The 113,802-nt window shown below is 72.3% G+C and carries 104 protein-coding genes, 4 pseudogenes and 1 riboswitch (2 of these 109 cut by a window edge); of the genes and pseudogenes, 52 read left to right on the top strand and 56 right to left on the bottom strand.

Annotated features, from left to right (window positions below; translation table 11 throughout):
* Both pulA and S1361_RS12235 read left to right on the top strand, forming a co-directional pair.
* Nucleotides 1–1,271, top strand: the 3' portion of a protein-coding gene (gene pulA, locus S1361_RS12240; RefSeq protein WP_208031882.1) for a pullulanase-type alpha-1,6-glucosidase. It extends 4,132 nt beyond the left edge of the window; 1,271 of the gene's 5,403 nt are visible here — the last part of the coding sequence; the start codon falls outside the window, past its left edge; its stop codon occupies nt 1,269–1,271.
* Between the two features lie 33 nt (nt 1,272–1,304).
* Nucleotides 1,305–1,667 carry a 5-carboxymethyl-2-hydroxymuconate Delta-isomerase gene (locus tag S1361_RS12235; protein ID WP_208031881.1) on the top strand — a complete coding sequence of 121 codons (363 nt, stop codon included), beginning with the start codon at nt 1,305–1,307 and terminating at the stop codon, nt 1,665–1,667.
* Here S1361_RS12235 and S1361_RS12230 read toward each other — a convergent pair.
* From S1361_RS12230 to S1361_RS12210, 5 genes are all read right to left on the bottom strand, one after another.
* The gene (locus S1361_RS12230; protein WP_208031880.1) at nt 1,661–2,350 is read right to left on the bottom strand and encodes a TetR/AcrR family transcriptional regulator; all 690 of its coding nucleotides are present in this window, start codon (nt 2,348–2,350) and stop codon (nt 1,661–1,663) included. The two genes, S1361_RS12235 and S1361_RS12230, sit on opposite strands and share 7 nt — an antisense overlap.
* A gap of 36 nt (nt 2,351–2,386) precedes the next feature.
* The gene (locus S1361_RS12225) at nt 2,387–3,436 is read right to left on the bottom strand and encodes a PDR/VanB family oxidoreductase (protein WP_208031879.1); all 1,050 of its coding nucleotides are present in this window, start codon (nt 3,434–3,436) and stop codon (nt 2,387–2,389) included.
* Nucleotides 3,436–4,314, bottom strand: coding sequence for a metal-dependent hydrolase (locus S1361_RS12220; RefSeq protein ID WP_208031878.1), 879 nt, complete (start codon nt 4,312–4,314; stop codon nt 3,436–3,438). The genes S1361_RS12225 and S1361_RS12220 overlap by 1 nt, the downstream gene beginning before the upstream one ends.
* A 69-nt stretch (nt 4,315–4,383) precedes the next feature.
* Entirely contained in the window at nt 4,384–6,297 is a 1,914-nt protein-coding gene (locus S1361_RS12215) for a hypothetical protein (protein WP_208031877.1), read from the bottom strand.
* 49 nt (nt 6,298–6,346) lie between these two features.
* Nucleotides 6,347–6,847 carry a tetratricopeptide repeat protein gene (locus tag S1361_RS12210; RefSeq protein ID WP_243769149.1) on the bottom strand — a complete coding sequence of 167 codons (501 nt, stop codon included), beginning with the start codon at nt 6,845–6,847 and terminating at the stop codon, nt 6,347–6,349.
* A gap of 84 nt (nt 6,848–6,931) precedes the next feature.
* Between S1361_RS12210 and S1361_RS12205 the strand changes: the two genes are divergently transcribed.
* Nucleotides 6,932–7,354 (top strand): hypothetical protein, encoded by a 423-nt coding sequence (locus tag S1361_RS12205; protein WP_243769148.1) that lies wholly within the window; start codon nt 6,932–6,934, stop codon nt 7,352–7,354.
* Nucleotides 7,355–7,431: 77 nt separating this feature from the next.
* Here the strand turns inward: S1361_RS12205 and S1361_RS12200 are convergent, their stop codons facing one another.
* The 8 genes from S1361_RS12200 to S1361_RS12165 form a co-directional block, all read right to left on the bottom strand.
* The gene (locus S1361_RS12200) at nt 7,432–9,003 is read right to left on the bottom strand and encodes a DUF1996 domain-containing protein (RefSeq protein ID WP_208031875.1); all 1,572 of its coding nucleotides are present in this window, start codon (nt 9,001–9,003) and stop codon (nt 7,432–7,434) included.
* A 136-nt stretch (nt 9,004–9,139) separates the two neighbouring features.
* Nucleotides 9,140–9,793 carry a LuxR C-terminal-related transcriptional regulator gene (locus tag S1361_RS12195; RefSeq protein ID WP_208031874.1) on the bottom strand — a complete coding sequence of 218 codons (654 nt, stop codon included), beginning with the start codon at nt 9,791–9,793 and terminating at the stop codon, nt 9,140–9,142.
* Nucleotides 9,778–11,055 (bottom strand): sensor histidine kinase, encoded by a 1,278-nt coding sequence (locus S1361_RS12190; protein ID WP_208031873.1) that lies wholly within the window; start codon nt 11,053–11,055, stop codon nt 9,778–9,780. Before S1361_RS12190 ends, S1361_RS12195 begins: the two co-directional genes overlap by 16 nt.
* 31 nt (nt 11,056–11,086) lie before the next feature.
* On the bottom strand, nt 11,087–12,130 hold the full coding sequence (locus S1361_RS12185; protein ID WP_208031872.1) for an NAD-dependent epimerase/dehydratase family protein: 1,044 nt from the start codon (nt 12,128–12,130) through the stop codon (nt 11,087–11,089).
* Between the two features lie 60 nt (nt 12,131–12,190).
* Nucleotides 12,191–12,766, bottom strand: coding sequence for a winged helix-turn-helix domain-containing protein (locus S1361_RS12180; RefSeq protein WP_208031871.1), 576 nt, complete (start codon nt 12,764–12,766; stop codon nt 12,191–12,193).
* 513 nt (nt 12,767–13,279) lie between these two features.
* Nucleotides 13,280–14,311 (bottom strand): glutamine synthetase, encoded by a 1,032-nt coding sequence (glnII, locus tag S1361_RS12175; RefSeq protein WP_208031870.1) that lies wholly within the window; start codon nt 14,309–14,311, stop codon nt 13,280–13,282.
* A 631-nt stretch (nt 14,312–14,942) separates the two neighbouring features.
* A complete protein-coding gene (locus tag S1361_RS12170; RefSeq protein WP_208031869.1) occupies nt 14,943–15,701 on the bottom strand; it encodes an RlpA-like double-psi beta-barrel domain-containing protein in 759 nt (252 codons plus the stop codon).
* 118 nt (nt 15,702–15,819) lie between these two features.
* Entirely contained in the window at nt 15,820–16,188 is a 369-nt protein-coding gene (locus tag S1361_RS12165) for an ArsC/Spx/MgsR family protein (protein WP_208031868.1), read from the bottom strand.
* 219 nt (nt 16,189–16,407) lie between these two features.
* Between S1361_RS12165 and S1361_RS12160 the strand changes: the two genes are divergently transcribed.
* Complete coding sequence (locus tag S1361_RS12160) at nt 16,408–16,722, top strand: hypothetical protein (protein ID WP_208031867.1); 315 nt, start codon at nt 16,408–16,410, stop codon at nt 16,720–16,722.
* A gap of 132 nt (nt 16,723–16,854) precedes the next feature.
* Here the strand turns inward: S1361_RS12160 and S1361_RS12155 are convergent, their stop codons facing one another.
* The gene (locus S1361_RS12155; protein ID WP_243769147.1) at nt 16,855–17,625 is read right to left on the bottom strand and encodes an alpha/beta hydrolase; all 771 of its coding nucleotides are present in this window, start codon (nt 17,623–17,625) and stop codon (nt 16,855–16,857) included.
* 145 nt (nt 17,626–17,770) lie between these two features.
* Between S1361_RS12155 and S1361_RS12150 the strand changes: the two genes are divergently transcribed.
* Nucleotides 17,771–18,046, top strand: a complete 276-nt coding sequence (locus S1361_RS12150; protein ID WP_208031865.1) for a hypothetical protein — start codon at nt 17,771–17,773, stop codon at nt 18,044–18,046.
* A 19-nt stretch (nt 18,047–18,065) separates the two neighbouring features.
* Here S1361_RS12150 and pspAB read toward each other — a convergent pair whose 3' ends face one another.
* From pspAB to S1361_RS12125, 5 genes and pseudogenes are all read right to left on the bottom strand, one after another.
* A complete protein-coding gene (gene pspAB / locus S1361_RS12145; RefSeq protein WP_208031864.1) occupies nt 18,066–18,650 on the bottom strand; it encodes a PspA-associated protein PspAB in 585 nt (194 codons plus the stop codon).
* Between the two features lie 2 nt (nt 18,651–18,652).
* Nucleotides 18,653–19,573, bottom strand: coding sequence for a zinc metalloprotease HtpX (gene htpX / locus S1361_RS12140; protein WP_208031863.1), 921 nt, complete (start codon nt 19,571–19,573; stop codon nt 18,653–18,655).
* Nucleotides 19,574–19,702: 129 nt separating this feature from the next.
* Nucleotides 19,703–21,085 carry a hypothetical protein gene (locus S1361_RS12135; protein ID WP_208031862.1) on the bottom strand — a complete coding sequence of 461 codons (1,383 nt, stop codon included), beginning with the start codon at nt 21,083–21,085 and terminating at the stop codon, nt 19,703–19,705.
* A gap of 43 nt (nt 21,086–21,128) precedes the next feature.
* Nucleotides 21,129–21,383: an SCO2583/SCO2584 N-terminal domain-containing protein gene (locus S1361_RS12130; RefSeq protein WP_208031861.1), complete on the bottom strand. Its 255-nt coding sequence runs from the start codon at nt 21,381–21,383 to the stop codon at nt 21,129–21,131.
* 98 nt (nt 21,384–21,481) lie between these two features.
* Nucleotides 21,482–21,637, bottom strand: a pseudogene (locus S1361_RS12125) (helix-turn-helix domain-containing protein); the annotation flags it as partial.
* Here S1361_RS12125 and S1361_RS12120 point away from each other — a divergent pair.
* Nucleotides 21,632–22,092: pseudogene (locus S1361_RS12120) on the top strand (isochorismatase family protein); the annotation flags it as partial. The pseudogenes S1361_RS12125 and S1361_RS12120 overlap by 6 nt on opposite strands.
* A 137-nt stretch (nt 22,093–22,229) precedes the next feature.
* Here S1361_RS12120 and S1361_RS12115 read toward each other — a convergent pair.
* On the bottom strand, nt 22,230–23,408 hold the full coding sequence (locus tag S1361_RS12115; RefSeq protein ID WP_208031860.1) for a PP2C family protein-serine/threonine phosphatase: 1,179 nt from the start codon (nt 23,406–23,408) through the stop codon (nt 22,230–22,232).
* A 274-nt stretch (nt 23,409–23,682) separates the two neighbouring features.
* The gene (gene glnA, locus S1361_RS12110; RefSeq protein WP_208031859.1) at nt 23,683–25,092 is read right to left on the bottom strand and encodes a type I glutamate--ammonia ligase; all 1,410 of its coding nucleotides are present in this window, start codon (nt 25,090–25,092) and stop codon (nt 23,683–23,685) included.
* A 210-nt stretch (nt 25,093–25,302) separates the two neighbouring features.
* Here glnA and S1361_RS12105 point away from each other — a divergent pair, with 210 nt between their 5' ends.
* Nucleotides 25,303–25,770, top strand: coding sequence for an RDD family protein (locus S1361_RS12105; RefSeq protein WP_208031858.1), 468 nt, complete (start codon nt 25,303–25,305; stop codon nt 25,768–25,770).
* A 48-nt stretch (nt 25,771–25,818) separates the two neighbouring features.
* Here S1361_RS12105 and S1361_RS12100 read toward each other — a convergent pair whose 3' ends face one another.
* Entirely contained in the window at nt 25,819–27,477 is a 1,659-nt protein-coding gene (locus S1361_RS12100; protein WP_208031857.1) for an FAD-dependent oxidoreductase, read from the bottom strand.
* Between the two features lie 201 nt (nt 27,478–27,678).
* On the opposite strand from S1361_RS12100, the gene S1361_RS12095 reads away from it, so the two are divergent.
* Genes S1361_RS12095 through S1361_RS12065 form a run of 7 tightly spaced genes read left to right on the top strand, consistent with a single transcriptional unit; the run spans nt 27,679 to nt 32,843 of the window.
* Nucleotides 27,679–28,761, top strand: coding sequence for a SchA/CurD-like domain-containing protein (locus S1361_RS12095; protein ID WP_208031856.1), 1,083 nt, complete (start codon nt 27,679–27,681; stop codon nt 28,759–28,761).
* Nucleotides 28,762–28,818: 57 nt separating this feature from the next.
* Entirely contained in the window at nt 28,819–29,226 is a 408-nt protein-coding gene (locus S1361_RS12090; RefSeq protein ID WP_208036564.1) for a cupin domain-containing protein, read from the top strand.
* A complete protein-coding gene (locus tag S1361_RS12085; protein WP_208031855.1) occupies nt 29,223–30,482 on the top strand; it encodes a beta-ketoacyl-[acyl-carrier-protein] synthase family protein in 1,260 nt (419 codons plus the stop codon). The genes S1361_RS12090 and S1361_RS12085 overlap by 4 nt, the downstream gene beginning before the upstream one ends.
* A 7-nt stretch (nt 30,483–30,489) precedes the next feature.
* A complete protein-coding gene (locus tag S1361_RS12080) occupies nt 30,490–31,734 on the top strand; it encodes a beta-ketoacyl synthase N-terminal-like domain-containing protein (RefSeq protein WP_208031854.1) in 1,245 nt (414 codons plus the stop codon).
* Between the two features lie 19 nt (nt 31,735–31,753).
* The gene (locus S1361_RS12075; protein WP_208031853.1) at nt 31,754–32,008 is read left to right on the top strand and encodes an acyl carrier protein; all 255 of its coding nucleotides are present in this window, start codon (nt 31,754–31,756) and stop codon (nt 32,006–32,008) included.
* A 1-nt stretch (nt 32,009) separates the two neighbouring features.
* Entirely contained in the window at nt 32,010–32,489 is a 480-nt protein-coding gene (locus tag S1361_RS12070; RefSeq protein ID WP_208031852.1) for an SRPBCC family protein, read from the top strand.
* Between the two features lie 21 nt (nt 32,490–32,510).
* Entirely contained in the window at nt 32,511–32,843 is a 333-nt protein-coding gene (locus tag S1361_RS12065) for a TcmI family type II polyketide cyclase (RefSeq protein ID WP_208031851.1), read from the top strand.
* Nucleotides 32,844–32,916: 73 nt separating this feature from the next.
* Here the strand turns inward: S1361_RS12065 and S1361_RS12060 are convergent, their stop codons facing one another.
* The 6 genes from S1361_RS12060 to lipB all read right to left on the bottom strand — a co-directional run bounded on the left by S1361_RS12060 (nt 32,917) and on the right by lipB (nt 38,315).
* A complete protein-coding gene (locus tag S1361_RS12060) occupies nt 32,917–33,981 on the bottom strand; it encodes a methyltransferase (protein ID WP_341829310.1) in 1,065 nt (354 codons plus the stop codon).
* Between the two features lie 43 nt (nt 33,982–34,024).
* Nucleotides 34,025–35,113: a right-handed parallel beta-helix repeat-containing protein gene (locus S1361_RS12055; RefSeq protein WP_208031850.1), complete on the bottom strand. Its 1,089-nt coding sequence runs from the start codon at nt 35,111–35,113 to the stop codon at nt 34,025–34,027.
* Between the two features lie 99 nt (nt 35,114–35,212).
* A complete protein-coding gene (locus S1361_RS12050) occupies nt 35,213–35,914 on the bottom strand; it encodes a DUF4191 domain-containing protein (protein ID WP_208031849.1) in 702 nt (233 codons plus the stop codon).
* Between the two features lie 90 nt (nt 35,915–36,004).
* Complete coding sequence (locus tag S1361_RS12045) at nt 36,005–36,205, bottom strand: SCO2195 family GlnR-regulated protein (protein ID WP_208031848.1); 201 nt, start codon at nt 36,203–36,205, stop codon at nt 36,005–36,007.
* Nucleotides 36,206–36,436: 231 nt separating this feature from the next.
* Nucleotides 36,437–37,402, bottom strand: coding sequence for a lipoyl synthase (gene lipA / locus S1361_RS12040; RefSeq protein ID WP_208031847.1), 966 nt, complete (start codon nt 37,400–37,402; stop codon nt 36,437–36,439).
* A 115-nt stretch (nt 37,403–37,517) separates the two neighbouring features.
* Entirely contained in the window at nt 37,518–38,315 is a 798-nt protein-coding gene (gene lipB, locus S1361_RS12035) for a lipoyl(octanoyl) transferase LipB (protein ID WP_208031846.1), read from the bottom strand.
* Nucleotides 38,316–38,553: 238 nt separating this feature from the next.
* On the opposite strand from lipB, the gene S1361_RS12030 reads away from it, so the two are divergent.
* On the top strand, nt 38,554–40,011 hold the full coding sequence (locus tag S1361_RS12030) for an NsdA family TPR-like regulatory protein (RefSeq protein ID WP_208031845.1): 1,458 nt from the start codon (nt 38,554–38,556) through the stop codon (nt 40,009–40,011).
* A gap of 84 nt (nt 40,012–40,095) precedes the next feature.
* Here S1361_RS12030 and S1361_RS12025 read toward each other — a convergent pair whose 3' ends face one another.
* Together S1361_RS12025 and S1361_RS12020 are read right to left on the bottom strand one after the other, a co-directional pair.
* Nucleotides 40,096–41,460 (bottom strand): NAD(P)/FAD-dependent oxidoreductase, encoded by a 1,365-nt coding sequence (locus S1361_RS12025; protein WP_208031844.1) that lies wholly within the window; start codon nt 41,458–41,460, stop codon nt 40,096–40,098.
* A 180-nt stretch (nt 41,461–41,640) separates the two neighbouring features.
* Nucleotides 41,641–42,537 (bottom strand): TIGR01777 family oxidoreductase, encoded by an 897-nt coding sequence (locus tag S1361_RS12020; RefSeq protein ID WP_208031843.1) that lies wholly within the window; start codon nt 42,535–42,537, stop codon nt 41,641–41,643.
* 73 nt (nt 42,538–42,610) lie between these two features.
* Between S1361_RS12020 and S1361_RS12015 the strand changes: the two genes are divergently transcribed.
* Nucleotides 42,611–43,099: a GNAT family N-acetyltransferase gene (locus S1361_RS12015; RefSeq protein WP_208031842.1), complete on the top strand. Its 489-nt coding sequence runs from the start codon at nt 42,611–42,613 to the stop codon at nt 43,097–43,099.
* Nucleotides 43,100–43,127: 28 nt separating this feature from the next.
* Here the strand turns inward: S1361_RS12015 and S1361_RS12010 are convergent, their stop codons facing one another.
* The 9 genes from S1361_RS12010 to S1361_RS11970 all read right to left on the bottom strand — a co-directional run bounded on the left by S1361_RS12010 (nt 43,128) and on the right by S1361_RS11970 (nt 56,082).
* On the bottom strand, nt 43,128–44,312 hold the full coding sequence (locus tag S1361_RS12010; protein WP_208031841.1) for a MarP family serine protease: 1,185 nt from the start codon (nt 44,310–44,312) through the stop codon (nt 43,128–43,130).
* Between the two features lie 219 nt (nt 44,313–44,531).
* Nucleotides 44,532–45,050, bottom strand: a complete 519-nt coding sequence (locus S1361_RS12005; protein WP_208036562.1) for a DUF4240 domain-containing protein — start codon at nt 45,048–45,050, stop codon at nt 44,532–44,534.
* 67 nt (nt 45,051–45,117) lie between these two features.
* Nucleotides 45,118–46,104 carry a helix-turn-helix transcriptional regulator gene (locus S1361_RS12000; RefSeq protein WP_208031840.1) on the bottom strand — a complete coding sequence of 329 codons (987 nt, stop codon included), beginning with the start codon at nt 46,102–46,104 and terminating at the stop codon, nt 45,118–45,120.
* A gap of 85 nt (nt 46,105–46,189) precedes the next feature.
* Nucleotides 46,190–48,892 carry a pyruvate dehydrogenase (acetyl-transferring), homodimeric type gene (aceE, locus tag S1361_RS11995; protein ID WP_208031839.1) on the bottom strand — a complete coding sequence of 901 codons (2,703 nt, stop codon included), beginning with the start codon at nt 48,890–48,892 and terminating at the stop codon, nt 46,190–46,192.
* 280 nt (nt 48,893–49,172) lie between these two features.
* Entirely contained in the window at nt 49,173–49,796 is a 624-nt protein-coding gene (locus S1361_RS11990) for a GntR family transcriptional regulator (protein WP_208031838.1), read from the bottom strand.
* Between the two features lie 181 nt (nt 49,797–49,977).
* Nucleotides 49,978–51,765 carry a 2-oxoglutarate dehydrogenase, E2 component, dihydrolipoamide succinyltransferase gene (gene sucB / locus S1361_RS11985; protein WP_208031837.1) on the bottom strand — a complete coding sequence of 596 codons (1,788 nt, stop codon included), beginning with the start codon at nt 51,763–51,765 and terminating at the stop codon, nt 49,978–49,980.
* A gap of 61 nt (nt 51,766–51,826) precedes the next feature.
* Nucleotides 51,827–53,215, bottom strand: coding sequence for a dihydrolipoyl dehydrogenase (gene lpdA, locus S1361_RS11980; protein ID WP_208031836.1), 1,389 nt, complete (start codon nt 53,213–53,215; stop codon nt 51,827–51,829).
* 282 nt (nt 53,216–53,497) lie between these two features.
* Nucleotides 53,498–55,042 carry a leucyl aminopeptidase gene (locus S1361_RS11975; protein WP_208031835.1) on the bottom strand — a complete coding sequence of 515 codons (1,545 nt, stop codon included), beginning with the start codon at nt 55,040–55,042 and terminating at the stop codon, nt 53,498–53,500.
* Nucleotides 55,043–55,320: 278 nt separating this feature from the next.
* Nucleotides 55,321–56,082, bottom strand: coding sequence for an adenosylcobinamide-GDP ribazoletransferase (locus S1361_RS11970; protein ID WP_208031834.1), 762 nt, complete (start codon nt 56,080–56,082; stop codon nt 55,321–55,323).
* 60 nt (nt 56,083–56,142) lie between these two features.
* Here S1361_RS11970 and S1361_RS11965 point away from each other — a divergent pair, with 60 nt between their 5' ends.
* Entirely contained in the window at nt 56,143–56,907 is a 765-nt protein-coding gene (locus tag S1361_RS11965) for a hypothetical protein (RefSeq protein WP_208031833.1), read from the top strand.
* On the opposite strand, the gene S1361_RS11960 is transcribed toward S1361_RS11965, so the two are convergent.
* From S1361_RS11960 to cobT, 3 genes are all read right to left on the bottom strand, one after another.
* Nucleotides 56,847–57,581 carry a hypothetical protein gene (locus tag S1361_RS11960; protein WP_208036561.1) on the bottom strand — a complete coding sequence of 245 codons (735 nt, stop codon included), beginning with the start codon at nt 57,579–57,581 and terminating at the stop codon, nt 56,847–56,849. The two genes, S1361_RS11965 and S1361_RS11960, sit on opposite strands and share 61 nt — an antisense overlap.
* Before the next feature lie 70 nt (nt 57,582–57,651).
* A complete protein-coding gene (locus tag S1361_RS11955) occupies nt 57,652–59,457 on the bottom strand; it encodes a phosphatidylglycerol lysyltransferase domain-containing protein (RefSeq protein ID WP_243769145.1) in 1,806 nt (601 codons plus the stop codon).
* Between the two features lie 202 nt (nt 59,458–59,659).
* On the bottom strand, nt 59,660–60,766 hold the full coding sequence (gene cobT / locus S1361_RS11950) for a nicotinate-nucleotide--dimethylbenzimidazole phosphoribosyltransferase (RefSeq protein WP_208031832.1): 1,107 nt from the start codon (nt 60,764–60,766) through the stop codon (nt 59,660–59,662).
* Nucleotides 60,767–60,899: 133 nt separating this feature from the next.
* On the opposite strand from cobT, the gene S1361_RS11945 reads away from it, so the two are divergent.
* Nucleotides 60,900–61,880: a class I SAM-dependent methyltransferase gene (locus S1361_RS11945; RefSeq protein ID WP_208031831.1), complete on the top strand. Its 981-nt coding sequence runs from the start codon at nt 60,900–60,902 to the stop codon at nt 61,878–61,880.
* A 38-nt stretch (nt 61,881–61,918) separates the two neighbouring features.
* Here S1361_RS11945 and S1361_RS11940 read toward each other — a convergent pair whose 3' ends face one another.
* Nucleotides 61,919–63,121, bottom strand: a complete 1,203-nt coding sequence (locus tag S1361_RS11940; protein WP_208031830.1) for a bifunctional adenosylcobinamide kinase/adenosylcobinamide-phosphate guanylyltransferase — start codon at nt 63,119–63,121, stop codon at nt 61,919–61,921.
* Nucleotides 63,122–63,200: 79 nt separating this feature from the next.
* On the opposite strand from S1361_RS11940, the gene S1361_RS11935 reads away from it, so the two are divergent.
* Nucleotides 63,201–63,410 carry a hypothetical protein gene (locus S1361_RS11935; RefSeq protein WP_208031829.1) on the top strand — a complete coding sequence of 70 codons (210 nt, stop codon included), beginning with the start codon at nt 63,201–63,203 and terminating at the stop codon, nt 63,408–63,410.
* Nucleotides 63,411–63,460: 50 nt separating this feature from the next.
* On the opposite strand, the gene S1361_RS11930 is transcribed toward S1361_RS11935, so the two are convergent.
* From S1361_RS11930 to S1361_RS11920, 3 genes are read right to left on the bottom strand one after another with little or no spacing between them, the layout of a single operon-like run.
* Nucleotides 63,461–64,552 (bottom strand): S1C family serine protease, encoded by a 1,092-nt coding sequence (locus tag S1361_RS11930; protein ID WP_208031828.1) that lies wholly within the window; start codon nt 64,550–64,552, stop codon nt 63,461–63,463.
* Nucleotides 64,553–64,608: 56 nt separating this feature from the next.
* Nucleotides 64,609–65,346: a class I SAM-dependent methyltransferase gene (locus S1361_RS11925; RefSeq protein WP_243769512.1), complete on the bottom strand. Its 738-nt coding sequence runs from the start codon at nt 65,344–65,346 to the stop codon at nt 64,609–64,611.
* A 47-nt stretch (nt 65,347–65,393) separates the two neighbouring features.
* The gene (locus S1361_RS11920; RefSeq protein WP_208031827.1) at nt 65,394–66,020 is read right to left on the bottom strand and encodes a DUF3043 domain-containing protein; all 627 of its coding nucleotides are present in this window, start codon (nt 66,018–66,020) and stop codon (nt 65,394–65,396) included.
* A 260-nt stretch (nt 66,021–66,280) separates the two neighbouring features.
* On the opposite strand from S1361_RS11920, the gene S1361_RS11915 reads away from it, so the two are divergent.
* The 5 genes from S1361_RS11915 (at nt 66,281) to S1361_RS11895 (ending at nt 73,272) form a co-directional block, all read left to right on the top strand.
* Nucleotides 66,281–67,060, top strand: coding sequence for a PspA/IM30 family protein (locus S1361_RS11915; RefSeq protein WP_208031826.1), 780 nt, complete (start codon nt 66,281–66,283; stop codon nt 67,058–67,060).
* Nucleotides 67,061–67,093: 33 nt separating this feature from the next.
* Entirely contained in the window at nt 67,094–67,372 is a 279-nt protein-coding gene (gene pspAA, locus S1361_RS11910; RefSeq protein ID WP_208031825.1) for a PspA-associated protein PspAA, read from the top strand.
* Between the two features lie 740 nt (nt 67,373–68,112).
* Nucleotides 68,113–69,330 carry a sensor histidine kinase gene (locus tag S1361_RS11905; RefSeq protein WP_208031824.1) on the top strand — a complete coding sequence of 406 codons (1,218 nt, stop codon included), beginning with the start codon at nt 68,113–68,115 and terminating at the stop codon, nt 69,328–69,330.
* Nucleotides 69,327–70,007, top strand: a complete 681-nt coding sequence (locus tag S1361_RS11900) for a response regulator (protein ID WP_208031823.1) — start codon at nt 69,327–69,329, stop codon at nt 70,005–70,007. The genes S1361_RS11905 and S1361_RS11900 overlap by 4 nt, the downstream gene beginning before the upstream one ends.
* A gap of 157 nt (nt 70,008–70,164) precedes the next feature.
* Nucleotides 70,165–73,272, top strand: a complete 3,108-nt coding sequence (locus S1361_RS11895; protein WP_208031822.1) for an efflux RND transporter permease subunit — start codon at nt 70,165–70,167, stop codon at nt 73,270–73,272.
* A gap of 66 nt (nt 73,273–73,338) precedes the next feature.
* Here S1361_RS11895 and nadA read toward each other — a convergent pair whose 3' ends face one another.
* A complete protein-coding gene (gene nadA, locus S1361_RS11890) occupies nt 73,339–74,523 on the bottom strand; it encodes a quinolinate synthase NadA (RefSeq protein ID WP_208031821.1) in 1,185 nt (394 codons plus the stop codon).
* Nucleotides 74,524–74,779: 256 nt separating this feature from the next.
* Between nadA and S1361_RS11885 the strand changes: the two genes are divergently transcribed.
* Nucleotides 74,780–75,136, top strand: coding sequence for an iron-sulfur cluster assembly accessory protein (locus S1361_RS11885; protein WP_028422454.1), 357 nt, complete (start codon nt 74,780–74,782; stop codon nt 75,134–75,136).
* A 139-nt stretch (nt 75,137–75,275) separates the two neighbouring features.
* Here the strand turns inward: S1361_RS11885 and S1361_RS11880 are convergent, their stop codons facing one another.
* Together S1361_RS11880 and S1361_RS11875 are read right to left on the bottom strand one after the other, a co-directional pair.
* Nucleotides 75,276–76,805: a hypothetical protein gene (locus S1361_RS11880; protein WP_208031820.1), complete on the bottom strand. Its 1,530-nt coding sequence runs from the start codon at nt 76,803–76,805 to the stop codon at nt 75,276–75,278.
* Nucleotides 76,806–76,905: 100 nt separating this feature from the next.
* Nucleotides 76,906–77,115: a hypothetical protein gene (locus S1361_RS11875; protein WP_208031819.1), complete on the bottom strand. Its 210-nt coding sequence runs from the start codon at nt 77,113–77,115 to the stop codon at nt 76,906–76,908.
* Nucleotides 77,116–77,245: 130 nt separating this feature from the next.
* Here S1361_RS11875 and S1361_RS11870 point away from each other — a divergent pair, with 130 nt between their 5' ends.
* Nucleotides 77,246–78,220, top strand: a complete 975-nt coding sequence (locus S1361_RS11870; protein ID WP_208031818.1) for a carbohydrate kinase family protein — start codon at nt 77,246–77,248, stop codon at nt 78,218–78,220.
* Between the two features lie 123 nt (nt 78,221–78,343).
* On the opposite strand, the gene S1361_RS11865 is transcribed toward S1361_RS11870, so the two are convergent.
* Complete coding sequence (locus tag S1361_RS11865) at nt 78,344–79,720, bottom strand: cysteine desulfurase/sulfurtransferase TusA family protein (RefSeq protein WP_208031817.1); 1,377 nt, start codon at nt 79,718–79,720, stop codon at nt 78,344–78,346.
* Between the two features lie 257 nt (nt 79,721–79,977).
* Between S1361_RS11865 and ctaC the strand changes: the two genes are divergently transcribed.
* From ctaC to S1361_RS11845, 4 genes are all read left to right on the top strand, one after another.
* A complete protein-coding gene (gene ctaC / locus S1361_RS11860) occupies nt 79,978–80,940 on the top strand; it encodes an aa3-type cytochrome oxidase subunit II (RefSeq protein ID WP_030340870.1) in 963 nt (320 codons plus the stop codon).
* Nucleotides 80,937–82,670, top strand: coding sequence for an aa3-type cytochrome oxidase subunit I (ctaD, locus tag S1361_RS11855; protein WP_208031816.1), 1,734 nt, complete (start codon nt 80,937–80,939; stop codon nt 82,668–82,670). The genes ctaC and ctaD overlap by 4 nt, the downstream gene beginning before the upstream one ends.
* A complete protein-coding gene (locus S1361_RS11850) occupies nt 82,667–83,065 on the top strand; it encodes a cytochrome c oxidase subunit 4 (protein WP_030348416.1) in 399 nt (132 codons plus the stop codon). Before ctaD ends, S1361_RS11850 begins: the two co-directional genes overlap by 4 nt.
* Nucleotides 83,066–83,224: 159 nt before the next feature.
* Entirely contained in the window at nt 83,225–84,487 is a 1,263-nt protein-coding gene (locus S1361_RS11845) for a L,D-transpeptidase (protein ID WP_208031815.1), read from the top strand.
* A gap of 83 nt (nt 84,488–84,570) precedes the next feature.
* Here S1361_RS11845 and S1361_RS11840 read toward each other — a convergent pair whose 3' ends face one another.
* Nucleotides 84,571–84,972 (bottom strand): response regulator transcription factor, encoded by a 402-nt coding sequence (locus S1361_RS11840; protein ID WP_208031814.1) that lies wholly within the window; start codon nt 84,970–84,972, stop codon nt 84,571–84,573.
* A 166-nt stretch (nt 84,973–85,138) separates the two neighbouring features.
* Here S1361_RS11840 and ctaE point away from each other — a divergent pair, with 166 nt between their 5' ends.
* The 7 genes from ctaE to S1361_RS39865 all read left to right on the top strand — a co-directional run bounded on the left by ctaE (nt 85,139) and on the right by S1361_RS39865 (nt 94,848).
* Complete coding sequence (ctaE, locus tag S1361_RS11835) at nt 85,139–85,759, top strand: aa3-type cytochrome oxidase subunit III (protein ID WP_030348419.1); 621 nt, start codon at nt 85,139–85,141, stop codon at nt 85,757–85,759.
* Nucleotides 85,760–85,821: 62 nt separating this feature from the next.
* The gene (gene qcrC / locus S1361_RS11830; protein ID WP_208031813.1) at nt 85,822–86,634 is read left to right on the top strand and encodes a cytochrome bc1 complex diheme cytochrome c subunit; all 813 of its coding nucleotides are present in this window, start codon (nt 85,822–85,824) and stop codon (nt 86,632–86,634) included.
* A complete protein-coding gene (gene qcrA, locus S1361_RS11825) occupies nt 86,631–87,689 on the top strand; it encodes a cytochrome bc1 complex Rieske iron-sulfur subunit (protein ID WP_208031812.1) in 1,059 nt (352 codons plus the stop codon). The genes qcrC and qcrA overlap by 4 nt, the downstream gene beginning before the upstream one ends.
* Entirely contained in the window at nt 87,686–89,323 is a 1,638-nt protein-coding gene (gene qcrB, locus S1361_RS11820; protein WP_208031811.1) for a cytochrome bc1 complex cytochrome b subunit, read from the top strand. Before qcrA ends, qcrB begins: the two co-directional genes overlap by 4 nt.
* Before the next feature lie 124 nt (nt 89,324–89,447).
* Nucleotides 89,448–90,512, top strand: coding sequence for an anthranilate phosphoribosyltransferase (gene trpD / locus S1361_RS11815; RefSeq protein WP_208031810.1), 1,065 nt, complete (start codon nt 89,448–89,450; stop codon nt 90,510–90,512).
* A 74-nt stretch (nt 90,513–90,586) separates the two neighbouring features.
* Nucleotides 90,587–90,703, top strand: a riboswitch (SAM riboswitch).
* Between the two features lie 128 nt (nt 90,704–90,831).
* Nucleotides 90,832–92,193, top strand: a complete 1,362-nt coding sequence (locus S1361_RS11810) for an aminotransferase class V-fold PLP-dependent enzyme (protein ID WP_208031809.1) — start codon at nt 90,832–90,834, stop codon at nt 92,191–92,193.
* A gap of 171 nt (nt 92,194–92,364) precedes the next feature.
* A complete protein-coding gene (locus S1361_RS39865; RefSeq protein WP_208031808.1) occupies nt 92,365–94,848 on the top strand; it encodes a serine/threonine-protein kinase in 2,484 nt (827 codons plus the stop codon).
* A gap of 6 nt (nt 94,849–94,854) precedes the next feature.
* On the opposite strand, the gene S1361_RS11800 is transcribed toward S1361_RS39865, so the two are convergent.
* Both S1361_RS11800 and S1361_RS11795 read right to left on the bottom strand, forming a co-directional pair.
* Nucleotides 94,855–95,136, bottom strand: coding sequence for an Lrp/AsnC family transcriptional regulator (locus S1361_RS11800; protein WP_208031807.1), 282 nt, complete (start codon nt 95,134–95,136; stop codon nt 94,855–94,857).
* Nucleotides 95,133–95,876 (bottom strand): rhomboid family intramembrane serine protease, encoded by a 744-nt coding sequence (locus S1361_RS11795; RefSeq protein ID WP_208031806.1) that lies wholly within the window; start codon nt 95,874–95,876, stop codon nt 95,133–95,135. The genes S1361_RS11800 and S1361_RS11795 overlap by 4 nt, the downstream gene beginning before the upstream one ends.
* 153 nt (nt 95,877–96,029) lie before the next feature.
* Here S1361_RS11795 and S1361_RS11790 point away from each other — a divergent pair, with 153 nt between their 5' ends.
* From S1361_RS11790 to S1361_RS11770, 5 genes are all read left to right on the top strand, one after another.
* Complete coding sequence (locus S1361_RS11790; RefSeq protein ID WP_014672226.1) at nt 96,030–96,269, top strand: hypothetical protein; 240 nt, start codon at nt 96,030–96,032, stop codon at nt 96,267–96,269.
* A 47-nt stretch (nt 96,270–96,316) separates the two neighbouring features.
* Complete coding sequence (locus tag S1361_RS11785) at nt 96,317–97,660, top strand: NYN domain-containing protein (protein WP_208031805.1); 1,344 nt, start codon at nt 96,317–96,319, stop codon at nt 97,658–97,660.
* A gap of 209 nt (nt 97,661–97,869) precedes the next feature.
* Nucleotides 97,870–98,910 carry a C40 family peptidase gene (locus tag S1361_RS11780; protein ID WP_208031804.1) on the top strand — a complete coding sequence of 347 codons (1,041 nt, stop codon included), beginning with the start codon at nt 97,870–97,872 and terminating at the stop codon, nt 98,908–98,910.
* A gap of 236 nt (nt 98,911–99,146) precedes the next feature.
* On the top strand, nt 99,147–100,157 hold the full coding sequence (locus tag S1361_RS11775; RefSeq protein ID WP_208031803.1) for a C40 family peptidase: 1,011 nt from the start codon (nt 99,147–99,149) through the stop codon (nt 100,155–100,157).
* A gap of 63 nt (nt 100,158–100,220) precedes the next feature.
* Nucleotides 100,221–101,372 (top strand): hypothetical protein, encoded by a 1,152-nt coding sequence (locus tag S1361_RS11770; protein WP_208031802.1) that lies wholly within the window; start codon nt 100,221–100,223, stop codon nt 101,370–101,372.
* On the opposite strand, the pseudogene S1361_RS39140 reads toward S1361_RS11770, so the two are convergent.
* Nucleotides 101,353–101,554 (bottom strand): annotated as a pseudogene (locus S1361_RS39140) (PadR family transcriptional regulator); the annotation flags it as partial. The gene S1361_RS11770 and the pseudogene S1361_RS39140 sit on opposite strands and share 20 nt — an antisense overlap.
* Between S1361_RS39140 and S1361_RS11765 the strand changes: the two are divergent.
* Nucleotides 101,539–102,278, top strand: a pseudogene (locus S1361_RS11765) (MATE family efflux transporter); the annotation flags it as partial. The pseudogenes S1361_RS39140 and S1361_RS11765 overlap by 16 nt on opposite strands.
* Here the strand turns inward: S1361_RS11765 and S1361_RS11760 are convergent.
* Nucleotides 102,242–103,474, bottom strand: a complete 1,233-nt coding sequence (locus tag S1361_RS11760; protein WP_243769144.1) for a glycosyltransferase family 87 protein — start codon at nt 103,472–103,474, stop codon at nt 102,242–102,244. The pseudogene S1361_RS11765 and the gene S1361_RS11760 sit on opposite strands and share 37 nt — an antisense overlap.
* Before the next feature lie 121 nt (nt 103,475–103,595).
* Here S1361_RS11760 and S1361_RS11755 point away from each other — a divergent pair, with 121 nt between their 5' ends.
* Entirely contained in the window at nt 103,596–104,738 is a 1,143-nt protein-coding gene (locus S1361_RS11755) for a glycosyltransferase family 4 protein (protein ID WP_208031801.1), read from the top strand.
* A gap of 66 nt (nt 104,739–104,804) precedes the next feature.
* Nucleotides 104,805–106,427 carry a GMC oxidoreductase gene (locus tag S1361_RS11750; RefSeq protein WP_481906722.1) on the top strand — a complete coding sequence of 541 codons (1,623 nt, stop codon included), beginning with the start codon at nt 104,805–104,807 and terminating at the stop codon, nt 106,425–106,427.
* Nucleotides 106,428–106,440: 13 nt separating this feature from the next.
* On the opposite strand, the gene S1361_RS11745 is transcribed toward S1361_RS11750, so the two are convergent.
* Nucleotides 106,441–108,237, bottom strand: a complete 1,797-nt coding sequence (locus S1361_RS11745; RefSeq protein ID WP_208031800.1) for an AMP-dependent synthetase/ligase — start codon at nt 108,235–108,237, stop codon at nt 106,441–106,443.
* Nucleotides 108,238–108,544: 307 nt separating this feature from the next.
* Between S1361_RS11745 and S1361_RS11740 the strand changes: the two genes are divergently transcribed.
* The 7 genes from S1361_RS11740 to S1361_RS11710 all read left to right on the top strand — a co-directional run.
* Nucleotides 108,545–109,342, top strand: a complete 798-nt coding sequence (locus S1361_RS11740; RefSeq protein ID WP_208031799.1) for a metallophosphoesterase family protein — start codon at nt 108,545–108,547, stop codon at nt 109,340–109,342.
* A 122-nt stretch (nt 109,343–109,464) separates the two neighbouring features.
* Nucleotides 109,465–109,908, top strand: a complete 444-nt coding sequence (locus S1361_RS11735) for an SRPBCC family protein (RefSeq protein ID WP_208031798.1) — start codon at nt 109,465–109,467, stop codon at nt 109,906–109,908.
* A 44-nt stretch (nt 109,909–109,952) separates the two neighbouring features.
* Complete coding sequence (locus S1361_RS11730; RefSeq protein ID WP_208031797.1) at nt 109,953–111,125, top strand: ArsA family ATPase; 1,173 nt, start codon at nt 109,953–109,955, stop codon at nt 111,123–111,125.
* A gap of 55 nt (nt 111,126–111,180) precedes the next feature.
* Nucleotides 111,181–111,672, top strand: a complete 492-nt coding sequence (locus S1361_RS11725) for a DUF5304 domain-containing protein (protein WP_208031796.1) — start codon at nt 111,181–111,183, stop codon at nt 111,670–111,672.
* A 67-nt stretch (nt 111,673–111,739) separates the two neighbouring features.
* Nucleotides 111,740–112,693, top strand: a complete 954-nt coding sequence (locus S1361_RS11720; RefSeq protein ID WP_208031795.1) for an ROK family glucokinase — start codon at nt 111,740–111,742, stop codon at nt 112,691–112,693.
* 169 nt (nt 112,694–112,862) lie between these two features.
* On the top strand, nt 112,863–113,624 hold the full coding sequence (locus S1361_RS11715) for an endonuclease/exonuclease/phosphatase family protein (RefSeq protein ID WP_208031794.1): 762 nt from the start codon (nt 112,863–112,865) through the stop codon (nt 113,622–113,624).
* A gap of 92 nt (nt 113,625–113,716) precedes the next feature.
* Nucleotides 113,717–113,802 carry the start of a serine hydrolase domain-containing protein gene (locus S1361_RS11710; RefSeq protein ID WP_208031793.1) on the top strand. Its footprint extends 1,282 nt past the window's final position, so the window shows 86 of its 1,368 coding nt (coding positions 1–86); it begins with the start codon at nt 113,717–113,719; its stop codon lies off the right edge, out of view.

The following is a 113,802-nucleotide window of genomic DNA, read 5'->3' as shown; positions in this document are numbered from 1 at the left end:
AGAACGCGATGATGGGCAAGCTGGTCGTGGACTCGATCGTCACCTGGGCGAAGCAGTACAAGGTCGACGGGTTCCGCTTCGACCTCATGGGCCACCACCCGAAGGCCAACATCCTGGCCGTGCGCAAGGCGCTGGACGCGCTGACCCCGGAGAAGGACGGCGTCGACGGCAAGAAGATCATCCTGTACGGCGAGGGCTGGAACTTCGGCGAGGTCGCGAACGACGCCCGGTTCGTGCAGGCCACGCAGGCGAACATGGCCGGCACCGGCATCGCCACCTTCTCCGACCGGGCCCGTGACGCGGTGCGCGGCGGCGGCCCCTTCGACGAGGACCCCGGCGTCCAGGGCTTCGCGTCCGGGCTCTACACCGACCCCAACTCCTCCACGGCCAACGGCACGAAGGAGGAGCAGAAGGCCCGCCTCCTGCACTACCAGGACCTGATCAAGGTCGGTCTCACCGGCAACCTCGCCAAGTACCGCTTCACCGCCACCGACGGCAAGGAGGTCACCGGCGCCGAGATCGACTACAACGGCTCGCCCGCCGGCTACGCGGACGCGCCCGGCGACGCCCTCGCCTACGTGGACGCGCACGACAACGAGTCGCTGTTCGACGCGCTGGCCTACAAGCTGCCGAAGGACACCTCCGCGTCCGACCGGTCCCGGATGCAGGTCCTGGCGATGGCCACCGCCGCCCTCTCGCAGGGGCCGGCCCTCTCCCAGGCCGGCACCGACCTGCTGCGCTCGAAGTCCCTGGACCGCAACTCCTTCGACAGCGGGGACTGGTTCAACGCCATCCACTGGAACTGCGCCGACGGCAACGGCTTCGGGCGCGGGTTGCCGCCGAAAGCGGACAACGGGTCCAAGTGGGACTACGCCAGGCCGCTGCTGAGCACGGTCGAGGTGGGCTGCCCGCAGATCACCGGGGCCTCGGCCGCCTACCGGGACCTGCTGAGGATCCGCACGACCGAGAAGGCGTTCTCGCTCGGCACGGCCGCGCGGGTGCAGGACCGGATGTCCTTCCCGCTGTCCGGCACGGACGAGACGCCCGGCGTGATCACGATGAAGCTCGGCGACCTGGTCGTCGTCTTCAACGCCACCCCCGAGCAGCAGGAACAGAAGATCGCCGCCCTCGCCGGCACGCACTACCGGCTGCACCCCGTACAGGCCGCCGGTGCCGACACGGTGGTGAAGACCTCCGCCTACGCGGCCGGCTCGGGCACGTTCACCGTCCCGGCACGGACCGTCGCGGTGTTCACACGGGAGGGGAAGTAGGGTCGGAGCCGTTGTCGTAGAACGGGAGTTCCCATGCCGCAGATCACCGTCGACTACTCGTCGCCCGTGGAGGACGGCTTCGACCGGGAGGGCTTCGCGCGGGCGCTGCACGGGGCGACCGTCGAGATCGCCGGGGCGAGGCCCGAGGCGTGCAAGACGCTGTTCCGGTACAGCGACGGGCGCGCGTTCGGTTACGAGGACGCCGAGCGGCACGCCGTCTTCCACGTGACCGTCGGGCTCCTCGCCGGACGCAGCGACGAGACGAAGGCGAGGCTGACGGAGAGGACGCTGGAACTGCTCCGCGCGTGTGTGGCACCCCAGGACGGGGTCACCCTGCACGCCTCGGCCGAGGTCCGCGACCTCGACCCGTCCTACCGCACGTACGAGGGTCAGTAACCCAGGGCGACCAGCCGGCCGACGAGCTCCGCGAAGGGGCCGTCGGCCGGTTCGTCCTTCGCCATCGTGCGCAGCAGCTCGGCCATGTCCGCGTCGTGGGCAGCGCCGACGGCGGCCAGCGCGGCGAAGTCGTGCACGAGCTGGAGCTCCAGTTCGGCGCGGGGCACGCGCCGGCCGTCCAGCCAGAGCAGCGCCGTGGACTCGGCGAGCGATATCCAGGAGCGGACCACCAGCTCCAGGCGCGGGGACGCCTCGGTGACGCCCAGGTGCGACAACATCTGGTCGTACGCGGCCTGCCGTACGGAGTCGATGAGCGCGTTCGTGGTGGAGGAGCCGACGGCCGGGCCGCCGCGCATCAGGGCCGAGAAACCGGGGCCGTGTTCGTCGACGAAGTCGAAGTAGCGGCTCATCACCCGCAGCAGCCGGGCGCCGAGCGGGCCCTCGCGCGGCTCGGCGAAACGGCTCGCGAGATCCTCCGAGGCACGCTTCAACGCGGCCTCGTACAGGCTGAGTTTGCCGGGGAAGTAGTGGTAGACGAGCGGGCGTGAGATGCCCGCCGCCGTGGCGATCTCGTCGATGGAGACCTCGTCGGGCGAGCGTCGGCTGAACAGGTCGAGGGCGACACCGATCAGCTGCTGCCGCCGCTCCTCGACGCCCATCCTGCGGCGAACCCCGGTACTCATGCGAACACTTTACCGATCAGATCCGGCCGTCTGTGTTCACATGTCGAGCACCAAACGATCGCTCCGCGCCCGGGACACGCAGATCAGCATCGAGTCCTCCCGTTCCGCGTCCGTCAGCAACTCGTCCCGGTGATCGATCTCCCCTTCCAGCACCCGCTGCCGGCAGGTCCCGCAGAATCCCTGCTCGCACGAGTAGGCGGTGTCCGGCAGCTCCCGGCGTACGGCGGCCAGCACCGTCGAGCCGGCCGGCACCGTCAGTGTCCGGCCGCTGCGCCGCAGTTCCAGCTCGAACCCGGTGTCCCCGCCGGCCGTGGCGCGGGGCGCGAACCGCTCCAGGTGCAGGGCGGTCCCCGCGGGCAGCGCCTCCTCCACCGCCGCCGTCAGGCCCTCCGGACCGCAGCAGTACACCGCCGCACCCGCGGCCGTGTCCGCGAACAGCGCGGCCGGATCCGGCCGCCCGTCCTCGTCCCCGGCGACCACCGTCAGCCGGTTCCCGGCCAGCTGCCGCACCTCCTCCAGGTACGGCATCGACGCCCGGGTCCGCCCGCCGTACAGCAGCCGCCAGTCGGTGCCGTCCGGCAGGGACCGCAGCATCGGCAGGATCGGGGTGATGCCGATGCCGCCGGCGACGAAGACGTACGAGGAAGCGCCGGCCAGCGGGAAGCCGTTCCGGGGGCCGCGCACCTCCAGCTCCATGCCCTCGGCGAGCTGCTCGTGCACCTCGCGCGAGCCGCCCCGGCCGTCCGGCACGAGCCGCACGGCCACCGTGTAGGAGGAGGTGTCCCCGGGGTCCCCGCACAGGGAGTACTGCCGTACGAGCCCGGACGGCAGCACCAGGTCCAGGTGCGCCCCCGGCTCCCAGCGCGGCAGGTCCGCGCCTTCGAGGCGGAGTTGTACGACCCCCTCGGCGACGGTCTCGCGCGCGGTGAGCAGCAGCCGCAGGGCCCGCGGGCGCGGCCGGCCGGAGAGCGGCGGGTCCAGGGCGGGCAGCGGCCACAGCGGGGAGGCCCGGACGCGGCGGCGCAGGGCCCGCCGGGTGAGCAGGGCGGCGCCCGCGACGAGCGCGACGGTACCCGGCTTCGGCATCACGCGGCCCTCTTCTCCGCCGCCGTGGCCGCGGGCGAGGCGGCCAGGTAGGCGACGGCCTGCTCGGTGTCGCCCTCCTGCGAGGGGTGGTAGTCGCGGCGCAGATAGCGCGGGACGGATCTGAGCATGTCCCCGGTCGCGGGCAGCAGGCCCTGCCTGCCGCGGACGTACAGGTCCCCGAACGTGGCCCTGCCGTCGACGAGGGTCGGGTCGTTCGCCATGAAGAAGCGCGTCCCGCGCTGCCACAGGAACACCATCGCCGCGAGGGCGGTGGCCCAGGTCCGCACCCGTCGGCGGTAACCGCCGTCGACGTGCATGAACAGCTCGAAGGCGACCGAGCGGTGCTCGACCTCCTCCGCGCCGTGCCAGCGCAGCAGGTCCAGCATGGTCGGGTCGGCGCCGTGCCGGTCGAGTGCCTCGGCGTTGAGGACCCAGTTCCCGAGGAACGCCGTGTAGTGCTCGATGGCCGCGATGAGGGCGACCCGCTCCATCAGCCACCACCTGCGCGGCCTGCCCGGCGGCAGGGTCCGGTCGCCGAGCAGCTTCTCGAAGAACCAGTCGACCTGCGCGGTGTACGGCGTCGGATCCAGCCCCAGTTCCCGGAGGCGGGGCAGCACCTCGTCGTGGGCCTGGGAGTGCATCGCCTCCTGGCCGATGAATCCGATGACGTCCGCACGGAGCCGCTCGTCCCGGATGTACGGCAGCACCTGCTTGTACACGTGCACGAACCAGCGCTCGCCGGCCGGCAGCAGCAGATGCAGCACATTGATGGTGTGCGTGGTGACGGGATCCCCCGGCACCCAGTGCAGCGGCGTGCCCTCCCAGGAGAAGGACACCTTGCGCGCCGTGAGCGGCACCCGGGCCTGCTTGTTGGACATGGCGTCAATGTACTGGTGGGTAAGGTGCCTGAGAACCCCTGTGCGGCACCTTGTTGACGCCAGCGTCAGCTAGCGCAGTCCGCTGATCCGCCGCCCGTCCGCCAGCGTCCCCGTCAGGTCCGCCCGTGCCCCGTGCCCGGCCTTCACCGCCAGCAACGGCCCCTGCCCGGACGCGGTGACCCCGCCCGACGCCCCGATCGACGCCGTGTCCCCGCTGCCCGCCGCCAGCAGGTACCAGGAGCCCGCCGCCGACTTCCACAGCACCCCGGCCAGCACGTGCGGGTCACGCGGCCCGCAGGCCGGCACGTCCGTGCCCTTGGCGACGACCGCCCCGGCCGCCCCGCCCGGCGTACGGAACTGCGCCAGCGCGGCCGTGCCGTCGCCGCGCCAGGTCTCCGCCCGGGTGCACACCCAGGTGCCGGACCCGCTGCCGTCGGGCAGCGGCTGCTCGGCGTACGCCCAGGCGTTGACGCTCCGGACGCCCGCCGACCGCTCGACCGCCAGGGAACAGGCGAACGGCGCCCAGGTCCGCAGCCCCTCCGGCCCGGACGCCTCCCCGGGCCTGCCGGGCCGGCCGGCCGTGAGCCGGGCCGGGACCAGCTCGCCGAGGTCGGTGGCGAGGTGCGTGCCGGAGGCGTCGGTCAGCTGGAGCACGGTCCACGAGGAGCAGGCACCGGGCTGCATGGCGGGGCTGGCCAGCGGTGTGGTGACACCGTCGGTGAGGGCGAGCGGCGTGGCGGCCGCGTCCGGCTTCGTCAGGTCCCGCTGCGCCGCCTTCGTGACCCAGGGGGCGGTCAGATAGCGGACGTTGCCGTCGGAGCGGCCCAGCACCAGCGCGCTCGCCCCGGCACCCGAAGCGCCGTCGACCCGGGCGAAGTCCAGGGCCGCGCCCTCCGTGCCGGTCTTCGGCTCGGCGTACCGGGCGATGCGCAGACCGTCGTAGAGGACCACCACCCGGGCGGCGTCGACCTCGCCCGCGTACAGCAGCTGGGGCGGGCCGGCCGGGCCGCCGGTCTGGGTGCCGGGGGTCGCCGAGACCCGGACCGTCTCCCCGGGGCGGGCCCAGACCGCGAGGGCGCGGCGCAGCAGGTCCTCGTCACCGGTGAGCGGGCCGCGGGCGGGCCACACGGAGAAGTCGGTGCGGGCCGAGGTGCGCCAGACGGCGGGGGAGACCCGGGTCAGACGGCCGGGGTCGAGGGCGGCCTCGGCGGCGGGGTTCTCGGCGTAGACGGGGGCCGCGGCGCCGTCGGGGCCCCAGCCGTCGCCCGGCACGGCGACCAGCGCACCGCACACCGCGAGCGCCGCGGCGGCGGCCAGGGCGGCCTTGGCGTGCTGGCGGCGGCGCATCAGGTCGGTGGGCCGGGCCTGCAGCGCACACGGGTCGAACTCGGCGGAGGACAGCAGCCCCGGCTGGGCGGGCACGCTGTTCGCCGAGGCCAGCGCGCCGTCCGGGTCGGCCACGCCGGCGGCCTCCAGGAGTGCGCGGACGTCCGGGTCGGGCAGCTTCTCCAGGCCGCGCAGGACGTAGGCGGCGCGGGCCGGTCCGGTCAGGGCCGACAGTCGCTGGTCCAGGGCGAGTTCGTCGGCGCCGCCCGAGCGCGGGAACAGCCTGAGGCCCCACACCTGCGGGAGCAGCGGCGGCAGCTGGGCGAGCCGGGGGAGGCCCGTGCGGGGGCGGGCCGCCTCCAGGGCCGTCCGCAGCACCCGCTCGCGCAGGTAGGCGTACCCGGGACCGTCCGCCCGGCCGGAGGCCTGGACCGGGATCGCGGACGGCTGCTTGCGGCCCCGGGGCAGCGCGCGCTGGGCGAGGGCGTGTGCGGTCAGCACGCGGCGGCTGCGGCCGAGGCCCGGCGGCAGCACCAGGTAGGCCAGCCGGACCAGCCGGGGGTAGTGCTCGACGAGCGCGGCCTCGGCCTGCTCGACGTCGACCGGGCCGGTGCCGCCGGCGGAGAGGGGACGCGGGGATACATCCTGTGACTGCACGTCCGGGAGAACGAGCGAGCCGGCGGTTGGTCACCGCCGGACGGGTGAGTCACACCTGCGGTTCGACCAGGGCGCGCGCGTAGTTCGCCATCGACCGCTGGTAGCGCGGCAGATGCGGGGCGAGCGCGCCGAGCACGAGGGACAGGCCCTCGCGGTCACGGCCGAGGCTGGACAGGCACAGGGCGAGACAGGCCCGTACCGCGTCGTCCAACTCGTCGGACGGGGCGTCCAGTTCGGGGGTGAGGAGCTTGACGCCCTCCTCGGCGTGCCCGGTGTTCCGCAGCGAACTCGACAGCTGGATCTTCGCCCGGCGGCCCTTGTAGCCGTCGAGTCCGCGGGCCAGCGCCTCCCGGTACAGCGGCACAGCCTTGTCGGAGTGCCCGGTGGAGTCCCAGGCACAGGCCCGCTCGAAGGGGCCCAGCGGGCTGTCGTCCGGCAGCTCGGCCACGAGCGCGTCGATCAGCGCGCGGAACTCGTGCGCGCGCTCTTCCGGATAGTCGTCGAAGGAGGCCCAGGCGGCGGCCACACGGTCTTCCCAGTTCTGGTTCACCGCCTCACCCTCGCACACCCGTGCGCGCCCGTCACCGGATTTGAGCGCAGCGCGAGCGGGAGCCGTATCCGAAGGAGCTGGGGCATGCTTGGCACACCAGGACCGGAGGAACAGATGAGGTTGACAGGACTGCTGCTCGGCGCGGCGGCCGTGGTGACGCTGGCGGGCTGCGGCTCGGGCGGGCGGACGGAGTCGGTGCCGCCCACCGCGACCGGCAGTCTGGAGCGTCTGGCCGCCGAGGTGAAGTGCAAGCCGAACATGCAGACCGACGCCGACGAGATCCGCCAGGCCATCTGCCGCAACGACGACGGCAGGTTCATCCTGGCCACCTTCGCCACCGACCGCGGCCAGCGCGAGTGGATCAACGACGCGAAGGACTACGGCGGTCACTACCTGGTCGGCCGCAAGTGGGTCGCCGTCGGCGACGACGGGGTGGTCAAGGCACTGCGCGGCACGCTCGGCGGCGACCTGGAGGAGGGCACCGACCACCACGCGCACAGCGGCTGACCGGATGCCGGGGCATGACGAAGGCCGGTGACGGGGGGGATTCGTCACCGGCCTTCTGTCCTGCGCCCGCTAGGGGATCATCCGCAGTTCTGACCGTTGTTGATGCAGTTGGCGATCTTGTTGGCCAGACCGTTCTTCGTGACGCTGATGAAGTCGTCGTGGTCCGTGGCCGCCTTGTGCAGCTGCTCCGGGAAACCGTCCACGGCGTAGGCGTTCTTCACCTGGCCGTTCTGGATGGTCGGCGGGTTGATGTTGTAGACGAGCCGCATGGTCAGCTGCGGGATCGCCTTGAACCCGTTCGGGCAGACACCGCTCGCCGGGTCGGCGAACGCCACGTGGGTGCGGTGGTTGGCGCTGTCGGCGTTCTGTCCGTCCCAGCAGCTCTGGAAGGCGAACGAGCGGACCACCTTGCTGCCCTGCGGGCAGATCGGGTACTGCTGCGTCAGCTGCACCTTGTTCTCGAAGCCGGTGCAGCTCCAGTGCGCGTTGGCGTTCGCCAGACCGTTGGTGGTGGTCTTGGCGTCACCGGTGATGATGCGCAGGAACTGCGGCATCGCGACGACCTTGGAGGCCGGGCTGCCCACGTACTTGATCTCGGCCTGGGCCGGGGTCAGGATGCGGCCGACGTTGCCTTCCTTGCCGCCGCCGTCCTTGTTCTGGTCGAAGTCCTGCGTGCCGTCCTGGATGCGGACCACCGGCCAGTAGTACGACGACAGGTCGTTGCGGTTCTGGCAGCTGGTGCCGCCCTGCAGGAACGTGTTGTTGCTGGAGAACGCGTTGACCTTCTGGTTGCCGACGTAGTCGTGCAGGTGGTGCGCGCCGTTGGTCACGCCGGGCGCCACGATCACGTTGTCGGTGTTGAAGTTCTTGTTCGCGTTCACGCCGCAGCGCGTGGTGAACGTACCGGTCGAGGCGTTGCCGGTCTTGCGGGGCTTGCCCTGGACGTTCGGCGCCACCTTGGTGATGTCGACGAAGTCCGCCGCGACCGGGCCGTTGCCGGCCTGCCCGCCGATGTTGCCCTGCTGGCCGCCCTGCTGCTGGCCGCCGTTCTGTTGCTGGCCGCCCTGCTGCTGGCCGCCTTGCTGCTGGCCGCCTTGCTGCTGACCACCCTGCTGCTGGCCGCCGTTCTGTTGCTGGCCGCCCTGCTGCTGGCCCCCGGCGGTCGTCTGGTTCGCGGTCTGCGTCGTGCAGGCGGCGAGCTGCTTGAGCGCGTTGTCGAAGGAACCGCCCACCCGCTGGATGTCGATGCGGATCCGGTCGATCGTCGCCGCCCGCTTCTCCTTGAGGGGGCCGACGATCGAGTTCTGTACGAAGCTCGCGTCCTTCGTCTGGGCGTCCCGGGTGGAGGCGAGCCGGTTGTAGGCCTCGGTGATCTGCCGGTCGAGGTTGGACAACTCCTTCGCCACGCCGTAGCGCGCCGCGTTCGGCACGTTCGTCAGCTTCTGCTGGACGTCCGGGCAGGAGATCGTCGCGACCTGCGCCGTCGCGGCCTTGGTCTGGTTGCCTCCCCACGACTGGTTGTTCGACTCGTGCGCCGAGGCATAGAAGTTCGCCCAGATCAGCCCGCCCCCACCGAGCGCTAGGGCCGCCGATGCGGCTATGGCCTTGGTGGCCAGCGGCGTACGGCGTTTTCGTGTGTTGCGTCCCATGGAACTCCTCTGACTTCCTTGCGGGGCAGCATCGAGGCGCCCGACAGGAGTGAAGCGGCGCCCTTCCATACGGACGCCGCCCCAGAGGTGTTCACCGGTCTCACAAATTCCCCTCAGGAACAACAGAGTTGGCAGGTCACCGGTCACGGTCCAGATGGGCGAGCACCGCCAGCACGCGCCGGTTGTCGTCGTCCGACACCTCCAGACCCAGCTTGGCGAAGATGTTGGAGGTGTGCTTGGCGACCGCCCGCTCCGTCACCACGAGCTGGGCCGCGATCCCCGCGTTGGACCGGCCCTGCGCCATCAGCTCCAGCACCTCCCGCTCGCGCGGGGTGAGCCGGGCGAGCGGCTGGTCGCCGGCCGACCGCCGGGACAGCAGCTGCCGGATCACCTGCGGGTCCATCGCCGTACCGCCGGCCGCGACCCGCCGTACGGCGTCCACGAACTGGTCCGCGTCGAACACCCGGTCCTTCAGCAGATAGCCGACCCCGCCCGTGCCGTCGGCGAGCAGCTCGCGCGCGTACAGCTGCTCCACGTGCTGGGAGAGGACCAGCACCGGAAGCCCGGGCCGCGCCCGCCGGGCCGCGAGCGCGCACTGCAGACCCTCGTCGGTGTGCGTCGGCGGCAGGCGGACGTCCACCACCGCCACGTCCGGCGTCAGCTCGGCCAGCGCGCGGGTGAGTTCGGGCCCGGACTCGACGGCGGCGGCCATCTCGAAGCCGTAGGCCTCCAGCATCCGCACCAGCCCGTCGCGCAGCAGGAAGAGGTCTTCGGCTAGGACAACACGCACGGGATCTCCAGGGTCACCATGGTGGGACCGCCGGCGGGGCTGCTGACGGCCAGGACTCCGTCGAAGGTACCGAGCCGGCGCTCGATCCCGGCGAGCCCCGAACCCGCCCCGGCCGCCGCGCCGCCCCGGCCGTCGTCGGTGACGGTGATCCGCAGCCGGCCGTCGGTGTGGTGCATGTCGACCAGGATCCGGTCGGCACCGGAGTGCTTGACGGCGTTGGTGAGCACCTCGCTGACCGCGAAGTAGGCGGCCGACTCGACCGGGGCGTCCGCGCGGCCGGGCAGTTCCACGGTGACCTCCGTGGCCATGGGCAGCCGGAGCGCCAGCGCCCGTACGGCGTCGCCGAGTCCGCGCTCGGCGAGCACCGGCGGGTGGATGCCGCGCACCAGGTCGCGCAGCTCCGCCAGGGCCTCGGCGGAGTTCCGCCGGGCCTGGGCGAGCAGTTGCTTCGCCTGCGCCGGGTCCCGTTCGACCAGCATCTCGATGGTGCCCAGGTCCATGCCCATGGCGACCAGCCGGGCCTGGGCGCCGTCGTGCAGGTCCCGTTCGATGCGGCGCAGTTCGGCGGCCGAGGTGTCGACCGCGTCCCGCCGGGTCTCGGTCAGCACTCGGACCCGCTCGGCGAGTTCCCCCCGACGGCCCCCCAGCACGGCCCGGGCCAGCCGGAAGTGGGCGGTGAGCAGGCGCGGGGTGAGGCGCCAGGTGAGGGCGAGGACCAGGGCGCCGAGCGCGGCCGCGCCGAGGGCCGTCACCGGGCCGGTGACCGGCACGAAGCCGTACCAGTAGGTGTCGCCCGGTTCCCGGACGTAGGCCCGCCACAGCCCGGCGCCCACCAGGAACCCCTGGACGGGGTAGAACACCAGCACGGCCGGCACCAGCGCGGTGACGAAGCCGGCGGTCATGTCCACCGGCAGCCAGAGCACGTCCCGCCGCACCTGCGGGTCCCGGAACAGCGCCACCGTGCGCGTCCAGGGGTTGGCGCTCCGCGGGAGCGGCCGGTACACCGCCGGGATCCGGATCCCGCACCACTGGGCCGCGAGCCTCCTGCGGGCGTCCGCCAGTGCCCGTACGCCGGTGAGGACCGCCGGAGTGGTGACGAGGCCGATGCCGAGCGGTACCAGGGCGACGGAGACGAGGGTCAGGGCGAGGAACGCCACACCGCACGGCAGCACCACGACGGCCAGCACCAGCCCCTGCACGGCGGCCAGCAGCGCCTCCCTGGCCCGGGTGCGGAAGGCGGTTCTGTCTTTGTCGGTGTTCATGCGGTCAGTCTTGCCGACGGCCGCGGCCGGGTCAGTCGTCCGAGGCCCCCTCCCGGGGGGTGGTGCCAGGTACACCCCCGGCCCGCGCCAGCACCCTCGCCTCCACCTCCGCGTCGAGGCCCTTACGGGTGCGGTCCGGCCGCTGGGGCGCGCTGCCGCCGATCTCCGTCAGCCAGCGCCAGGTGTCCGCGACGGTCTCGCCCACCGGCCGGCACACCAGTCCCGTCGCCAGCGCCCGCGACACGTCCGCGCAGTGCACGGCGTCGAACATCTCACCGCCCGGCGGCACCCACACCGGCAGCTCGGTCCACGGCTCGATCCCGGCGTCCAGGATCGGCTCCGGGTCGGTCCAGCGCAGCTCCGCGTCCGCGCCCGTGACCCGCACGCACGCCTCCAGCAGCTCGCCCATCGTGGTGTGACCGGGCGGGCTCACCAGGTTGTACGGCCCGGACAGACCGCGCTCCAGCGCGCCGAGCAGCCACTCGGCGAGGTCGCGCGCGTCCACGTACTGCAAGGGCAGTTCGCGCGGTCCGGGGGCCAGGACCGGGCCGCCGCGGGCGATCCGGGTCAGCCACCAGGGCAGCCGGCCCACGTTCTCGTACGGGCCGAGGATCAGACCGGCCCGGACCAGCAGCGAGTCCTTCGTACCGAAGGCCCCGACGGCGGCCAGTTCGCCGCCGCGCTTGTCCGCCGCGTAGTCCGTCTGCCCCGCGTCGGCGGCGCCCCCGACCAGCGGGGCGTCCTCGGCCCCCGCGCGCGGCCACGGCCACACGTACACCGACCGGCTGGAGACGTACGCGTACCGGCCGGCCCGGCCGCGCAGCAGCCGGGCCGCCTCGTGCACGGCCCGCGGGGCGGCCGACCAGGTGTCGACCACGGCGTCCCAGCCGTCCCCGGCCGCCGCGAGCGCGGCGAGCCCGCCGGGCGCGGTGCGGTCGCCGTGCAACGACCGCACCCCGGCCGGGGGCCGGTGCCGTCCCCGGTGGAAGACGGTCACCTCCCAGCCGCGGCCGAGCGCGGCCTCCACCACGGCCCGCCCCACGAACTCCGTACCGCCCAGCACCAGAAGTCTCATGCCGGGATCGTGCCCGGCCCGGGGCCGTGCCGGCACGTGGCTCTGCCGACGGCAGAACGGTCAGCGGCCGGTCGGCGGCGTGTACTTGTAGCCGACCCGGCGCACCGTCTGGATCGCCTGGCGGTGCCGGGCGCCCAGCTTGCGGCGCAGCCGGGCGATGTGCACGTCGACGGTGCGGCCGTCGCCGACGTGGCCGTATCCCCACACCGTGGTGACCAGCTGGTCGCGGGTGTGCACCCGGTGCGGGTGCGCCACGAGGTGGGCGAGCAGCTCGAACTCCAGGTAGGTGAGGTCGAGTTCCCGGCCGTCGACTTCGGCGGTGCGCTGCACGGTGTCGATCCGCACCAGCGGCTCGGCGTCGGCGGAGTCCGCCACGGGCTCCGGCTGGTCCGGGACGGCGACCGGCAGGAACGGGGGCCGCTGGTCGGCCGGGACCAGCACCAGGTACCCGACCATCGGCGGCCGGCCCGGCAGGCTCGGCAGGGTGTGCTGCGGCGCGGGCAGCCAGGTGGCGCCTGGCGGCAGGAAGTCCGCGACGTCGACCACCTCGTCCCGGTCGACGGCGCGGAGCCGGTGCCGGGAGCCGGTCGGGGCGGGGGTGGTCAGGGTGGCGGAGACGGAACGAGAGGTCGCCATGAGGTCAGCTCTTTCGCGCGAGGAGTTCGTCGGGAGGAGCGGCGGCCGCGATTCGTGGTCGGGCGCGCCTGGAGGACGTACGTCGTTTCGCGCTGGCCGAAGGCCGGGGGTGTACGGCTTTAGAGGGCCCGCGCGTTCATCGCGCGGCAACACACACGGTCGAAGTCGTGGTGCTGACGGGAAGGCCAGAACGGCTCGAGGTCGTGGCGACCCGTCGCGGTGATCTGATGGAAGCCGACCATGGACCCATTGAAGCAGAGGCGCGCGGCGTGCAGGAGTCTCCTCTCACTGCTTGGACGCTTCCCTGGCCTGAAACAGACCGGGCAGCCCCCGGGTTCCCCGGCGTTCTGCCCTGGTCAGGGGCGTGATGACGGTCGGCCGTGTCCGGAATGCCGTCTCACTCCTCGGGACGGCGGCGGCCCGGCGGTGCGGGGACCGGCGTGAACCGGGGCGCGACATGCGCGAGGGGCGCCCGCTGTGACAGCGGGCGCCCCTCGGTGCAGTGAAGGCGGATCAGACCTGGCCGGCCTTCTCCAGCGCGGAGCAGCAGGTGTCCACCAGCAGGCGGGTCACCACGTACGGGTCGACGTTGGCGTTCGGGCGGCGGTCCTCGATGTAGCCCTTGCCGTCCTTCTCGACCTGCCACGGGATGCGGACCGAGGCGCCGCGGTCGGAGACGCCGTAGGAGTACTTGTCCCACGGAGCGGTCTCGTGCAGACCCGTCAGGCGCTCGTCGATGCCGGCGCCGTAGTTCTTCACGTGGTCCAGCGGCTTGGAGCCCTCGCCGAGCGACTCGCACGCGGTGACGATCGCGTCGTAGCCCTCGCGCATCGCCTTGGTGGAGAAGTTGGTGTGCGCGCCCGCGCCGTTCCAGTCGCCCTTGACCGGCTTGGGGTCCAGGGTCGCGGAGACGCCGAAGTCCTCGGCGGTGCGGTACAGCAGCCAGCGGGCCACCCACAGCTGGTCGGAGACCTCCAGCGGGGCGAGCGGGCCGACCTGGAACTCCCACTGGCCCGGCATGACCTCGGCGTTGATGCCGGAGATGCCGAGACCGGCCGTCAGGCAGTTGTCGAGGTGGGCCTCGACGATCTCGCGGCCGAAGATCTCGTCGGCGCCGACGCCGCAGTAGTAGCCGCCCTGCGGGGCCGGGAAACCGCCCTCGGGGAAGCCCAGCGGGCGGGAGCCGTCGAAGAAGGTGTACTCCTGCTCGATGCCGAAGATCGGCTCCTGGGCGGCGAACTTCTCCGCGACCTCGGCCAGCGCGGCCCGCGTGTTCGACGGGTGCGGCTGCATGTCGGTGTCGAGCACCTCGCACAGCACCAGGATGTCGTCGCCACCGCGGATCGGGTCCGGACAGGTGAAGACCGGCTTGAGCACGCAGTCCGAGGAGTGGCCCTCGGCCTGGTTGGTCGACGACCCGTCGAAGCCCCAGATCGGCAGCGCGTCGAGACCGGCCGGAGCACCCGTGATGATCTTCGTCTTGGAACGCAGCTTGGCTGTCGGCGCGGTGCCGTCGATCCAGATGTACTCAGCCTTGAAGGTCACGGGGGCCACATCCTTCGGGGGGTGGGTCGGGCACTCACGGGTGCTGCGGCGCTGCGGCACTGGGGCGCCGCTCGATCTGCCGGGCAGCCTGTCAACAGGCCGTTTCCCATCCATTGCTCGTATGTGAACCCCGTGTTACCTGGTCTTCATGTGGCCGGGCTCACCTGGTGAGGTCCCGTCGCGCGGGGTGCGGGCGCGCCCGAAGGGGATACGGCCGGGTTCCGCGGCCGGCGTCAGGGCCGGAGACGACGGTGACCCGCTCCTGGTTGCGTACGACAGGGACGACAGGGGGCGGCACGACCGACAGGGGCGACGGACATGCCGGGGCGGGCGGAGGGGCTGTCCAGGCCGTGGCCCCGCCCGGCGCCCCGGGGGGGGGCGAGCCGGGCAGGGACCGGGCCGGGCCGGCGACCGCCACCCCCGTGCGGTCGCCGGCCCGGCCCGGCCGGGCGCCGCGCAGCGCCCGGCCGGCTACGCGCGTGTGCCGGGGCACGCCGCCTGTTCCTCCTGGACCCCGGCCCGCTGCCGCGCCGGGTCCAAGGCGGCGTACCCCGCTCCGCGCCCCGCGGGTCCTGCTGCTCGTGGCCGCGAACAGCAGGACCCCCACCGGGTTCGTGTCAGTCCCTGAGCCTCACCCCACCTTCTCGATCACAGCGCGGCGGATGAGGAACTTGCCCGGTTCCCGGACCTGTTCGAAGGCCGCGTTGTTGAGCAGCACACAACTGCCGGAGACGGACGTCACCTTCACCGTGGTGGACTTGTTGTTGTCCAGGTTGGTGACCTTCAGGGTGGTGCCCGCCGGGAACTGGTTGCTGGACGCGGCCGGGGCGCCGCCCTCGCCGGACAGGGTCACCGTGGAGCCCTTGCACACCTGCTCGCCGGAGGCCGCGGCGCCACCGGCGCCGTTGTCTCCCGCGGCGGCCGTCTCCGAGGGCTGCGCGCTCTGCTCGGCGCCGCCCGCCTGCTGATCGGCGCCCTGGCCGGCGCCCTGACCGTTGCCCTGCTCGCCGTTGCCCTGACCGTTGCCCTGCTGGCCGTTGCCGCCCTGCGCCGCCTGGGAGTCCTGAGCCGACTCCCCAACGGTGCAGCCGGCCGCCTTCTGCTGGACCTCGATCTGCTTGATGACGGCCTCGCGGTTGGCGATCCGGGCCGCCGACTGCGCGTCCGGTTTCGCCTTCTGGTCCGCGATGAACTTCTGGTTGTTGCCGAGGGCCGTGGCCAGCCCCTTGCACACGTTGGAGTCCCCGGCGGACAGCGTCTTGGCGTGCTGCGGGCTCTGTGCGGCGTTCGAGGTGGACGCCAGTGCGAAGGCCCCGCCGCCCGCCACCGCCGCGGCGCTGACGAGCAGCGCGATCTTCTTCTTCGTACCGAGAGTTCTCCTGCGCGACATCCGCGCCTCCTGAGAGGTAGGGGAGCGTACGCCGCTATGTACGAGATACCGAACGAGGTTACTCAGCGGTTTCAGCGGTCGGCTGAGTAACCTGCGTCACAGTGAAGATGAGTAACCGTCAGCTCTTGCTGTGTGCGAGGGCCTCCCGTACGGCCTCCTCGGTGCGTGCCACCAGCGTCGTCCCGTCGTCGGCGGTGATGATCGGGCGCTGGATGAGCTTCGGGTGCTCGGCGAGCGCGGTGATCCACCGGTCCCGCGCGCTCTCGTCCCGCGGCCACTCCTTGAGCCCCAGTTCCACGGCGACCGCCTCCTGGGTGCGGGTGATGTCCCACGGCTCCAGGTTCAGCCGCTCCAGTACGGCCCTGATCTCGTCCTCGCTCGGGACGTCCTCGAGGTAGCGGCGGACGGTGTAGTCGGCCTCCTCGGCGTCGAGCAGGCTGAGCGCGCTCCGGCACTTGGAACAGGCCGGGTTGATCCAGATCTCCATGCGGGACACGGTACTCGGCGGCGGCTCTGTTCGATTTCGCGACACCTCGGCAGCCCCGTCGCCCCCATCCGTGACAGCCGGTCAATTTCCTGCTCGACCTGCACCTTTGCCCGCCCGCGCGGACCCCCGATTGTCAGTGCCCGCCGGTAGACTGGAAGCAGTGTTCGAGGAGGTCGCCGGAACCCCCGGGGGCCGCCTGACCGCGACAGGAGGATGCCTGTGCCCGCTGCCGCCCTGAAGCCCAAGCCGTTGCCGACCCAGTCCACCGCCCAGCGTGCCGTGCTGTTCGACTCGCCCTACGAGCCCATGGCCAAGCGACCGCTGCCGGCCGGGCGGCCGCGCGAGTGGTACGTCACGCACAACCGGCGCCTGAAGGCCATGCGCCTCGCCATAGCCCTGCTCGACTCCGGCGTCTACCTGCCGGACCAGGCCCGGAACGAGACGATCCGCAGCACGGCCGAGCGGATCGGGATGCGCCCCCCGTCGGACACCACGTGCCACATGGTGCGGGCGCTGATGCGCTACTCGCGCTGAGCCGGTACCGGGTGCCCCCACCGGTGCGGGGCACCCGGCACCCGGCTGTCATGCCTCAACTCCCGTTCGTTCGCCGCATGGAAGCGCACGGGACGACCCGGACGGCCCCCGGCCGCCCGGCCTCACCGCGGCTCACGATCCCGCGCCGCCATGGTCGCCGATGCCGCCGGCGACCGGGTCCTGCGCCCGGGGACGCCCGTCCAACAGGGCCGTCACGAACGCCTTCCGGTCCTCGGCGTGGTCGCGGAACCACAGCCCCAGGATGTGGCCGGCCTCGGGGAGTTCGAAGCGGGTGAACCGGCTGCGGACCGACAGCGCCTCCTGCAGGGCCGCCGTCACCGCCGGCGGGATGACCGTGTCGGTGCCCGGCACCACCAGCACCGCCCGGCCCTCGTACGAGCCGAACGCCTCCAGGGCGGGGGAGCGCCGCCAGCTGTCCGGGGTGCGGATCAGCGTGGAGAAGCGGCCCTCGCCGGTGCCGAACGGGACCTCCCAGGCCTCGGGCGTGTACACGGCGGGCGCGCAGAGCCCCACCGCCGCCACCCGGCGCCCGTAGTGCCGTACCAGATCCGCCACGGTCTGTCCGCTCATGCTGAAGCCGACCAACACCAGGGGATCGCCGGCCGGGGCGTGCGCGTCGAGCACCGCCACCGCCTGCTCGAACCGCCGGCGCAGGCTCAGCTCCGCGAGGGCGCCGGTGCTCTCGCCGTGGCCGGAGAAGTCGAACGCCAGGGCTCGGCAGCCCTGGTCGGCGAAGTCGGTGACGAGCGGCAGCAGCCGTTCCTTGCTGCCGTTGCCCGCGCCGTGCAGCAGGACCACCGTGGCCCGGCCGGGCGGGCCCGCGCTCACCCCGCTGAGCCGTTCGCCGTCGTACGGGCAGCTGAAAGCGGTGAGTTCGTCCATACCGGCCATTCACTCACGGCCGTGCCCGCAGCCGGAAAACGGGGTGCAGCGGCTGTCACGCCCTCCCTACTCTGAACAAACGGCGGCGAAACAGACACACCCCGCCGCTCCCCTCCCCTCGAATCCCCTCACCCGGAGGTCCGTCATGCGTGAAGTGCTCGCGACCGGGACCGTCGTCCTGGTGATCCTCGGAATCGGAGACCATCTCTGGTGGCTCGCCGCCGTCGCCCTGCTGTACCTGTACGCCACACACGGGCGCGGCTCGCCCGGTACGGCCCCGCCCGCGGGCTCCGGCGCCCCGCCCGACAGCTACCGGGCGTACCGGGAGCGCCGGGACCGGCAGGCCAAGTGGGAACGCCGCTACCGCCGTGAGCGGCCCTTCGAGGCCCGGCGGCAGGAGCGGGGCGGGAGCACGCGGTGAACGGGGGCGTCCCCGGCCGTCACAGACCGGGGGCGCCCCACACCGGGAACCAGCGGCCAAGGTCCGGCTCGATCCGCAGGTCGTCCCCGAGCACCGACTTCAGCTGCAGCTCCAGCGCGGTGTCCCGCCGCTCGGCGGCACCGGGCAGCGGGGCGAACGGATAGAACGTGCCGCGCTTGTAGAGGTAGACGAGCGCCAGCGTCCGGTCCGTCCCGTCCGTGAAACCGGCCAGGGAGCACAGCAGTTGCGGGCCGAAGCCGTTGGCCTCCAGGGAGGTGTTCACCGCGTGCAGGTCGTTGACCAGCTCGGTCAGCTCGCCGGGAGCGCGCCGGGACACCAGCCAGGAGTAGCCGTAGCCGTCCCTGCGCAGCTCCACCGGCGGGCCGGCGCGGTCGGTGTCCGCGTCCAGCAGCGCCTGCACCTCACGGTGCATCTGCTCGAAGGCCGCCCCCTCGACCGTGGCGAAGCACACCGCCCCGGACCCGGTCGGCGTGAAACCGGCCGCCACCTCCAGCGTCACGGCCGCCGACGGCAGCGCGAACAGCTGGTCCAGATCGGGCGCGACCGGCTTCGAACGGCCCAGCAGGATGTCCAGCAGCCCCACGGTCAGCCCGCCTTCCCCGGGGTTGCGGCCTCGCCCAGCTCCGCCGAGATCCGGCCCAGCTGCTCCAGCCGCTGCTCCAGGCTCGGGTGCGTGGAGAAGAACCGCTCGATGCCGGGCTCCCGGCCGGTCGCCGGGGTGAAGTAGAACGCGTTGAACGCCTGGGCGGTCCGCAGATCCTTGGTCGGGATCCGCGCGATCTCCCCGGACACCTTGGTGAGTGCCGCCGCCAGCGCCGAGGGCCGGCCGGTCAGCAGCGCCGCCGCACGGTCGGCAGCCAGCTCCCGGTACCGCGACAGTGCCCGGATCAGCAGGAAGCTGATCGCGTACACGGCCGCGGAGACGCCCAGCACCGCGGCGAACACGGCTGCGGTGTTCTGGTCCCGGCGGCCGCCGCCCAGGACCTGGGAGTAGAAGGCGAACCGTACGACCAGACCCGCGACCACCCCCAGGAACGACGCGATCGTGATCACGGCGACGTCCTTGTTCCGTACGTGCGACAGCTCGTGCGCCAGTACGCCCTCCAGCTCCGCGGGCTCCAGGCGGCGCAGCAGCCCGGTCGTCACGCAGACCACCGCGTGATCGGCGCTGCGCCCGGTCGCGAACGCGTTCGGCATGTCCATCGCGGACACGGCGAGCACCGGCTTGGGCAGGTCGGCGATCGCGCACAGCCGGTCGACCACGGCATGCAGCTCGGGATACTCCTCCCGCTCCACGGGCCGCCCGCGCATCGCGAACATCGCGATCCGGTCCGAGAACCAGAACTGCGCCACGAACATCGCCCCGATCAGGACGGCGACCAGCAGCCAGGACTTCAGCAGCACGATCAGCGCGGCGACGAACCCCACGTACAGCAGCCCGAGCAGGAACATCGTGAGACCCATCCGCACGGTCAGCCGCCGATCACTCCGGAACCGGCTCCGCATCTTGCATCACCCCGCAGTCAGGCACTCGTCCCGCTGTCCAGTGTGCACCTGCGGACTCCCATGAGCTGGTCCCGAAAGACCCCAGGAGCAGCAAAAGGTCCCGGTGCGTCACCGGTGCGCTGCCGTGGGTCAGCCCAGCAGGGAGCGGCCCCGGGCCAGCAGCCGGGCAACCTCCGCTTCCGACTGGGTCCGTGCTCCCCACCGCAGTGCGCGCCGCACCACCGCCGCGGCCCGCGTCCGCAGCCGCTCGTCGGGACCGCCGAGCAGCGTCACGGCCGCCCGCAGGCGTACGACCTCGCCGTGCGCGTGCAGCAGCCGCCACGCCGACACCCGCTCCCATCGGGGGCGTTCCGGGTCCAGCCGCCGCACCAGTTCCTGTTCCGGCAGCCTGGCGGCCGACGGCAGCAGGGCGAGCGTGGCCTCGCGCACCACGCCGGGTGCCGGGTCGTCCAGCATGCGCCACATCCGCCGTACGTCCGTCACGTCCAGCGTCCGCAGTCCGGCCACGGCCCGTGCCCGCACCCCCGGTGCCGGGTGATCCAGCAGCGGCCACAGCAGGGCGGCGTCGGCGCGCGTCCCGCACTCCGCGAGCCCGATCACGGCACCGGGCGGCAGGAGCGGGTCGGCGGCCTCGGCACAGCGCGCCCGGTACCAGGGCACCGGATCGGTCCCGTGCTGCCGCAGGACATAGCGGGCGCAGGCCCGCACCAGTGCCGACCGGTCCGCGAGGAAGTCCACCGCCCGGTCCGGCCGGCCCAGCCGCCGCAGCGCGGTCACGCCGGCCGACCGGGCCTGCGGGTTGCGGGCGCCGAGCAGAGCGTCCAGCACCTCGGCCGCGGTGTCGTGCGTGACGGCGGTGAGCGCCGCGTCCGCGCACCGTGTCCGTACGACGGCGTCGTCGTCCCGGGCGGCGGCACGGGCCAGTTCGGCGGGGGAGAGGAAGCCCTCCTCGACGGCCAGGCCGTACGCGAACCGGCGTACCGCACGGTCACCGGACGCCAGGAGCGGGGCCAGCCGCTCCCGGGGCGCCCGCCGCAGGACGTCGCCGAGCAACGCCAGGGCGAAGTCACCGCGGTGGCGGTCGCCCAGGCGCCGGATCAGCGGGGCGAGCGGCGCGGCGGTCACGGCGTCCAGCGCCTCGGTGAGCCGGTCACGGGCCCGTGCCCGCACCGGTTCCGCCCAGTCGGTGCACCGCACGACCACGAGGGGAAGCAGCGCCGGCCGGCCGGCGACCCGGCTCAGCGCACGGTGCCGGACCCTGCCGTCGCGGTGGCACAGGGCGAGGGCGAGCCGGGCGTCGCTCAGCGGATCGCCGGCGGCCAGGGCGGTGAGCAGGGCACGCTCGCCGGCCCACCGCTCCCGGTCGGCGCCGGCGTCCGGCGGCCGGTACCACTCCACCGCCCGCACGCCCTCGTCCAGTTCCAGCCAGGCCGCCGGGTCGCCGGTGTCGAGCGCGTCCGGCAGCGCCGCGCCCCCGGCGAGCCGGAGTGCCGCGGCGACTCCCTCCCACATGTCCGTCTCCCGCTCGTGTCGTCCGCTCGCGCCGGCTCGGCTCCTAGTACGGCGAGCGCATCTGGGCGTACCCCAGCAGCACGATGACCACCGCCACGCAGCCGAGGACCACGGCGGTCGAGACCCAGGACGAGCGGCGGGGGGCCGGGTCCGGGTCGGCGCGGAAGGGGGTCGGGTCCGGGGGGTTCTCCTTCCAGCGGGCGGCGAGCATACGGGCCCGGGCGGAGGGCTCCTTGTGCTCGGCCGAGTTCGCCCATCTGTGATCGAACTCGCGCTCCCAGTCGTCCTGTTCCGGCATCCCCGTTCAACCTCTCTCGTCCGAAAGAACCCGGAGGGATGATCCCCCGACAATAGGAAGTTTGAGAAGCGGAAAAGGTTGCACGGCGGCGCGCCCGGTCAGCCGGAATGGCGGAAACGGGCGCGGTACTCGGTGGGTGTGGTGTCGAGCTTGCGGCGGAACGCCCGGATGAGGGTGCCGGTCGTACCGAAACCGCACGCGGACGCGACCCGGTCGAGTGTGTCGTCCGTGGTTTCGAGCCGGTTCCGGGCGGCCAGACCGCCCTCGACGCCGCGGCCGGCCTGCCCGCCAGGGCGCGGGCCGCGGGCGAGCGGGTCGTGCACGTCGTCCACGACGGCGGCGAGGGCACCCGGTACGACGTCCGCGCCGAGATCGGCGGCATCCACCACCGCGTCGCCCCCGTCGACGGCGAACCCGTCGTCGTGAAGGGCGCCCCGGACTCGGCCACGGCACCGAGCTCGCCGAGCACCTGGACGCCGCGGGCCACAAGGACGTCGTGATCACCGGTTTCATGACCCACATCTGTGTCCTGTTCACCACCCGGGGCGCCTTCCCGCGCGGCAACCGCGCCACCGTGGTGGCCGACGCCCGCGCGACCCGCCCCCTGCGGTCGCCGCTCGCCGAGGTGCCCGCGGACCAGCTCCACCACAGCGCCCTCGTCACCGTCGCCGACCTCTACGGCGTCGTCGTACCGTCGGCGTCCGCGCTGAACCGAGCCCGCGAACGCCGAGGTCCCGCCCCCCTCACCCAAGGGCCTCGCCCCTGGGTGAGGGCCTCAAGCGGGCAGGACGGGGCCGGCGGACGCACAGACCGCGCGGAGGGCCACGTGAGCTGCGGACGCGCGGCTCACAGCGACCGCCGCCCCGCGTCCGCCCCACCGGGAGGCGGCTCCGGTCCGCCGTCGAGCCTGTCGGCGACGAGCATCGCCACGTCGTCCGCCAGGTCGCCCTCGGCGTGGCGGACCAATGCCTCGTGCAGGTGGTCCAGGAACTCCGGCGGGGTGGTGCCGGGGCGTATCCCCTCCATGGCCTCCGGCAGGGCGAAGAACTCGCTGTCGCGGTTGCGGGCCTCTATGACGCCGTCGGTGTACAGCAGCAGGCGGTCACCGGGGAGGAACGTATAGCTCTCGGCTTCCGGGGGAGGGCCGGTGACGAGGTCTTCCATGCCGACGGGCGGCAGGGGCGAGGCCGGCGTCAACGCCCTGACCCTGCCCTGGTGCAGCAGCAGCGGCGGCGGATGCCCACGGTTGACCAGCTGCACCACGGGTTCCTCCGGCACCTGTGCGATCAGCACCGTGGTGAACCCTTCCAGCAGGACGTCCTCGTCGTAGGCGCCCGGCACGGCGAGTTCCCGTCGCAACGCAGCCGCACAGTGGTTCATCACCTCCACCAAGTCGTCCTCGTAGTGCACGGCCTCCCGGAACGCGCCCGCAGCCACTGCGACGGCTCGTACCGCGGCAAGCCCCTTGCCCCGGACGTCCCCGACCATCATCCGGACGCCGTACCGGGTCTGGACGGCCTCGTACAGATCACCGCCGACCTGTGCGCCCGTCCCGGCGGCAAGGCACAGGCTGGCCGCCCACACGGGGCCCAGTCGCGCGGGTACGGGTCTCAGCACGACCTCCTGCGCCGCCAGGGCGATCTGGCGAACTTGATCGAGCTCCCTCTGCCGGCGCGTCTGCACGGCGCTGCTCGTGAGGAAGCCGGCCACGGACACCAGCGCCAAGGCCAGAAAGTTGGTGTAGACCTGCAAGGTGCCCCACGCCTGGTTGTAGGTAGCCGTGGTCACGCCGACCACCAGCGCGAGAGCGGCCGCCGCGGTGGTCCCCTTGGGGCCCAACGTCACCGCCGCCAGCGCCGGGATCGCGGTGAGAAGGGGCCCGGTGTAGATGAAGTGGGCCGGCGTGAGCTCGATGACCAGCACGGCCAGCCCGATCAGGAAGGGCACACAGTGCATCAGGGCGAAGAGGACCCGGCCATGGCCGCCTGCTCCTAGCCGAGGGAACGACCGCAGGAGCGCCTGCATGCTTTCAGCCTGCCTTGCCGGAGCCCACGCCTCCACTCGCCGCCCGCCCCTCGGCGCGGCGAGGCCCTTGCGCCGGCAGTCGGAGTGCGGGGAGTCACTCGGCGTTCGTCGCTGTGCACTCCCGCACGACCGCCGCGCCAGGGACCACGCAGCCTGAGCGGACCCGGGGCCCGGAGCCGAAAAGCCGTCGGCCGGCTCTCCCGCGCGGGGAGAGCCGGCCGACGGCCCGCAGGCGGCCCAGGGGAGCGGTTACCCGCTCTGACCTGGGGCGATATCACACGTCGAAGTAGAGCTCGAACTCGTGCGGGTGCGGACGCAGCTGGAGCGGGGCGATCTCGTTGGTGCGCTTGAAGTCGATCCACGTCTCGATCAGGTCGGACGTGAACACGTCGCCCTGGAGGAGGAACTCGTGGTCGGCCTCCAGCGCGTCGAGGACGGCGTTCAGCGACGTCGGGACCTGGGCGACGTTCGCGTGCTCCTCCGGAGCCAGCTCGTACAGGTCCTTGTCGATCGGCTCGGCCGGCTCGATCTTGTTCTTGATGCCGTCCAGGCCCGCGAGGAGCAGGGCCGAGAAGGCCAGGTACGGGTTGCCGGAGGAGTCGGGCGCGCGGAACTCGACGCGCTTGGCCTTCGGGTTGGAGCCCGTGATCGGGATACGCATCGCGGCGGAGCGGTTGCGCTGCGAGTACACCAGGTTGATCGGCGCCTCGAAGCCCGGCACCAGACGGTGGTACGAGTTCACCGTCGGGTTGGTGAAGGCCAGCAGCGACGGGGCGTGCTTGAGGATGCCGCCGATGTAGTAGCGGGCGGTGTCCGACAGGCCCGCGTAACCGGCCTCGTCGTAGAACAGCGGGTCGCCGTTGCTCCACAGCGACTGGTGCACGTGCATGCCCGAGCCGTTGTCACCGAAGATCGGCTTCGGCATGAAGGTCGCGGTCTTGCCGTTGCGCCAGGCGACGTTCTTCACGATGTACTTGAAGAGCTGCAGGTCGTCGGCGGCGGCGAGCAGGGTGTTGAACTTGTAGTTGATCTCCGCCTGGCCGGCGGTGCCGACCTCGTGGTGCTGGCGCTCGACCTTCAGGCCGGACCGCTCCAGCTCCAGGGAGATCTCGGCGCGCAGGTCGGCGAAGTGGTCGACCGGGGCGACCGGGAAGTAACCGCCCTTGTAGCGGACCTTGTACCCACGGTTGTTCTCCAGGGCGCCGGTGTTCCAGGCGCCCGCCTCGGAGTCGATGTGGTAGAAGGACTCGTTCGCCGAGGTGGCGAAGCGCACGCTGTCGAAGACGTAGAACTCGGCCTCGGGGCCGAAGTACGCGGTGTCGGCGATACCCGTCGACGCCAGGTACGCCTCCGCCTTCTTCGCCACGTTCCGCGGGTCACGGGAGTACTGCTCGCCCGTGATCGGGTCGTGGATGAAGAAGTTGATGTTGAGGGTCTTGTCGCGCCGGAACGGGTCCACACGGGCGGTGGACAGGTCGGCGCGCAGAGCCATGTCGGACTCGTGGATGGCCTGGAAACCACGGATCGACGATCCGTCGAAGGCCAGCTCCTCGTCCGGGTCGAACGCCTCAACGGGCACCGTGAAGTGCTGCATGACGCCCGGCAGGTCGCAGAAGCGGACGTCGACGAACTTGACGTCCTCGTCCGCGATGAACTTCTTGGCCTCGTCGGCGTTCTGGAACATCCAGCTCCTCCTACTCCCGACCGTCCTCGCCGGGGTGGTAGATCGTTCGTGCGGCCAGTGCGGTGGCACACGCTGGTCTCGACCCTAGGTACGGGTGATTTCTCGGGCGTGACTCGTTTGTTTCGCAGAAGTTAACCGGCCACCCGTCCACGGTAGCTCCGGCACACCCCTGTGCGTAGTGCCCGAAACCGGGCGCAGTACCGTGGACGCGTGGACAACAGGCAGGCAATCGGGTCGTGGCTCTCGGGACCGCGCGCGGCCATGGAAGAGGCGGGTGCCGACTTCGGTTACCGGGGGGAGCAGCTCGGTCTCCCGGAGCACGGACCGAACTCGATCGCACGGCCCGGCAGGCGGCTCGGCGCCCTCGCCGTGGACTGGGCGCTGTGCGTCCTGATCGCATACGGCCTGATCACGCACGGCTACAGCCCCGCTACGAGCAACTGGGCGCTCGGCGTCTTCTTCGTCCTGAGCGCCCTGACCGTCGGTACGGTCGGCTTCACCCCGGGCAAGCGCCTCTTCGGCGTCCGGGTCGTGGCCCTGGAAACCGGCACGGTCAGCCCGGGGCGCGCCCTGGTGCGCACGGTCCTGCTCTGCCTCGCCGTCCCCGCCCTGGTCTGGGACCGCGACGGCCGCGGCCTGCACGACCGGCTCGCCAGGACGGTCGAGGTCCGGATCTGATGATCAGGTGATCCCGGTGGCCGGCGGCCACCGGGATCACCCCTGCGCTCAGCCCCTCCGCAGCACCGCCGTCAGCACCCTCCGCAGCTCCGCCTCCGGATCCGCCACCGCGCCGGACGCGCGCCAGGCCACGAACCCGTCCGGCCGTACCAGCACCGCCCCGTCGGCCGTCGTGCCGTGCGCCGCGGCCCAGTCGGTGCCGCCGCCGGGTCCCTCTCCGTCGTACGTCAGGTCGGCGTCCGGTCCCGCGCCGATCCGGTACGCCTCCAGCCGTACGCCGTCCGTGCCGGCGATGCGCCGGGCGGCCTCGTGCCAGGCGGCACCCGCCGCAGACCCGGCGTCGCAGAGCAGCACCATGGACCGCTCGTACAGGTCGACCGTGGACAGCCGGGCGCTCGCGCGGCGCAGCCACAGGTGCGGGGACCGGCTGCCCGGGTCCCCGGTCAGCCGCACCTCCTCGGGTACGACCGGCTGGGCGGGGTCGGCGTCCAGCACGGCGCCCTCCAGGTAGCGGTAGCACAGGACCACCGGGAGGATGCCGCTGCGCGGCCCGCCGCCGACGCCGGGCGTGGGCGCGAAACCGGGGTGGCTGTGTTCCACCGAGCGGGCGGAGGCGCGGGCACTGGTGGCCAGGGCGACGGGCCGGCGCTCGGTGTCGTAGGTCTCCAGCAGGCCGGGTCCGGCCCAGCCGTCGAGGACGGCGGCCAGCTTCCAGGCCAGGTTGTGGGCGTCCTGGATGCCGGTGTTCGAACCGAAGGCGCCGGTCGGGGACATCTCGTGGGCGGAGTCGCCGGCGAGCAGGACCCTGCCGGCCGTGTACCGCTCGGCGACGCGTTCCGCGGCGCGCCAGGACGCCTTGCCGGTGATCTCGACGTCGAGGTCGGGGACGCCGACGGCCAGCCGGATGTGCCGCTGGAGCCGCTCCTCGGTGAACTCCTCCAGGGTCTCGCCGTGCTCGGGGTGCCAGGGCGCGTGGAAGACCCAGTGCTCCTTGTTGTCGACGGGCAGCAGGGCGCCGTCGGCCTCGGGGTTCGTGAGGTAGCAGCAGATGAAGTGCCGGTCGCCGACCGTCTCCGCGAGCAGCTTGGACCGGAAGGTGACGCTCACGTTGGCGAAGAGGTCGCCGGGCCCGCTCTGCCCGATGCCGAGCCGGCGCCGGACGGGGCTGCGCGGGCCGTCGCACGCGACCAGGTAGTCCGCCCGGACGGTGTACAGCGCGTCGCTGTCACGGTCCCGGACGAACGCCGTCACCCCTTCGGGGCCCTCCTCGAAGGCTTCCAGCTCGTGGAAGTACCGCAGATCGCCGCCGAGGGCGCGGGCCCCCTTCAGCAGCACCGGTTCCAGGTCGTTCTGGCTGCACAGACACCACGTCGTCGGGCTGAACCTCGCCAGTCCGCCACCCGGGTCGATGTGTCTGAACAGCCATTCGCCGGCGTCGCCGACCAGTGTCGGCGTTTGGAGGATGCCGTGATTGGCCGCGAGGAGCGAGGCCGCCGCCTTGATGTCCGGCTCGATGCCGGCCACCCGGAACAGCTCCATCGTGCGCAGGTTGTTCCCGCGGCCACGCGGGTGGATCGAGGTCCCGGAGTGCCGCTCGACGAGCATGTGCGGTACGCCGAGACGGCCCAGGAACAGGGAGAGGGACAGGCCCACCAGAGAGCCGCCCACGACGAGGACGGGCACCTGGTGATCCGCTTTCTGCTGCATCGAGTCTCCAGAGGCTGGGTCGGGAGGTGAAGGCGCGTTGCTGTTTTCTGTGCCCTCTGGGACGGCTTTCGCGTGCGCAATCACCCACGTGGTTCACGCGAGTCGCGCGCACCGCGGGAAGCGGCACAGGATCAAGAAGCGCTGACGTCGCGTCATCGGCGGCCGGCGTTCGCCTCTGCCCCCGTGAAGGAGATGCGCAGCATGACCACCCTGTCGGAAAAGATCTCGGACCAGTCGACGCGCCAGATGTCGAAGAGGGTCTCCCAGTCCGTGTTCGACGGCTCCCGTCTCCGGGTCGTCCTGCTCGTGGACGTCCACGACGGCGCCCAGCAGCAGTTCCTGGAGGCCTACGAGCAACTGTGCAACCAGGTGGCGCAGGTGCCCGGCCACGTCAGCGACCAGCTGTGCCAGTCGATCGAGAATCCCTCCCAATGGCTCATCACCAGCGAGTGGGAGAGCGCCCCGCCGTTCCTCACCTGGGTGAACAGCGAGGAGCACGTGCGGATGGTGGAACCGCTGCACAGCTGCGTCCGGGACACCCGGTCGCTGCGGTTCCACATCGTCCGCGAGACCGGCGGCGAGCCGGCCGGGGCCGCGTCGCGGCGCCGGCTCCAGACGTCGCCGCGGATCGGCGACGGCGTGATCCGGCACGCGCTGACCTTCACGGTCAAGCCCGGCAGCGAGCGGGAGGTCAAGCGGATCCTCTCCGACTACGCCTCGCCCCAGGCGCGGGTCGACGAGACGACCCGGCTGTGCCGTACCTCCCTGTTCATGCACGGCAACCGGGTCGTGCGGGCCATCGAGGTGCGCGGCGACCTGCTCGCGGCGCTGCGCCACGTCGCCCGGCAGCCCGAGGTGCGGGCCGTCGAGGAGGCCATCAACCCCTACCTGGAGCAGGAGCGGGACCTCAACGACCAGGAGTCCGCGCGGGTGTTCTTCACCAGGGCGGCGCTGCCCGCCGTGCACCACGTCACCGCGGACGAACTCACCGAGGGCGAGCGGCAGGCGCTGTACTACCCGGCCCGGCCGGACTGCGGGATGCGGCTGGCGGAGCTGCTCGCCCAGCAGGACGAGGCGGCGGCGGAGGACCCGGACAGCCCGGTCCTGCGCAGCACGATCTTCCAGCGCGACGACGTCGTCGTCCGGCTGGTCGACCTCCGCCCCGGCCTTGGCGCCCGGTCCGTCCTGCCGGAGCCCGGACGGCAGGCCGCGCTCGGCAGCCTGCTGGACGGGGAGCCCGTCGGCATGGACCTCGTCACCGACCGCCGCTCGCCCGACGCCTGACCCGGCAGGCCCAGCACACAACGGAGGAACGCCGTGATCAAACCCCTTCCGAAGATCGTGGACCTCAGCGAGGTCGAGCCCAACACCCGGCGCGGCGGCGACCTGCGCGCCATGCTCACCCCGGCGACGGTGGGCTCCACCAGCGGCTTCATGGGCGTGGCCATCGTGCAGCCCGGCGACCGCATCGGGGAGCACTACCACCCCTACTCCGAGGAGTTCGTCTACGTCGTCTGCGGCGACCTGGAGGTGGACCTGGACGGCGAGCCGCACCCGCTGCGGCCCGAGCAGGGGCTGATGATCCCCATGAACATGCGCCACCGCTTCCGCAACGTCGGCAACGTGGAGGCGCGGATCGTCTTCCACCTGGGCCCGCTGGCCCCCCGGCCGGCCCTCGGCCACGTCGACACCGAGGGGTCGGAAACCGTCGCCGCCGCGCCGGCCGACCGGGCGCAGGTCCGCTCATGAACCGGCGCGTGGCGGTCACCGGCATAGGCGTCGTGGCCCCGGGCGGGATCGGCGTACCGGCGTTCTGGGAGCTGCTCGCCGAAGGCCGTACCGCGACGCGGGGCATCACGTTCTTCGACCCGACCGGGCTGCGGTCCCGGATCGCCGCCGAGTGCGACTTCGATCCCGCCGCACACGGCCTGGACGCCGAGCAGATCCAGCGGGCGGACCGGTACATACAGTTCGCGCTGGTCGCCGGCGAGGAGGCGGTCCGGGACTCCGGTCTCGACCTCGCCCAGGAGGACCCCTGGCGGGTCGGTGTCTCCCTGGGCACCGCCGTCGGCGGCACCACCCGGCTGGAGCACGACTACGTCCTGGTCAGCCATCGCGGGCAGCGCTGGGACGTCGACCCCACCGAGGCGGAGCCGCAGCTGCACCGGGCGTTCTCGCCGAGCACCGTGGCCTCCGCGGTGGCGGAACGTTTCGGCGCCCAGGGTCCGGTGCAGACCGTGTCCACCGGCTGCACCTCCGGCCTGGACGCCGTCGGGTACGCCTTCCACACCGTCCAGGAAGGCCGGGCCGACATATGCATCGCGGGGGCGTCGGACTCCCCGATCTCCCCGATCACCATGGCCTGCTTCGACGCGATCAAGGCCACGTCCCCGAACAACGACGACCCCGCGCACGCCTCCCGGCCCTTCGACAACAACCGTGACGGCTTCGTCATGGGCGAGGGCGGCGCGGTGCTCGTCCTGGAGGAACTGGAGCACGCCCGGGCCCGCGGTGCCCACGTGTACTGCGAGTTCGGCGGCTACTCCACCTTCGGCAACGCCTACCACATGACCGGCCTGACCAAGGAGGGCCTGGAGATGGCGCGGGCCATAGACACCGCCCTCGACCAGGCGCGGCTCGACCCCACGGCGATCGACTACGTCAACGCGCACGGCTCCGGCACCCGGCAGAACGACCGCCACGAGACGGCGGCCGTGAAGCGGGCGCTCGGCCACCACGCCTACGACACCCCGATGAGCTCCATCAAGTCCATGGTGGGGCACTCCCTCGGGGCGATCGGCGCCATCGAGCTGGTCGCCTGCGTGCTGGCCCTCGTCAAGCAGGTCGTACCGCCGACCGCGAACTACGAGATCCCCGACCCCGAGTGCGACCTGGACTACGTCCCGCGTGTCGCCCGCGAACGGAAGCTGACCAGCGTGCTGTCCGTGGGCAGCGGGTTCGGCGGTTTCCAGTCCGCGGTGATCCTGACCCGGCCGAGGGAGTGAGGACACGATGAGCGAACCGCAGGACCGGCACGCGGCCATCACCGGCATCGGTGTGGTCGCGCCCAACGGCACCACCACCGGCACCTTCTGGAAGTCCACCCAGGAGGGCCTGAGCGTCCTCGACCGGGTCACCCGCGAGGGCTGCGAGCACCTTCCCCTCAAGGTGGCCGGTGAGGTCCGCGCCTTCGACCCGGCGGCGACGATCGAGGAGCGCTTCCTCGTCCAGACCGACCGGTTCACGCACTACGCCATGGCCGCGGCCGACTTCGCGCTGGACGACGCCCGGCTCGGGCCGGGCAGCGTTCCCGACGCGCCCTACTCCATCGGCGTGGTCACCGCGGCCGGGTCCGGTGGCGGCGAGTTCGGCCAGCGCGAACTGCAGCAGCTGTGGGGCAAGGGCAGCCGGTTCGTCGGGCCGTACCAGTCCATCGCCTGGTTCTACGCCGCGAGCACCGGCCAGGTCTCGATCCGCCGCGGCTTCAAGGGACCCTGCTCGGTCGTCGCCTCCGACGAGGCCGGCGGCCTGGACGCCCTCGCCCACGCGGCACGGGCGGTGCGGCGCGGCACCGACGTGATCGTGGCCGGCTCCACCGAGGCCCCCCTCGCGCCGTACTCGATGGTCTGCCAGCTCGGCTACGACGAACTGAGCCGCGAGCCGGACCCGTCCAGGGCGTACCGCCCGTTCACGGACGGGGCATGCGGGTTCGTGCCGGCCGAGGGCGGCGCGATGCTCGTGGTGGAGGCCTCGGGCACCGCCCGCGCCCGCGGCGCCCGGATCCGGGCCGTGGTGGCGGGCCACGGGGCCACCTTCACCGGCGCCTCCCGCTGGGCGGAGTCCCGGGAGGGGCTCGCGCAGGCCGTCCGGCAGGCGCTGCAGGAGGCCGACTGCGCCCCCGAGGAGGTCGACGTCGTCTTCGCCGACGCCCTCGGGGTCCCGGCGGCGGACCGCGCCGAGGCCCTGGCCATCGCCGACGCCCTCGGCGAGCACGGCACCCGGGTGCCGGTCACCGCCCCGAAGGCCGGGATCGGCCGGGGGTACTGCGCGGCCCCGGTGCTGGACACCGCGGCGGCCGTGCTCGCGATGGAACACGGCCTGATCCCGCCGACGCCGAACGTCTTCGACGTCTGCCACGACCTCGACCTCGTGACGGGCCACGCCCGTGCCGCCGAACTGCGGACGGCGCTGGTCCTCAGCCGCGGACTCATGGGGTCGAACTCGGCGCTGGTGCTGCGACGCGGCACCGCGCAGTGAGGAAGCAAAGGAGGAGCACATGCCCCAGATCACCGTGGAAGAACTCGCCGCACTGATGAAGAAGGCCGCCGGGGTCACCGTCAGCCCGGAGCAGCTCAAGGAGCAGCCGGACATGGGTTTCGACGTCCTCGGCGTCGACTCGCTCGGCCTGCTCGGCATCGTCGGCGAACTGGAGAACACGCACGGCACCCCGATGCCGGTCGACGCGGAACGCTGCAAGACGCCGCAGCAGTTCCTCAACCTCGTCAACAGCACCCTGATGGCAGGAGCCTGACATGGCAGGACACACCCGGAACGAGATCACCATCGCCGCGCCGCTGGACCTGGTCTGGGACATGACCAACGACCTGGAACGCTGGCCGCAGCTGTTCAGCGAGTACGCGTCGGTCGAGGTCCTCAAGCGGGAGGGCGAGAAGACGACCTTCCGGCTCACCATGCACCCGGACGAGAACGGCACCGTCTGGAGCTGGGTCTCCGAGCGCGAGCCGGACCGCGCCTCCCGCACCGTGAAGGCACGCCGGGTGGAGACCGGTCCCTTCGCCTACATGAACATCCACTGGCAATACGAGGAGGTCCCCGCCGGCACCCGGATGGTGTGGACCCAGGACTTCGAGATGAAGCCGGACGCGCCGGTCGACGACGACTGGATGACCGACAACATCAACAAGAACTCCAAGGTCCAGATGGAGCTGATCCGGGAGAAGATCGAGAAGGCGGCCGCCGGTGAGCGGCCCGCCCCGGCCCTGGCCGACTGAGCCGGACGACAGGAGACGACCGTGCACCAGGCCCTGATCGTCGCCCGTATGGCCCCGGGCTCCGCCCCCGACATCGCCAAGGTGTTCGCGGAGTCCGACCGGGGAGAGCTGCCGCACCTCGTCGGCGTCGTCCGGCGCAGCCTCTTCCAGTTCGGCGATGTGTACATGCACCTCATCGAGTCCGACCGCGAACCCGGGCCGGCCATCGCCAAGATCACCTCGCACCCCGAGTTCAGGGAGGTCAGCGAGCGGCTTTCGGCGTACGTCAGTGCGTACGACCCGGAGACCTGGCGGTCCCCGAAGGACGCCATGGCACAGCGCTTCTACCTCTGGGAGCGGGACGCCGGCGCCTGATCCTCCGGCCGGACCACCGGTGCCGGGCCCGCGTCCGACGCGGACCCGGCACCGGTGTGCTGGGGGGACTCGCTCACGCGGGGACCATGCAGTCGAACGCGTGCAGGAACGGGTTGACCGGGCGGATCTCGCCGACGGCCAGGCCCGCCGCCTGAAGCCGGCCGACCATGCTGTCGGTGGTGTGCTTGGCCCCGCCGACGTTCAGCAGCAGCAGCAGGTCCATGGCGGTGCTGAAGCGCATCGAGGGGGTGTCGTCCACCAGGTTCTCGATGACGACGACACGGGTGCCGGGGCCGCCCGCCTCGACGACGTTGCGCAGCAGCCGGGCCGTGCTCTCGTCGTCCCACTCCAGGATGTTCTTGATGATGTAGACGTCGGCCTCGACCGGGACCGCGTCCCGGACGTCGCCCGGCACGATCTGCACACGGTCGGCGAGGTCACCGCCCTCGCGCAGCCGCGGCAGGGCGTTCTCGACCACCCGGGGCAGGTCGAGCAGGCTGCCGCGCATCGCCGGGTACTTGTCCAGCAGGCTGGCCACCACATGCCCCTGGCCGCCGCCGATGTCCGCGACCGAGCGGCTGCCGGACAGGTCCAGCAGGGCCGCCACCTCCCGCGCCGACTGCTCGCTGGAGCGGGTCATCGCGCGGTTGAAGACGTCCGCCGACTCGGGGGCGTCCTCGTTGAGGTAGGCGAAGAACTCCTTGCCGTACAGGTCCTCCACGACGTTCCGGCCGGTGCGCACCGCCTGGTCCAGCCGCGGCCAGGCGTCCCAGGTCCACGGCTCGGTGCACCACAGGGTGATGGCCCGCAGGCTGTTCGGGTCGTCCTCGCGCAGCAGCCGGGACATCTCGGTGTGGGCGAACGTCCCGTCGGGCCGCTCGGCGAAGACGCCGTGGCAGGACAGGGCGCGCAGCAGCCGGCGCAGCGGCCCCGGCTCGGTGTGCACGGCCGTCGCCAGGGTCTCCACGGTCATGGGAGTGTCGCCGAGCGCGTCGGCCACGCCCAGCCGGGCGGCGGCGCGGACCGCGGCGGCGCAGGCCGCCCCGAACGCGAGCTCGCGCAGCCGCATCGACGGCGGAGGGGAGGGGGGTGCCCCCGGCTCCGGGGGAGCCGAGAGCGCGCGGGATGGTGCGGTCATGTGCCGCCTTCCTTCCTTGCGTGGGTCGGGTACGGCCGTCCGGTCAGCACAGGCCCGCGGGCTTGGAGGCCCGGCAGCGGTTCCCCTGGAAGACGTTGTTCCGCTTGGTGGGCTCCTGGTTGACGAGGTCCGCCGGGGAGTTCTTCTCCAGGCGGTTGTCGATGATCCGGTTCTTCTCGCTCACGGCACCCACGAAGCTCTTGAACAGGACGATGCCGCCCGACAGCGGGGACTTGCCGGTGTGACCGGTGACCGTGTTCCGCGTCACCAGGGCCTTCTCGGTGCCGGTCAGAACGATGCCGGAGCCCTTCAGATAGGGCAGCCGGGCGGTCTTCGGGCAGTACTTGTTGTTCCGCTCGACGCGGTTGTCGCTGATGGTGAGGGCACCGGCCCTCGGCTTGTTCTCGTCGCCGACGACGAAGACCCCGGCGCAGTTGCCGACGGCGTAGTTGCCGGTGACGGTGAGGTTGCGCAGCCGGCGGACGGTGATGCCGATCCGGTTGTCCTCCAGGTGGTTGCGCTCGATCACCGCGCCCTTGCTGTCCTTGGCGCCCTGCTCGGCCTTGACGCTGTTGGCGAGGAAGAGGCCCGCGTCCCCGTTGCCCCGGGCGGTGTTCTCGCGGAACACCCCGCGGGTGGAGTGCTCCTGGGCGATGCCCCACTGGCCGTTGTCGTCGGCGGTCACGTGCTCGACGGTCAGCCGGTCGGTCCCCATGGAGAACACGCCGTTCTTGGCGAAGCCGGTCACCTTCAGGTCGGTGACGGTGACGTCCTTCAGCGGCTTGTTCTTGGCCCCGACCACACAGATGCCGTTGCCGGCCGCGAGGCAGGTGACGGAGGCCTTGCTGCCGCGCGGCGCGGACTTGGTCTTCTTCTTGGGGGGCTGGATCACGGTGCGGTGGTCCACACCGCGCAGGGTCAGACCCGGCGTCTTCACCGTGACGCTCTCGCGGTACGTGCCGGCGAGCACGAGCACGGTGTCGCCGGCTTTGGCGGCGTTGACCGCCTTCTGGATCGACTCACCCGGATGCACCATGAGGACCCGGTGGGCGGCCGACGCGGGGGTGGCGCCGACGAACGCTCCGACGAGGGTCGTGGCGCATGCGAGGTACGCAATGTGTCGTTTTGTCACATTCCGAAGGCTAGGAGCGTACGACCCGATTACCGGCCGGATACTCCGTTCGGCGGCGTGTCAGGCCCCGCGGCGCCAAGATGATACGGACGACAGGCCCTAGCGGCCCCGCGGTCCGCCCTTCGGCAGCTTCATGCCCTTGGGCATCGGACCCTTCGGTAGCGGCATGTTGCTCATCAGGTCGCCCAGGGCCCGCAGCCGGTCGTTGGTGGCCGTCACCTGGGGGCCGGTGAGCACGCGCGGGAGCTTCAGCATGGTGGTGCGCAGCTTCTTCAGCTCGACCTGGCCCTCGCCGTCGCCGACGATCAGGTCGTGCACCGGCACGTCCGCGACGATGCGGTTCATCTTCTTCTTCTCGGCGGCCAGCAGGCTCTTGACCCGGTTCGGGTTGCCCTCGGCGACCAGCACGATGCCGGCCTTGCCGACGGCCCGGTGCACCACGTCCTGGCTGCGGTTCATCGCCACCGCCGGAGTCGTCGTCCAGCCCCGGCCGATGTTGTCCAGCACGGCCGCGGCGGCGCCCGGCTGGCCCTCCATCTGGCCGAAGGCGGCCCGCTCGGCCCGGCGGCCGAACACGATCGCCGTCGCCAGCAGGGCGATCAGCAGGCCGAAGATACCCAGATAGACCGGGTGGCCGATCAGAAAGCCGATCGCGAGGAAGACACCGAGGGTGCCGATGCCGACGGCCGCGAGTACGAGGCCGATCGTCTTGTCGGCCTTGCGGGTCATCTTGTACGTGAGGGCGATCTGCTTCAGTCGCCCTGCGTTCGCGGCGTCCGCCGCGGTTTCCTTCCTCGCCATGCCACGAAGTCTACGTGTCCCCAGGACCGCCTTCGACGGCAGTGCCCGGCAGGGAGGATCGGGTGAGGGCCGGGGACGGTCCCGGGGGCGTCAGGAGCGGCCGGCCGCGGCCTGGTCCAGGACCCGCTGGGCCTCGACCCGGTCCTTGGCGCGGCGGCGGTCCTCCAGGACGGAGGTCCAGGCGTTGCGGCGGGCGGTGCGCTGACCGCCGCTCATGAGCAGGGACTCGACGGCCCGGAGGGCGTCGGTGAAGGTCGGGATGGCGGTGGCGCGTACGGGTGCGGCCTGCATGATCGAGGTCCCCCCTCGGAGCAGTGGAGATACGGGGCGTGATGCCAGAGTCACTGATTGGTGTTACCAGGGCGTGACCGACCGGTCAAACGCCCGTGAAGCCTCGAAGGAGGGTGCGGGAACGCCGACGCGGCCCTGGCGCCCGCCCTCATCAGCGAGGACGGTCAGGACCGCGTCGTACCGGCCATTACTGGCTGGTAAGTGCTTGTGCGTGAATTCACACGCTCGGGCTCACACCGCCTGGGAGGCGACGTAGGTGCCGCGCTTCTCCACGGCCATCTGGTACAGCCGTCCGGCGCGGTAGGACGACCGCACCAGCGGGCCGGACATCACACCGGAGAAGCCGATCTGCTCGGCCTCCTCCTTCAGCTCCACGAACTCCTGCGGCTTCACCCAGCGTTCCACCGGGTGGTGCCGGACGGAGGGGCGCAGGTACTGGGTGATGGTGACCAGCTCGCAGCCCGCGTCGTGCAGCTGCTGCAGCGCCTCGCTGACCTCCTCGCGGGTCTCGCCCATGCCGAGGATCAGGTTCGACTTGGTGACCAGGCCGAAGTCGCGGGCCTCGGTGATGACCTTCAGGGAGCGCTCGTAGCGGAAGCCGGGACGGATCCGCTTGAAGATCCGGGGGACCGTCTCGACGTTGTGCGCGAAGACCTCGGGCCGGGAGGAGAAGACCTCGGCCAGCTGCTCGGGGACGGCGTTGAAGTCGGGGGCCAGCAGCTCGACCTTGGTGCGGCCGGCCTCGCGGTCCGCGGTCTGCTGGTGGATCTGGCGCACGGTCTCGGCGTACAGCCAGGCGCCGCCGTCCGCCAGGTCGTCGCGGGCGACGCCGGTGATGGTGGCGTAGTTCAGGTCCATGGTGACCACGGACTCGCCCACGCGGCGCGGCTCGTCGCGGTCGAGCGCCTCGGGCTTGCCGGTGTCGATCTGGCAGAAGTCACAGCGCCGGGTGCACTGGTCGCCGCCGATGAGGAAGGTCGCCTCGCGGTCCTCCCAGCACTCGTAGATGTTCGGGCAGCCGGCTTCCTGGCAGACCGTGTGCAGCCCCTCGCTCTTCACGAGCTTCTGCATCGCGGTGTACTCGGGGCCCATTTTCGCCCGGGTCTTGATCCACTCGGGCTTGCGCTCGATGGGGGTCTGGCTGTTGCGGACCTCCAGGCGCAGCATCTTGCGTCCGTCGGGTGCGACTGCGGACACGACCGGCTCCCTGTGACTTCGATTCTTCGGCGTACCCCAGGGTACGCCCGTGCTCTGTGCGCCCTGCCGTCGAGGCCAACCCCGCTGTCGCAGGGCGCATTCCCCCGGCCGACGATCAGGCGGACGCCTTCTCGACCACCCGCGGCTTCAGGTCCGCGTTCTCCAGGACGTCCTTCAGGTGCTTCTCCACCACCGGCAGGACCTCCTCGATCGTGATGTCCCGGCCCAGCTCGCTCGCGAGGGAGGCGACCCCCGCGTCCCGGATCCCGCACGGGATGATCCGGTCGAACCACTTCATGTCCGGGTTCACGTTGAACGAGAAGCCGTGCATGGTGACGCCCTTGGCCACCCGGATGCCGATCTGCGCGATCTTGCGGTCCTCGCGCCGCTGGCCCGCGTTGGACGGGGCGTACTCGGGGCCGTTGAGCCGGGGGTCGAACTCCTCGTCCTGCAGCCGCGGGTCGAAGTCCAGGGACAGCCCTCCCAGCGCCGGCCGCTGCTCGACCGGGTCGCCGAGCACCCACACGCCGCTGCGGCCCTCCACCCGCGTGGTCTCCAGGCCGAACTCGGCGCAGGAGCGGATGATCGCCTCCTCCAGCCGCCGTACGTGCGCGACCACGTCCACCGGGCGGGGGAGCTTCTGGATGGGGTAGCCCACCAGCTGGCCCGGGCCGTGCCAGGTGATCTTGCCGCCGCGGTCCACGTCGATGACCGGGGTGCCGTCCAGCGGACGCTCGCTGTCCTCGGTGCGCCGGCCCGCCGTGTACACCGGGGGGTGCTCCAGCAGGATCACGGTGTCCGGCACCTCGTCGGCGAACCGGGCCGCGTGCACCCGGCGCTGCTCGTCCCAGGCCTCCTGGTAGTCGACGGCATCGGCACCGAATCCCATGCGGACGAACCGCAGCTCACTCACGGCAAGCGCCTCCTTCGGCGATGGCTGTGTCAGGCACGTATCGCGCCCACGCCACTGTACGTCCGACCGGCGTACGTCAGCCCTGCGGGCGTTCCTCACACGATCGGATGAATGCCTGGCGAAGCGTGCGACCGTCTGCTCACTCTCCGCTACATTCGCGCCGTTCGTGAGGCCATAAGGGCTGCTCAAAGGCAATCCGGGCACCAATAGGCCCGGAAGGCAGGAGACCGCACCGCAGATGACGGACCGACCCGCGCAGCGCACCCCCAACCGCCAGCTCGCCGCGCTCATCGCAGAGGCGGGGTTCTCCAACGCGGGTCTGGCTCGTCGCGTCGACCAGCTCGGCCTCGAACACGGGCTGGACCTCAGATACGACAAGACCTCGGTCACCCGCTGGCTGCGCGGCCAGCAGCCGCGCGGTACCACCCCCGCCCTCATCGCCGAGGTGTTCACCCGCCGGCTCGGCCGCCGGCTCACCGCCCAGGACCTCGGCCTGGACGCCTGCGCGCCGGTCTACGCCGGGCTGGAGTTCGCCGCCACCCCGGAGGAGGCCGTCGACATCGTCAGCGGGCTGTGGCGCAAGGACTCCGGCAGCCACGCCGAGCTGCGCAAGATCGCCTTCACCCCGGCGGGGCTCGTCGTGCCCAGCCGGGACTGGCTGATCGGCAAGGCCGACGACCGGGTGGCCCGCGAACCGGCACCCCGGGTGCCCCCGCAGGGCCGGCCCGGCGCGGCCAAACCCCAGCTGCCGGCCCCGCCGCGCTCGCGCGGGCAGGCCGAGCGCCGCCCCGGGCACAGGGTCGGCAGCGGTGACATCGCCGCGCTGCACTCGGTCGGCGAGCTGTTCCGCACCCTCGACGACCGGTTCGGCGGCGGCCACGCCCGGCAGGCGCTGGTGCGCTATCTGGAGCACGAGTGCGAGCCGATGCTCCGCGGCAGCTACGACGAGCAGACCGGCCGCCGCCTGTTCGGCGCCGCCGCCGACCTGACCCGGCTCGCGGGCTGGACCTCGTACGACATCGCCGCGCACGGGCTCGCCCAGCGCTACTTCGTGCAGGCCCTGCGGCTCGCCCAGGCGGCCGGCGACCGGGCCTACGGCTCGTACGTCCTGGTCACCATGAGCCGCCAGGCCGTCTACCTCGGCCACGGCCGGGAGGCGGTGCAGCTGGCCCGGGTCGCCCAGCAGGGCGTCGGCACGGGCGCGCCGCCGGTCGTGCAGGCGCTCCTGCACGCGTCCGAGGCGCGGGCGCACGCCGTGCTGGGGGAGGTGCGGGCGTCCACCGCCGCGCTCGTGCGGGCCGAGCGCGCCCTGGAGGCGGCCCGGCCCGGAGACGACGTGCCGTACTGGGCCGCGTTCTTCGACGAGGCGCAGCTCGCCGACGAGTTCGGGCACTGCCACCGGGACCTGCAGCAGTTCCGGGCGGCCGCGCAGCACGCCGAGCGCTCCCTGCAGCTGCGGGCGCCCACCTATGCCCGCAGCCGCCTGTTCTGCCGGGTCGTGCTCGCCACCGCCCGCCTCGGCCTCGGGGAGCTCGACCAGGCGTGCGCGATCGCCGCGGAGGCGGCGGGGCAGGCCGCGGAGATGCGGTCGGCTCGCGCCGTGGAGTACGTGAAGGAGTTCGAGCGCCGGCTGGAGCCGTACCGGGACGCGGCGCCGGTGCGGGTGTACCGGGAGAAGGTGGCGGCACTGGGGTAGGGGCTCGCCGTACCTCCGACGCCGTGTGCCGGGTGCGGGTTCGCTGTGGCCTGCCGCGCGGTTCCCCGCGCCCAGGGGGATCGCCTACGCCGCCCTCGGCATCGTCGGGACCGGGTCCGCGCAGTGCAGCGAACCCGTCGCGCCCAGGTCCGCCAGGATCGCCGACGCGGCCCTGTGGGAGGAGTGGAGGGCGCCCTGGACCGTGCTGGTGTCGCGGTGGTCGCCGCAGACGTAGAGGCCGGCCAGGAGGCGTACCGGGCGGCGCAGGTCGTGCGGGGGGCGCATGGCGGGGACCGCCTCGGCGGTGTGGTGCACGGCCAGGGTCTCCCAGCGGCGCGTGGAGGTGCCGTAGAGGCGGGAGAGGTGGATGCGGACCGCCGTGTCCACCCCTTCGGGCGGGGTGCCCAGCACCGTCGACGAGATCAGCACGCGGCCGGCCGGTGCCCGGCTCGGGTCCACGTTGCTGAGCACCGCCGTGTGCGCCACCGGCCCGCCCCGGTCGGCGTCCAGCAGCAGCGAGGCGCCCGTCGAGAAGGCCGCCGCCGGGTCGTCCGTGGTGTGGTGGACGACCGTCACCGGGTGGAACTCCGGCACCCTGAGCCCCGGCAGCAGCTCGGCCGCGGCCCGCGCGTCGGTCGCCAGCAGCACCGCCCGGCAGCGGATCTCCCCGTGCTCGGCGGTGGCCACCGAGGTCGTCGACACCGAGGTGACCCGCACCCCGGTGTGCACGGTGCCCGGCGGCAGCGCCCGGGCCAGCAGCTCCGGCAGCACGTCCGCGCCGCCCTCCGGCACGCACAGCCGCCCGCTCGCGAAGGCGCGCAGCGCGAGGTCGGCGCACCTGCTGGAGGTGGTCAGCTCCGGGTCGCACAGCAGCGCGGCGAGGAGCGGGCGCAGGAAGCCGTCGATGGTGCGCGCCGGCACCCCGCGCCGCGCGAGTGCCTGCGCGGCCGGCATCTCCGGGCGGGCCAGCATGCGCTCGACGGGGGTCGCCGCGATCCGGCCGAGCGCGGCGCCCAGCCGGGCCTGGTCCACCGCGCCGCCCACCGGCGCGCCGGGCGTGGCCGCCGTACCCCTGGGGGCGCTGGCGAGGGCGCGCACCACATGGAGTGCGCCCCGTGCGCCCCTCGCGCTCCCGCCGGCCGCCGGCGCGCCCGCGCGCTGGGTGCGGCCGTCGCGGTGCAGCAGGACGCCCGGCGCGAAGCGGCGCAGGGTCAGGGCGTCCAGGCCCGGGGTCAGGCGGAGTTCGGGATAGGACGTGGACAGCAGCTGTCCGATGCGGTCGAGCCGGAAGCCGTCGACCTTCTCGGTCGACATACGGCCCCCCACGCAGGGGGCGGCCTCCAGGACCGCGGTGGTGATTCCTGCACTGGTCAGCCGATGAGCCGCCGAGAGGCCGGCGATTCCGGCTCCCACGATGACGACGTCCACCTGGTACGCGGGCTCAAGCACGAGGCCCCTCCTGTGGTTGCGCGACCGGTGGAGACGTCATGCCCCCAACAGGCGCAAGGGATACCCGAGTTCGGGTCGAGCGTAGGGGGGTGATCGGTCAGAAACAGTCGCGCATCAACAGGGCACGGTCGCATGGAGGTCGCATACGGTCACTTTCGTTCGCCGTTGTGGTCAGCCGGCTCACAGGGCCGCACGGATCGCTTCCTCGATGCCCGGAAACGCGAACCGGAACCCCGACCCCAGCAACCGTTTCGGCACCACGCGCTGGCTGCCCAGCACATCCCCGGCCATCTCCCCGAGCACCGTGCGCAGCACCGGAGCGGGCACCGCGAACACCGCCGGCCGGTGCAGCACCCGCCCCATCGCCGCCGTGATCTCACTGTTCGTCAGCGGCTGCGGAGCGGTCAGGTTCACCGGCCCCGACAGGTCGTCGTGGTCGATGAGATGCCGGAGCGCGGCGACCTCGTCGTGCAGCGCGATGTACGACCAGTACTGCCGCCCGTCACCCAGCCGTCCCCCGAGCCCCGCCCGGAACAGCGGGAACAGCCGCCCCCAGGCCCCGCCGCCCCGGGCCACCACCAGCCCCGTGCGCGCGAGCACCGTCCGTACGCCCGCCTCCCGCGCGGGCGCCGCCGCCTCCTCCCACTCCACGCACAGGGAGGCCAGGAAGCCGTCGCCCGGCGGCGCGTCCTCGTCCACCGCCCGGTCGCCCGTGTCGCCGTAGAAGCCGATCGCGCTGCCGTTCACGAACACCCGCGGCGGGCCCGGCAGCGACGCCACCGCCTCGGCCAGCGCGGCCGTGCCCAGCACCCGGCTGTCCCGGAGCAGCCGCTTGTACTCCGGGGTCCAGCGCCGGTCGCCCACCCCGGCCGCCGCCAGGTTGACCACCGCGTCGCACCCGGCCAGCCCGGCCGCATCGACGTACTGCCGACCGGGGTCCCAGCGGACCTCGTCCGCGCCCCGGGGTGCCCGGCGCACCAGCCGTACCACCTCGTGCCCGGCCGCGGTCAGGGACCGCACCAGAGCGCTGCCGATGAGACCGGACGCGCCGGCCACCGCGATACGTGAGCGTTCCATGGCCCCAGCATGACCGTACGGCCGCTCGGAAACCCGGTGGGACGCCCGTACCGCCCGCCGTAGGGTGACCGTCATGCCCGAGCCGCACATACGCACCGCCCGGCCCGCCGACGACGAGGAACTGGCCCTCCTCGACCGGGCCACCTGGTCCACCCTGCACGCGGTGGCCCCCCGGCCGGAGCCGCCCTACCCGCCGTTCTTCGACGACCGGCACCGCCCCGGCGACTTCCTCGTCGCCGAGGCCGACGGGCGCCTCCTCGGCTACATCCGCCTCATCCACCCGACCCCGCTGCCCTCCAACGCGCACGTCCTGGCCGTCCAGGGGTTCGCCGTCGCCGTGGAGGCGCGCGGGCGGGGCGTCGGGCGCGCCCTGATCCGGGCCGCCGTCGCCGAGGCGCGCCGGCGGGGCGCACGGCGCCTCACCCTGCGCGTACTGGCGCACAACACCCCCGCCCGGACGCTGTACGCGTCCGAGGGGTTCGCCGTCGAGGGTGTGCTGCCGGAGGAGTTCCTCATCGACGGCCGGTACGTGGACGACGTGTGCATGGGCCGCAGCCTGTAGGTGGCCGGGTGGCCCGTGCCGCGGCGGCCTACGAGTCGACCAGCTGGCCCGTGTCCACCCGCGCCGTCGCCGTGGCCGCGCGGCGGGCGTCGCCCGCCACCTCCGCCACCGTCAGCGCGTACCCCGTCTCGGCGTCCGAGGTGGACCGGGCGAAGACCACCCCGAACACCCTGCCGTCCGTGGTCAGCAGCGGGCCGCCGGAGTTGCCCGGCCGGACCGTAGAGCGCACCGAGTAGATCTCCCGGGTCACCGTGCGGTCGTTGTAGATGTTCTGGCCGGTCGCCCGCACCCGGCCGGCCACCGTCGCCGCCTGCAGGTCCAGCGCCCCGTCCTGCGGATAGCCCGCCACCACGGCCGCGTCCCCGCGCGCGGCGCTCGGGTCGAACCGCAGCACCGGTGCCCGCAGCCCCGGCACGTACAGGACCGCCACGTCCCGGTCCGGGTCGAACAGCACCACCCGCGCCCGGTACGACGGCCCCACCCCGCCGACCCGCACGCTCGGGTCGTCGATGCCGGCCACCACGTGCGCGTTGGTCATCACCCGGTGCGGCGCGTACACGAACCCGCTGCCCTCACGGCCCTCCACGCCCGCGGCTCCCTCGATCTTCACCGAGCTGCGCTTGGCGGCACTCGTCGCGGCCGGTGTGACGCTGTCCCCGGTCGGCCGGGCCACCCGGGCCGTCGACTCGTTCTCGAACGGGTTGAAGACCTGGGGGAAGCCCGCCTCGGTCAGCGCGGACGTGGCCCGCGAGAACCACGCCGGCGTGGTCTGCGGCATCGCCTCCTGCACCGCGCCCAGCAGCGTCGAGTTCCGTATCGCCGTCGTCAGGGGCTGCGACGGGGCCGCGCTCAGCACGCTCGCCGCCACCCAGGCCACGATCAGCACCGCGACCGAGTTCGCCGCGGCACCCCCCAGCCCGTCCGCCACCCGCAGCGGGCCCCGGTCCAGCTCCCCGCGCAGCCGCAACGCCAGCCGCCCCGCCAGCTCGTGCCCCACCACCGCCGGCACCAGCACCGTCAGCACCGCGAGCACCGTCGCCGTCGACGAGCCCCGCTCCACCTGGCCCGTCACCCAGGGCAGCAGCCACACGCCGATGACCGCGCCGCCCACGAACCCGGCCAGCGAGACGCATCCGGCCACCAGGCCGCGCCGGTACCCGGACACCGCGTAGACGACGATCACCAGCACCAGCACCAGGTCGAGCAGATCCACGGAGCCGCCTTTCTCTCGGACCCCTCAGTACGGACCGGGCCGGTCCGCTGATCAGCACGCGCACGGGAGACGGCCACCGGACGGTGGAACCGGTCACGTACGTGTGTACCCCCAGGAACGACCCGGACCTGGACGATGGTTCCACCAGGTGGCACAGCGCACATCACGGGCAGCGCACACCTCCCCGGGGACGCCACAGGCGCCACGCAGGAGCCGGCGTCACCCCCTGAACCGCTCCCACAGGCGGGGATACCGCTCGGCCAGCACCCGGTCGCTCTCCAGGTCCAGGGGCGTGCCCTGCGGCTCCGCGGGCGCCGGGGCGATGCCCAGGTCGGGCGCGACGGTGCCGGTCAGCTGCTCGTACGCCTCGTCCGCCGCGTACCCCAGCTCCTCCCCGTCGCCGTCGATCTCCTCGTCGAACTCGCCCAGCAGTCCGGCCAGCGCGTCCGGATCGTGCAGCGCGCCCTCGAACACCTCCCGGCCCTGGCCGATCAGCCAGCACCGGAAGAAGTCGAACGCGTCGTCGCTGCACCCGTCCAGCAGCAGCCAGGCGGCGCCCCACAGATCCCAGCGGTAGGCCCGGTTGTAGCGCGCCTCGAAGTGACGGGCGAAGTCCAGGACCAGCTCCGGATCCAGCTGGAGCAGCCGCTCCACGAGCAGGTCGGCCTGCTCCTCGGGGTCGCCCTCGGCGGCCTCGCGGGTGGAGTCGATCAGCTCCCAGAACTCCGTCTCGTCCATCACGGTCACCAGCATCGGGCCTCGGCCGGTGGGCCGCACGCGGAGTACCGCGCGGTACGGCGGAACGTCAACCGGCGTCCCGGCGGGCGTACCGCGCCGCGAGCCGGGCCGCGTCCGCCGCGCACCGCTCCCGCAGGCTCGCCGGGGCCAGCACCTCCGCCTCCGGCCCGAGCGCCGTCAGCTGGCCGTGCGCGACCTCCTCCGACTCCACGGGCAGCGTCACCGTCACCCAGCCCTCCGCGTCCGGGGCGCCCGCCCCGCCCAGCGCCTCCCGCGCGGCGAGCGGATCGACGGCGTACGGCAGCCGGCGCACGCCGTCCGGGGAGAGCCGTACGACCACCTCCGCGCGCAGGATCGACCGGGCGAACCGCTCGGCCTGCTCCGCCCAGTGGGCGGGCAGGTCGAAGTCCGCCGCCCGCAGGAAACGCTCGGCGAGGGCGTCGACGGCCTCGAACCGGTCGATCCGGTACGTCCGGAAGGAGCCGCTGCCGGCGACCCGCGCGCACAGGTACCAGACACCCGCCTTCAGCACGAGCCCGTACGGCTCCAGCGTCCGCTCGACCTCGCCGTCCCCGCGCCGGTAACGCGCCCTGAGACGGCGGTCGTCCCACACCGCCTCCGCGACCGCGGGCAGCAACGCGGGCGGCTCCGGCTCCCGGAACCAGGCCGGGGCGTCCAGGTGGAAGCGCTGTGCGGCGGTGTCCGGGGCGTCCCGCAGGGAGGGCAGCAGCGCCGCCGACACCTTCAGCCGGGCCGCCGAGGCCGCGTCCTGCAGACCCATCTCCCGCAGCGCGCCCGGCACCCCGCTCAGGAACAGCGCCTCGGCCTCGCTCCGGGCCAGCCCGGTCAGCCGCGTCCGGTACCCGCCGACCAGCCGGTACCCCCCGGCCCGCCCCCGGTCGGCGTACACCGGCACCCCCGCCTCCGACAGCGCCTGGGCGTCCCGCGTCACGGTCCGCTCCGACACCTCCAGCTCGCGCGCGAGTTCGGCGGCGGTCATGGTGGTCCGGGACTGGAGCAGGAGGACCATCTTGATCAGACGTGCGGCACGCATGCGTTCATGATGCCGGGGGCCACCGACAGGGAAACGGCACAGAAGGGGTACGGCAGCAGCCGTACCCCTTCCAGGACCGCGGTGACTACAGCCCGTACTTCTCCCGGGCCTCCTTGACCGCCGTGGCCTTCACCTCGCCGCGCCGGGCGAGCTGGGCCAGGGCCGCGACGACGATCGACGGGGCGTCGACGCCGAAGTGGCGGCGGGCGGCCTCACGGGTGTCCGACAGACCGAAGCCGTCGGCGCCCAGCGAGGACCAGTCCTGCTCCACCCACTGCGCGATCTGGTCCGGAACCTGGCGCATGTAGTCGGACACGGCCAGCACCGGGCCCTCGGCGCCCTGCAGCGCCTGGCGGACGTACGGGACCCGCTCCTCGCCGCGCAGCAGCGCCGCGTCGGCCTCCATCGCGTCCCGGCGCAGCTCCGACCAGGAGGTCGCGGACCACACGTCGGCGGCCACGCCCCACTCCTCGGCGAGCAGCTTCTGGGCCTGAAGCGCCCAGTGGATCGCCGTGCCGGAGCCGAGCAGCTGGATGCGCGGGGCGTTGGCCGGGGCGGACACGCCCGCGGACTCCGCCGTGTTGAAGCGGTACAGGCCCTTGACGATGCCCTCGTCGATGCCGAGGCCCTGCGGCTTCGCGGGCTGCGGCAGCGGCTCGTTGTAGACCGTCAGGTAGTAGAAGACGTTCTGGTCCTCGCCCGGCTTCGCCTCGCCGTACATCCGGCGCAGGCCCTCGCGGACGATCACCGCGATCTCGTAGGCGAACGCCGGGTCGTACGTCAGCGCGGCCGGGTTGGTCGCGGCGATCACCGGGGAGTGGCCGTCGGCGTGCTGCAGGCCCTCACCGGTGAGGGTGGTACGGCCGGCCGTCGCGCCGACGAGGAAGCCGCGGCCGAGCTGGTCGCCGAGCTGCCACATCTGGTCGGCCGTGCGCTGCCAGCCGAACATCGAGTAGAAGATGTAGAACGGGATCATCGCCTCGCCGTGCGTCGCGTACGACGTCGAAGCGGCGATGAAGTCGGCCATCGAACCGGCCTCGGTGATCCCCTCGTTGAGGATCTGGCCGTTCTTGGCCTCCTTGTAGTACATCAGCTGGTCGCGGTCGACCGGCTCGTACGTCTGGCCCTTGGGAGAGTAGATCCCGAGGGACGGGAACAGCGACTCCATGCCGAAGGTGCGCGCCTCGTCCGGGACGATCGGCACCCAGCGCCTGCCCGTCTCCTTGTCGCGGACCAGGTCCTTGACGAGGCGGACGAAGGCCATGGTGGTGGCCACGTTCTGCGAGCCGGAGCCCTTGTCGAAGGAGGCGAAGGCCTTCTCCGCGGGCGCGGGCAGCGCGGGCAGCGCGTGCGTACGGCGGGCCGGGGCCGGGCCGCCGAGGGCCGCGCGGCGTTCCTGGAGGTAGCGGACCTCGGGCGAGTCGGCGCCCGGGTGGCCGTAGGGCACCACGCCGTCGACGAAGTCGCTGTCCTTGATCGGCAGCTCCAGCAGGTCGCGCATCGCCTTGAACTCGTCCACCGTCAGCTTCTTCATCTGGTGGTTGGCGTTCTTCGACGCGAAGCCCTCGCCGAGGGTGTGGCCCTTGACCGTCTGGGCCAGGATCACGGTCGGCGCGCCCTTGTGCTCGACGGCCGCCTTGTACGCCGCGTAGACCTTGCGGGCCTCGTGACCACCGCGGGAGAGGTGGAAGCACTCCAGGATCTTGTCGTCGCTCAGCAGCTTCGCCATCTCCACCAGCGCCGGGTCCTTGCCGAAGAAGTCCTGGCGGATGTAGGCGGCGTCGCGGGTCTGGTACGTCTGGATCTGCGCGTCCGGCACCTCGCGCAGGCGGCGTACCAGCGCGCCGGTGGTGTCGAGCTGGAACAGCTCGTCCCAGGCGGTGCCCCACAGCGTCTTGACGACGTTCCAGCCGGCGCCGCGGAACTGGGCCTCCAGCTCCTGCACGATCTTGAAGTTGGCGCGGACCGGGCCGTCGAGGCGCTGCAGGTTGCAGTTGATGACGAAGGTGAGGTTGTCCAGCTCCTCACGCGCGGCGAGCGCGAGAGCAGCGGTCGACTCCGGCTCGTCCATCTCGCCGTCGCCCAGGAAGGCCCAGACGTGGGAGGCGGAGACGTCCTTGATGCCGCGGTTGGTGAGGTAGCGGTTGAAGCGCGCCTGGTAGATCGCGGAGAGCGGGCCGAGACCCATCGACACCGTCGGGAACTCCCACAGCCAGGGCAGGCGGCGCGGGTGCGGGTAGGAGGGCAGGCCGTTGCCGCCGGCCTCCTGGCGGAAGTTGTCCAGGTGCGCCTCGTTCAGGCGGCCGTCCAGGAAGGCGCGGGCGTAGATGCCGGGGGAGGCGTGGCCCTGGATGTACAGCTGGTCGCCGGAGCCGTCGCCCTCCTTGCCCTTGAAGAAGTGGTTGAAGCCGGTCTCGTACAGCCAGGCCGCCGAGGCGAAGGTGGCGATGTGGCCGCCGACGCCGTACTTCGAGCCGCGGGTCACCATCGCGGCCGCGTTCCAGCGGTTCCAGGCGGTGATCCGGGCTTCCATCTCCGGGTCGCCGGGCACGGCCGGCTCGGCGGCGGTCGGGATGGTGTTGACGTAGTCGGTCTCGAGGAGCTTCGGCAGCGCGATGCCGCCCGCCTCGGCGCGCTCCAGCGTGCGGCGCATCAGGTACGCGGCGCGGTGCGGCCCGGCCTCCCTGGCGACGGCGTCCAGGGAGGCCTGCCACTCGGCGGTCTCCTCCGGGTCGCGGTCCGGTAGCTGGTCGAGCGCGCTCGGCTGGATGGCGTTGGGGTCGGTCATGTCGCCGCCTTCCTCAGTCGAAGGGGGTTCCCTCATCGGTAAGGGTTCGGGGGTGCCCTTGGTCTTTGGCAGGACAGGGCAGCGGACCTCGGTGGAAGTCCGTCGGCGACTGTAACTCCCTGATCGATGATCGATCAAAGGGTTGAGGGCCAAAAAGTCTTGATTCCGAGAAAGTAGGCACCCGGTGCCTTCAGCGATGGCACCGGGTGACGCGAAAACGCCTTGTTTTCGCAGGTGGGGCGGCGTTTGAGCGAGGGTCTGCTCGGCTGTACCAGGCGCGTCAGGCGCGCGGCGCGCAGCCGAGGACGTGCGACTTCACCAGCTCCGCGATGCGCGGATCCCGCCGCTTGAACGCCTGCACCAGCTCCTCGTGCTCCTCCGCGTACGACTGCTGCACCGTGCCCAGCCAGCGGATCGACAGCGCCGTGAACACCTCGATGCCCAGGCCCTCCCAGGTGTGCAGCAGCACCGAGTTGTGCGCCGCGCGGACCAGTTCGCGGTGGAAGCCGACCGTGTGGCGCACCTGGGCCGTGCCGTCCGCGTTCCGGTCGGCCTCGTACAGGGCCAGGACGTGCGGCTCCAGCGCCGAGCAGTCCCCCGCGAGGCGCTCCGCCGCCAGCTCGGCCGCGATGGCCTCCAGACCGGCCCGGACCGGGTAGCTCTCCTCCAGGTCGGCCGCGGTCAGGTTGCGCACGCGTACGCCCTTGTTGGGGGCCGACTCGATCAGGCGCAGGGACTCCAGCTCGCGCAGGGCCTCACGGACCGGGGTCTGGCTGACCTCCAGCTCGGTGGCGATCCGGCGCTCCACGATGCGCTCACCCGGCTGCCAGCGCCCGCTGACGATCCCCTCCACGATGTGCTCGCGGATCTGCTCGCGCAGCGAGTGGACGACGGGCGCGGTCATGAGGGCTCCTTAGGGAGGGCTGACGTTTAGACAATAAGGCCGGTCCGCTCCGCGGGTAGGGCGCGTGGGGGTGCTTTTGCGCAGGTGAGACAAGGCTTACACGCGCCCCGTGCAGACAAACACGAACACCCCGCCCGGAGAGGCTCCGGACGGGGTGCTCGTACAGGACGGGACCGAAGGGCTACAGGCCCAGCTCGACCTCGAACTCGCCCGCCTCCAGGATCGCCTTGACCGCCGTCAGGTAACGGGCCGCGTCGGCGCCGTCGACCAGGCGGTGGTCGTAGGAGAGGGTCAGGTAGGTCATGTCGCGGACGCCGATGACCGTGCCCTCCTCGGTCTCGATGACGGCCGGACGCTTGACCGTGGCACCGATGCCGAGGATCGCGACCTGGCCCGGCGGCACGATGATCGTGTCGAAGAGCGCGCCGCGCGAACCGGTGTTGGAGATGGTGAAGGTCGCGCCGGACAGCTCGTCGGGCGTGATCTTGTTGGCCCGGACCTTGCCCGCCAGCTCGGCCGTGGCCTTGGCGATGCCCGCGATGTTGAGGTCGCCGGCGTTCTTGATGACCGGGGTCATCAGGCCCTTCTCGGAGTCCACCGCGATACCGATGTTCTCGGTGTCGAAGTAGGTGATGGTCCCCTCGGCCTCGTTGATCTTGGCGTTGATGACCGGGTGGGCCTTCAGCGCCTGCGCGGCGGCCTTGACGAAGAACGGCATCGGGGAGAGCTTGACGCCCTCGCGGGCCGCGAAGGAGTCCTTCGCCTTGGCGCGCAGCTTCATCAGGCGGGTGACGTCGACCTCCACGACCGACGACAGCTGCGCCTGCTCGTGCAGCGCCTTGACCATGTTGTCGCCGATGACCTTGCGGATGCGCGGCATCTTGACGGTCTGGCCGCGCAGCGGGGAGACCTCCAGCGCCGGGGCCTTCCTGGCGGCGGCCGGGGCGGCGGCCGGAGCCGGAGCGGCGGCGGCCGCCTTCGCGGCCTCGGCGGCGGCGATGACGTCCTGCTTGCGGATACGGCCGCCGACGCCGGTGCCCTTGACGGCGGACAGGTCGACACCGTTCTCGGCGGCGAGCTTGCGCACCAGCGGGGTCACGTACGCGCCCTCGTCCGTCGCCTGGGTGGCGGTCGGGGAGGTGGGCGCGGTGGCCGGGGTGACCGGAGCCGGAGCCGGAGCCGGCGCGGGCGCCGGAGCGGGCGCCGGGGCCGGGGCAGCGGCGGTGGGCGCCGGAGCCGGGGCCGGGGCCGGAGCCGGAGCCGGAGCGGGAGCCGGGGCCGGGGCCGGAGCGGGAGCCGGGGCCGCGGCCGGGGCGGCCGGAGCCGGAGCGGCACCCGGGGCGCCGATGACGGCGAGCTTGGCGCCGACCTCGGCGGTCTCGTCCTCGCCGACCGTGATCTCCAGCAGCACACCGGAGGTGGGCGCCGGGATCTCGGTGTCGACCTTGTCCGTGGAGACCTCGAGCAGCGGCTCGTCGGCCTCGACGGAGTCGCCGACCGACTTCAGCCAGCGGGTGACGGTGCCCTCGGTGACGGACTCACCGAGCGCGGGCAGGACCACGTCCGTGCCCTCGGCGCCACCGGCCGGGGCGGCCGGAGCGGCCTCGGCGGCGGGGGCCGGAGCGGGGGCGGCCGGAGCCTCGGCGGCCGGGGCCGGGGCGGGCTCGGCGGCCGGAGCCGGGGCGGGGGCCTCGGCGGCGGCGGGGGCCGGCGCGGCGGCGGGCGCGCCCGAGCCGTCGTCGATCAGGGCCAGCTCGGCGCCGACCTCGACGGTCTCGTCCTCGGCGACCTTGATGGAGGAAAGCACGCCGGAGGCGGGGGCCGGGATCTCGGTGTCGACCTTGTCGGTCGAGACCTCGAGCAGCGGCTCGTCGGCCTCGACGCGTTCGCCCTCGGCCTTCAGCCAGCGGGTGACAGTGCCCTCGGTGACGCTCTCACCGAGCGCCGGAAGGGTTACGGAAACCGCCATGGTTTCGGTTGCTCCTAACGAATTGCGGAAGTCTGTGTCGTCGCGCCCGTTGACCGAAGGCTCAGTCGTGGGAGTGCAGCGGCTTGCCGGCCAGGGCCAGGTGGGCCTCGCCGAGCGCCTCGTTCTGCGTCGGGTGGGCGTGGATGAGCTGGGCGACCTCGGCAGGCAGCGCCTCCCAGTTGTAGATCAGCTGGGCCTCGCCGACCTGCTCACCCATGCGGTCGCCGACCATGTGGACGCCGACGACGGCACCGTCCTTGACCTGGACGAGCTTGATCTCGCCCGCGGTCTTGAGGATCTTGCTCTTTCCGTTGCCCGCCAGGTTGTACTTCAGAGCGACGACCTTGTCCGCGCCGTAGATCTCCTTGGCCTTGGCCTCGGTGATACCGACGGAGGCGACCTCCGGGTGGCAGTACGTCACCCGCGGGACACCGTCGTAGTCGATCGGAACGACCTTCAGACCGGCCAGACGCTCCGCCACCAGGATGCCCTCGGCGAAGCCGACGTGCGCGAGCTGGAGCGTCGGGACGAGGTCACCGACGGCGGAGATGGTCGGGACGTTCGTGCGCATGTACTCGTCGACGAGGACGTAGCCGCGGTCCATCGCGACCCCGGCCTCCTCGTAGCCCAGGCCCTGCGAGACCGGGCCGCGGCCGACCGCCACCAGCAGGACCTCGGCCTCGAACTCCTTGCCGTCGGCCAGGGTGACCTTCACGCCGTCCTGGGTGTACTCGGCCTTCTGGAAGAAGGTGCCCAGGTTGAACTTGATGCCGCGCTTGCGGAACGCGCGCTCGAGAAGCTTCGAGCTGTTCTCGTCCTCGACCGGGACGAGGTGCTTGAGGCCCTCGATGACCGTGACGTCCGAGCCGAAGGACTTCCACGCCGAGGCGAACTCGACACCGATGACACCGCCGCCCAGGATGATCGCGGACTTCGGCACGCGGTCCAGGACGAGGGCGTGGTCGGAGGAGATGATGCGGTTGCCGTCGATCTCCAGGCCCGGCAGCGACTTCGGCACGGAGCCGGTCGCCAGCAGGACGTGGCGGCCCTGGATGCGCCGGCCGTTCACGTCCACGGAGGTGGGGGAGGACAGCCGGCCCTCACCCTCGATGTACGTCACCTTCCGGGACGCGATGAGCCCCTGCAGACCCTTGTACAGGCCCGAGATCACGTCGTCCTTGTACTTGTGGACGGCCGGGACGTCGATGCCCTCGAAGGTGGCCTTCACACCGAACTGCTCGCTCTCGCGGGCCTGGTCGGCGATCTCGCCCGCGTGCAGCAGGGCCTTGGTGGGGATGCAACCCCGGTGCAGGCAGGTGCCGCCGACCTTGTCCTTCTCGATCAGGGCGACGTCCAGGCCCAGCTGCGCCCCGCGCAGGGCCGCGGCGTAACCACCGCTACCACCGCCGAGGATCACTAGGTCGAAAACGGTGCTGGCGTCGTTCGCCACGTCACGTCCTCCATGCATGTGCGCCGTACGCCGGTCTCCGATGACCGGCAGGCGGCTGGTGTCCGGCCGCTTGATGCTTCGGCCCTTCGGTGGGGGCCCTGTCCTGCCGGGCTCCATCTTTGCACTTGTCGGAGGGGATCGAGACGCCGGGCCCGTGTGTGAGACGTCCCACGTTCACCGGAAAACGAAGGCCCGCCGCGACAGGGGCGCGGGGAACTGCGCGGACGAGCCCCACGCCCCTGCGGACGCCGTACTGCCGACCGGACCGAGCCGCCGGGCGACTCAGCCCAGGTCACCCGCAGCGGTCAGCTCGGCCAGCCGCACCAGCGTACGCACGGCGGAACCGGTACCACCCTTGGGTGTGTACCCGAAGGGCCCGCCCTCGTTGAACGCCGGTCCGGCGATGTCGAGGTGCGCCCACGTGATGCCCTCGCCCACGAACTCGCGGAGGAAGAGACCGGCGACCAGACCGCCGCCCATCCGCTCGCCCATGTTCGCGATGTCGGCCACGGACGAGTCCATGCCCTTGCGCAGGTGCTCCGGCAGCGGCATCGGCCAGGCCGGCTCGCCGACCTCCTCCGCCGCCTCGTACACCGCCGAGCGGAACGCGTCGTCGTTGGCCATGACACCGAACGTCCGGCTGCCCAGCGCCAGCATCATCGCGCCGGTCAGCGTGGCCACGTCCACGATCGCGTCCGGGCTCTCCTGCGAGGCCGCCCACAGCGCGTCGGCGAGCACCAGCCGGCCCTCGGCGTCCGTGTTGAGCACCTCGACCGTCTTGCCGCTGTACATGCGCAGCACGTCACCCGGGCGCACGGCGGAGCCGGACGGCATGTTCTCGGCCAGCGCCAGCCAGCCGGTCACGTTGACCTCCAGCCCGAGGCGCGCGGCGGCGACGACCGCGGCGAACACGGCGGCGGCACCGCTCATGTCGCACTTCATCGTCTCGTTGTGGCCGGCCGGCTTCAGCGAGATGCCGCCCGAGTCGTAGGTGATGCCCTTGCCGACGAAGGCCAGGTGCTTCTCCGCCTTCGGGTGCCGGTACGTCAGCTTCACCAGGCGCGGGGTGGCCGTCGAACCGCCGCCGACGCCGAGGATGCCGCCGTAGCCGCCCTTGGCCAGGGCCTTGTCGTCGAGCACCTGCACCTTGAGGCCGTGCTCCTTGGCCGCGGTCTGCGCGATGCCGGCGAAGATCGCGGGGGTGAGGTCGTTCGGCGGCATGTTGATCAGGTCGCGGGCGCGGTTCAGCTCCTCGCAGACCGCGACCGCGCGGGCGAGCGCGGCCTTGTGGGCGGCGTCGCGCGGCTTGCCCCCGAGCAGCGCGGCCTCGGCCAGCGGCGCCTTGCCGTTCCTGGCCTTGGCGGTCTTGGCGTCCTGGGCGCCGCCCTTGTAGGTGTCGAAGGAGTAGGCGCCGAGCAGGATGCCCTCGCCGATCGCGCCGACGGCGCCGGGGCCGTCCACGGGCAGCGCGAACGCGGCCTTCCGGGACCCGGTGAGCGCGCGGGCGGCCACGCCGGCGGCCCTGCGCAGCGCCTCGGCGTCGTAGCCGTCCTCGCCGTCCTTGTCGTCGGGCTCCGCGCCGAGGCCCACCGCCACCACGAGCGGGGCCTTGAAGCCGGCCGGTGCGGGCAGCTTCGTCAGCTCGCCCTCGGCACCGGAGGCGCCGAGGGTCTCCAGGACGCCGGCCAGCCTGCCGTCGTACGCCTTGTCCACGGCCTCGGCGCCCGGCGCTACGACGGGCCCCTGGGCGCCCTTGGCGACACCGATCACGATCGCGTCGGCCCGCAGGCCGGGCGCCGCGGCGGTGCTGAGAGTCAGAGCAGTCACGGTGGTGAAATCTCGCTTCCGATGTGAAGTTGCAGTGGCCGAAATGGGGTGGGTCGACCGGGCCCGAGAGCCGACCCTAGGTCCATGCCTGGGGACAGGTGGCAACCGGGGCCTTCACCCTGTCGGCGAACACCCGGGACGAGACTACGCGCGTGGGTGCGTTCGCTCATTCCTTCGGGTGTTCGCTCGTGCGCGATGTCGCGTCCACTTCGTCCCTCGCTCGTCGGGTCTCCCGCCGGGTCCGGCGCCCGTGGCCGGACGCCCCGGGACGGAAGGCGCTACCGGCCGAGGGCCAGCACCACGAGGGACACGGTCGCGGCCGTCTCGGCAACCGCCCCGAACACATCTCCGGTCACCCCGCCGAACCGGCGGACGCACACCCGCAGCAACACCTCGGCCCCACCGGCCCCCGCCCCCACCGCCGCGGCGACCCGGAGGCCCGCCACCCCGGCCACCGCCACCACCCCGACCGCGACTGCCACGGCGACAGCCCCCGGCACCACCCCGGCCACCGCCGCCCCGAGCCCCTCCGGGCGGGCGGCCGGCACCCCCGCGCGGGCGGCCAGGGTGAGGGCCAGCCGGGCCGCGACCGCCGAGGCCACGGCCGCCACCGCACCCCGGCCCCAGGAGTCGTCGTAGAGCTGCGCCAGCACGGCGACCTGGGCCAGCAGCACCAGGACGAGGGTGAGCACCCCGAACGGCCCGATGTCCGACTGCTTCATGATCCGCAGCGCGTCCTCGGCGGGCTTGCCGCTGCCCAGTCCGTCGGCGGTGTCGGCGAGCCCGTCGAGGTGCAGGCCCCGGGTCAGCGCGGCCGGTACGGCGACCGAGGCGACGGCGGCGAGCAGCGGGCCCGCGCCGAGGAGGAGCAGCAGCACACCGAGCCCGGCCGCGCAGCCGCCGACGACCAGCCCGGCCACCGGCGCCGACAGCATGCCTCCGCGCGCGGCCACCCGGTCCCAGCGGTGCACCCGGACGGGCAGCACGGTGAGGGTGCCGAAGGCGAACCGGAGACCGTCGAGGGCAGAGGATCTTTGCACCGGCGCAGGGTACCGGGCGGCCGGAGGGCCACCGACCGGCGCCGGGGATACAGTGCGCACATGGGGCACTGGTGGGTGCGGAACATCGTCGAGCCGGGCAAACTCCCGCTGCTGCTCGCCCTCGCCGCCTTCGTGCTGACCTTCGTCGTCACCCGGGTCATCACCCGTCTGATCCGGGCCGGCAAGGGCCCGTTCGGCAACGTCAAGGCGGGCGGGCTGCACATCCACCACGTGGTTCCCGGGGTCCTGCTGACCGTCGTCGGCGGCTTCGGCGCGGTCGCCAGCGACCGGCACGGCGCCGGCGGGACCGTCTCCGCCGTGCTGTTCGGGATGGGCGCGGGCCTGGTCCTGGACGAGTTCGCGCTGATCCTGCACCTGGACGACGTCTACTGGACCGAGGAGGGCCGCAAGAGCGTCGAGGTCGTCGTGCTCACCGCCGCCCTCGTGGGCCTGCTGCTCGCCGGCTTCTCCCCGTTCGGCGTCAACGACCTGTCGCAGGAGGAGCTCCAGAGCCGCGGCGACGTCCTCGCCACCATCGCCGGGAACTTTCTCCTCTCGCTCATCGCCCTGGCCAAGGGCAAGGCCCGCACCGCAGTCGTCGGAGCGATCGTGTCGCCGGTCGCCCTGGTCGGCGCGATCCGGCTCGCCCGCCCCGGCTCCCCGTGGGCCCGCCGCTTCTACGGCCGCCGCCCCCGCGCCCGCGCCAAGGCCGCCCTGCGCGCCTACCGGCACGACCGCCGCTGGGCCGGGCCGAGCCGCGCCGTTCAGGACTGGATCGGCGGCAGACCCGACCCGCGTCCGGCGCGCCTGCCCGGCCGCAAGTGACGGAAGGCGCGGCGCGGCCGGCTCGCCCGCTGCTGCCGCAACGCCGCCAGCAGGCACAGCACCCCCACCGCCATCAGTGCGGCCAGGTGCTCCTTGCCCGCCAGGTTCTCCTTCACCAGCACCTCGACGACCATCGCCAGGGTCACCGCACCCGCCGTCACATAGGCGCCGTACCGCCAGGCCACGAACACCGCGAGCCCCACGACGGCCGCCGACGGGCCGGTGTCCACCACCTGCGCGTCGGTCCACGGCAGCCCGAACGGGGCGTGTCCGCCGAGGGTGATGCCCAGGCGCGCGTACAGGGTGCCGGCGAGCGTGGCGACGTAGGCGATGACCAGCGTCCGCCACCAGCCCAGGCACAGCTCGGCGATCCCGAACACCAGCAGGATCTGGGCCAGTGCCCCCCACACCGGCAGGTCCAGCGCGGGCACGAACAGCGACAGGGGCGTGCGCAGCAGGGCCAGCCACAGCGGGTCCTCGGCCCGTACGGCACCCAGGTTCTGCACCGGCTGGTAGCCCCAGGGCTGGTTCTGCACGTACTGCAGGAACGCCGTCAGGCCCACCGCGGCGACCGACATCGGGACCGCCGCGAGCCCCCGTCGGCGCAGGGGCTCGCGCGCGGCGGCGCACAGCGGTCCCCACTCGGCACGTGCCCAGCGGGCCAGGGCCCTCATCGCACGTTCCTCGTCGTACGTTCCCCCGTCGAGCGTTCCGGCCATCTAGCGTTCCCCCGTCGAGCGTGTCTCATCGGTGCGTGTCCAGGTGCCTGCGGTGCAGCCACTTCGGCAGCCCCGGCGCCTCCAGGAAGCCTTCCGCGCGGGCCGAGGCGAGGCCGATGCGCAGCAGGTCCGCGCTCTTCTCGAAGAGCAGGAACCGCGGCTCCCAGATGGGCCGGTACTTCGCGTTGGCGCGGTACAGCGACTCGATCTGCCACCAGCGTGAGAAGAAGCTGAGCAGCGACCGCCACAGCCTCAGCACCGGACCGGCACCGAGACGTGCGCCACGTTCGAAGACCGACCGGAACATCGCGAAGTTCAGTGAGACCTGCGTGATCCCGATCTCGCCGGCCCGCCGCAGCAACTCGATGACCATGAACTCCATCAGCCCGTTGGCGGAGCCGTCGGCGTCCCGGCCGCGGCGCATGAGGTCCAGTGACAGCCCGTGCGGCCCCCACGGCACGAAGCTCAGCAGCGCCCGCAGCCGGCCCTCGGCGTCCGTGCACTCCAGCATCACGCACCGGCCGTCGCCGGGGTCCCCGAGCCGGCCCAGCGCCATGCTGAAGCCGCGCTCGGTGGCGCCGTCCCGCCAGTCGTCGGCCCGTTCGAGGAGGTACGCCATCTCATGCGCCGGGATGTCCGCGTGCCGCCGGATGCGCACCCGGTACCCGGACCGCTGCACCCGGTTGTACGCCTGCCGGACGGTGCGCATCGCCCGGCCCTCCAGGGTGAACTCGGCGACCTCCACGATCGCCTCGTCCCCGAGTTCGAGCGCGTTCAGGCCGTGCCGGGAGTAGACCGTCCCGGCCTCCTCGCTCGCCCCCATCACCGCCGGGATCCAGCCGTGCGCCCGCGCCTGGGCGAGCCACGGCACGATCGCCCCCGGCCACGCCTCCGGATCCCCGATCGGGTCCCCGGACGCCAGGCTCACCCCGCCGACCACCCGGTAGACGACGCCCGCCTTGCCCGTCGGCGACCACACGACGCTCTTCTCCCGGCGCAGCGCGAAGTAGCCGAGCGAGTCGCGGTCGCCGTGCCGCTCCAGCAGCTCGCGCAGCCGCTTCTCGTCGTCCTCGGTGAGCGGGTCCACGGCTCGCCGGGACCGGAAGGCGGCGTACAGGACGGCCAGGAGCAGGGCCGTACTGAGCACGTTGACCGCCACGTTGGCCCAGTTCGGCGGGTCGATGCCCGGGAAGTGGGACTCCTCGGCGGCCACGGAGACCAGCCGCAGGGCGCCGTAGTGCCAGCGCTCCGGGAACGTCGACCGGGCCGCGTCCGGCGCCTGGTTGGTGACCGTCACGAGCAGCCCGGCCAGCAGGCTCGCCGCCAGCCCGCCGCCGACGGCCACCGTGGCCGCGAGCCGCGGGTTGGACCGGTCGCCCTTGGCGTAGAACTCCCGCCGGCCGACGAGCAGAGCGCCCACGAAGGCGGCCGTCAGCGCCAGGGAGACCCAGTTCTGCGGGTACCGCCGGATCTCCGGGAACGCCATGGCGAACGCGAACAGCGCGAGGAAGAGCCCGCTCACCACCAGGTTGAGGATCCATGCGGCGCGCTTGCGGCGCCGCATGGTGATCGCCAGGAAGGCGGTGAACACACCGGAGGCGAAGCCGGCCGTCAGCAGGTACGGCGTGAAGAAGTCGTCCTGGTTGTGCCGGCGCACGTCCTGGCCGAGCGAGACCCACACCGCGCTGAGGAAGTTGACGAAGGCGACGGTCCGCAGGTACCAGACGACGAACGCGGCGGCCCGCCGGGAAGCCGCCGGGGACCGCCGCACGCGCTCACCCGTCCGCGCCGCCTCGACTCGCTGCTCCACGGCAATTCGGGCATCTCCCATGGAGCAGGATCATATGGGTCACGGCCATGGCGAACCGCACTTTTCACCCGCGCGAGGACGCCGCCCTTCCGCTTCCCCCGCATCACTCTTCTCGGTCGGCCCCTTTTCCGTCGTCGCGCTTCTCCGCCGGTCACTCTTCTCCGCCGCAACAACGCTCAGCCGAAGCGGCGCGGTCCGGCGGTGCCGAACCGGCCGCGAGCGACTACTCCGTCTCCGGCGCCTCCACTGCCTGCGCCGCCTCGGCGCCCGCCGTCTCCTCGGCGGCCGGCTTCTCCGGCAACTCCGCGGCCAGCGCGGCCGCGGCCCGTACCAGCGGCAGCGCCAGCAGCGCGCCGACGCCCTCGCCGACCTTCACGCCCTGCTCCAGCAGCGGTTCGAGGGCCATCCGGTCCAGCGCCTTCGCCTGCCCCGGCTCCCCGCTGTCGTGGCCGGCCAGCCACCAGTCCGGCGCCCGGAACGCGACCCGCTGGGCGACCAGCGCGCACGCGGCGGCCACGACCCCGTCGAGGATCACCGGCAGCTTCCGCACCGCGCACTGGAGCAGGAACCCGGTCATCGCCGCGAGGTCCGCCCCGCCCACCGCCGCCAGCAGCTGGAGCTGGTCCCCGAGCACCGGCCGGGCCCGCCGGAGGGCGTCCCGGATCGCCGCGCACTTGCGCATCCACGCCAGGTCGTCGATCGCGACCCCGCCCCGCCCGGTCACCACGGACGCGTCGGTCCCGCACAGCGCGGCGATCAGCACCGCCGCCGGCGTGGTCCCGCCCACACTGACATCGCCGAGCACCACGAGATCGGTACCCGAGTCGGCCTCCTCGTCGGCGACCGCGACACCCGCCAGCAGCGCGGCCTCCGCCTCCTCCACGGTGAGCGCGTCCTCGATGTCGATACGGCCGCTGCCCCGCCGCACGCGGTGCCGTGTCACGTCCTTCGGGAAGACGTCCGGCTCGCAGTCCAGCGCCATGTCCACGACCCGTACCGGCACCTCCAGTCGGCGCGCGAGCACGGACACCGGGCCGGCACCCTCCAGCACCGCCCGCACCAGCTGCTCCGCACCGCCCGCGGGCCGCGCCGACACGCCCAGCTCGGCGACGCCGTGGTCACCGGCGAACAGCACCACCCGCGGCCGTTCGACCGGCCGCACCGGTACGGTGCCCCGCGCCGCCGCCAGCCACTCGCCCAACTCGTCCAGCCGGCCCAGCGCCCCCGGCGGCACGATCTGGCGCTCCCGCCGGGCCTCGGCGTCACGGCGCACGCCCCCGTCCGGGCGCTCGATCAGATCGGTGAAGTCGTCCAGATTAAGGCTGCTCATTCGCCGAACAGTACCGCCAGAGAACGAGCGCTCCGGCGCCACATCGCCACCACACCCCCGCGACGTCTTTGCACCTCGGACAGGTATCCCATACGTTCCGGTTTGCCGCGGAATGTCGCACAGGGAGCCGCCCATGCCGACCTCGCCCCTCACCCCGCAGACCACCACCCCCCTCGACCCCTTCCAGGAGCCGCGCCGTGAGGACTGCCCCTGGTGCGGCTCCCGCAGGCTGCGCACCCGGGTGCGCGCCCCCGACCCGCTGCGGCACCGGCCGGGCACGTTCGTCCTCGACGGATGCCGGGACTGCGGCCACGCCTTCCAGAACCCGCGGCTCACCGCGGAGGGCATCGCCTTCTTCCACCGGGAGTTCTACGACAGGCACCTCGACGAGCTCACCGCCCGCGTCCTCTCGCCCCGGGCGGTCCACCGCCGGCACCGCACCACCGCCCGGCGCCTGTCGGCCCTGCCGGAGCCGGAGAGCTGGCTGGACGTCGGCACGGGGTACGGCCGCTTTCCCGAGGCGGCGAAGGAGTTCTTCCCCTACACCAGCTTCGACGGGCTCGATCCCGCGGCCCGTGTGGAGCAGGCGCTGCTGGCGGGGCGGGTGGAGGAGGCGCACCGGGGCTACCTGGCGACGCCGGGGACGGCTGCGCGGCTGCGCGCCCGCTACGACGTGGTCACCCTGTTCCACCACCTGCAGCACGCGCCCGACCCGCGCGCCGAACTCCGCGCCGCGCTGACCGTGCTGCGGCCCGGCGGTCACCTGGTCGTCGAACTCCCGGACCCCCGCTGCGTCTTCGCCACGCTGCTCGGCAAACGGTGGCTCCCCTACGGCCAGCCGCGCCACCTGCACCTGCTGCCCCCGGCCAACCTGCGCGCGGAGCTGGAGACCCTGGGCTGCACGATCCTGGTCACGGACCGCAGGGATCCGCACCTGCCCTACGACCTCGCAGCCGCCGTCGCCCTCTCCCTGGCCCGCAGCCACCCACTGCTCCGGCTCGCGGCGAGCCCCCTCCTGGACGTGGCCGCGGCACTGGACCATGTCCTGGCCCCCTTCCTCCGCCGCACCCGCTTCTCGAACGCGTACCGCATCGTGGCGCGGAAGTCGCCCTAGCCGCGGGCACGCGGGGGCTGGTCGCGCCGTTGCCCGGCTCACCCCCGGAGCACCAGCGCCTGCCCGGCGACGACCAGCAGCACCTGCTCGCACTCCGCCCCGAACGCCGCGTTCAGGCGCCCCAGTTCGTCCCGGTACCGCCGCCCCGAGGCCGTCGCCGGGACGATCCCGGAACCGACCTCGTTGGACACCGCCACCACGGTCCGCCGGGTGGCCCGCACCGCGGACGCCAGCTCCCGCACCCGCTCCCGCAACGCCTTCTCGCCACCGCCCGCCCACTCCGCGTCGTCCCACGCGCCGACGGAGTCCATCACATCGGTCAGCCACAGCGACAGACAGTCGATCAGCAGCGGCGGCCCGTCCTCGGCGAGCAGCGGCACCAGGTCCGTCGTCTCCGTCGTACGCCACGACCCCGGCCGCCGCTCCCGGTGCGCGGCCACCCGCGCCGCCCACTCGGTGTCCCCGCCCCGCGTGCCGCCCGTCGCCACGTACAGCACGTCCGGGAAGGCCTCCAGCCGCCGCTCCGCCTCCACCGACTTGCCCGAGCGCGCCCCGCCCAGCACCAGCGTCCGCCGCGGCACGTCCGGCACCTCCTCGTACGCCCCGACCACCAGCGTCGTACCGTCCGGCACCGCCCGCGCCCCGGCCGCCGCGAGCCGGCGCCGCAACTCCGCGCCCGGCGGCACGTCGTGGTCCAGGTGGACGGCGAGCACGTCCGTCGTGGGGCCGACCGAACCCACCGCGCGCAGCCGGGCGAGCGCGTCGGGGCGCCCGACGACGTCCGCGAGGAGCATGTCGTACGACTCCGCCGTCGCCTCCTCCAGACCGGCCGGCGCCCCGCCCGGCGGCAGGTACAGCAGCCGCTGCCCGTCCGGCCCGGTCACCGCGTACCCGGTGCCGCCCGCGTCCATCGCCACCGCCCGCACCCGATGCCCCGTCAGCAGCGCCAACTCCCGCCCGTCCGGCACCCGCCCGGGCTGCGGCAGCCCGGCCGGCACCTCCACCGCAGGGCCGTCGTGCGGATGGGACAGCAGCACCTGCCGTACCCCGCCCAGCGAATGCCCGGCGCGCGCGGCCGCGAAGGCCGCACCCGGCGTCAGATCGAGCAGCAGCGCGCCGTCCACCAGCACCGCGGTCGCGGCCCGTGCGTCCGGCCCGAGCGCGGTCGCACAGGCGGCACAGGAACAGTCGGGGCGAGGCAGTCCCACGGGGGAGCCGGTACCGAGCAGAGTGATGTCCACAGATCGATTTTCGCCTCTCCGAGCAGGTCTTGCGCTTCCGGCTAGGCTCTCGGCAGGTGTTGGATCAAAGGAGGCCCACATGACGGCATGGACGTGGCGGTTCGAGAAGGCCGACGGGACGGAGGTCCAGCCGGCGGTGCAGCCCGAGGAGTTCACCACCCAGGGCGACGCCGAGTCCTGGATCGGCGAACACTGGAAGGCGCTGCTGGAGGGCGGGGCCGACCAGGTGCGGCTGTTCGAGGAGACCACCGAGATCTACGGGCCCATGAGCCTGCACGCCGACGCCTGAGCCGGCCGGCGGGGCGAGAAGGTGGGGAGGGGGCCGCCGGGCCGCTCTCCTCACTGCTCGCCCAGCGTCACCTGGACCGTCTTCTCCGTGCCGTCGCGCAGGTACGTCACCGACGTCCGTCCGCCCGGCCTGCCGGCCGCCAGGGCCTCGGCGAGCGAGGTGATGGTGGTGATGGGCTGGTCACCCACCTTGGTGATGATGTCCCCGGGCAGCAGGCCCGCCCGTGCGGCCGCGCCGCCGGCCCGGACGCTGACCACCGCCACCCCGACCGGCCGGTAGCGGTCGTCCACGACGGTCCGCGCCGTGATGTCGAGGGCCGCCCGCCCGGAGTCGACGACCTTGCCCTGCCTGACGATCTGGTCGGCGATCGTCCGCACCATCGACGCCGGGATCGCGAACCCGATGCCCGGCGCCGCGCTGCCGCCGAGGCTCGGGTCGGCCGCCGCGAGCGTCGGGATGCCGATCACCTGCCCGTCGAGGCCGACCAGGGCGCCGCCGCTGTTGCCCGGGTTGATCGCGGCCGACGTCTGCACCATGTTCGCGATCGTCGCGCCCGTACCGCCTGCGTCGTCGCCCTCGCTGACGGTCCGTCCGGTCGCCGAGACGATCCCCTGGGTCACGCTGGACGACAGCCCCAGCGGCGACCCCATCGCCAGCACGATCTGGCCGACCTCCACCTTGTCGGAGTTCCCGAACACCGCCGGTTTCAGCCCGTCCGGCACCCGGTCCAGCCGGATCACGGCCAGGTCCTGCTCGGGGTAGGAGTAGACCAGGCTCGCGGTGAGCGGCTCCTCGCTGTTGGCCGTGGTCACCTGGAAGGTCTTCTCCGACCCGACGACGTGCGCGTTGGTGACGATGTGTCCGTTGCCGTCGTACACCACCCCGGAGCCCAGGTCGTGGCTCGCCTGGATCTGCACGACCGACGGCAGGACGTCCTTGATGACCCTCTGGTACTGGTTCTGCAGGTCGCTCGCGGCCATCGGCACGCCCGCCCGGGCGCCCTCCGGAGCCGTCGCCGTGGTGTCCGGACCGGCCGGGACGGCCGGAACCGTGCAGCCGGCGGCGAGGGCGGCGCAGCACGCCAGCGCGGCGGCGCGGACGGCCGTCCGCGGGGCACGCGCGCGGGTACGGGAAGCGTCCATGCCCCGAGTCTCACCGGAAGGTGATCATCCGTCCCGTGCTGTTGCCCCGAACGGGCTCAGCCGCGTACCCCGCACAGATGCAGCAGCGCCGCCACCCCGCGATAGGGGTCCGTACGCCCGGCCCGCTCCTCCACCGCCAGCAGCGTCCGGAGGTCGTCGGGTATCGCCGCGTCGTCCGCCGCCGTGTCCGTGAAGACCCGGACGCCGTACCAGGCGTGCAGCGGCGCGGCGATGCCGGCGAGCGTGGCGGTCAGGGAGGCCAGACGGTCGGCGCGGACGTCCAGGCCGAGGCGGTTGCGGTAGGCGGTGGTGTCGAACGCGGCCAGGGCGCCGGCCCAGTCACCGGTCAGGCCCGGGCGCATGGCGAGCGCGTCGCCGTTGCGAACCAGGAGGGAGAGCAGGCCGCCGGAGGCCAGCATCCGGGCCAGGCCCGCCACCAGTGGGTCGGGCTCCTCGACGTACATCAGTACGGCGTGGCACAGCACCACGTCGAAGCTGCCCGGCAGGAAGTGCACGCCGGTGTCCCGCCCGTCGCCCTGCACCAGCCGGACCCGCTCCCGGATGCCCTCCGGTTCCCGGGCCACGGCCTCCCGGGCGGCGGCGATCATCGTCGCGTCCTGCTCGACCCCGGTCACCTGGTGACCGAGCCGGGCCAGCCGCAGCGCCTGCTCGCCCCGGCCCATCCCCACGTCGAGCACCCGCAGCCGCCGTCCGACCGGGAACCGCCCGGCTATCTGCTCGTCCAGCTGCCGCGCCACCAGCTCCTGGCTGACGACATCCCGCAGACCGCCCAGCCTGTTCGGCCGGGCCTCGGCCGCGCGCCCGGTGAAAGCGTCAGCGCTCAGGGCCGCTCTCCGCGCTTGACCTGCGGCTTCGGCAGCCGAAGCCGGCGCATCTGCAGAGACCGCATCAGGGCGTAGGCGACCGCACCGCGCGTGTTCTCGTCACCGAAGCGCTCCTTGAGCCGCTTCTTCAGCCGGAAGCCGCTGAACGCCGCGTCCAGCACGATCAGCACGATCACGACCAGCCACAGCAGCAGCGCGATGCTCTGGATCGCGGGCACCCGCACCACGCTCAGCACCAGGATGACCACGGCGAGCGGCAGGAAGAACTCCGCGACGTTGAAGCGCGAGTCCACCCAGTCCCGGGCGAACCGGCGGACCGGGCCCTTGTCCCGGGCGGGCAGATACCGCTCGTCGCCGCCGGCCAGCGCCTGGCGCTGCCGCTCCAGCGCCCGCCGCCGCTCCTCGCGCTGGCGCTTGGCTGCCTCCTTGCGGTTCGTCGGCGTGTGGGCGACGCTGCGGCGCTGGGACTGGGCCTCACTGCGCTTGGGCGTGGGCCTGCCCTTCGGGGCCTGCGGGTCACGGGTCTGCTTGGAGTCGGTCACCGCCGCCTTGTCGGCGGGGGCCTTCTCTTCCTTGGCACGGCTACGGAACACAAAACCCAAGGGTAAGGGCTGCACCGGCATGGACCCCAGTCCGGTGGGGAACGATCCGGCAACGCCGGACGTCTTCAGAGGGACAGCGCGGGGACGGATGCGGTGGGGATCCGGGTGGATCACCTACTCCTCACGCCGGAGCGGTGCGGTCCGCAGTCGTCCTCGGGGATGAGCGCATCACCCCGCGAACAGTGCGGTAATGGAAGCAGGGCCCGTACTGTGGGTCCTGTCGCAGGATCGGTGAGCTGGAGTCCGTCAGAAGGGGGCGCGCGAAGCCCATGAGCGGTGTCATGAAGCGTATGGGGATGATCTTCCGCGCGAAGGCGAACAAGGCCCTTGACCGGGCCGAGGACCCGCGCGAGACCCTCGATTACTCCTACCAGAAGCAGCTGGAGCTGCTGCAGAAGGTGCGGCGCGGCGTGGCCGACGTGGCGACCAGCCGCAAGCGCCTGGAGCTCCAGCTCAACCAGCTCCAGCAGCAGTCCGCCAAGCTGGAGGACCAGGGCCGCAAGGCGCTCGCGCTCGGCCGGGAGGACCTGGCCCGCGAGGCGCTGTCTCGCAAGGCCGCGCTCCAGCAGCAGGTCACGGACCTGGAGACGCAGCACGCGACCCTCCAGGGCGAGGAGGAGAAGCTCACCCTGGCGGCCCAGCGCCTCCAGGCCAAGGTGGACGCCTTCCGTACCAAGAAGGAGACCATCAAGGCCACCTACACCGCCGCCCAGGCCCAGACCCGCATCGGCGAGGCCTTCTCCGGCATCTCCGAGGAGATGGGCGACGTCGGCCTGGCCATCCAGCGCGCCGAGGACAAGACCGCCCAGCTCCAGGCCCGGGCCGGCGCCATCGACGAGCTGCTCGCCTCCGGCGCCCTCGACGACCAGTCCGGCATGCACAAGGACGACATCCAGGCCGAGCTGGACCGGCTCTCCGGTGGTACGGATGTAGAGCTGGAACTGCAGCGCATGAAGGCCGAGCTGGCCGGGGGCTCCCCGCAGCAGGCCATCGAGGGCGGCACCGGTCAGGGGCAGTCCCAGCAGCAGCCGCAGGACACCCCGCGCTTCGACAAGCAGTAGCCCGGCGCCGGGGCCCGAGCCGAGGAGGCCGACGTGATCGTACGGATCATGGGGGAGGGCCAGGTGAGGCTGGACGACAGCCACCTCGCCGAGCTGAACCAGCTGGACGACGAGCTGCTGGCCGAGATGGAGAGCGGCGACGAGGACGGCTTCCGCCGCACCCTCGGCGCCCTCCTGGACGCCGTCCGCCGGCTCGGCACGCCGCTGCCGGACGCCTCGCTGGAGCCGTCCGACCTGATCCTGCCGTCGGCCGACGCGACGCTGGAGGAGGTCCGGGAACTGCTGAGCGACGAGGGGCTGATCCCGGGCTGAGCACACGAGCGCCCCGAGAGCCCGGGGCGCCCGTGATCCGGCACGTGCCCACCGCCCGCGCGTTTCCCCGCGCCCTTTGGCCGCGCTCTGGGCCGTCGCGGTCCGGCGGACCCTCGCGGTCGCGTGGCCCTTGCCCTGCGCGCCTTGGCCCGCGCTCTGAGCCCCGTGGCCTTGTGCCCTTGGCTGCGTTCCGACGGTCGTGACCCCGCCCTTGGCCGTGCGGCCGTGCTTTGGGCCGTCGCGGTCGCGTGTCCCTTGTCCGCGTCCTCGGCCCTCGCGGCCCGCGCCCCTTGGCCGTGTTCTCGGCCTTCGCGGCCCTGCCGCTTGGGCCGTGCTTTGGGCCCTCGCGGTCGCGTGTCCCTTGGCCGTGTTCTCGGCCTTCGCGGCCTCGCTCCTTGGGCTGCGCTCTCGATCCCTGCGGCTCCGCGGCCCTTGGCTGCGCTCTCGATCCCTGCGGCTCCGCGCCCCTTGGGCTGCGCTCTCGATCCCTGCGGCTCCGCGGCCCTTGGCTGTGCTCTCGATCCCTGCGGCTCCGCGGCCCTTGGCTGTGCTCTCGATCCCTGCGGCTCCGCGGCCCTTGGCTGTGCTCTCGATCCCTGCGGCTCCGCGCCCCTTGGGCTGCGCTCTCGATCCCTGCGGCTCCGCGCCCCTTGGCTGCGCTCTCGGCCCCCCGCGGCCCCGCACCCCTCGGCCGCGCTCTCGGCCCCCGCGGCCCGGTGCCGGAACCGTACTGTTCCTCCGTGAGCACTCTCGAACGCGCCCGGTGCAGTCTCAGGGCGCACCCCCTCGCGCTGGACGCGGCCCTCGCGGCGGGCGTGCTGGCATGCATGGTCGCCGGTTCCTTCGCCGTGCCCCGGCGCGAGCACGGCGTCGTCTGGGAGCTGCGGATCCCCGACGTCCTGAGCCTGCTGCTGATGCTGGCCGGCGCGGCGGCGCTCGTCTTCCGCCGCCGCACCCCGCGCACGGTCCTGGCCGTCACCGGCACGGTGTCCCTCGTCGAGTTCGTCACCGGCGACCCGCGCACCCCGGTCGCGATGTCCGCCGTCGTCGCCCTGTACACCGTGGCCGCGACCACCGACCGGTCCACCACCTGGCGACTCGGCCTGCTCACCATGACCGTGCTGACGGCCGCCGCCATGCTCGCCGGCCCGCTGCCCTGGTACGCCCAGGAGAACCTGGGCGTGCTCGCCTGGACCGGCATCGGCGCCACCGCCGGGGACGCCGTACGCAGCCGCCGCGCGGTCGTCCAGGCCATCCGGGAGCGCGCGGAACGCGCCGAGCGCACCCGTGAGGAGGAGGCGCGCCGCCGGGTCGCGGAGGAGCGGCTGCGCATCGCCCGCGACCTGCACGACGTCGTCGCCCACCACATCGCCCTCGTCAATGTGCAGGCCGGCGTCGCCGCCCACGTCATGGACAAGCGGCCCGACCAGGCCAAGGAGGCCCTCGCGCACGTCCGGGAGGCCAGCCGCAGCGCGCTGAACGAACTCCGCGCCACCGTCGGCCTGCTCCGTCAGTCCGGAGACCCGGAGGCCCCCACCGAACCGGCCTCCGGCCTGAGCCGGCTGGAGGAGCTGGCCGACACCTTCCGCAGCGCGGGCCTGCCGGTGGCCGTGGCCCGCGCCGACCAGGGCACCGAACTCCCGGCCGCCGTCGACCTGGCCGCCTACCGGATCGTCCAGGAGGCGCTCACCAACGTGCAGAAGCACGCCGGTCCCGACGCCGAGGCCGAGGTGAGCGTCGTACGGGTCGGACCGAACGTGGAGGTCACCGTGCTGGACGACGGCTCGGGCGCGGCCGGCGAGCCGGCGGCCGGCGGCGGGCACGGGCTGCTCGGCATGCGCGAGCGGGTCACCGCCCTCGGCGGCACCCTGACCACCGGGCCCCGCTACGGCGGCGGCTTCCGGGTCCATGCGATCCTGCCGGTCAAGACGACGACGGCCCAGGGGGAGCCCGTATGACCATCCGTGTCCTGCTCGCCGACGACCAGGCACTGCTGCGCAGCGCGTTCCGGGTGCTGGTCGACTCCGAGCCCGACATGGAGGTGGTGGGGGAGGCCTCCGACGGCGCGGAGGCGGTCCGCCTGGCCCGGGAGCACGGCCCCGACGTCGTCCTCATGGACATCCGGATGCCCGGCACCGACGGTCTCGCCGCGACCCGGCTGATCAGCGCCGATCCCTCCCTCGCGCAGGTCCGTGTGGTCATCCTGACCACGTTCGAGGTCGACGACTACGTCGTCCAGGCGCTGCGGGCCGGCGCCTCCGGCTTCCTCGGCAAGGGCAGCGAACCCGAGGAGCTGCTGAGCGCCATCCGGGTCGCGGCCGGCGGCGAGGCGCTGCTGTCCCCGGCCGCCACCAAGGGCCTGATCGCCCGCTTCCTCGCGCAGGGCGACGACGGCGACGGCCGCGACCCGGCCCGCTCCGAGCGGCTAGGCGCGCTGACCGGCAGGGAGCGGGAGGTCCTCGTCCAGGTCGCCGGCGGCCACTCCAACGACGAGATCGCCGAACGCCTGGCGGTCAGCCCGCTGACGGTGAAGACGCACGTCAACCGGGCCATGGCGAAGCTGGGCGCGCGCGACCGGGCGCAGCTCGTCGTGATCGCGTACGAGTCGGGGCTGGTCCGTCCGAGGATGGAGTGATCTCCACCCCCGCGTACTGCGCGCGGAGTAGGGGCGCGATAAGGGAACGGGACCTGGGGCCTACGGAACGGGCCCCCGGCATGGCCCAAGGTGGTCGGGTGGGCGCTCACCTGCGTCCCTGCCGCTTCTGCCGCTCACAGAAGAGAGACCCTGACCCATGTCGTGGCTGTCCAGGTTCAGCCTTGCGCAACGGGCCCTCGTCGGGCTCGTGTCGATCATCGCGCTCGCCTTCGGGCTGATCGCGATACCCCAGATCAAGCAGCAGCTGCTGCCCACCATCGAACTGCCCATGGTGTCGGTCATCGCGCCGTACCAGGGTGCCTCGCCCGACGTGGTCGAGAAGCAGGTCGTCGAGCCGATCGAGGACAACCTCCAGGGCGTCGACGGCGTCACCGGAGTCACCTCCACCGCGAGCGAGGGCAACGCCGTGATCATGGCGTCCTTCGACTACGGCAACGACACCGACCGCATCGTCTCCGACGTCCAGCAGGCCGTGAACCGGGCCCGCAACCGGCTCCCGGACGACGTCGACCCGCAGGTCGTCTCCGGCTCCACGGACGACATGCCGACCGTGGTCCTCGCCGTCACCTCGGACAAGGACCAGCAGGCCCTCGCCGACCAGCTCGACACCACCGTCGTACCGGCCCTGAAGGACATCGACGGCGTCGGCCGCGTCCAGGTCATGGGCGTCCGTGACCTGCAGGTCACCGTCACCCCGGACGACGCGAAGCTCGCCCGGGCCGGCCTCACCTCCGCCGCTCTCGGCCAGGCCCTCCAGGCGGGCGGCGCGACCGTCCCGGCCGGCTCGTTCGACGAGGACGGCGCGAACCGCACCGTCCAGGTCGGCGGCGGCTTCACCTCGCTGAAGCAGATCGAGGACCTGAGGGTCACCGGCGAGGGTGCCGGGAAGCCGGTGCGCCTCGGGTCCGTGGCCACCGTGAAGGAACAGCCGGCCCCGGCCGACTCCATCACCCGCACCGACGGCCGGCCCAGCCTCGCCGTCAACGTCACGATGGACCACGACGGCAGCGCGGTGTCCATCTCGAACGCGGTCGAGGACAAGCTGCCCGGGCTGCGCGCGGACCTCGGCTCCGGCGCGAAGCTCACCGTCGTCAGTGACCAGGGACCGGCCGTGTCCAAGTCCATCAAGGGCCTGACCACGGAGGGCGCGCTCGGCCTGCTCTTCGCGGTCCTGGTGATCCTGGTCTTCCTGGCCTCGGTCCGCTCCACCCTGGTCACCGCGGTGTCCATCCCGCTGTCCGTGGTCCTCGCGCTGCTCGTGCTGTGGATGCGCGACCTGTCGCTGAACATGCTCACGCTGGGCGCGCTGACCATCGCCATCGGCCGGGTCGTCGACGACTCGATCGTGGTCCTGGAGAACATCAAGCGGCACCTCGGCTACGGCGAGGAGCGCAAGGAGGCCATCCTCACCGCGGTGCGCGAGGTGGCCGGGGCGGTCACCTCCTCGACCCTCACCACGGTCGCCGTGTTCCTGCCGATCGGCCTGGTCGGCGGCATGGTGGGCGCACTTTTCGGCTCCTTCAGCATCACGGTGACGGCGGCTCTGCTGGCCTCCCTGCTCGTGTCGCTGACGGTCGTGCCGGTCCTGTCGTACTGGTTCCTGCGCGCCCCGAAGGGCACCCCCGACGACGCGGCCGAGGCCCGCCGCAAGGCCGAGGAGAAGGAGGCCGGCAGCCGGCTCCAGCGCGCCTACGTCCCCGTCCTGCGCTTCGCGACCCGCCGCCGGCTCACCAGCGTGCTCATCGCGCTCGTCGTCCTGGTCGTCACCTTCGGCATGTCCGGCCTGCTGAAGACGAACTTCTTCGACCAGGGCGAGCAGGAGGTCCTCACCGTCAAGCAGAAGCTGAAGCCCGGCACCAGCCTGGCAGCCACCGACGCGCAGGCGAAGAAGGTCGAGAAGCTGCTCGCCTCCACCGAGGGCGTGAAGGACTACCAGGTCACCGTCGGCTCCTCCGGCTTCATGGCGGCCTTCGGCGGCGGCACCGACACCAACCAGGCGTCGTACCAGGTGATGCTGAAGGACTCCGCGTCCTACGACGACGTGCAGAAGCACCTGGAGGACGGCCTGAAGAAGCTCAAGGGCATCGGTACGACCACCGTGTCGGCCGGTGACGGCTTCGGCAACCAGGACCTGAGCGTGGTGGTCAAGGCGTCCGACCCGAAGACGCTGCGGACGGCGGCGGAGCAGGTCCGCTCCACGGTCGCCGGCCTCGACCACGTCACGGACGTCGGCAGCGACCTCGCGCGGAGCGTGCCGCGGATCTCCGTCAAGGCGAACGCCAAGGCGGCGGCGGCCGGGTTCGACGACCAGAAGCTGGGCGCCGCGGTGGCGCAGGCCGTGCGCGGTACGACGGCGGCCAAGGCGATCCTGGACGACACCGAGCGGGACGTCGTCGTACGGTCGGCGAAGCCCGCGACCACGCTGGCCCAGCTGAAGAACCTGCGCCTCGGCACGGTGAAGCTCGGCGACATCGCCACGGTGCGGCTGGTGGACGGCCCGGTGTCCATGACCCGCATCGACGGGCAGCGCGCGGCCACCGTCACGGCGAGGCCGACCGGTGACAACACCGGCGCGATCAGCAGCAAGCTCCAGACGAAGATCAAGGCTCTGAAGCTCCCCGCGGGCGCCACGGCCGAGATCGGCGGCGTCAGCTCCGACCAGGACGACGCGTTCAAGAACCTGGGCCTGGCCATGCTGGCGGCCATCGCGATCGTCTTCATGCTCCTGGTCGCGACGTTCCGCTCGCTCGCCCAGCCGCTGATCCTGCTGGTCTCCGTCCCGTTCGCGGCGACGGGTGCGATCGGCCTGCTGGTCGCCACCGGCACCCCGATGGGCGTGCCCGCGATGATCGGCATGCTGATGCTGATCGGCATCGTGGTGACCAACGCGATCGTGCTGATCGACCTGATCAACCAGTACCGGGCGCAGGGCCACGGCGTGGTGGAAGCCGTGATCGAGGGCGGCCGGCACCGGCTGCGCCCGATCCTGATGACGGCGCTGGCGACCATCTTCGCCCTGCTCCCGATGGCCCTGGGCGTCACCGGCGAGGGCGGCTTCATCGCCCAGCCCCTCGCCGTGGTGGTCATCGGCGGCCTGATCACCTCGACCCTGCTGACCCTGCTCCTCGTCCCGACGCTCTACGCGATGCTGGAGCTGCGCAAGGAGCGCAGGGCGAAGAAGCGGGCCGCGAAGAGGCAGCCGACGGCCAAGGCCTCCGAAGAGCCGCAGCCGGCGCAGGTCTAGCCGCAGCACGAAAAGGGGGCCGCACCACCAGGTGCGGCCCCCTGCGCGCGTCACGACCGCCGCGGGCTACGGCAGCGCCAGCATCCGCTCCAGCGCGAGCTTGGCGAACGCCTCCGTCTCCTTGTCGACCTCGATGCGGTTGACCAGGTTGCCCTCGGCCAGGGACTCCAGGGCCCAGACCAGGTGGGGCAGGTCGATGCGGTTCATGGTCGAGCAGAAGCAGACCGTCTTGTCGAGGAAGACGATCTCCTTGCCCTCGGGCGCGAAACGGTTCGCCAGCCGGCGGACCAGGTTCAGCTCGGTGCCGATGGCCCACTTGGAACCGGCCGGGGCGGCTTCGAGGGTCTTGATGATGTACTCGGTCGAGCCGACGTAGTCCGCCGCGGCCACGACCTCGTGCTTGCACTCGGGGTGGACCAGGACGTTCACGCCCGGGATGCGCTCGCGGACGTCATTGACCGAGTCCAGCGAGAAACGGCCGTGGACCGAGCAGTGGCCGCGCCACAGGATCATCTTCGCGGCGCGCAGCTCGTCGGCGGTCAGGCCGCCGTTCGGCTTGTGCGGGTTGTAGACCACGCAGTCGTCCAGGGACATGCCCATGTCCCGGACGGCGGTGTTGCGGCCCAGGTGCTGGTCCGGCAGGAAGAGGACCTTCTCCCCCTGCTCGAAGGCCCAGTCCAGGGCGCGCTTGGCGTTGGACGAGGTGCAGATCGTGCCGCCGTGCTTGCCGGTGAACGCCTTGATGTCGGCGGAGGAGTTCATGTACGACACGGGGACCACCTGCTCGGCGATGCCCGCCTCGGTCAGCACGTCCCAGCACTCGGCGACCTGCTCGGCCGTCGCCATGTCGGCCATGGAGCAGCCGGCGGCGAGGTCGGGCAGGACGACCTTCTGGTCGTCCGAGGTCAGGATGTCCGCCGACTCGGCCATGAAGTGCACACCGCAGAAGACGATGTACTCGGCCTCCGGGCGCGCCGCCGCGTCCCGGGCCAGCTTGAAGGAGTCGCCCGTGACGTCGGCGAACTGGATGACCTCGTCGCGCTGGTAGTGGTGGCCGAGCACGAAGACCTTGTCGCCGAGCTTCTCCTTGGCGGCGCGGGCACGCTCGACCAGATCGGGGTCGGACGGCGACGGCAGGTCACCGGGACACTCGACGCCCCGCTCGCTCTTCGGGTCGGCCTCACGGCCGAGCAGCAGCAGGGCGAGCGGAGTCGGCTGCACGTCGAGCTCCTGGGTCTGGGCGGTGGTCACGACACGCACCCTTTCTACTTTTCGTCTAACTGACGCTATCTATCATAACCGGTTCACGTCACTTTGACGATGGCCATAGCGTCCATGTGACGTGAATCCCGCCCGGGTCCCTCCGTGGGCCGCTGTCGGCTCCCACGGGCGTGTGCGAGCATGAAGTCGGAAGCACAAACGCGACTGCCCGGCCCGGAATGAATCCGCGGAAGCGCCGGTTGCACTCGTCGGCAAGCAGTCTCCGTACAACCCGGGAGAGATGTAGATGTCCGTATCGGACGAGACCACCACCGTCACCGACGGCATCATCCTGACCGACGCCGCCGCGGCCAAGGTCAAGGCCCTGCTCGACCAGGAAGGCCGCGACGACCTCGCGCTGCGCGTCGCCGTCCAGCCCGGCGGCTGCTCCGGCCTGCGCTACCAGCTCTTCTTCGACGAGCGCTCGCTCGACGGCGATGTGGAGAAGGACTTCGGCGGGGTCAAGGTCGTCACGGACCGGATGAGCGCTCCGTACCTGGGCGGCGCCACCATCGACTTCGTGGACACGATCGAGAAGCAGGGCTTCACGATCGACAACCCGAACGCGACCGGCTCCTGCGCCTGCGGCGACTCCTTCAGCTGAGCCGTCGCCGGCCGCACAGGCACGGAAATGGCAGAAAGGGCGGCGGTCCCCTTCGGGGGGCCGCCGCCCTTTTCGTCTCCGCTGCCCGGACGCCCGCGCTTCCGTGCCCGGCCAGTGCGCCCGCGTCTTCCGGGCCCGGTCAGCGCGCCCGCGCCGACGCGTCCGGCCGCAGCGAGCCCGGCTTCGCCTTCGGGACCGCCTTGCCGTCCGTGCCGACCACCGTCCGCCCGTCCAGCGGCGCGTGCAGCGTCACGGTCTTCACGTACTGCTTCGCCATCAGGACGCACACCCGGTTCGGCCAGGGCTTCTCGGTGACCGTCACCGTCACCCGGTCGCCGCTCTCCCGGGCCGAGGTGGTGTAGTCGGCGCACACCCCGCCGTAGAAGCCCAGGTTCAGCGTCCGCCCCTCGGCCGTGTAGGCGTTCACCTGCACGCTCCGGCTCTTCCCGGGCGCCCCGGACGCCGACGGCGCCGAGGAGGGAGACGAGGAGGGCGAAGAGGGCGCGGACGCCGACGTCAGGTACTTCGGGTCGACCGCCGGGTACGTCACCGTGAACGCGTCGTCCGCCGCCGACCCCCGCACCCGGAACAGCCAGGACGGCACCAGCGTCTGCCGACCGCCGACGGAGTGCGCGGCCAGCCCGAACACCGCCTTCTCGACCGTGACCGTGCCGGTGTGCGTCTCCTGGTCCGCCGACGGCTTCGGCGCCCCCGTGGACGCCCCGCACGGCTGCTCCAGCCGGTCCTTCAGCGGCACCGGGCTGGCACACCCGCCGATCCCCATCCGGTGATCGCCCTTCGCCCCCTTGTTCATCAGCTCCAGCGTCTTCTCCGCGCCCAGCACGGGATACGTGTCGCCCTTCACCGGCGCGCCCAGCAGCCCGTGACCGCCGACCAGCTCGCCGTTGCGGTCCACGGTCAGGCCGGTCGTCCAGCCGTACGTGGGCAGCCCGCCGACCACCGGATCGGCGTTCACCACCCGGCGGGCGCCCATGACCTGGCCCGCGTCGAGCTTCGCGTCGTCCAGGCCCGCCGCCTTCAGCACCGGCGCCGCCGCCTTCTCGGCCTTGGCCACGCTCACCGGGTCGCCGGCCGGGGCACCCGGATCCTGTGCGCAGACGGTCACCTTCCGGCAGTTGTCGGTGCCGGGCGGGTACCGGTCGAAACTCCAGCTGCCCGGCGCGTCCCGGTTCACCGTCAGGCTCGGCCCGGAGCCGTCCTGACCGCCGACCCGCCAGATCCGGCCCTCGGCCACCGGCGCCCCGTCGATCCCGAGCGCCTTGGCCAGCCGGACCACCCGGTCCCGGCCGACCTCGCCCCGCGGCTCGTACACCGGCGCCGTACCGGGGCCGTCCGGCAGCTCGCCCCGCACCACGTACCGGGTGCCGTACGGATCCGGCTCGCCGGGCGCGATCCCGCCGGTGCCGGTGTGCTCCCAGCCGTCCAGGGTGAGGGGTGGGGGAGTGCCGCCGGCTCCGCCGGGCGCGGCCGTGCCGCCCGTACGGCCGTCCGTGCCGCCGCTCGCGGCGAGGTAGGCGCCACCGCCGCCGACCAGGAGGACGGCCGCGGTGGCGACGGCGACGACGAGGGCGGTGGGGCGCCGACTGCTCGTCCGCCCCGGGTCCGCCCCTTCGGGGGCTTCGGAGTGCTCAGGCCGCTCGGTGTTCACCGCATCGCTCCTCGCTGGTCGTGTCCCTCATCCCCGGCCGCGGGGGACGGCGATGGGACGCAGGAGGGGAGCGTACGGTTCCCGGGCGCGCGCCCCGCGGTCAGTCGCCGTAGTCGGACATCGCGTCCAGCAGTCTGGCCGAGCGCACCGGCACGTCCACCCCGTGGATGAGGGACGGCGGCACCGGCCGGGACTCGGCGTGCTCCGGGACCGCCCAGTGCGGAGCCATCCGGGCGCAGTCGCCGCGCAGCGCGGCCAGGCCGCCGTCGAGGTCGGCCAGGGTGGTGGAGGTGACCTTGAGGTTCGTCATGACGGCACCGTAGACACGGCTGAGGGTGCGGAGAAAGAGCTACTATCGGGTAGTTTTGCCAGCTTCAGTGGCGGCTTCCGACCGGGTAGCGTGAACTGTCAACCCAGCCTCCCGCAGGAGAATCCCCGTCGTGCGCATCGCAGTCACCGGCTCCATCGCCACCGACCACCTCATGACCTTCCCCGGCCGTTTCGCCGACCAGTTCGTCGCGGACCAGCTGCACACGGTTTCGCTCTCCTTCCTGGTCGACAACCTCGACGTGCGCCGCGGCGGCGTCGCCGCCAACATCGCCTTCGGCATGGGCCAGCTCGGCACCAGCCCCGTCCTGGTCGGCGCCGCCGGCTTCGACTTCGACGAGTACCGGGCCTGGCTCGACCGGCACGGTGTGGACACCGACTCGGTCCGCATCTCCGAGACCCTGCACACCGCCCGCTTCGTGTGCACCACGGACGCCGACCACAACCAGATCGGCTCGTTCTACACCGGCGCGATGAGCGAGGCCCGGCTGATCGAGCTGAAGACCGTGGCGGACCGCGTGGGCGGCCTCGACCTGGTCCTCATCGGTGCCGACGACCCCGAGGCGATGCTCCGCCACACGGAGGAGTGCCGCTCCCGCTCGATCCCCTTCGCGGCGGACTTCTCCCAGCAGATCGCCCGCATGGAGGGCGAGGAGATCCGGATACTGCTGGACGGGGCGACGTACCTCTTCTCCAACGAGTACGAGAAGGGCCTCATCGAGTCCAAGACCGGCTGGAGCGACGCGGAGATCCTCGCCAAGGTCGGCCACCGGGTCACCACGCTCGGCTCGCGGGGCGTGCGCATCGAGCGGACCGGGGAGGACCCGATCGAGGTCGGCTGCCCGGAGGAGGACCGCAAGGCCGACCCCACGGGCGTCGGCGACGCCTTCCGCGCGGGGTTCCTGTCGGGACTGGCCTGGGGCGTCTCCCTGGAGCGCGCCGCTCAGGTGGGCTGCATGCTGGCGACCCTCGTCATCGAGACCGTGGGGACGCAGGAGTACCAGCTGCGGCGGGGGCACTTCATGGAACGGTTCGTGAAGGCCTACGGGGACGAGGCCGGGCAGGAAGTCCGCGCCCACCTGAGCTGAGACCGGGGCCGGGGCCGGGCGACTCGTCGTCCGGCCCGGTTCCGCCGTCGCCGGGCGCGCCCGCGCCGCGGAGCCGCACACCGACACGGCCCCGCGCCTTCGGGGCCGCGCCCCGGCTCTCCCTCAGCTCACCCGGCGCACCACGTACGCCGATCCCCTCTCCGCCGGCTCCTCCCCGACGTACTCCTGGCCCCGCATCTCGCACCACGCCGGAATGTCCAGCCGGGCCGCCTCGTCGTCGGACAGGACGCGGACGGTGCCGCCCACGGGGACCTCGCCGAACACCTTGGCCAGCTCGATGACGGGGATCGGGCAGCGCTTGCCGAGGGAGTCGACGAGCAGTTCCTCGGGGCCCGCCTGGACGGCCGGCGCGGGCGCGCCCAGCTTCTCGCGCACCCCGGCCACGGCCCCGGGCAGCACCTCCAGGAACCGTTCCACGTCGGCCTCCGCCGTGCCGGGCGGCAGGGACACCCGTACGTTGCCCTCGCTCAGCACCCCCATCGCCTTCAGCACGTGGCTGGGCGTCAGCGTGCTGCTCGTGCAGGAGGAGCCGGAGGAGACCGAGTAGCCGGCCCGGTCCAGCTCGTGCAGCAGGGCCTCGCCGTCGACGTACAGGCAGGAGAAGGTGACGATCCCGGGCAGCCGGCGCTCGGGGTCGCCGACCACCTCCACGTCCGGCACCAGCTCCGGCACCCGCGCCCGGATCCGCGCCGTCAGCTCCCGCAGCCGTACCGCCTCCTGGGCCGCCTCGGCCCGCACCGCGCGCAGCGAGGCCACGGCCGCCACGATCGCCGGGATGTTCCCGGACCCCGGCGCCCGGCCGGACTCGCGCTCGTCCACCGGCCCTTGCGCGGCGAACCGCACCCCCTTGCGGACGACGAGCAGCCCCACCCCCGACGGCCCGCCCCACTTGTGGGCGCTGGCCGTCAGCAGCGACCAGTCGCCCTCGACCGGCCCCCAGCCCAGCGACTGTGCCGCGTCCACCAGCAACGGCACCCCGGCCGCCCGGCACTCCTCGGCCACCTCGGCCACCGGCTGCACGGTGCCCACCTCGTGGTTGGCCGACTGCAGGCAGGCCAGCGCGGTGTCGGGGCGGAGCGCGGCCGCGTATCCGGACCGGTCGACGGCTCCCGCCCGGTCGACGGCCACCCGGGTGACGGTCCCGCCCTCCGCCTCGAACACCTCCGCCGAATGGAGTACGGAGGAGTGTTCGACGGACGACACGATCAGGTGGCGTCCCACCCGCCGGCGCCCGGCCAACGCCCCCGCGACCGCGCTGTGTACGGCCCGGGTGCCGGACGGGGTGAAGACCACCTCGTCGGCCCGGCAGCCGACGGCCTCCGCGGCCGCCTCCCGCGAGGCGTCCAGCAGCATCCGGGCCTTGCGTCCCTCCCGGTGGAGCCGGGCAGGATCGGCCCAACCGTCGTCCAGGGAGGCCAACAGCGCCTGACGGGCAACGGGATGGAGAGGGGCGGCGGAGGCAGCGTCAAAGTAGGCCATACGGCAACGTTAAGACCCCGGCGGAGGCGGTCGGTCCAGGGGCGCGGGCAACTGCTCGACCAGCCACAACGGACCCGCCGCCGCCAATCAAGCGAACCACCCGAGCCAGTAGGCACCCCTCCCCGCGAACCCTCGGAGAGGGTGGGCTAGGGTTTGGTCCGCATAAACATCCAAACCCCTGCCCGACGCAGGGCGGCGACCGACCAGCGAGAAGGCCGCAGCCGACCGCGCGGGCGAGACTCTCGGGAAGGCGCTACGTGAGTCCCAACGGCTCCGACCGCTCGCCGCGGCGCCCGATGCGGCGGAAGCTGCTGCAGGCACTGACCGCGGGCCTGGTCCTGGCGACCGCAACCGGTTGCACATACAAGGACTTCCCCCGCCTTGGCATGCCCACCCCGACCACGGAAGAGGCTCCGCGGATCCTCTCCCTGTGGCAGGGCTCCTGGGCTGCCGCGCTCGCCGTCGGCGTGCTGGTGTGGGGCCTGATCCTGTGGAGTGCCCTCTTCCACCGGCGCAGCCGCACCAAGGTCGAGGTTCCTCCGCAGACTCGGTACAACATGCCGATCGAGGCCCTGTACACGGTGGTCCCGATCATCATCATCTCGGTGCTCTTCTACTTCACGGCCCGGGACGAGTCGAAGCTGCTCAGCCTCACCGACAAGAAGCCGGACGTCACGGTCAACGTGGTCGGCTTCCAGTGGAGCTGGGGCTTCAACTACATCGAGAACGTCCCCGGTTCCACCGGCGACGCCAAGACCGACGGGAACCTGGACGCCATTCCGGCCCGGTTCAAGAAGGACTTCCCGGCGAACGCCGGCGGTGTCTACGACGTCGGCACCCCGGGCACGCGGAACCCGCAGACGAACAACCCCGGTCCGACGCTCTGGCTCCCCAAGGGCAAGACGGTCCGCTTCGTCCTGACCTCGCGTGACGTCATCCACTCCTTCTGGGTGGTGCCGTTCCTGATGAAGCAGGACGTCATCCCGGGCCACACCAACGCGTTCCAGGTGACCCCCAACAAGGAGGGGACCTTCCTGGGCAAGTGCGCGGAGCTCTGCGGCGTCGACCACTCCCGGATGCTGTTCAACGTGAAGGTCGTCTCCCCGGCGGCTTACCAGAAGCATCTCCAGGACCTCGCCAAGAAGGGGCAGACCGGTTACATTCCCGCCGGCATCGCGCAGACGAGCCACGAGAAGAACCGGGAGTCGAACGTACTGTGAGCATCCTCAACGAACCCCAGGGTGCCGCGGCAGCTGAGGACTCGTACGAGAACGAGCTGCCGGTCCGGCGCAAGCAGCCCGGCAACGTCGTGGTGAAGTGGCTGACGACCACCGACCACAAGACGATCGGCACGCTGTATCTGGTCACCTCGTTCGCGTTCTTCCTGATCGGCGGCGTGATGGCGCTGCTGATGCGCGCCGAGCTGGCCCGCCCGGGCCTGCAGTTCATGACGAACGAGCAGTTCAACCAGGCGTTCACGATGCACGGCACGATCATGCTGCTGATGTTCGCGACGCCGCTGTTCGCCGGTTTCACGAACTGGATCATGCCGCTGCAGATCGGCGCGCCCGACGTGGCGTTCCCGCGGCTGAACATGTTCGCCTACTGGCTGTACCTGTTCGGCTCGACCATCGCCGTCGGCGGCTTCCTCACCCCGGAGGGTGCGGCGGACTTCGGCTGGTTCGCCTACTCCCCGCTGTCGGACGCGGTCCGCAGCCCGGGCCTGGGCGCCGACATGTGGATCATGGGTCTGGCCTTCTCCGGCTTCGGCACCATCCTCGGCGCGGTCAACTTCATCACCACGATCATCTGCATGCGTGCCCCGGGCATGACCATGTTCCGCATGCCGATCTTCGTGTGGAACGTGCTGCTGACCGCCGTGCTGGTCCTGCTCGCCTTCCCGGTCCTGGCGGCCGCGCTGTTCGCCCTGGAGGCGGACCGCAAGTTCGGCTCCCACGTCTTCGACGCGGCGAACGGCGGAGCCCTGCTGTGGCAACACCTCTTCTGGTTCTTCGGCCACCCCGAGGTGTACATCATCGCCCTGCCGTTCTTCGGCATCATCAGCGAAGTCATCCCGGTGTTCTCCCGTAAGCCGATGTTCGGCTACATGGGCCTGATCGCCGCGACCATCGCGATCGCGGGGCTGTCCGTGACGGTGTGGGCCCACCACATGTACGTCACCGGCGGGGTGCTGCTGCCGTTCTTCTCCTTCATGACGTTCCTGATCGCGGTGCCGACCGGGGTGAAGTTCTTCAACTGGATCGGCACGATGTGGAAGGGCTCGCTGTCCTTCGAGACACCGATGCTCTGGGCCGTCGGCTTCCTGATCACCTTCACCTTCGGCGGTCTGACCGGTGTCATCCTGGCCTCGCCGCCGATGGACTTCCACGTCTCCGACTCGTACTTCGTGGTGGCGCACTTCCACTACGTGGTCTTCGGCACGGTCGTGTTCGCGATGTTCGCCGGCTTCCACTTCTGGTGGCCGAAGATGACCGGCAAGATGCTGGACGAGCGCCTCGGCAAGATCACCTTCTGGACGCTGTTCATCGGCTTCCACGGCACCTTCCTGGTCCAGCACTGGCTGGGCGCCGAGGGCATGCCGCGCCGGTACGCCGACTACCTGGCGGCCGACGGCTTCACGGCCCTGAACACGATCTCGACGATCAGCTCCTTCCTGCTCGGCCTGTCGATCCTGCCGTTCCTCTACAACGTGTGGAAGACGGCCAAGTACGGCAAGCCGGTCGGCGTGGACGACCCGTGGGGCTACGGCCGCTCGCTGGAGTGGGCGACCTCCTGCCCGCCGCCGCGGCACAACTTCCTCACCCTGCCGCGGATCCGCAGCGAATCCCCGGCGTTCGACCTGCACCACCCTGAGATCGCCGCGCTCGAGCAGCTCGAGCACGCCGGTCATGGCACCGCCGTCGCGGGCAGCAAGGAGGCCGGCAAGTGAAGATCCAGGGTCGGATGTTCATCTGGCTGAGCGTCTTCATCCTGATCATGGCCATCGTGTATGGCGTGTGGTCGAAGGAGCCGGCCGGAACCACCGCGCTCTTCCTGGCCTTCGGCCTGAGCGTCATGATCGGCTTCTACCTGGGCTTCACCGCCCGGCGGGTCGACGCGGGCGCCCAGGACGACAAGGAGGCCGACGTCGCGGACGACGCGGGCGAGCTGGGCTTCTTCAGCCCGCACAGCTGGCAGCCGCTCATGCTGGGCTTCGGCGGCGCGATCGCCTTCCTCAGCATCGCGGTCGGCTGGTGGCTGATCTACTTCTCGGCGCCGTTCATCGTGCTCGGCCTGTTCGGCTGGGTGTTCGAGTACTACCACGGTGAGAACCGCACCCAGTAGGACGCGCGGAACGCACCGGGAGCCCGGACCTTCCCTCGGGAGGGTCCGGGCTCCCGGCTTTTCCGGCCGCGGGGGAGCGTCCTTCCTTTGCCGCAGTGTCGTTCCCTCGTACGAGTTACCTGCCGCGCCGGTACGGTCTCCAGCTCATAGCGTGATCATATGAACCACACTCCGCGGACCCGCACCGTCGTCAGCTGCACCCTGCTGGTGACCGCCCTCGGCGCGGGCGTCACCGCTTGCGGTTCGGACGGCAACCCCCTGTCGGCCAGGCCGTACGACGCAGCGGGCCTGATCTCCTTCAACGGCCCCACCGAAGCGGGGAAGCGGGCCGACCCGGACAAGCCCCTGGAGGTCACCGCCAACAGCGGTGACGGCCGCATCACGGACGTCACCGCCCGGGACTCCACGGGGCGCTACGTGGCGGGCGAACTGGCCGCCGACGGCAGCCGCTGGCACAGCACCTCGCCACTGGCGGCCAACGCCCACTACACGGTCACGGTGAGCACCGAGGACGAGGACGGCGCGCCCGGCCGCAAGGTCCTCACGTTCGACACCAGCAAGCCCGCCAGCAAGCAGCGCCTGAACGTCACGTTCGGGCCGCAGACGGGCACCTACGGCGTGGGGCAGCCGATCACGGCCCAGCTCGACCACGAGATCAAGGACAAGGCGCAGCGCGCCGTCGTGGAACGCGCCCTGCGGGTGGAGTCCACGCCGGCCGTGCCGGGCGCCTGGCACTGGGTGGACAACAAGGAACTGCACTACCGCCCCAAGGAGTACTGGCCCGTCCACGCCACCGTCCAGGTGCACAGCAACCTGGAGGGCGTCAGGATCGGCGACCGGCTCTGGGGCGGGAAGTCGAAGCCGCTGAAGATCACCACGGGCGACCGGATCGAGGCCGTCACCGACGCCGCCTCGCACCAGATGACCGTCTACCGGAACGGCCAGGAGATCAACCAGATCCCGGTCACCACGGGCAAGCCCGGCTTCGAGACCCGCAACGGCGTCAAGGTGGTCCTGGCCAAGCAGTACTTCGTACGCATGCGCGGCACCACCGTCGGCATCGCCGAGGGCAGCGCCGACTCGTACGACCTGCCGGTCTACTACGCCACCCGGGTCACCTGGTCCGGCGAGTACGTGCACGCCGCCCCCTGGTCCGTGGGCTCGCAGGGCTACGCCAACGTCAGCCACGGCTGCACCGGGATGAGCACGTCCAACGCCGAGTGGTTCTTCGACACCGTCCGCGAGGGCGACATCGTCAGGGTCGTCAACTCCAACGGCGACGACATGGAGCCCTTCGGCAACGGCTTCGGCGACTGGAACGTCGACTGGCAGAAGTGGCGGGAGGGCAGCGCCCTGTTCAACGGCAAACCGGACGGCCCGGCCCCGTCAGACGCCCTGAGGATCCAGCCAGCGGCCCTGTGAGCGTCCCGAAGGGGCGCGCGGGACGGCGCGGGAAGGGGCCACCACGGGCCCGCACGCGCGCACGGTCCCCGCGCCCCTGCCCGCTAGGCGCCCACCAACCGCTTCCGGCGGAGCAGGGAGGCCAGGGCGGAGGCGAACTCCACCGGATCCACCGGCAGGGTCACCGCCGCGTCCGCCCGGCTCCACGTGGCCAGCCAGGCGTCCTGCGGCCGCCCCATCAGCAACAGCACCGGCGGGCAGTCGAACACCTCGTCCTTGATCTGCCGGCACATCCCCATGCCGCCCATCGGCACGGCCTCGCCGTCCAGCACGCAGACGTCGATGCCGCCCTTGTCCAGCTCCCTGAGGACCGCCTCGGGGGTCGCGCACTCCACGAACTCGACCTGGGGCACATCGGGAGCCGGCCGTCGCCCGGCGGCCAGCCGTACTTGCTCGCGGGTGGTGGAGTCGTCGCTGTAGACCAGCACCGTGGCGGTCGGCTGCATTGTTCCTCCGAGACGTCAGCGTCGTACGGACAGGACGGGCGGGGCCGTTCCGGCGGATGTTACTCCCGTCGTCGTCCCCGTGAACACCACGTCAACACCGGTCTCGCGGGGGGCAACACTCCGAACGGCACCCCCCGGAGTGAGCGCGAGATAAGCGACCGACATAATGTCGGTCGTGGCGACAGCAACGACAGTAGAAACCGGGCACGCGCACCCGTCGGTCAACCGGCCGAACCTCACCAGCGTCGGAACCATCATCTGGCTGAGTTCCGAGCTGATGTTCTTCGCGGCCCTCTTCGCGATGTACTTCACCCTCCGGTCGGTGACCGGACCGGTCCACTGGAAGGAACAGGCGGAGGCACTCAACGTGCCCTTCTCCGCCACGAACACCACGATCCTGGTGCTCTCCTCCCTCACCTGCCAGCTCGGCGTGTTCGCGGCCGAGCGCGGCGATGTGAAGAAGCTCCGTGGCTGGTTCATCCTCACCTTCATCATGGGTGCGATCTTCATCGGCGGTCAGATCTACGAGTACACGGAGCTGGTGAAGAAGGACGGCATCTCGCTGTCCTCCGACCCGTACGGCTCGGTGTTCTACCTGACCACCGGCTTCCACGGCCTGCACGTGACGGGCGGTCTCATCGCCTTCCTGCTGGTCCTCGGCCGCACCTACATGGCCAAGAGGTTCACTCACGAGCAGGCGACCGCCGCCATCGTCGTGTCCTACTACTGGCACTTCGTCGATGTCGTCTGGATCGGCCTCTTCGCCACGATCTACCTGATCAAGTAGCCGGGACCGCTCCCGCACATCCAGAAGCACCGACGCAGAAGATCCTGACACCGGGGTAATCCGTGAAAAAGCTCTCCGCACGACGACGCCATCCGCTGGCGGCGGTCGTCGTCCTACTCCTCGCGCTGGCGGCCACTGGGGGGCTGTACGCCGCGTTCGCGCCCGCGGGCAAGGCGCAGGCCGATGAAACCTCCCAGTCCCTGACCATCAAGGAGGGCAAGAAGCTCTACCAGGTCGGCTGCGCCAGCTGCCACGGCACCGGTGGCCAGGGCTCCTCCGACGGCCCGAGCCTCGTCGGCGTGGGTGCCGCCGCCGTCGACTTCCAGGTCGGCACCGGCCGTATGCCCGCCGCGACCTCGCAGGGCGCCCAGGTCCCGCGCAAGAAGAACATCTACACGCAGGCCCAGATCGACCAGCTCGCCGCGTACGTCGCCTCGCTGGGTGCCGGCCCGAGCGTGCCCACCAAGCAGCAGTACGGCCCCCAGGGCGCGGACATCGCCAAGGGCGGTGAGCTGTTCCGCACCAACTGCGCGCAGTGCCACAACTTCACCGGCAAGGGCGGTGCCCTGACCAAGGGCAAGTACGCGCCGAGCCTGGAGGGTGTCGCTCCCAAGCACATCTACGAGGCCATGCAGACGGGCCCGCAGAACATGCCGTCCTTCCCCGACACCACGATGTCGGAGAAGAACAAGAAGGACATCATCGCGTACCTGAACGCGGTCAACAGCAGCAAGACGGAGAACCCTGGCGGTCTGGAGCTGGGCGGCCTCGGGCCGGTCAGTGAGGGTCTGTTCGCCTGGATCTTCGGCCTCGGCGCGCTGATCGCGGTCGCCGTCTGGGTCGCCGCTCGGACCGCAAAGGCCAAGAAGTCATGAGTAGCCAAGACATTCCAGAAGAGAACCTGCCCGCTGAGCAGGACCACGCACACGGCGCGGTAGGGGTCGCGGACGAGGAGAACCCGTTCGCCAACCCGGGTCTGCCGCCGCACGAGCACCGGATCCAGGACGTCGACGAGCGGGCCGCCAGGCGGTCCGAGCGCATGGTCGCCCTGCTGTTCACGGTGTCCATGCTGGCCACCATCGGCTTCATCGCCTCGTACGTGGCGATCCCGGAGGACAAGTCGATCTTCGTCTTCCCGATCGGTCACCTCAGCGCGCTGAACTTCGCGCTGGGTCTGACCCTGGGCGTGGCACTGTTCTGCATCGGCGCGGGCGCGGTCCACTGGGCCCGCACCCTGATGTCCGACGTGGAGGTCGCCGACGACCGGCACCCGATCGAGGCCTCCCCGGAGGTCCGGGCGAAGGTCCACGCGGACTTCCGCGAGGGCGCCAAGGAGTCGGCCCTCGGCCGTCGCAAGCTGATCCGCAACACGATGTTCGGCGCGCTGGCCATGGTGCCGCTCTCCGGCGTCATGCTGCTGCGCGACCTCGGCCCGCTCCCGCACAGCACGCTGCGCCACACCATGTGGGCCAAGGGCATGCGCCTGGTCAACATGAACACGAACCAGCCGCTGCGTCCCGAGGACGTCGCCGTGGGCTCCCTCACCTTCGCCAAGCCGGACGGCCTGGAGGAGACCGAGGAGGACTTCCAGACGGAGATCGCCAAGGCGGCCCTGATGATCGTCCGGCTGCAGCCGGGCAACATCAAGGACAAGCGCGAGCTCGACTGGTCGCACGAGGGCATCGTCGCCTTCTCCAAGATCTGCACCCACGTCGGCTGCCCGATCTCGCTGTACGAGCAGCAGACGCACCACGTGCTGTGCCCGTGCCACCAGTCCACCTTCGACCTCTCCGACGGTGCCCGAGTGATCTTCGGTCCCGCCGGCCACGCCCTGCCGCAGCTGCGCATCGGCGTGGACAGTGAGGGTTACCTCCAGGCGCTCGGCGACTTCGAGGAGCCCGTCGGTCCTGCATTCTGGGAGCGCGGATGAGTACTGCACCGAACGAGACGCCCCGCTCTCGCGGGAAGGCTCCGGCCGGCGAGCGCGTCGCCGACTGGGCCGACGGCCGGCTCGGGATCTACTCCCTGGCCAAGGCCAACATGCGCAAGATCTTCCCCGACCACTGGTCGTTCATGTTGGGCGAAGTGTGCATGTACAGCTTCATCATCATCATCCTGACGGGTGTCTATCTGACGCTGTTCTTCCACCCGTCGATGAACGAGGTGGAGTACCACGGCTCCTACGTCCCGCTCCAGGGACAGCTGATGTCCGAGGCGTTCAGCTCGACCCTGCACATCTCCTTCGACGTGCGCGGTGGTCTGCTCATCCGGCAGATCCACCACTGGGCCGCCCTGATCTTCCTCGCCGGCATGTTCGTGCACATGATGCGCGTGTTCTTCACCGGCGCGTTCCGCAAGCCGCGTGAGATCAACTGGCTGTTCGGCTTCCTGCTCTTCGTCCTCGGCATGTTCACCGGCTTCACCGGTTACTCGCTCCCGGACGACCTGCTCTCCGGCACCGGTGTCCGCTTCATGGAGGGCGCGATCCTGTCCGTGCCGATCATCGGCACGTACCTGTCGTTCTTCCTGTTCGGCGGAGAGTTCCCCGGCCACGACTTCGTCGCCCGGTTCTACTCGATCCACATCCTGCTGCTGCCGGGCATCATGCTCGGTCTGATGGTGGCGCACCTGATCCTGGTCTTCTACCACAAGCACACGCAGTTCGCGGGTCCCGGCAAGACGAACAACAACGTCGTCGGCATGCCGCTGCTGCCGGTGTACATGGCCAAGGCCGGAGGCTTCTTCTTCCTGGTCTTCGGTGTCATCGCGGCCATCGCCGCGGTCGCGCAGATCAACCCGATCTGGGCGATGGGCCCCTACCGTCCGGACCAGGTGTCCACCGGCGCCCAGCCCGACTGGTACATGGGCTTCGCCGAGGGTCTGATCCGCTTCATGCCGGGCTGGGAGATCAACTTCTGGGGCCACACGCTGGTCCTGGGCGTGTTCATCCCGCTGGTGCTCTTCCCGCTGGTCCTGGCGGCGATCGCGGTCTACCCGTTCATCGAGTCCTGGATCACCGGCGACAAGCGCGAGCACCACATCCTGGACCGCCCGCGCAACGCCCCGACCCGGACCGCGTTCGGTGTCGCCTGGGTGACGATCTACATGATCACCCTGGTCGGCGGTGGCAACGACCTGTGGGCCACCCACTTCCACCTGTCGATCAACGCCGTCACCTGGTTCGTCCGGATCTTCTTCGTCGCCGGACCGGTCATCGCGTTCATCGTCACCAAGCGGATCTGCCTGGGCCTGCAGCGCCGCGACCGCGACAAGGTGCTGCACGGCCGGGAGACCGGAATCATCAAGCGGCTGCCGCACGGTGAGTTCATCGAGGTGCACGAGCCGCTCAGCCAGGAGCAGCTGCACACGCTCACCGCGCACGAGCAGTACAAGCCGGCCGAGATCGGTCCGACGGTCGACGAGAACGGTGTCGAGCGCAAGGTGCCGGCCACGGAGAAGCTCCGGGTGAAGCTGTCCAACGCCTACTACGGCGAGGACAACCAGATCCCGAAGCCCACCGTCGAGGAGTACAAGGAGATCACGAGCGGCCACGGCCACCACTGATCCCGCGTCGCCACGCCACACGAAGGGCCCCGTCCGGCTTGCGGACGGGGCCCTTCGCCGTGCGCGGGGGTGGATAGGCTGGGGGCCGACCACCGATGCTGTGCACGACACCCAGGAGCGGCTTATGAGCGCTGTGACCCCCGCTGGAGGCGACACCGCGGCGGGCCGTTCCTGGCCCGAGGTACTGAACGCCCTGCTGGAGGGCCGTGACCTGAGCGCGGACGCCACGGCATGGGCGATGGACCGGATCATGCGCGGGGAGGCGACCGACGCGCAGATCGCGGGATTCGCCGTGGCGCTGCGGGCCAAGGGCGAGACGGTGGAGGAGATCACCGGGCTCGTCCGCGCGATGTACGAGCACGCGAACGTCATCCAGGTACCGGGCCGGACGGTGGACATCGTCGGCACCGGCGGTGACGGTGCCAAGACGGTGAACATCTCCACGATGTCCTCGATCGTCGTCGCCGGCACCGGTGCGAAGGTCGTCAAGCACGGCAACCGGGCCGCGTCCTCCGCGTCGGGCGCGTCGGACGTGCTGGAGAAGCTGGGCGTCAATCTGAACCTGCCGCTGGAGCGGGTCCCGCAGGTCGCCGAGGAGGCCGGGATCACCTTCTGCTTCGCGGTCAAGTTCCACCCGGCGCTGCGTCATGTGGCCGCGGCCCGCGGCCAGTTGGGTATCCGTACGACCTTCAACGTGCTGGGTCCGCTGACCAATCCGGCTAAGGTCCGGGCCCAGGCCGTCGGTGTGGCCGACCCCCGGATGGCCCCGGTCGTGGCCGGCGTCCTCGCCGAGCGCGGCAACTCCTCCCTGGTCTTCCGCGGCGACGACGGCCTGGACGAGCTGACCACGACCGCCACCTCGCGGGTGTGGGTCGTCCGGGACGGCAAGGTCAGCGAGGAGACCTTCGACCCGAGGGACGTCGGCATCGGCCTCGTCCCCGTGGAGGCCCTGCGCGGCGCGGACGCGTCGTACAACGCGGAGGTCGCCCGCCGCCTGCTCGACGGCGAGCCGGGGGCCGTACGGGACGCGGTGCTGCTGAACTCCGCGGCAGCGCTCGTCGCGCTCGCGCCGACCGACGCACCGCTGGCGGAGCAGCTGCGGGCCGGTATCGCCAAGGCATCCGAGTCCATCGACTCGGGCGCGGCCAAGCGCACCCTGGAGCGCTGGGTGGCCGCCAGCAACGCCTAGCCCCACCGGGTGCCGTCCCGCGATCCGGACACGGGTTGCGGGACGGCGATCACCTCACGTACGTTCCTGTACCAGGTCATGAGTGACAGTCATGAGGCCCCGGCCGACTGTCCGGCAACCCTCCGTCCGTGGCGGGGTGCCCCGGGTGAAGACCAGGCCGTGGACAGCAAGGTCCACGGCAAGCGCGGATCCCTCACGCATCCAGGGATCCTGGTCGTCGAGGAGTCTTCCGTGAGCAAGCGAATGCGTTAGGGCCGCAGAGCCCCGCCTCCGCACCCCCTTTTTCTCTTCTTCGCCTTCCTCTCACGGGAGTTCCGCCATGTCTGTCTTCACCGCTGCCGCCGACCAGACCGTTTGCACCCCTCTGCCCGTTCTGGGGCGAGATGTCACCGTCCCGCTGGTCACCGGTGGCGAGGTCACCTACGCCGCGCTGGACTACGCGGCCAGCGCCCCCGCCCTCCAGCGCGTCTGGGACGACGTCGCCGCGTACGCCCCGTACTACGGCAGTGTCCACCGCGGTGCCGGTTACCTCTCCCAGCTCTCCACGGACCTGTTCGAGAACGCCCGCAGGACCGTCGCCGAGTTCCTCGACTGCCGCCCGGCCGACCAGGTGGTCTTCACCCGCTCGACCACCGACTCCCTCAACCTCCTCGCCCGCGCGATCCCGGCCGGCTGCCAGGTCTTCGTCTTCGAGACCGAGCACCACGCATCCCTGCTGCCCTGGCAGGACGCGCAGGTCACCTACCTCGACGCCCCGCGCACCCCGCGGCAGGCCGTCGAGACCCTGGAGCGGGCCCTCGCCGACCGCGACCCGTACGGCCCGGCCCTGGTCTGCGTCACCGGCGCCTCCAACGTCACCGGCGAGCTGTGGCCGGTGCGCGAACTGGCCGCCGCCGCGCACGCCCACGGCGCCCGCATCGTCCTGGACGCCGCCCAACTGGCCCCGCACCACCCGGTGTCCGTCACGGACCTCGACGTCGACTGGGTCGCCTTCTCCGGCCACAAGCTGTACGCCCCCTTCGGCTCCGGCGTCCTGGCCGGCCGCGCCGACTGGCTCCAGGCGGCCGAGCCCTACCTCGCGGGCGGCGGCGCCAGCCGCAAGGTCACCCGGCGTCAGGACGGCGGCGTGGCCGTCGAGTGGCACGAGACCGCGGCCCGCCACGAGGCCGGCTCCCCGAACGTCATCGGTGCCTACGCGATCGCCTCCGCCTGCAAGGCCCTCACCGAGGCCGGCTGGGACAGCCTCGTCGCCCGCGAGCAGCACCTCGTCCGCACCGTCCGCGAGGGCCTCGCCGAGGTCCCCGAGGTGCGGATCCTCTCCCTCTTCGGGGACGACGCCCCGCGGGTCGGCGTCATCTCCTTCGTCGTCGAGGGCTGGAACAGCTCCCACTTCGCCGCCGCCCTCTCCGCCGAGTACGGCATCGGCGTCCGCGACGGCCTCTTCTGCGCCCACCCCCTGGTCCGCACCCTGCTCGGCAGCGACCCGCAGACCCAGGGCGAGTGCGGCGCACCCGAGGCGGCCCCCGGCGAGAGGTCGCTCAACGCCATCCGCGTCAGCTTCGGCGCCGGCACCCCCGACGAGCACGTCGAGCGCTTCGTCGACGCCGTCAGGGAACTCGTGGCCGAGGGCGCGAAGTGGCAGTACCGCACGGAGGACGGCCGCTGCGTGCCGGCGGTCTGAGCAAGCGGACGCAAGGGCAGCGCCCGGGGCGCGGGGCCGTGCCGGTGTGCGGGTCCGCCGGGCGGGCGCGGTTACCACGACGGTCCCGCACACGCCGTACCTGCGAACCCGGCGGACGCCGAGCCGCGTATAACCTCCCCCTGACGACACGTTGGACAGGGGGAGCCCGGAGTGCAGCCGCTGCGCGCAGCAGACCCGCGCCACATCGGCCCGTACACAGTCGTGCACAGACTCGGCGCCGGCGGCATGGGCGAGGTCTACCTCGCCGAGTCCCGCACGGGCCTCAGGCTCGCGGTGAAGGTCGTACGGGCCGAGCACGCCGAGGACCGCACCTTCCGCGCCCGCTTCCGCCACGAGGTCCGCGCCGCGCAGACCGTCGGCGGGGCGGGCACGTACACCGCACGGGTCGTGGACGCCGACACCGAGGCCGAACGGCCCTGGATGGCCACGGAGTTCGTGTCCGGCCCGAATCTGCGGGACGCCGTCCTGGACCACGGCGCGCTGCCCGGGCCCGCGGTCCGGATCCTCGCCGCCGCGCTCGGCGAGGCGCTGGCCGCGATCCATGCCAAGGGCCTGGTCCACCGCGATCTGAAGCCGTCCAACATCCTGCTCGGCCCGGACGGGCCCCGGGTCATCGACTTCGGGATCGTACGGGCCCTGGAGGCCACCGCGCTGACCCGCACCGGCGCGGTCGTCGGCTCGGTGGGCTACGTCTCGCCGGAGCAGATCCGCAACGGCGGCCAGGTCGGTCCGCCGAGCGACGTCTTCTCCCTCGGCGCGGTCCTCGGCTACGCGGCGGCGGGCCGGGAGCCGTTCGGCGAGGGCCAGGACTCGGTGGTCCTGCTGCGCATCCTGACCCGCGACTTCGACCTGTCCGGTGTGCCGGAGGACATCCGCCCGCTGGTCGCGGCCTGTCTGGCCGAGGACCCGTTGCAGCGCCCGGAACCGGCGGAGGTGCTGGCGGCGGCCGGCTTCACCCCGGACACCCTGCGCGCCGCCGTCCGCCCGGGCTGGTACGGCCCAGCGGCGAACCCGAGCCCGGCCACCGACGACCGCCCCAGCGGCGTGGAGTACCTGGCCCCCGATCTCCCCACCCCGCCCCCCACCGCCGAACCCACACCCCCGGCGCCCACCCTCGATCCCCTCACGCCCGAGCCCACGTCCTCGGCCGCCGGCCCCCTGTCCTCGACCGCGCCGGAGGCCGCGTCGTCGGTCGCCGGCCCCTTGTCCTCGACCGGGCCGGAGCCCGCGTCGTCGGTCGCCGGCCGCGTGTCCTCGACCGGGCCGGGGCCCACGACCCCGGCCGCCGCCCGCATGACCCCCACCGGGCCCGAGCCCACGACCCCGGCCGCCGGCCCCCTGACCCCCACCGAGCCCGAGCCCACCAGTGCGGCCACCGCCCCCGCGGCCCCCGCCGCCCTGACCGCCCCCACCACGACCGCCGCCCCGGCGAACCCCACTGCCCCCACCACCTCCGTCAGCCGTCCGGGCGCCGTCGCCCCCGGGCGGCGGCGGCTGCTGGCTTCCCTCGCCGGGGGAGCCGTCGCCGTGGCCGGGGCTGGGGCCGGTGGCTGGCTGTTGCAGCGGGGCTTCCGGACCGAGAGCCTGAGCGGGAGCTACCGGTCGCCCGAGGGCTCGGCCCCCGGGGTGGAGGAGAGCGGGGCCCCGGCCAGGTCCGCGGTGCTGCGCTGGCAGTACGACCTCGGCGGCATCGGCGGCCTGGACGGCGCCTGCTGCGCGCTCTCCCCGGACGGTTCCGTCGTCTACGCCGGCAGCTCCGGCGGTGTCCTGCACGCGATCTCCCGGGACGGCTCCCGGCGCTGGAAGGTCCGGCTGGGCGACGACGTCTCCACCCCCGTGGCCACCCGGGACGCCGTGTACTGCGTGGTCGGCCTGCACGGCGACGGCGTGCGCCGGCTCACCGCGGTGAGCCCGTCCGGCAGCCCGCTGTGGACCCGCACCCTCGGCGACGAGGGCCACGCCGTCCCGGTCCTGCTCGGCACGGACGTGCTCGTCTCCATCGGCGGCACGGACGCGGGCGGGCTGCGCAGCTACGCCTCCGACGGCAGCGAGAACTGGACCGCCAGGACCCCGGCCGGCCCCACCGGCACCCCCCTCGTCGCGGCCGGGACGGTCTACACGGGCAGCTACGGTGACGAGCTGCTGGCGCTGGACGCGCGGGACGGCAAGCGGAAGTGGCAGGTTCCCGGCGGCACCGACGTCACGGTCCTCGCCCTCGCCGGCACCACCCTGATCACGGACTCCGGCCCCGCACGCCAGGGCTTCCGCGTCTCGGACGGCCGGCGCCTGTGGCGCAGGGACGCCGGCGCCGGGCCCCTGACGGCCGGCACCCGGTCGCTGGCCGTCGGCGCGGAACAGGGCACGGTGTACGCCGTACGGGCGGCCGACGGGTCCCGTGCCTGGGCGTACGACGTCGAGGGGGGCACGGCCGAGCCCCGGGTGGTGGTGGCCGGCGACACCGTGTACGCCCGGGCGGGCGACCGGGTCTGGGCGCTGGACCTGAACGGCAGGCGGCGCTGGGACGCGGCCCTCGGCCGGGCCGCGGCCGACGACCAGCACACCCCGCTCGCCCGCGGCAGCCGCCTCTACGTGCCCTCGGGCACCGGTGTCGCCGCGGTCGACCTGCCCGCGTAGCCGTCCCTAGTTGTCGAGGCCGATCGCGAAGGCGGCCTCCAGGTCGTGCTGGGAGTAGGTGCGGAAGGCGACGTGCGTGTCCGTGGCCTCCACGCCGGGGATCTTGCTGATCCGGCCCGGGATGACCTCGGCGAGGTCCTCGTGCTGCCCGACCCGGACCATGGCGATCAGGTCGTAGGTGCCGGTGACCGAGAAGACCTCGCTGACGCTGTCGAGCGCGGCGATCTGCTCCGCGATCTCGGGGATCCGGTCCACACTGGTCTTGATCAGGACGATCGCGGTGATCACGGCTGTTTCTCTCCCTCGGTGACCGGAGCTGGGGCGGCTTTCACTCTAGTGGTACGGCCGTAGCGCACCCACGCGTAACCGAACCCCAGGCCGAACCCCAGCAGGTGCGCCAGATACGCCACCCCGGGCCCGTCCGAGGCCTGCCCGGCCGCCAGCCACTGCAGGGCCGCCCAGCACGGCAGCACCACCCACGCGGGGAAGCGCAGCGGCAGGAAGAACAGGAAGGGCAGAAGACTGGTCACACGCGCGCGGGGGAACAGGTAGAGGAACGCGCCGAGCACCGCCGAGACCGCCCCGGAGGCGCCCACCAGCGACTGCTCGGAGGCGGCGTTGACGGCCGCGTACCCCAGCAGGGCGAGGTAGCCGCAGCAGACGTAGAAGAGGGTGAACTCCACCCGGCCCATCCGCTCCTCGGTCATCGCCCCGAAGACGAAGAGGAAGAGCATGTTGCCGAGCAGATGCACCCAGCTGCCGTGCACGAACAGCGCGGTGGCCGGGGTGAGCGCCGCCCCGGCGGGTCCGTGGAACAGCTCGGCCGGGACCACCCCCCAGTGCCGGAAGTACGTCCGCTGCGCCGCGAGCAGCGCCTCCCCGGAGCCGTACCCGGGGACCAGCCCGGAGGCAGGGCCGAGCGCGAAGATCAGGGCGCACAGGGCGATCAGGCCGTACGTCATCGGCGCCGGCGCGCCCCGGACCGCTCTGAGTGTCCGGACCGCCGCCCCGCTCCACGTGCTGATCATGACTACAGAGCATGACGTAACGGGACGCAAGCTGACAGACCGCCTCGCCGCCGTGAACAGGCGGGCGGCGAGTCCCCGCCAGGCCGTAGGGTTACGAGCCACACGCGTCGGGGGACGGCGCGGACCGACACGAGAAGGAAGAGAACAGTCACCATGACGGTTCCCCTGCCGACGGCCACCACACGATGGCGCTGCACCCTGTGCGGCAACCTCACCCGGTTCGACGTCACCCGCTCGTCGAAGGTCGTCGAGTACGTCCACCTCGACCTGGCCGGTGAGCCGACGGTGGAGGAGCGCGAGGTGGTCAGTGAGACCATCGAGTCGGTGCGCTGCCGCTGGTGCAACGCGGTGGACCAGGTGGAACTGGTGGACAGGCCGGGCGCCGGCTCCTGAGCGGAGCGGCCCCCGGAGAGGCTTATTCCGGTATTGGGGTGTGACGGATGGTGGAGACCACAGGCGGGGGGCCGGGCGACGGCACCGCTGAGGTGCTTGACCGTCCGCTGCCCGACGGCGTGCGCAAGCGGGTCGTGCAGATCGTGTCGGACGGCTTCGGCGCACTGACCATGGCGGAACTGCCCGCCCAGCTGAGGCAGTACGCCCGGTTCGCCCCGAACCGCCGGGCCAAGTTCGCCGGGAACGCGATGGCCTCGGCGCTGGAGACCGATTCGCTGTTCCGGCAGCGGATCGGGGAGAAGTTCCGGGAGGCCCAGCCGGAGCTCGCCGGCGCCCTCGACGCCGGCGCCCCGCCCCCGGCCGCGGACCCGCTGGACGTGGCGGCCGCGGCCTACGTGCTGCGCCCGGCGGGCTGGGTGAAGCTGGTCACCGCGGCCGGCGAGGAGGCCCAGCGCGCGGACGCCGAGCGCGCCGACGAGGAGAGCCGGGCCGAGCTGGAGCGGCTGCGCGGGGAGCTGGAGCAGGCCCGGGAGCACACCCGCGCCGAGACCGAACGACTGCGTGCGGAGCTGGAGTCGGCCAGGAAGGAAGCGGAGTCGCTGCACCGCAAGCTGCGTGCCGCGCTGAGCGACGTCAAGCGGGGCGAGGCCGCGCTGCGCAAGGCGCACATGGAGATCGACGCGGTGCGTGCCGAGGCGCAGGCGCAGGTGTCGGCCGCGGAGAGCGAGTCCCGGCGGCTCAAGGCCCGCCTGGGCGAGGCCGAGTCCGCGCTCGAGGCCACCCGCCGGGCCGCCCGGGAGGGCCGCAGCGTGGAGGACATGCGGGTACGGCTGCTGCTGGACACCCTGCTGGACGCCACCCAGGGGCTACGGCGCGAACTGGCGCTGCCGCCGGTGTCCGTGCGCCCGGCGGAGACCGTCGACGCTGTGGAACCGGGCCGCATGACCCCGAAGGACATCGCGGCGCGCGCCCTGTCGGAGAACGATCCGGCGATCCTCGACCAGTTGCTGGCCCTGCCGCAGGCGCATCTGGTCGTCGACGGCTACAACGTGACCAAGACCGGCTATCCGCAGATGCCGCTGGAGAAGCAGCGGCTGCGGCTGCTGGGTCAGCTGTCGGCGCTCGCCGCGCAGACCGGCGCCGAGGTGACCTGTGTCTTCGACGGCGCCGAGCTGGCCGCGCCGGTGCTGCTCGCGCCGCCGCGCGGGGTGCGGGTGCTGTTCTCCAAGCCGGGTGTGACGGCCGACGAGCTGATCCGCCAGCTGGTGCGCGCGGAGCCGCCGGGGCGCCCGGTCATCGTCGCCTCCACCGACCGGGAGGTCGCCGACGGCGTCGCGAAGGCCGGTGCCCGACCGGTGGCATCTGCGGTGCTTCTGAAGCGACTGTCCTGAAGGTCCAACGGGCACAGTGAATGCCCGAATTGGCCGCATCCTCACGCAACACAGGGTCAATCGCGCCTCACTACATGTGAGTTGAGTGCAAAGAATGCATTGCGCCACGGGTTTTTTTGCTGTGGGATTTGAACTGATCACAACCGGGTCACTAGGGTCTGCTCGAACCTCCGAACGGGTGATCACTCACAAGAAGGAGTTCGTCCTCCGTGGCGTCCCACCGTCGACCCAAGCAGCCGAGCCGCACCCGCGTGACCGTGCTCACCACCGCTGCCGCAGCTGCCGTCGCGCTCAGCGCCAACGCCGCCAACGCCGCGCCGAGCGAGAAGCTCGGCAAGGACGAGGTCAAGGCCAAGGTCGACAAGCTCTACGAGCAGGCCGAGCAGGCGACCGAGAAGTACAACGGCGCCAAGGAGAAGCAGCAGAAGCTGCAGAAGGACATCGCCACCATCCAGGACAACGTCGCCCGCGGCCAGGAGGAGCTCAACAAGCTCCGCGACGGCCTGGGCTCGCTGGCCACCGCGCAGTACCGGTCCGGCGGCATCGACTCCTCCGTCCAGCTCTTCCTGTCCTCGGACCCGGACGACTTCCTCGACAAGGCGTCCACGCTCGACCAGTTGAGCAGCCAGCAGGTCGACGCGCTGAAGAAGATCCAGGACAAACAGCGCGAACTCGCCCAGCAGCGGGCAGAGGCCACCGAGAAGCTCAAGGACCTCTCGGCCACCCGCACCGAACTGGGCAACAAGAAGAAGGAAGTCCAGAGCAAGCTCGCCGAGGCGCAGAAGCTGCTGAACTCCCTGACCGCCAAGGAGAAGGCACAGCTCGCCCAGGAGCAGCAGCGCGCCAACCGCTCCTCCACCGAGCGTGTGGACCTCAAGGACGCCCCGCCCGCCTCCGGGCGCGCCCAGGCGGCCTTCTCCGCCGCCCAGACCCGGCTCGGCTCGCCGTACGTCTACGGCGCCACCGGCCCCTCCTCCTTCGACTGCTCGGGCCTGACCTCCTGGGCCTACGCCCAGGCCGGCGTCTCCATCCCGCGCACCTCCGAGGCCCAGGCGCAGATAGGCACGAGGATCACTTCGGTCAACGACTTGAAGGTCGGCGACTTGGTCTTCTTCTTCAACGACCTGCACCACGTCGGCCTCTACGCGGGCAACGGCCAGATCCTGCACGCCCCGCGCACCGGCACGGTCGTCCGCTACGAGTCCATGACGACCATCGGTGGCCCGTTCATGTTCGGCGTCCGGGTCTGACACCCGGCGACACGCGGACACGGTGGCGCCCGAACGGGCGAATCACCGGGACTCGAACTGACCCCGCGCCCCGCCGGTGACCTGCGTCAGCGGCGGGGCGTCACTCTGCGTTGACTCCGCGGTCTTTGGCCCGGGCCGGTCCGCACGGCTACTGTCTGCCGCGTTTCCCCGGCGCCGGGGCCTCCCCGTCCCCGGCGCCGGGGAAACGGTCTGTGTCCGCCAGCAGAAGGACTGCCGTGGGGTCCCATCGCCGCCTTGCTCCGTCCGGAATCGACCGGGGCGCCGCCGCCCTGTGCGTGCTGTCCGCCACGATGACCGCGCTCGGCGCCGTACCGGCGCACGCGGAGCGGGGGGCCGGCACCCGGGCCGAGGTGGACCGCCTGTACGAGGAGGCCGAGAAGGCGACCCAGGCCTACGACAGGGCCGACGAGCGGGCCGGCCGGCTGCGCCGCCGGGTCCGGGACGCGCAGGACCACATCGCCCGCCAGCAGGAGCGCGTCAACGAACTGCGCGAGCAACTCGGTTCGCTGGCCGGCGCCCAGTACCGCTCCGGCGGCATCGACCCGGCGGTCGCCCTGCTCTTCTCCACCGAGCCCGACGACTACCTGGACAAGGCGTCCACGCTCGACCGCATCGGCACCCGGGAGGCCGGCCGGCTCAAGGAGTTGCAGTCCGTGCTGCGCGACCTCGCGCAGGAGCGCGCGGACGCGGCCGGGACCCTCGCCGAGCTGGAGCGCAGCCGCAAGGCCGTGGTCGCGCACAAGCGGACCGTGGAACGCAAGCTCGCCCGGGCCCGGCAGCTCATCAACGCCCTGCCCGCCGCCGAACGCGCCGCGTACGACCGGGCCTCCCGCGGCGGCCGCCCGGACCTGCCCGGCCTGTCCGGCGTCCAGGCCCCCGACGGGCGCGCCGCCGCGGCCCTGGCCGCCGCCCGCTCCGCCCTGGGCCGCCCGTACGTGTGGGGCGCCAACGGCCCCTCGGGCTTCGACTGTTCGGGTCTGATGCAGTGGGCGTACGCGCACGCGGGCGTCCATCTGCCGCGCACCTCGCAGGAGCAGCGGTTCGCCGGCCGGCGGGTCCCGCTCTCCCAGGCCCGCCCCGGCGACCTGGTCGTCTACCGCTCCGACGCCAGCCACGTGGCGATGTACGCGGGCAACGGCCAGGTCATCCACGCGCCCTACCCCGGCGCCCCGGTGCGTTACGACCCGGTCGGGATGATGCCGGTCTCCTCGGTCACCCGGCCCTGACCGCGCCGCGCCCCGTACGATCGGCGAGTGGCCGGTCGCAGGAGGGTGTGGAGCATCGGAGCCGTGGGGCTCGGTCTGCTGCTGCCGCTGGCCGGGTGCGGCGGGCCCACCGCGGCCGACTCCGCGCGGGCCGAGGTGCAGCAGGTGCTGGACCGGCGCGCGGCGGCCCTCCTCGACCACGACGAGACGGCCTACGGCGCGACCGGCACCCGCACCGGGTACACCCGGCTGCGCGCCCTGCCGCTGGCCTCCTGGAGCTACCGGGTCACCGCCCTGCACCGCACCCGCTCCGGCGCCACCGCCGACGCCGAGCTGCGCTACCGCGTCGCCGGCTACGACAAGGCCCCCGTCGACGCCCGCCGCACCCTGACCCTGGGCCGCGCCGCCGGCGGCCGCTGGTACGTCACCGCCGAGCGGCCCGCCGCGGAGGCCGGGCAGCAGCTGTGGGACCAGGGCACGGTGACCGCGGTGCGGGGCGCGCACAGTCTGGTGCTCGGCACCGGGGGCGCCGCCGCCGACCTGGCCCTGTACGCCCGGCTGGCGGACCGTGCGGTCCCGGCCGTCTCCGCGGCGTGGGGCACCGACTGGAGCCGCCGGGTCGTCGTGCTCGTCCCGCGGTCCCTGGCGGGCATGGCGTCCCTGCTGGGCTCGCCCGCCGCCGGCTACCGGGGCATCGCCGCCGTCACCACCGGCGAGGCGGGTGGTTCGGGCCGGACGCCCGCGGACCGGGTGGTGGTCAACCCGGAGGCGTACGCCGGGCTCGGCGACCCCGGCAAGCAGGTCGTCCTCACCCACGAGACCACGCATGTCGCCACCCGGGCGCGCACCACCGCCGCGACCCCGCTGTGGCTCTCCGAGGGCTACGCCGACTGGATCGGCTACCTCGGAACCGGCCGCACCCCGGCCGAGGCCGCCCCGGAACTCGCCCGCGCCGTCCGCAACGGCGAGACGCCCCACGCGCTCCCCGCCGACGGGGACTTCGCCTTCACCAGCGAACCCACCGGACTGGCCCGCGCCTACGAGGCCGGCTGGCTGGCCTGCCGGATGATCGCCGACCAGTGGGGCGCGGCCCGGCTCGGCGCCTTCTACCGGGCCGTCGGCGCCCACGGCACACGGGCCGGCGCGGTCGAGGAGGCCCTGAAGAAGGTGCTCGGCACGACCCCGAAGGAGTTCACCGCCCGCTGGCGCGACTACGTCACGACCCAGCTCGACTGAGCACCTCGATGGCCTCCCGCGGCCATTCCCGCTCGGCCTGCCCGGTGGTCCGCGCGACCCGCGGCATCCCCTCGCGGAACAGGTCCCCCGCTCTCCTCCGCCCGCACCGGCTCGCCCTTGCGGTGGAAGAAGCTCGCCGGGGTCTCCAGGAACTCCAGGCGGCGGCGGAGCACGGCGGCCTGCCGGCGACACCCGCACACCCATGCGGCTCGCTCTGCCGGCCAACGGACTGATCCTGGTCTGCGGCCCCCTCCCCATCCACCTCTACGGCGTTCCCGGCGCCGCCGCCTCCACCGTGCTGTGCCGCGCCGCCGCCCTCGCCCTTGGCCTGCGCGCCCTGCACCGCACCGCCCTGCCGCGCACGGCCGCCCGGACGCGCCCCCGCCGCGCCCCTCCCGGCCGCCCTGCCTACTCGATCGCCTACAAGGTCATGTACCTCGCCACGATGGCCTTCTACTCGGTGCGGCAGGCCGCGTCCCTCCACACCGCGCACACCCGGGGCTCGGGCGGGGACGCCCGCCGGGACGTCGGCCGGCAGGCGGTGCTCGTCGCCGCCGACCGCGGGCCTCACGGCCGCCGCGCTGTTCGCCGTCACCGCGCCCTGGCTCATGACCGCCTTCCGGGCCGGTGACGAGGTCGCCCGCCAGGGCGTGCTCTTCCTCCGCTGCATCGGCCCCTACCTGCTGCCGATGGCCTGCTTCATCGCGCTCGGCGGGGTCTTCGAGGACAGTGGGGGAGCGCCCGCGCTGCTGCGGGTCACCCTGCTCGGCGCCTCCGTCCAGCTGCCCCTGGCCTACGCGCTCTCCGGCCTCGGTCTGCCCGGTCTGCCTGGCGCCGGCGGTCGCGATGGCCGTGCAGTGTGCCCGGCGTCAGGAGGAGACCGGGGTCTCCGTGCGGGTGGCCTGAGGCGGGAAGGGGGTTTGCGCGGACGGCGGGACGGTCGCGCGCCACAGGCGGCGGGCCGCCAGGACCGTGGCCGCGACCAGCAGGCCGTTGCGGACCGCCAGCAGCGTCACGCCGTACCAGTCGCTCATCACGACGTGCGAGAAGCCGAGCGGGAACTCCAGGACGGTCACGAGGGACGCGAGGAGGACCAGCAGGGCGGGCGGTCCCATGCGGCTCGCCCGGTGCGTCAGGCAGACGGCGGCCAGGCCGACCAGCCACACCAGGTACTGGGGGCTGATCACCCGGCTGGTCACCGTGAACAGCAGCACCGCGGTCAGGGCCGCGTCGGTGACGGTGTGCGGCGCGAACCGGGCCGCGCGCAACCGCCACAGCAGCAGCCAGCCGAAGACGACCCCCGTCAGTGCCAGCGCCGCCGTGCTGACCTCGTCCACGTGCGGGCCCAGGAACTCGATCGACCCGTAGTTGAGCAGCACCTCGCCCTGCCATCCGAAGTGCCGGGCCACATGGAAGACCAGGGCGCCCAGCGACTCCACCTCGGTGCCCCGGTCGCGCTGGAAGGTCAGGAACGCGAAGGCGCCCGGCATGGACACCGCGAACAGCAGCGCGAGGCCCGCCGCGGTGACCGCCGCCGCCCCCCACGCCCGCCGCCGCACGGCACCGACCAGCAGCAGCGCGGGCCACACCTTCAGCAGCGCCCCGAACGCCGTCAGCGCGCCCATCACCCGCGGCCGCCGGGCCCCGGCGAGCAGCGCCGCCACGGCCACCGCGGTCACCATCACGTCGTAGCGGGCGTACACCGTCGGCCCGAGCAGCGGGACGCCCGCCACCCACGCCCAGGCCCCGCGCGGGGACCGGCCGGGCCGCCTGCCCGCGTACACCAGCAGCGCCAGCACGACGACGTCGGCCAGGCAGGCCAGCAGGTAGAAGGCGTGCGCGTACGACAGGAAGGGCAGGACGGCGGGGGAGAGGACCGGGAGGGCCGCGGCCGGCGGGTACTGCCAGGTCACGTCGTCCAGCGGAAACGTTCCCTGCCGCAGGACCTCGTACCAGCCGCGGTAGATCACCGACACGTCCGAGGTGACGTCCGGGCCCGGGAAGGTGTACACCCGGAACACGAACAGCAGCAGCACCGCGCGGGTGACGACCCAGGTCCCGAGCAGCCAGGCCAGGGACCGCCCGGCACCCTTCGTGTCCACGTGATCCCCTGCCGTTCGATTTCCGTGTCGGGCGACCATGATGTCCTGCCCGGCTGTGCACATGCCACAGACTCGGCCGGACCCGGCCCGCCGGACGGCCCATTCGGTAGGGTCGGCGGCGATGCACAAGACCCTGATCGTCACCAACGACTTCCCGCCCCGGCCGGGCGGCATCCAGGCCTTCCTGCACAACATGGCGCTCCGCCTGGACCCCGGCCGGCTGGTCGTCTACGCCTCCACCTGGAAGCGCGGCCGGGAGGGCGCCGAGGCCACCGCCGCCTTCGACGCCGACCAGCCCTTCACCGTCGTGCGCGACCGTACGACCATGCTGCTGCCCACCCCGGCGGCCACCCGGCGGGCGGCCGGGCTGCTCCGCGAGCACGGCTGCACCTCGGTGTGGTTCGGCGCGGCGGCCCCGCTCGGTCTCATGGCTCCCGCGCTGCGCCGGGCCGGCGCCGAACGGCTGGTGGCCACCACCCACGGCCACGAGGCCGGCTGGGCCCAGCTGCCCGCCGCCCGGCAGCTGCTGCGCCGGATCGGCGAGTCCACGGACACGATCACCTACCTCGGCGAGTACACCCGCTCCCGGATAGCGACCGCGCTCACCCCGGACGCGGCCGGCCGCATGGTGCAGCTGCCGCCCGGGGTGGACGAGAAGACCTTCCACCCCGGCTCCGGCGGCGACGAGGTCCGCGCCCGGCTAGGGCTCACCGACCGGCCGGTCGTGGTCTGCGTCTCCCGCCTGGTGCCGCGCAAGGGCCAGGACACGCTGATCCGGGCCATGCCCCGCATCCTCGCCGCCGAGCCGGACACCGTCCTGCTGATCGTCGGCGGCGGCCCCTACGAGCAGGACCTGCGCCGCCTGGCCGACGAGACGGGCGTCGCCGGCTCGGTGCGCTTCACCGGCGCCGTCCCCTGGTCCGAGCTGCCCGCCCACTACGGCGCGGGCGACGTCTTCGCCATGCCCTGCCGCACCCGTCGCGGCGGCCTCGACGTGGAGGGCCTCGGCATCGTCTACCTGGAGGCATCCGCCACCGGCCTGCCCGTCGTCGCGGGCGACTCCGGCGGCGCCCCGGACGCGGTCCTGGAGGGCGAGACCGGCTGGGTGGTCCGGGGCGGCTCGGCGGAGCAGACGGCCGAGCGGATCGTCGCCCTCCTCCACGACCCCGAGCTGCGCCGCAGGATGGGCGCGCGCGGCCGGCAGTGGGTCGAGGAGAAGTGGCGCTGGGACCTGCTGGCGGAGAAGTTGAAAGCTCTGCTCTAGAAACCCGCCGCGGCTCTAGGCGGAACGGGAAAATCCGCACATGCTGCGCGCATGACAGTAAACCTGATGCAGCGTCAGCTGACAAGGCGTCACATCCTCGGCATGGCGGCACTCCAGACGGCGGCCGCCCTCGGCTTCACCCGCGTCGGGCTCCCCTCCGCCCGCGCGGCGGAACCCGCCCCCACCGACAACTCCCCGGCGATCGTGGTCGGTTCCGGATACGGCGGCGCCGTCGCCGCCCTCCGCCTCGGCCAGGCCGGCATCCGCACCCTCGTCCTGGAGATGGGCCGGCTGTGGAACACCGCCGGCGCAGACGGCAAGGTGTTCTGCTCCACCAGCGCCCCCGACCGGCGCTCCATGTGGTTCCGCACCCGCACCGAGGCCCCGCTCGCCACGTTCCTCTGGCTGGACGTGGTCAACCAGGCCATCAGCCCCTACCCCGGAGTCCTCGACCGCGTGCACTACGACGCCATGTCGGTCTACGTCGGCCGGGGCGTCGGCGGCGGCTCCCTGGTCAACGGCGGCATGGCCGTCACCCCGCCACGGTCCTACTTCACCGAGCAGTTCCCGTCCGTGGACGCCGACGAGATGTACGGCACCTGGTTCCCGCGCGCCCGCGCCATGCTCGGCGTCAACTCCGTCGACCCGGCCTGGTTCGAGTCGACCGAGTGGTACCGGTTCACCCGGACCTCCCGGAAGGCCGCCGCCAACGCCGGCCTGCGGACCACCTTCGTGCCCAACGTCTACGACTTCGGCTACATGCAGCGCGAGGCCGCCGGTACGGCCGTGAAGTCCGCGCTCGCCGGCGAGGTCATCTACGGCAACAACCACGGCAAACGCAGCCTCGACCAGACCTACCTGGCCGCCGCCCTCGGCACCGGCAACGTGACGATCCACACCCTGGAGAAGGTCACCTCGGTCAGCCGCGCGGGCGACGGATCGTACGTCCTGACCGCCGACCGGATCGACGGCACCGGCGCGGTCGTGGAGACCAAGGAGTACGGCTGCACGTACCTCTTCCTCGGCGGCGGCAGCCTCGGCACCACCGAACTCCTCGTGCGCGCCCGGGACACCGGCACCCTGCCGGGCCTCGACGCCGCCGTGGGCGCGGGCTGGGGCACCAACGGCAACACCATGCTCGGCCGCGCGAACCACGTGTGGGACACCGTCGGCGCCCACCAGGCCACCATGCCCGTGATGGGCATCGACGACTGGCCCAACGCCGACAATCCGGTCTTCGCGGAGATCGCCCCGCTGCCCATGGGCTTCGAGCACTGGGTCAGCCTCTACCTCGCGATCACCAGGAACCCCGAGCGGGCGACGTTCTCCTACGACACCTCGTCCGGGGCGGTGCGGCTCGGCTGGACCGCCGCCCAGAGCGCCGTCTCCGTGCGCATGGCCAAGAAGCTGTTCGACCGGATCAACGCGGCCAACGCCACGATCTACCGGTACGACCTGTTCGGCTCCGGGAACAAGGTCTTCGCGGACGACTTCACCTACCACCCGCTCGGCGGCTGCGTACTGGGCCGGGCCACCGACGACTACGGACGGGTGAAGGGATGCCCACGGCTGTACGTCACCGACGGCTCGCTCGTGCCCGGGTCGATCGGCGTGAACCCGTTCGTCACCATCACGGCCCTCGCCGAACGCACCATGGCGCGGGTCCTCGCCGAGGACACCGCGCCATGAGGCACCGACGGGATCACTTGGCGTAGAGCGCCTCGATCTCGTTGGCGTAGTCCTTCGCCACCACGTTCCGCTTGAGCTTCAGCGACGGGGTGAGGTGGCCCGACTCCTCCGTGAACTGGGAGGGCAGAATGCGGAACTTCCGCACCGATTCCGCCTTCGACACCGCGGCGTTGCCGTCGTCCACGGCCGCCTGGATCGCCGCGAGCAGATCCGGGTCCTCGCACAGCGACGCCGCGGTGGCGCCCGCCGGCTTGCCGTGCTCGGCGGCCCACCGGCCCAGGAACTCCTCGTCGATGGTGACCAGCGCGCCCACGAACGGCCGCCCGTCGCCCACCACCATGCACTCCGCGACCAGCGCGTGCGCCCGGATCCGGTCCTCGATCACCGCCGGGGCCACGTTCTTGCCGCCCGCCGTGACGATGATCTCCTTCTTCCGGCCGGTGATCCGCAGATAGCCGTCCTCGTCCAGGGTGCCGATGTCACCGGTGTGGAACCAGCCGTCGGCCAGCGCCTCCGCGGTCGCGCCCGGGTTGTTCCAGTACTCCTTGAACAGGTGCTCGCCGTGCAGCAGCACCTCGCCGTCGTCCGCGATCCGCACCACCGAGCCGGGCAGCGGCTGACCGACCGTGCCGATCTTCTGCCGGTCCCACGGGTTGAACGCGGTCGCCGCACAGGACTCGGTCAGGCCGTAGCCCTCCAGCACCGTGAAGCCGATGCCCCGGAAGAAGTGCCCGAGCCGCTCACCGAGGGGGGCACCGCCGGAGATGGCGTACTCGCCCCGGCCGCCGAGGACCGCGCGCAGCTTGCTGTAGACCAGCTTGTCGAAGACCTTGTGCTTGATCTTCAGGCCGAGCGACGGTCCCGACGGGCTGTCCAGCGCCTTGCTGTAGGCGATCGCGGTGTCCGCCGCCTTGTCGAAGATCGCACCCTTGCCGTCCGCCTGCGCCTTGGCCCGCGCCGAGTTGTAGACCTTCTCGAAGACCCGCGGCACACCCAGGATCAGCGTCGGCCGGAACGCGGCCAGCTCGTCCGTGAGGTTCTTGATGTCCGGGACGCAGCCCAGCTTGATCGGCGCCATCATCGGCGCCACCTGCACCAGCCGCCCGAAGACATGCGCGAGCGGCAGGAACAGCAGCACCGAGCACTCGCCGGTGCGGAACAGCGGACGCAGCCGCTCCACCACGTTCCCGCACTCGGCGAAGAAGCTGCGGTGGGTGAGCACACAGCCCTTGGGGCGCCCGGTCGTACCGCTCGTGTACACGATGGTCGCGGGGTCGTCGGCCCGGGCGAGCGAGCTGCGCTCCTCCACCGTCCGGTCCGAGACGTCCTGCCCGAGCCGGCCCAGCTCCGCCACGCCCCCGGCCTCGATCTGCCAGACGTGCTTGAGCGCGGGCAGCGCCTCGCGCACCGACTCCACGGCCGCCGTGTGGGTGTCCAGCTCCGTGACGCAGGCGGTGGCGCCCGAGTCGGACAGGATCCACTGCACCTGCTCCGGCGAGCTGGTCTCGTACACCGGCACGGTGATCGCGCCGGCGCTCCAGATCGCGAAGTCGAGCAGCGTCCACTCGTACCGCGTGCGGGACATCAGGCCCACCCGGTCGCCCGGCTGCACGCCGGAGGCGATGAGGCCCTTGGCGGCGGTGTGCACCTCGGCCAGGAACTCCCGTGCGGTCACGTCGTGCCAGGCACCCCCGACCTTGCGGGCGATCACGGCGACGTCGGGATGCTGCGCGGCGTTTCTGCGGACGATGTCGGTCAGATTCCCGTCCGCGGGGACCTCGTACAGAGCCGGAAGGCTGAACTCGCGCAAGACTGCTGCTCCTCATAGGGCGCCGGCGCCACGACGTTGTGCGATGCGACGGTGCGGTCCAAGGCTCGGGCAAGTGCTCCGGAACAACATGACGATTCACATGTTGAAATCCTGAGCACGACTGGACGGCCCGGACGTTACCCGCCGGTATGGCGTCTACGACAGGGGGTCCCGGCGAGATGTTCGCTGCGTCACACACGTGGGCGTTCCTTCGCGCACAGTAGTCCACAGCCGAACCGACCGGCGAGTAACCGCAGGCCGGCCCGGCACTGTTCACCTCCACCGCACACGCCTACGCTTGATCACCATGGCATCCACACGCTCCGGCAACCGGCGGACCCGCGTCCATGTCGTCAGCGACGTGCACGGCAACGCCCGCGACCTGGCCCGGGCCGGCGAAGGTGCCGACGCCCTGGTCTGCCTGGGGGACCTCGTCCTCTTCCTCGACTACGCCGACCACTCGCGCGGCATCTTCCCGGACCTGTTCGGCAAGGAGAACGCCGACCGCATCGTCGAGCTGCGCACCGCGCGCCGCTTCGCCGAGGCCCGTGAGTTCGGCGCCCGCCTGTGGGGCGGGATCAAGGCCGACCGGGCCACGGCCATCGAGAAGGCCGTGCGCAAGCAGTACGCCGAACTGTTCGCCGCGTTCCCCACCCCGACGTACGCCACCTACGGGAACGTCGACATGCCGCAGCTCTGGCCGGAGTACGCCCGGCCCGGCACCACCGTCCTCGACGGTCAGCGGGTGGAGATCGGCGGGTGGACCTTCGGCTTCGTCGGCGGCGGCCTGCGCACCCCGATGCGCACGCCGTACGAGATCGGCGACGAGGAGTACGCGGCGAAGATCGAGGCCGTCGGCGAGGTCGACGTGCTGTGCACCCACATCCCGCCCGAGGTGCCCGAGCTGGTGTACGACACCGTCGCACGCCGCTTCGAGCGGGGCAGCCGGGCCCTGCTGGACGCCATCCGCCGCACCCGGCCGAGGTACGCGCTGTTCGGGCACGTGCACCAGCCCCTGGCGCGCCGGATGCGGATCGGCGCCACCGAGTGCGTGAACGTGGGGCACTTCGCGGGCACCGGCACGCCGTGGGCGCTCGAATGGTGAGGCACGCAGGCGCGGTGAAGGCGGCAGGTCGGCGGCGCGGTAGCCTTCACGCTGCACACACGTGCGCAGCCCGGCGCACACGAACTTCTCAAACCCGGCCCGCATCTGGAGGAGCCACCGCGATGGCGGAACACACCAGTTCGAGCATCACGATCGAGGCGGCTCCGGCCGACGTCATGGCGGTGATCGCCGACTTCGCGCGCTACCCGGACTGGACCGGCGAGGTGAAGGAGGCGGAGGTCCTCGCGACCGACGAGCAGGGCCGCGCCGAGCAGGTCCGCCTCGTCATGGACGCCGGCGCCATCAAGGACGACCAGACCCTCGCCTACACCTGGACCGGCGACCACGAGGTCTCCTGGACCCTGGTCAAGTCCCAGATGCTCCGCTCCCTCGACGGCACCTACCTGCTGAAGCCGGCCGGCTCGGGCGCCACCGAGGTCACCTACCGGCTGACCGTCGACGTCAAGATCCCCATGCTCGGCATGATCAAGCGCAAGGCGGAGAAGGTCATCATCGACCGGGCGCTGGCGGGTCTGAAGAAGCGGGTCGAGTCCGGGGAGAAGTAGTCGCTCCGGTCCGGTCGACGCGCACGGCGGTACCGTTCACCTCCATGCGCACCATCCTGATCACGGGCCCGGGCGGCAGCGGGCGTACGACCGTCGCCGCCGCCACCGCGCTCGCCGCCGCCCGCGAGGGCCACCGCACCCTCCTGCTGAGCGCCGACCGCACGGACACCCCGGGCGCGGCACTGGGCACCGTGACAGGACCGGCCCCCGCCGACGTCACCGAGAACCTCACCGCCTGGCGGCCCGACGCCGTCGCCCGGTTCCGCGAGGACCTCACCGCCTTCCAGACCCGTGCCGCGAACGTCCTCGACCTCCTCGGCGCGGCCCGCCTGGACGCGGAGGAGGTCACCCCGCTGCCCGGCGCCGAGGAACTGTCCTTCCTGCGCGCGCTGCGGGACGCGGCCCTGTCCGAGCGGTACGACCTGCTCGTCGTCGACCTCCCGCCCCTCCCGCAGGCCCTCGCCCTGCTCGCCCTGCCCGAGGAGCTGCGCCGCTACCTGCGCCGCCTGCTGCCGCCCGAGCGGCAGGCCGCCCGCGCCCTGCGCCCGGTCCTCGGCCGGCTGGCCGGCGTCCCCATGCCCGCCGACTGGCTGTACGAGACGGCCGCCCGCTGGGACGTCGAACTGGCCGCCGTCGAGGCCGTCCTCACCGACCGGGACACCGCCGTGCGCCTGGTCGCCGAACCCGGCCCGGCCGGCGCCGACGCCGTACGCGCCGCGACCCTGGGCCTCGCCCTGCGCGGTCTGCCCACCGAGGCCCTGGTCTCCAACCGGACGCTGCCCGAGGCGGCCCCCGACAGCTGGCTCGGCTCGCTCCTCGCCCAGCAGCGCAAGACGCTCGCCGACTGGCAGGAGGCGTACGACGTCCACCCCGTCCCGCACCTCGGCCGCGACCCGCACGGCCCGGAGGACCTCACCGCGCTCGCCGTACCCGCCGTCAACCCGGCGACTGCTCCGGTCGGGTGGCCCGTCACCGACCGGCTCGCCGAGGACGGCGTGCTGGTCTGGCACCTTCCGCTGCCCGGCGCGATACGGGACGAGCTGGACCTCGTCCGGCGCGGCGACGAACTCCTGATCACCGCGGGCCCGTTCCGCCGGATCGTTCCGCTGCCCTCCGCCCTGCGCCGGTGCACCGTCGCCGGCGCCGGACTGCGCGACGGAGAGCTGCGCATCCGGTTCGCCCCGGACCCGGACCTGTGGCCCGCGTCGGGACGGTGAACGGGTACGCCCGTTCGGGTAACGTCGTAAAGGCGAACCGTAGTCAGGAGCCGCCATGAGCGAAGAGCGCCCCGCACCCGACCCTTCCGAGGAGGAGCGGCCGAGGGCGACCGACGCCGACGCCTGGGCCACGGCCTGCGCCGAGGACCTCGCCGCCGAGCAGGCCCGCCGCCGCACCCGGCACGGCCCGCCGCCCGGGTCGGCCGCCGAGGAACTGAAGAAGCTCGTGGACACGGTGGCCGACAAGCTGTCCGGCCTGCCGTCACCGCTCCTCGGCGGCCTCGCCGGACCCGCCGCCCAGCAGATGGTGCGGCAGGTCGTCCAGCAGGCGAAGGCCGCCGTCGAGCCCGTCATAGACCGCAACCCGGACGTGTTCGACCACCTGGCCGCGGCCGGCAGCGAGCTGCTCGCCGCCTACCGCTCCGCCGTCCAGGCCCAGGAGCACCGCTGGACCTCCCGTACGGCCGACCCCGCGGGCGACGGCCGGCCGGGCCGGCGCGACCCGGGGGAGGGCACCGGCCCGGGCGAGCGCATCGACCTGGACTGAAGCCCTGGCACGGCAGGGCCTCGGGTACGGTTGGCCGTAGCGGGGCTCGACCGAAACTGAGGGATTCATGGGACTCACCATCGGCGTCGACATCGGCGGCACGAAGATCGCGGCCGGCGTGGTCGACGAGGAAGGCAACATCCTCTCGACCTTCAAGGTGCCGACCCCCACCACGCCCGAGGCCATCGTGGACGCCATCGCCTCGGCGGTGGAGGGTGCGCGCGCCGGGCACGAGATCGTCGGCGTGGGCATCGGCGCGGCCGGTTACGTCAACCGGCAGCGGTCCACCGTGTACTTCGCGCCGAACATCGACTGGCGCAACGAGCCGCTCAAGGAGAAGGTCGAGGCCCGCACGGGCCTCCCGGTCGTGGTCGAGAACGACGCCAACGCCGCCGCCTGGGGCGAGTACAAGTTCGGCGCCGGCAAGGGCCACCGCAACGTCATCTGCATCACGCTGGGCACCGGCCTCGGCGGCGGCATCATCATCGGCAACAAGCTGCGCCGCGGCCACTTCGGCGTGGCCGCCGAGTTCGGCCACATCCGGATGGTCCCGGACGGCCTGCTGTGCGGCTGCGGCTCGCAGGGCTGCTGGGAGCAGTACGCCTCCGGCCGGGCCCTGGTCCGCTACGCCAAGCAGCGCGCCAACGCCACCCCCGAGCGCGCCGAGGTCCTGCTGTCGCTCGGCGACGGCACCCCCGACGGCATCGAGGGCAAGCACATCTCCATGGCCGCCCGCCAGGGCTGCCCGGTCGCCGTGGACTCCTACCGCGAGCTGGCCCGCTGGGCCGGCGCCGGCCTCGCCGACCTGGCCTCCCTCTTCGACCCGTCCGCGTTCATCGTCGGCGGCGGTCTCTCCGACGAGGGCGACCTGGTCCTCGACCCGATCCGCACGTCGTACAAGCGCTGGCTGGTCGGCGGCAACTGGCGCCCGATGGCCGACGTGATCGCCGCCCAGCTGGGCAACAAGGCGGGCCTGGTGGGCGCGGCGGACCTGGCCCGGGAGCCGGACCCCGTCATGTGACGTTCGCTCGTCGGCGCGGCCACGGGCCGACCGGAGGGGCGCGGGGACCGTATGTGACGTGCGGCTGCCGCCGCGTGGCGCGACCAGCCACGACGAGCGGCAGTCGCGCACGGACCTCGCGCCCCTGGTCATGGGGCGCCCCGACTCCCCAGCGGCGTAGATTGACGGCATGGCAACCCCGCTGCTCCCCAACTCCCGTACGGAATCCGACGGTTCCGCGGTCATCAGGGTCCTGAGCTACAACATCCGTTCGATGCGGGACGACACGGCCGCCCTCGCCAGGGTGATCACCGCCTGCGCCCCCGACCTGGTCCTCGTCCAGGAGGCCCCGCGCTTCTTCCGCTGGCGCAAGAAGCTCGCCCGCCTGGCCGCGGCCTCCGGCCAGGTGATCCTCACCGGGGGAGCGACCGCCGCCGGCCCGGCGATCCTCTGCTCGCTCCGGGCCACCGTCGAGCGGACCGAGGACGTGCTCCTCCCGCTCACCCCGGGACTCCACCGGCGCGGCCTCGCCACGGCGGTGGTCCGCTTCGGCGGCGCGCGCCTCGGCGTCGTCAGCTGCCACCTCAGCCTCCAGCAGGCCGAGCGCCACGCCCAGGGCGGCCTGCTCCTCGACCACCTCGCCGGACTGGGCGTGGAGCACGCCGTCGTGGGCGGCGACCTCAACGAACGCCCCGACGGCCGCACCTTCCGCCGCCTCGCCGAGACCCTCCAGGACTGCCGTACGACCGCTCCCTGGGGCGGTGAGTTCACCTCCACGCCCGCCGATCCCCGTCAGCGTATCGACGCGATCTTCGCCACCAAGGGCATCGAGGTGCTCGGCTGCGGGGTCCCCGTGGACCAGCCGGGCATCACCCGGGCGGACCTGACCGCGGCCACGGACCACTTGCCGGTGCTGGCCGCCCTCCGCCTCCCGGCAGCCGACTTGAACTAAGTACAGGAAAAGCCTTGCCCCCCGTCCGGCGGTCCCCTAGTGTCCTTCCTGTACTTAGTTCAAGTCATCCGGCCAGGAGCCAGGGGGAACCGATGTCGTACGAAGAACTGTCCGCGTTCGTCGCAGCCACCGCGGAGGAGTACGGGATACCCGGTGCCGCCGTCGGCATCCTCGCCGA

The sequence above is a fragment of the Streptomyces cyanogenus genome (assembly GCF_017526105.1).
Classification (GTDB): domain Bacteria; phylum Actinomycetota; class Actinomycetes; order Streptomycetales; family Streptomycetaceae; genus Streptomyces; species Streptomyces cyanogenus.
This window is presented reverse-complemented; position numbering and strand designations above follow the sequence as displayed.

Coding starts and splice junctions, on each gene's coding strand:
- S1361_RS12235 (WP_208031881.1), top strand. CDS start 1,305: ATGCCGCAGATCACCGTCGACTACTCGTCGCCCGTGGAGGACGGCTTC.
- S1361_RS12230 (WP_208031880.1), bottom strand. CDS start 2,350: ATGAGTACCGGGGTTCGCCGCAGGATGGGCGTCGAGGAGCGGCGGCAG.
- S1361_RS12225 (WP_208031879.1), bottom strand. CDS start 3,436: ATGCCGAAGCCGGGTACCGTCGCGCTCGTCGCGGGCGCCGCCCTGCTC.
- S1361_RS12220 (WP_208031878.1), bottom strand. CDS start 4,314: ATGTCCAACAAGCAGGCCCGGGTGCCGCTCACGGCGCGCAAGGTGTCC.
- S1361_RS12205 (WP_243769148.1), top strand. CDS start 6,932: ATGCTTGGCACACCAGGACCGGAGGAACAGATGAGGTTGACAGGACTG.
- S1361_RS12200 (WP_208031875.1), bottom strand. CDS start 9,003: ATGGGACGCAACACACGAAAACGCCGTACGCCGCTGGCCACCAAGGCC.
- S1361_RS12190 (WP_208031873.1), bottom strand. CDS start 11,055: ATGAACACCGACAAAGACAGAACCGCCTTCCGCACCCGGGCCAGGGAG.
- S1361_RS12185 (WP_208031872.1), bottom strand. CDS start 12,130: ATGAGACTTCTGGTGCTGGGCGGTACGGAGTTCGTGGGGCGGGCCGTG.
- S1361_RS12180 (WP_208031871.1), bottom strand. CDS start 12,766: ATGGCGACCTCTCGTTCCGTCTCCGCCACCCTGACCACCCCCGCCCCG.
- S1361_RS12170 (WP_208031869.1), bottom strand. CDS start 15,701: ATGTCGCGCAGGAGAACTCTCGGTACGAAGAAGAAGATCGCGCTGCTC.
- S1361_RS12165 (WP_208031868.1), bottom strand. CDS start 16,188: ATGGAGATCTGGATCAACCCGGCCTGTTCCAAGTGCCGGAGCGCGCTC.
- S1361_RS12155 (WP_243769147.1), bottom strand. CDS start 17,625: ATGGACGAACTCACCGCTTTCAGCTGCCCGTACGACGGCGAACGGCTC.
- S1361_RS12150 (WP_208031865.1), top strand. CDS start 17,771: ATGCGTGAAGTGCTCGCGACCGGGACCGTCGTCCTGGTGATCCTCGGA.
- htpX (WP_208031863.1), bottom strand. CDS start 19,573: ATGCGGAGCCGGTTCCGGAGTGATCGGCGGCTGACCGTGCGGATGGGT.
- S1361_RS12135 (WP_208031862.1), bottom strand. CDS start 21,085: ATGTGGGAGGGAGTCGCCGCGGCACTCCGGCTCGCCGGGGGCGCGGCG.
- S1361_RS12130 (WP_208031861.1), bottom strand. CDS start 21,383: ATGCCGGAACAGGACGACTGGGAGCGCGAGTTCGATCACAGATGGGCG.
- S1361_RS12115 (WP_208031860.1), bottom strand. CDS start 23,408: ATGCAGGCGCTCCTGCGGTCGTTCCCTCGGCTAGGAGCAGGCGGCCAT.
- glnA (WP_208031859.1), bottom strand. CDS start 25,092: ATGTTCCAGAACGCCGACGAGGCCAAGAAGTTCATCGCGGACGAGGAC.
- S1361_RS12100 (WP_208031857.1), bottom strand. CDS start 27,477: ATGCAGCAGAAAGCGGATCACCAGGTGCCCGTCCTCGTCGTGGGCGGC.
- S1361_RS12095 (WP_208031856.1), top strand. CDS start 27,679: ATGACCACCCTGTCGGAAAAGATCTCGGACCAGTCGACGCGCCAGATG.
- S1361_RS12085 (WP_208031855.1), top strand. CDS start 29,223: ATGAACCGGCGCGTGGCGGTCACCGGCATAGGCGTCGTGGCCCCGGGC.
- S1361_RS12080 (WP_208031854.1), top strand. CDS start 30,490: ATGAGCGAACCGCAGGACCGGCACGCGGCCATCACCGGCATCGGTGTG.
- S1361_RS12075 (WP_208031853.1), top strand. CDS start 31,754: ATGCCCCAGATCACCGTGGAAGAACTCGCCGCACTGATGAAGAAGGCC.
- S1361_RS12070 (WP_208031852.1), top strand. CDS start 32,010: ATGGCAGGACACACCCGGAACGAGATCACCATCGCCGCGCCGCTGGAC.
- S1361_RS12060 (WP_341829310.1), bottom strand. CDS start 33,981: ATGACCGCACCATCCCGCGCGCTCTCGGCTCCCCCGGAGCCGGGGGCA.
- S1361_RS12050 (WP_208031849.1), bottom strand. CDS start 35,914: ATGGCGAGGAAGGAAACCGCGGCGGACGCCGCGAACGCAGGGCGACTG.
- S1361_RS12045 (WP_208031848.1), bottom strand. CDS start 36,205: ATGCAGGCCGCACCCGTACGCGCCACCGCCATCCCGACCTTCACCGAC.
- S1361_RS12030 (WP_208031845.1), top strand. CDS start 38,554: ATGACGGACCGACCCGCGCAGCGCACCCCCAACCGCCAGCTCGCCGCG.
- S1361_RS12020 (WP_208031843.1), bottom strand. CDS start 42,537: ATGGAACGCTCACGTATCGCGGTGGCCGGCGCGTCCGGTCTCATCGGC.
- S1361_RS12015 (WP_208031842.1), top strand. CDS start 42,611: ATGCCCGAGCCGCACATACGCACCGCCCGGCCCGCCGACGACGAGGAA.
- S1361_RS12005 (WP_208036562.1), bottom strand. CDS start 45,050: ATGGACGAGACGGAGTTCTGGGAGCTGATCGACTCCACCCGCGAGGCC.
- S1361_RS12000 (WP_208031840.1), bottom strand. CDS start 46,104: ATGCGTGCCGCACGTCTGATCAAGATGGTCCTCCTGCTCCAGTCCCGG.
- aceE (WP_208031839.1), bottom strand. CDS start 48,892: ATGACCGACCCCAACGCCATCCAGCCGAGCGCGCTCGACCAGCTACCG.
- S1361_RS11990 (WP_208031838.1), bottom strand. CDS start 49,796: ATGACCGCGCCCGTCGTCCACTCGCTGCGCGAGCAGATCCGCGAGCAC.
- sucB (WP_208031837.1), bottom strand. CDS start 51,765: ATGGCGGTTTCCGTAACCCTTCCGGCGCTCGGTGAGAGCGTCACCGAG.
- S1361_RS11965 (WP_208031833.1), top strand. CDS start 56,143: ATGGGGCACTGGTGGGTGCGGAACATCGTCGAGCCGGGCAAACTCCCG.
- S1361_RS11960 (WP_208036561.1), bottom strand. CDS start 57,581: ATGAGGGCCCTGGCCCGCTGGGCACGTGCCGAGTGGGGACCGCTGTGC.
- S1361_RS11955 (WP_243769145.1), bottom strand. CDS start 59,457: ATGGGAGATGCCCGAATTGCCGTGGAGCAGCGAGTCGAGGCGGCGCGG.
- cobT (WP_208031832.1), bottom strand. CDS start 60,766: ATGAGCAGCCTTAATCTGGACGACTTCACCGATCTGATCGAGCGCCCG.
- S1361_RS11945 (WP_208031831.1), top strand. CDS start 60,900: ATGCCGACCTCGCCCCTCACCCCGCAGACCACCACCCCCCTCGACCCC.
- S1361_RS11935 (WP_208031829.1), top strand. CDS start 63,201: ATGACGGCATGGACGTGGCGGTTCGAGAAGGCCGACGGGACGGAGGTC.
- S1361_RS11930 (WP_208031828.1), bottom strand. CDS start 64,552: ATGGACGCTTCCCGTACCCGCGCGCGTGCCCCGCGGACGGCCGTCCGC.
- S1361_RS11920 (WP_208031827.1), bottom strand. CDS start 66,020: ATGCCGGTGCAGCCCTTACCCTTGGGTTTTGTGTTCCGTAGCCGTGCC.
- S1361_RS11915 (WP_208031826.1), top strand. CDS start 66,281: ATGAAGCGTATGGGGATGATCTTCCGCGCGAAGGCGAACAAGGCCCTT.
- S1361_RS11900 (WP_208031823.1), top strand. CDS start 69,327: ATGACCATCCGTGTCCTGCTCGCCGACGACCAGGCACTGCTGCGCAGC.
- S1361_RS11895 (WP_208031822.1), top strand. CDS start 70,165: ATGTCGTGGCTGTCCAGGTTCAGCCTTGCGCAACGGGCCCTCGTCGGG.
- S1361_RS11885 (WP_028422454.1), top strand. CDS start 74,780: ATGTCCGTATCGGACGAGACCACCACCGTCACCGACGGCATCATCCTG.
- S1361_RS11875 (WP_208031819.1), bottom strand. CDS start 77,115: ATGACGAACCTCAAGGTCACCTCCACCACCCTGGCCGACCTCGACGGC.
- S1361_RS11865 (WP_208031817.1), bottom strand. CDS start 79,720: ATGGCCTACTTTGACGCTGCCTCCGCCGCCCCTCTCCATCCCGTTGCC.
- S1361_RS11845 (WP_208031815.1), top strand. CDS start 83,225: ATGAACCACACTCCGCGGACCCGCACCGTCGTCAGCTGCACCCTGCTG.
- S1361_RS11840 (WP_208031814.1), bottom strand. CDS start 84,972: ATGCAGCCGACCGCCACGGTGCTGGTCTACAGCGACGACTCCACCACC.
- ctaE (WP_030348419.1), top strand. CDS start 85,139: ATGTCGGTCGTGGCGACAGCAACGACAGTAGAAACCGGGCACGCGCAC.
- qcrA (WP_208031812.1), top strand. CDS start 86,631: ATGAGTAGCCAAGACATTCCAGAAGAGAACCTGCCCGCTGAGCAGGAC.
- qcrB (WP_208031811.1), top strand. CDS start 87,686: ATGAGTACTGCACCGAACGAGACGCCCCGCTCTCGCGGGAAGGCTCCG.
- trpD (WP_208031810.1), top strand. CDS start 89,448: ATGAGCGCTGTGACCCCCGCTGGAGGCGACACCGCGGCGGGCCGTTCC.
- S1361_RS11810 (WP_208031809.1), top strand. CDS start 90,832: ATGTCTGTCTTCACCGCTGCCGCCGACCAGACCGTTTGCACCCCTCTG.
- S1361_RS11795 (WP_208031806.1), bottom strand. CDS start 95,876: ATGATCAGCACGTGGAGCGGGGCGGCGGTCCGGACACTCAGAGCGGTC.
- S1361_RS11790 (WP_014672226.1), top strand. CDS start 96,030: ATGACGGTTCCCCTGCCGACGGCCACCACACGATGGCGCTGCACCCTG.
- S1361_RS11785 (WP_208031805.1), top strand. CDS start 96,317: ATGGTGGAGACCACAGGCGGGGGGCCGGGCGACGGCACCGCTGAGGTG.
- S1361_RS11755 (WP_208031801.1), top strand. CDS start 103,596: ATGCACAAGACCCTGATCGTCACCAACGACTTCCCGCCCCGGCCGGGC.
- S1361_RS11750 (WP_481906722.1), top strand. CDS start 104,805: ATGCAGCGTCAGCTGACAAGGCGTCACATCCTCGGCATGGCGGCACTC.
- S1361_RS11740 (WP_208031799.1), top strand. CDS start 108,545: ATGGCATCCACACGCTCCGGCAACCGGCGGACCCGCGTCCATGTCGTC.
- S1361_RS11735 (WP_208031798.1), top strand. CDS start 109,465: ATGGCGGAACACACCAGTTCGAGCATCACGATCGAGGCGGCTCCGGCC.
- S1361_RS11730 (WP_208031797.1), top strand. CDS start 109,953: ATGCGCACCATCCTGATCACGGGCCCGGGCGGCAGCGGGCGTACGACC.
- S1361_RS11725 (WP_208031796.1), top strand. CDS start 111,181: ATGAGCGAAGAGCGCCCCGCACCCGACCCTTCCGAGGAGGAGCGGCCG.
- S1361_RS11720 (WP_208031795.1), top strand. CDS start 111,740: ATGGGACTCACCATCGGCGTCGACATCGGCGGCACGAAGATCGCGGCC.
- S1361_RS11715 (WP_208031794.1), top strand. CDS start 112,863: ATGGCAACCCCGCTGCTCCCCAACTCCCGTACGGAATCCGACGGTTCC.